Genomic DNA, 115,343 nt, shown 5'->3' on the forward strand with positions numbered 1-115,343 from the left:
ACGTCATCCACGTCGCCGCGCCGATCTCGAAACTCGGCCATGCGGCGCTCATCGCAGGCGACGAACTGCACGTGCCGACCGTCGCCATCTATCAGACCGACGTGGCGCAGTACGCGCGTCGGTTCGCGCGCGAGGCGGTGACCGGCGAGAAAGGCGTGGACGGCACGGCACCGTCCGCAGTCGAGCGTTCCGCAGCCGACCGTTCCGCATCGAAGAAGGACGCCGACAGCGCCTGGCCCCGGCATACGAAATGGCTCCGGCGCATCGGCAAGGCGGCCGGGGAACAGGCGGAACGCATCGTGGCGGAACGCATGGCCCGCATGCACAATCTCGCCACCATGACGCTCGCCCCCACCGAGGATGCGCGCGACCGGCTCGAATCGTTCGGCGTGGACCCCGACCTCATCCGGCTGTGGGGCCGCGGCGTGGACACCACGCTGTTCTCCCCCACGCGCGCCGACGACCCGCAGGCCCGCGCATGGCATCGGGAATGGAGCGACGACGGGCGGCTGCCGGTCGTCGGGTACGTGGGCCGGCTCGCCCCGGAGAAGCAGGTGGAACGCCTCGTCGCGCTTGATGGGCTGCGCATGCGGCTGGTCGTGGTGGGCGGCGGCGTGAGCGCACGGGAGCTGCGCAGACGTCTGCCGCACGCGGTGTTCACCGGCATGCTGCACGGACGCGACCTCGCCGACGCCTACGCGGCGCTGGACGTGTTCGTGCACACCGGTGCGGAGGAGACGTTCGGCCAGACCATCCAGGAGGCGATGGCGAGCGGGCTGCCCGTGGTGGCGCCGGCGAGCGGCGGCCCGCTCGACCTGGTGGACGAGGGCAGGACCGGACTGCTGTTCGACCCGCACGACGAGGACGACGCCGACCTGCACGACCGCGTGGGCAGGCTCATCGACGACGACGCGCTGCGGCACGGCATGGGGGCCGCCGGACTGGAAGCCGTCCAAGGGCGCACCTGGCCGGCGATGGTCGACCGGCTCATCGACTACTATCATCTCGCCATGGAGCTGCGCATGGCGCAGGACGGATGACCGCGTTCCGCGGGGTTGGGAGGCCGATATGACCGGTCGGATCAGTGCATGCCGCTTCGGTGTGGTCATGCTGCGCATATTCTGGTGGACGACGCTGGTGTTGGGGCTGGCGTTGGCGGTCACGTTGGCGACGATGCTGACGGTTTCATGGCCGGTGCCGTGGGGCGACGGCTGGCCCGCGTGGACGATCGCGCTGGTGCTGGTGTTCCTGGTCGAATCGGTGGTGTTCTGGACCGGCATCATCACCGTGTATCTCACGTCGGTGCAGTTGGGATTGAAGATCCGCGTGATCGGCGTCCTGTGCGGCTGGATTCCGATCGCGAACCTGGTGGCGCTGCATCTCATCATCCGCACCGTGGCGGAGGAGGTGCGATTCGAATCGGCGAAGGAGCGTCTGGACCGTTCGCGTGCGGCGGCACGCGTGTGCGCGACTCGTTATCCGGTGCTGCTCGTGCACGGCGTCTTCTTCCGCGACACGAAGGCGCTCAACTATTGGGGCCGCGTGCCGGCGGAGCTGGAGCGCAACGGCGCGACCATCTATTACGGCGAACACCAGTCGGCCGCATCCGTCGCGGACAGCGCGCAGGAGCTGACCGCGCGCATCCGCGGCATCGTCGAGGCGACCGGCTGCGGGAAGGTGAACGTCATCGCCCATTCGAAGGGCGGACTGGACATGCGCTATGCGATCGCCCGCTGCGGTGCGGGACGTTGGGTGGCGTCGCTGACGACCATCAACACGCCGCATCGCGGCTGCGGGTTCGCCGACTATCTGCTGACGAAGATCCCGGCAGGAGTGCAGCGGCGTGTGGCGTCCGCCTACAATGCGGCCGCCTCGCATCTGGGCGACAAGCAGCCCGATTTCATGGCCGCCGTGCATGACCTCACGCAATCCGGGTGCGCCCGGCTCAACGGGGAGATCGGCGACGGCGCGCTGCTGGCGCAGGGTGCGGCCGCGGCCGCCCGGCCCACGTTCCCCGGAACGCCGGCGGGCACGCCGACGTGGCCGGCACCCGGCACGGCCGTCCCTCAGGTCGTCCCGACGGCGGTCACGCCGGTCACACCGTCGTCCTCCATGACCGTCGGTTCCGCCGCGTCGCACGACGACCCGTTCGCCGGCATCGTCTGCCGTAGCGTCGGTTCGAAGCTGGCGCACGCCACGACCGGCAAGTTCCCGTTGAACTTCACGTATCCGTTGGTGAAATGGTTCGACGGCCCGAACGACGGTCTGGTGTCGTTGCCGTCGTTCCCGTGGGGCGAGAGCTTCACTTGGCTGGAGCCGAACGGCGTGCGCGGCATCTCGCACGCGGACATGATCGACCTGAACCGCGAGAACATCCCCGGATTCGACGTGCGCGAGTTCTACGTGCAGCTGGTGGCGGATCTGAAGCGTCGCGGGCTGTAGGGACCGCGGGGTGCGTCGCCGTTCTCGGGACCGCCCCTTGTCGTCCGTCCGGTCCATCCGGGTTTCCTTGCGCTGGGAACATCTCAGCGCAACAATTCCCGGCAGTCGACCGGAATCCCCGGGATTCCTTCACTCAATCAGTCTCAGCACAAGAAAACCCGGCGCCATCCCCAGGCCTCCGGGAATCATTGCACTGAGCACCCTTCAGCACAAGAAAACCCGGGTTCTCGGCACAGGCAGAACGAACCTCGGTCTATGAACGACGCCGGAACGCAAAAGGCCACCGCTACTGCGGTGGCCTTGACGGGTGGGCGATGTAGGAATCGAACCTACGACCCCTTCGGTGTGAACGAAGTGCGCTAGCCGCTGCGCCAATCGCCCGTGCATATTGAATTGTCAGGTCGAAAAACAAAACCGGCAGTCACCTGCCGGCCGCTATTCGAGTGGGCGATACAAGATTCGAACTTGTGACCCCTTCCGTGTCAGGGAAGTGCGCTAGCCACTGCGCCAACCGCCCGGTTGTCGTCAGCCGGCGAACCGGCTTTCAGAGAGCGGACAACGGGACTCGAACCCGCGGTCTCAACCTTGGCAAGGTTGCGCTTTACCAACTAAGCTATGTCCGCAGTGCTTCGTGCGAAGCAACAGGTGGAAAAGATACGCGGTTTTCGTCGACCATGCAAATCGCGGCGCGTCGTCGGCGTGTCGCACACGACGAAACGCAACGGCGCGACGGCTTCCGTCGCGTTATACCGCCATGTCACACGATTACAATGGGGCTGGTTGAAGCCTTGCACGACGGGGAGGTGACGATGGCCAACGTATTCGATTATGTGAAGCGCGAGACGCGGCAGCTCACCGACCCCGACGCGCCGTTCAACGAGGTGGATGCGCTCGTGTTCGCCTCCCTCGCCTACGAGGACGTGGCGCGCATCTCCCCCACGCTGTCGCTGGCGGACGACAAGGCCGTCTCGTTCGCCGCCCGTCTGCGTGCGTTCCGTCCGCGCCATCCATGGATGTGGGTCAAGGGCCTGGTCGACGAGCCGTTCCCCTCGATGACGCTCGTGGAGGCGAACGACGCGCTGCACCGCGGCGACGACGTCGCGCGCGAACCGTCGGCCGACGACGCACAGGAACCGGAATCGGCCGGCACGGACCGACGGGCCGACGGCGCGGCGACGCACGACGTGGAAATGGTCGGACTCGCCGACCCCGAGGAGACGCACGCGTTCTTCCGTGCCGTGGCCGAATCGCCGCGCTTCGCCGCCACACGGCTGGGCGCAGTGGTGGAACATGTGAACCCGGGCGAACAGACGCAGTTCGCCGCCATGACGTTCCGACTGCCGGACGGCCGCGGCTGGAACGGACGGCCGCTCGCATCGCGCGCAACCAGAACGCAGGACGGGGAGCCGCGACACGGATGGCCGCATCGGAACGTGGACCCGACGCGCGGCGGCACACTGGTCATCGCGTTCCGCGGCACCGACGACTCGCTCATCGGCTGGAAGGAGGACTTCAACATGTCCTTCCAGTACCCGGTGCCGGCGCAACGCGCGGCAAGCGCATACCTGGACATGGTGGCGCGCCTGTGGAAGGGCGACATCGTGCTGACCGGGCACTCGAAGGGCGGCAATCTGGCGGTGTACGCGGCGATGAACGCCGACGAGGAGGTGCGGCGCCGCATCCGACACGTGTATTCGCTGGACGGCCCGGGATTCCCACCGAACGTGGTGACGTCGCGCCAGTATCTCGCGACGCAGCCGATGGTGACGAAAATCGTGCCGAGTTCGTCGATCGTGGGGCAGATCTTCGAGACGCCGGAGCCATGCCGCGTGGTGGCGTCCGATTCGGACGGCATCATGCAGCATTTCACGTTCTCATGGCAGGTGGAGGGCGACCATTTCGTGGCCGAACCGGATCTGGCCTCAAGCTCCCAGCTGTTCAACGAGTCGTTGAACGCGTGGATGCGCGATCTGACGGTGGAGCAGCGTGAGCGTGCGGTGGACGCGTTGTTCGCGGTGCTGCATGCGAACGGCGCGACGACGTTCTCCGAGGTGATCGCAGGCTTCCCCGGATCGATTCCGGCGATGGTCGCCTCGATGTTCGGCCTGTCCGCGCAGGACCGCCGTCATCTGCTCGAGGCGACGGCCATTCTGGTCAAGGCCGCGATGGCCCGCGGACCCCGCGGACCCCGTAGCGGCCGATAATCGCGGCAATTGGGGCACCGGCGCGGCAAACGGCCGCTGACACGGTGCTGGCGGCCGAAAATCGCGGCGACACGGACGCTGGCGCGACAAACGGACACTGATGGAGGCCCAGAGGCCGATAGCCGCGGAAGCCAAGGTCCCAACGCGAACATCGGCCCCTGACGAGGTGCCGGCGGCCGATAGCCGCGGAAGCCACCCGCTTGGCGCGAATTCCGGACGCTGGCGAACGTCTCCTTATTGGTTATACTGTCTAGACAAGCTGTCTAGACCGACGCCATGAACGATGATCACAAGGAGGAGCCATGCCACGCCCACGCAGGGATTCGACCATCCCACCCGCCAAGGAGCGCATGGAGAGCGCGTTCTGGAAACTGCTCGGGGAACGCGAATACCGGCACATCACGGTCACCGACATCGTCCGCGACGCCCAGGTGAATCGCAATTCGTTCTACTACCACTTCTCCGGGCTGCCGGAACTCGCCGACGCCGCCATCCTCACCGAAGTGCGCTCGTCACCGCTCGTCCAGGACGTGCCGGACCCGGATGCCGATCCGCAGCTGCAATGGCGCAAACGCATCACCCATTTCATGAACTCGCCGCGCGAACGGGAACGCCTCGACCGACTGGCGCTGCTCGCCGGCCCGCACAGCTCCCCCGAGCTCATCGAGTCGCTGCGTGATTTCGTGCGCATGTCGCTCATGCAGATGCTGGAGCTGACTGCCGACGATCTCGATCTCAAGACCGACCTGACCATCGACTTCTCCGTGGGCGGGCTGCTCGCCATCCTGCGCCGCTGGCCCGAACTGCGTCAGAGCGTCTCCATGGACGACCTGCTTAACGAGGACATCGCCGTGCTCGCCATGGGCATGTACATGTCCATGTCCAAGGAGAACATGCTCGCCTACTGGAACCGCATCTTCAACAAGTAGTAGGACGCGACGCGGGCCCAATCCCGGGCTCCTACGTCCGTTCCTACAGAATCGGACGCGACGCGGCCGATTCCCCGGGCGAAACGTCCGTTCCTTCGGAATCGGACGCATGGGCCACCCGACCGGCGCCGGCGCTGTGCGGTTTCTCACAGGGATGAATCGCGCCCGGGTGATGGCGTTTCCCGCACGGGCGCGGAATGATGGAAGCTATGACGAACGACGATTCCACACGGCAGCTCTTCGACATCGCGGACATCCCCACCGTCGCCCCCATGGCCTGCGGCGCCTCGCACACCGCGCACCACGCACGGCTCCGGAGCGACGACGCGAAAGCCGGCGCCACCACCGCGGACGCGGCGGCGGCCGCGCCCACGCAGCGCACGGAGCCCCCGCGCACACGCACCGAACACGACTGCATCGGCGAGATGGAGGTGCCGGCGGACGTGTATTGGGGCATCCACACGCAGCGCGCCATCGGCAACTTCCCGGTCTCCGGCATCACCGATTCACAGCATCCGGAACTCATCCGCGCCTACGCGACGGTCAAGCGGGCGTGTGCATCCGCGAACGAGGAGCTGGGGCTCATCGACCCGGACAAGGCGCGGTTCATCCGCGAGGCGTGCGTGGAAATCGAAGGCGGCAAGCTCGCCGACCAGTTCCCGGTGGACGTGATGCAGGGCGGCGCCGGCACCTCGTCGAACATGAACATGAACGAGGTGATCGCGAACCGCGCGCTCGAGCTCGCCGGGCATGAACGCGGCGACTACGCGTACATCCACCCGAACGACGACGTCAACGAATCGCAGTCCACGAACGACACGTATCCGGCCGCCTGCAAGCTGGCGCTCATCGACGCGCTGCACCCGTTGAGCGAATCCACGAAGGCGTTGGCGCAGGCGTTCCACGATCTGGCCGACAAGCACATCAACGACGTGACGATCGGCCGCACGCAGCTGCAGGACGCCGTGCCGATGACGTTCGGCCAGGAGTTCCACGCATTCGCCACGCTGCTCAAATCCGATCTGGCCGCCTTCGAACGGCTCGTGCCGCAGCTCGCCCAGCTCAACCTCGGCGCCACCGCCATCGGCACCGGTATCTGCGCCGACCTCCGGTTCCGCAAGGCGGCGACCGCGCATCTGGCGCGCATCACCGGCCTGCCGATTACGGCGGCGCCCGATCCGGTGGCGGCGATGACCGACATGGGCGCGTACGTCTCGACCTCCGCGGCGCTGAAGAACCTCGCCGTGCATTTGAAGAAGGCGGCCGACGACCTGCGTCTGCTCAACTCCGGCCCGCGATGCGGCTTTAACGACCTCGACGTGCCGGCCCGTCAGGCCGGGTCGAGCATCATGCCCGCGAAGGTGAACCCGGTGATCCCGGAATGCGTGAACCAATGCTGCTTCATGGTGTTCGGCATGGACGTGACCGTGAACTGGGCGGTGGCGGAAGGCCAGCTGCAGCTCAACGCGTTCGACCCGGTGATGGTGCACGAGCTGCTCACCGGCATGGCGCTGCTCACCAACGCGATGGACGCGTTCCGCACGAACTGCGTGGAGGGCATCGTGGTGCACACCGAGGTGGGACGCGCGCACGCCGAATCGACGCCGTCGATCTCGGCCGCGCTCAACCACTACATCGGCTACGAGCAGGGTTCGGCGATCGCCGCGGAGGCGGTGCGCTCCGGGCGCACGGTGCGCGAGGTGGCCGGCGAGATGACCGACCTGCCGGCGGACCAGCTGGACGAGATCCTCGACCCGGCGAAGCTGGCGCGCGGCTTGGGCCAGACCTGCCGCGAGCACATGGTGTGAGGTGTGAGCACACGGGTGCGCACAACGCCGCCCCGTCTTCCGGCCGGAGCCGTCCCCGCGGCGAAGCCGGCCCCGACCGGAAGACCTTCACCGCTTCTTCTCCGGAGATTTCCGGTAGATATGTACCGGACGCCCAGCCGCACGGTTATCGTGGACCGTATGAACGATTTCCAGACGACGATGCTTGACTGGCTCCGGGCGAACAGCGGCAAACTGATTCTGCTGATCATCGTGTTCGCCGCCGCGTGGGCGGCGGACCGCATCCTGCGGCGCGTGGTGCGCAAGGTCCTCGACAATTCACAGATTCCCAGCGCCTCAATCTTCGTGAACCTCATGCGCGTGGTGGTGTGGTGCGCGGCCGCCACGGTGGTGCTGCAACCGGTGTTCGGCATCAACCCCACCACGCTGGTCACCGCCCTCGGCATCGGCGGCGTCGCCCTGTCGCTGGGCCTGAAGGACACGATCGCGAACGTAATCGGCGGGTTCGGGCTCATGCTCGGCAGGGTCATCCAGCCCGGCGACCTGGTGTCCATCCAGGGCGTCACCGGCACAGTGGTGGACATCACGTGGCGGCATTCAATGATCGAGACCCGTGGCGGCGACCGCATGGTCATCCCGAATTCGATCCTCAACACGGCCTCGCTCACCCGACTCACGCCGGTGAACGAGAGCATCGCCACGGTGCCGTTCACGGTGAAGGGCAGCTGCGACCCGGACGAGGTGAGCCGGGACATGATCCGGCGTGTCGAAGAGGGTGCCGCGGACGTGATGCGCCCGGAGAACCCGCCGCTGGTGAAGTTCACCGGATTCTCGCCGTACGGCGAGGAGGGGCAGATCCTGGTGTTCGTGCGGGACGGCATCCTGCTGTCCACCGCGCAGGACAAGGCGGCGCGGGCCATCGCCACCGCCGATTATCTCGTCAAGGACGGCGGCGCCTCGGAGTGAGCCGTCCGGCCCGTATCGGCTTATACGGCGAGAACCATTCAATCGGCATCGGCCGATACGACGCGGTCCGGGCGACGTCGTCCGGACCGGAAGCCGTCAGCCGAAGGTCAGGATGCCCATCTGCCACAGGCCGAGCACGATGGTGAGCACCGTGTAGACGATCATCGCCGGGTTGAGGAAGGCGATTCGTACGCCTTGCCAGCCCGGCAGCCGTTCCGGCGGATCATAGAATTCGATGGCGCGCCAGTTGCGCGCAAGCAGCACGACACCGCCCACGGCCACGGCCATCAGCACGAAGCTATACAGGAGAACACCGATTATGCCCGGATTGGCCTGCGCCGCCGCCATCATCTCCTGTTCGGTCATCGTCCCCTCGGCGATCCGGGACGTCTGATCCCCGGCCAGGGACATCACCAGCGGCGCCACCAGAGCGCCGTTCGCGTTGAGGATCATGTGCATGGCCACCGAATACCGCAGCCGGCCGGTGCGCATGTACACGTACCCGAACACCAGTCCTATGCCGAACGCATAGAAGAACTGGAACAGGTTCATGTGGAACAGTGCGAACGCGAACGCGGACAATGCGATGGACGTGCGCTCACCGTATCGCCGCGTGCGGTCGATGAGCTGCCTGCGGAACATCCATTCCTCGAAGAACGGCGCGATGAGCACCATGAACAGGGCGTTCACCCAGATGTCGCCGTTGGCGATGAGGTCGTTGATCCGGTTGGTGGCGGTGCCGCCGGAGATGATCTTCGACAATCCGCTGCCGATGAGATTGCCCGCCATCATGATGGGGAAGCAGACAGCGAGCATGGTGAGGAAGCGTCGCACGTCCAACGGGAACTGTCTGACCTTGAGGACGGGCACGCGCGCGAACACCAGCATGGACAACGGCATGGCCACACAGTAGAGCGGCACGCCGGAGACCGCCAACGTCACCCAGACGGGCGCCCCATTAGGGAAATACGGGTCCAGCAGGCCGCCGATCACCATGCCGAGCCCCACCCATACCGCGATGACCACGCACAGACCCACGCCGATGAGCACGAACCGGCGGTGCGCCTCGAAGAGCGAGGCACCGCCGGCGCGTCCGTCGCTTCCGCCGCCGGGATGACCGGGACGGCCGGGTTGCGGTCCCTGCGGCGGCTCCGGGGGTTGCCCCATCAGCCACAGTCCCGAATCGGATTGGTAGGTCTGCTCCTCCGGCACGTCGAACCGCGGCGGCATCCGTCCGGGGTCCTGCGGCCGCCCCGTCTCCGGCTGCGGCGACTGCGGTCCTTCCGACTGCGGAGCCCCCGATTGCGGCTCATCCTGCGATTGCGGCCTGTCCTGCGGCCCCCATGGCTGCGGCGTCTGTCCACTCATGACACCCAGCTTACGGCATGCCGGCGGGCGGCCCGGCCGTCGGAAAGCAGGACCGTCGCAGCCTGCCCATCACGGCGGAACCGGCGAGACGACAAAGCCGTCGGACCGGAGCATGACCATCACTCTGATCCGACGGCAAGCCTGTCGGTTCCGGAAAACGAACCGACCGCACAATCGGCCGACGAACGACGGCCGGGGAACCGGCCGAAGCCGAAGGCCGCGCCTTCAGCAGGCGAGCGCGGCGACGGCGCGAGGCGTGACGACCACCTCGTCACCGGGGGCGAGCCCTTCGGGCAGCTCGTTGGCGGGCAGCTGCACGGTGACCTTGAGGCGTTCGCCCTTGTTCCAATGCACGAACTCGTCGCTGGAGACCACGCAGTCCACGCGGGCCACGGCGCCAAGGAAGTGGATGACCTCCACGCGGGCGCGCTCACCGGTCGCAGGCGCGCCGGCGGCACCGGCAGCGCCGGCACCGTCCACGCGCGCCAGCGCGATGTTCTCCGGGCGCACGAGCACCGCCACCGGATCACCCTTCTTGGAGCCGGGCAGCAGCGGCACGCGCTGGCCGAACACCACGGCCTCCTCGCCGTCGGAGACGCCGGGAAGACGGTTGGTGAGACCGATGAACGTGGCCACGTATTCGGTGGCGGGACGACGGTAGAGGTCCTGCGGGGCGGCGATCTGCTCGATGCGCCCGTGGTTCATGACGCCGACGCGGTCGGCCACGGCGAGCGCCTCCTCCTGGTCGTGGGTGACGAACACGGTGGTGGTGCCGGTGTTGAGCTGGATGCGGCGGATCTCATCGCGCAGCTGCACGCGGACCTTCGCGTCGAGCGCGGACAGCGGCTCGTCGAGGAGCAGCACGCGCGGCTTGATGGCGAGGGCGCGGGCGAGGGCGACGCGCTGCTGCTGGCCGCCGGACATCTGCTGCGTGTACTTGCCGGCCTGGTCCTTGAGGCCGACGAGTTCGAGCTGCTCCATGGCGATGCGGCGGCGTTCCGCCCTGCCGACGCCGCGTACTTCGAGTCCGAATTCGACGTTCTCGACGGCGGTCATGTGCGGGAACAGCGAGTAGGCCTGGAACACCATGGCCATGTCGCGCTTGTTGACGGGCACGCCGGTGACGTCCTGTCCGCCGACGAGGATGCGGCCGCCCTGGATGTCCTCGAGTCCTGCGAGGGAGCGCAGCGCGGTGGATTTGCCGCAGCCGGAGCCGCCGAGGAGCACGACCATCTCGCCGGGCTTGATGTCGAGGTTGAAGTCGTCGAGCGCACGCTTGGTGGCGCCCGGGTAGATCTTGACGACGTCCTGCATCTGGATGCCGCCTCCACGCGTGGTGGAGTCCTTGAGCAGGGCCTTGGCGGCCGCGGTCACATCGTGGCCGTGGACGCCGTCGAGCGTGGCGTTCGGGTCGTTCTTGAACGCGTCCTCGTCGGTCTTCGGGGCCGTCACATTGTGTTCTGCAAGAGACATGGTGGTTTACTTGCCTTCCTTGGATTTGGCAACGCGCTCGGAGATGAGGTCGAGCGCGACCAGCAGCACCACGCCGAACAGCAGCGCGAGCAGCGACATGGCGGTGGAGATCTGGGAGTTGGACTGGCCGAGCTGGTAGAGCGCGACCTGCAGGTTCATGCGGCCGAGCAGCGAGGCCACGGTGTATTCGCCGAGCACGACGGCGATGGAGATGAAGCTGGCGGACAGGATGGACTGCCACAGGTTCGGGATGATGACGCGGAAGAACACCTTGGGCCAGGACGCGCCGAGCGAGCGCGACGCCTCGACCAGCGTCTTCACGTCGATGGAGTTGAGGCCGACGGCGATGGCGCGGAACGCGAACGGCATGACGAGCACGACGTACGCGAAGCACAGCCAGATCGGGTTGGTGTTGAGCAGCGAGGAGCTGAGCCAGCGGTAGATCGGACCGAGGCCGACGACCAGCACGATGGCGGGGATGGTGAGCGGCAGGGTGGCCACCCATTCGATGGCGCGTTCCAGCGCCTTGGAGCGGATGTGCACGATCACCATGGTCGGGACCATGAGCAGCAGCATGAGCACGACGGTCACCGCGCACAGGGCGAGCGAGGCGCCGAGCCCCTGCCACAGCACGGTGAGGTCCGCGCCGAGCGACTCGCCGTTGCCGGTGAAGATCGCGACCCACGGGGCCAGCGACCAGCGCCCGGACAGCGGGTGGCGGAGCGTGAAGACGAGCATGGAGATGAGCGGCACGAACAGGAACGCCAGCGTGACGAACAGGATGACGAACTTGATGACGCTCTGCCGGCGCACGCGCGCGGCGCGCAGCTGCGGCGGACGCTCCCCTGTCGGCTCAAGCGTTTCGGTTGATTTCACGGCTTCGTTCACTGCCAACGTCCGGCCCTCTTTTCCACGGCATGGCTCAACAGCATGACGATCGCCACGACGACGATCATCGCGAACGCCAGCACCTGGGCGAAGCCCTGCTGGTTGGGGTCCATCTCGTTGCGCATGGCGCCCTGGATCATCAGCGGCACGAGGATGGAACGCTGGGAGAACAGGGCGGCGGCGGTCGCGTACGCGGAGAACGCGGAGGCGAACAGCAGCAGGAACGCGGAGATGAAGCGGGGCGCGAGGATCGGCAGGGCCACGCGCGTCCAGTATTGGACGGTGTTGCCGCCGAGCGACTCGCACGCCTCACGCCACTGCGGGCGGATCGAATCGACCGCGGGCAGGAAGATGATGATCATCAGCGGGATCTGGAAGTAGCAGTAGACGGTCACGAGGCCCGGCATGGAGCTCAGCCAGTTCGGGTTGACGGTGAGGCCCGTCATCGTCTTGATGAGCATGGTGCCGATGCCGTTGATGCCGATGGTCGCGATGAACGCGAACGCGAGCATGACGCCGCCGAACTGCGCGAGCACGGACGAGATCGCGGAGATCATGCGTCGCAGCAGGCCGTTCGGCTTGGCGCCGATGACGAGCGCGTAGGAGGCGAGGCCGCCCACGACGGCGCCGATGACGGACGACGCGACGGACACGACGATCGACGTGACGAACGCCGCGATGGTGTTCGGTTCGGTCAGTTTGCTGAAGTTGGCGAGGGTGAAGCCGCCGTCACGCGTCTGGAACGCGCCGATGACGACGATGATGGTGGGGGCGAGCAGGAAGCACGCCGTGTAGGCGAAGAACGGGAGCGTCACCATGAAGGTGCCGAGCTCCTTGCGGTGCTTCGCCAACGTGGAGGAGGTAGCCGACGGGCCCGCCGGCCTGGTGGCGGCGGACCCGTGCTGTGCGATTGCTGCGGTCATGGCTTGTGATGCCTTGATTGCGGATGCGCTGGACGCTGACCGTCAGTTGCCGATGGTCTGGTCCCAGTTGTTCTGGAGCCATTCGGTGATGCGGTTGGCGTCGTCGTTGCTGTAGCTGACCGGCTTGCCTTCGATGGTGACGGCGTCCTTGAGGGTCGTCTGGTCGACGGTGCCGTCCTGCTTCATGGAGTCGAGGAGGACCGGGTTGGCGCCGCCCTTGAACCACAGGTTCTGGGCTTCGGCGGTGTACAGGTACTCCTCCCACAGGCGGGCGGCGGCCGGGTGCGGCGCGTCCACGTTGATGGCCTGGTTGTAGTAGCTGACGACCTGGGCCTTCGGGAAGGTCTTGTACTCCCAGTTGACGCCCTTGCTCTTCAGCTCCTTCTTGTAGGAGGCCTGGTTGTAGGTCCAGTCCATGACGACGCCGGTCTGGCCGGAGTCGATGGTGCCGTTGGTCACGTCGACGGTGGTGAGGTTGCCGGCGTCCTTGAGCTTCTTGAAGAAGTCGAGGCCGGGCTGGAGGTTCTTGGTGTCGCCGCCGGCCAGCTGGTTGACCATCAGGTAGCCGTTGAAGGCGGCGCCGGCCTCGGCGGGCTTGCCGTTGAGGGCGACGGTGCCGGCGAACTTCGGGTCGAGCAGGTCGTTGAGGCTCTTGATCTCGCCGTACTTGTCCTTGTTCCAGCCGATGGACATGATGCCGGTGTAGTCGGCGTAGTAGGCGCCGTTGGCGTCCTTGTTCTCATCCGGGATCTTGTCCCAGGCCTGCACCTTGTAGGGGGCAAAGGCGCTGGTGGAGGTGGCGGCGATGGACTGGCCGACGTCGAACACGTCCGGGGCGGCGTCGGTGCCCTTGTTGGTCTTGGCGGCGTCGAGCTCCTCCTTGGAGGAGGCGTTCGGGTTGAGCTCGGTGATCTTGATCTTCGGGTACTTCTTCTTGAAGGTGGAGATGACCTCGCCGTAGTTGGACCAGTCGTGCGGCAGGGCGATGACGTTGAGCGCGCCCTCCTTCTCGGCGGCCTTGACGAGGTCGTCCATGGTGCCGAAGTCGGCGAGCGACGTGGCCTTGGCGGACTTCTGGTCGACGGTGACGGCCTTGCCGGTGGAGGCGTTGCCGCCATCGGAGGAGGCGTTGCTCGAACCGCAGGCGGCCATCGAGAACGCGAGCACGCCGGCGATGGCGCCGGCGGCGAACTTACGCAGGTTCTTCATTGGGTTTCCTCTTTACTCAACTGTCCTCTAGGGAGTCGGGGCATGTCATCGCGCTGCATTCACGCGGCCCGTAATTCCAAATCAGAACGCTACGGCCGTTATCCGTCGCGACATCGACGTCCCGGTGAACTCCGTGCGACGTTGCGCGAAGCATTGATGAATTCGGGGAAACTATAGATGAATTGCGACGTGGACTGGAATATGGGCTGCGACGTCTACGTCGTTTTCACCGCCTTGCGACGACGACGGACGACGTGGCCGTGTGGGGAGGCACCGATACGACGAGGGGACGGTTCCATTCGTCGGACCGCCGCATCGCACGCCGAAAACGCCGTCGGCCCTCCCGCCCGCGACATACGGACGGAAGGGCCGACGGCCCGCGCACGACGTGCGCGGGAGACGACGTACGCAAGACGCGGAACGACTAGCGCAGCACCCCTTCGATGAGACGCGTGATGAGCTCGGTGTAGCTCACGCCGGTGGCGTCCCACGCCTTGGGGTACATGGAGATCGGCGTGAAGCCGGGCATCGTGTTGATCTCGTTGACCATGACGGTGCCGTCGGGCTGGACGAACGTGTCCACGCGGCTCAGGCCGGCGCCGTCCACCGCGGTGAACGCGCGGCGCGCCACGTCGCGCACGTCCTCGAGCACGCTGACGGGCAGGTTGGCCGGCACCTCCACATGGCTGGCGGAGGCGTCCATGTACTTGGAGTCGAAGTCGTAGAACTGGTCGTCGTCGTTGTGGTCGAGCACGATCTCGCCGGGCCAGCTGGCCTCCGGCTCCTCGCCGGGACGCGCGGCGAGCACGGCGCATTCGATCTCGCGCCCGTCGATGCCCTGTTCGATGAGCACTTTCCAATCGTGCCTGCCGGCCTCCACGATGGCCTTGCCGAGCACTTCAGCCTGCTCCTCGCGGGTGGAGGCCTCCTCCACCTTGGTCACGCCGAAGCTGGAGCCGGCGCGGGAGGGCTTGACGAACAGCGGGTAGGCGAGCCCGGCCTGCTCGACCTGGGCGAGCGCCTCCTCGGGGCGCACGGTGCGCGCGTCGACGGTCACGCCGGGCGCGGTGGGGATGCCGGCGGCGTTGAGCACGACCTTCGTGTAGTGCTTGTCCATGCAGGCGGCGGAGGCGAAGACGCCGCAACCCACGTACGGCACGTTCATCATCTCGAGCAGGCCCTGCACGGTGCCGTCCTCGCCGTACGGGCCGTGGAGTACGGGGAACACGGCGTCGACGTGGCCGAACGGCTCGAGCGTGCCGTCGGCGTTGCGGGCGAAGAAGCCGTCCTGGCCTTCCGCCACGTCGAGGACCACGTCGCGCGACGTCGCGGTCCGTTCGACGACGGGCAGCGTGCCGCCGTCAAGGTTCCAGCCGCGCGGGTCCTCGCCGTCGACGATCCACTTGCCGTCCTTGGTGATGCCAACCGGAATCGCCTCGAACCGGTCGGTGTCGAGCGCGCCGAGCACGCCGGCCGTCGAGATGCAGGAGATCGAATGTTCGTCGGCGCGACCGCCATACAGCACCACGATGCGCTTCTTGGCCATGTTCCTACTTGTTCCTTTCGTCGCCGGCATGGTCCGTGGACCGTGCCGGCCGGCCGGTTGCTCCCCGTCCGTTGTCCGTTGTATCCGTTTGTCCGTCGTCGATTATGGTCCGCGGGAGGACGTCGGTCCACCGCGCGGGGGTTATCTCCACAGTTCTCCCCGCCTCCCCACGGCCGGAGGCATTGCGTACGGCCGGCGGCGTAGGGGTGACGGGGAGTGCGGGAGGGTCTACTCGGCGGTGATCTCGCGGCCGAAGAGCTGGGCGAGCATGTCGGCGCAGGAGATGCCCTCGTCGAGCACGCGGCTCATCGCGTAGGCGAGCGGCGTGGGCACGCCGAGCTCCTTGCCGAGCGCGACGACGGCGCCGGTGGTGGGCACGCCTTCGGCGACGCCGTTGCTCACCTTCGTGGCCTCCTCCTTGCTCAGGCCCTTGCCGAGGTTCGCGCCGAACGTGTAGTTGCGGCTCAGCGGGGATCCGCAGGTGGCGATGAGGTCGCCGACGCCGGCGAGTCCGGCGAAGGTCTTCGGGTCGGCGCCGGCCGCCTGGCCGAGCGCGGTGAGTTCGGCCAGTCCACGCGTCTCGATCATGGCGGCGGTGTTCTCGCCGTAGCCGGCGCCGCGGGCCATGCCCACGGCGAGCGCGACGACGTTCTTGAGCGAGCCGCACATCTCGAGGCCGATGACGTCGGTGGTGACGAACGGCTTGAAATAATCGGTGGTGCAGGCCTCGGCGACCTTGGTCGCGTTGTCGAGGTCCGCGCAGCCGACGACGGTGGCGGAGGGCTGGCGCAGCGCGATCTCCTTGGAGAGGTTCGGGCCGGAGATGGCGGCGAAGCGCTCGGCGGGCAGGTCGAGGGCCTCGCGCACGACCTCGTCCATACGCTTGTTGGTGTTGCGTTCGATGCCCTTCATGAGGCTCACGACGATGGCGTTCTCCGGGATGAGGCCCTTGAACTCCGCGAGGGCGACGCGCGCGAACTGCGCGGCGATGGCGACGACGACGATTTCGGCGTCCTTGACGGCCTCGGCGCGGTCGCCGGTGGCGGTCATGTTGTCCGGCAGGTGTTCGATGAACGGCAGACGCACGTGGTTGCGGTGGTTGTCGCGGATGCCTTCGACGATCTCCGGTTCGATGGCCCACATCGTCACGTCGTTGCCGGCGTCGGCCAGCACCTGGCCGAAGGAGGTACCCCATGCGCCCGCGCCGAGTACCGTGATTTTCCTACCCATGATTTATGCCTCCGTTTCGCATGAGGTACTGCTGTGTCTGTTGCTTCGTCTATTGCTTCGCGACTGTTGCCATGCTACTCGCCGCTCACGCCGATTCGATCGACCTGCGGCTCATGGTGCGGTAGTCCCAGTAGCCTTCCTTGGGGAATTCCTCGCCACGAATCTCCTCGAGGAGCTCGTTGAGTCGGATGAACATGCGCCATTTGAGGGTCTCGACGGCGTCCGCCGGCGGCTCGTCGCCCCAGGAGTCCATGTCCTCGAGCAAATCCGAGTAGTCGAGCTGATGGTCGTAGCACATGACGACGTTCTTCCGCGGCCACGGCCACCAATGGTTGATGGACGCGGCGCCCCAGGTGGCGGCGCAGAACAGCGGCACCTGGCGTCCGAGCCTCCGGGAGGCCTCGAGCGCGATGTAGGCGGCGCCCTCCTTGATGCTCATCACCCATTTCTTCGGGTCGCGGGTCACGGTGCCTTCGGGCCAGACGGTGAGCGGCCGGCCGGAGGTGAGGATGTCGATGGACGTCTCCTCGATCTGCTTGGCCTTGCCGGAGTGGCGTTGGACCGGCTGCATGCCGACGATCTGGAACCATTTGCCGATGATGGGCCATTTCGCCATCTCGGCCTTGGCCATGTAGCGCGGTCGGCGTCCCATGTGGAACAGGCTGGCCATCGGCACGAACACGTCGAACATGGTCACGTGGCTGGCGGCGGTGATGAACGGGCCGGTTTCGGGGATGTTGTCGAGCCCCCAGGCGCGGGTGTGGCAGCTCGCGTTGAACACGACGTCGACGCCCTTGAGGAGGCGCTTCGTACCCTTGGGGTTCTGCGCATTGATCTCCGGGATGTTGGCCTTGCGGTTGGGGCCGGTCGGGAAGTCGCGCATCGGGTCGACGAGATGGTGCTTCTTCGCGAGTTCGGCGACGCGCGCGTCGCTCAGGGGTTCGACCGCGGAGCGCGGCGACGGTTTTCCTTTGGATGCCATGGGCCTTATTGTACGTTCGCCCCCTACCGCGGTTCGCCACTATACATACCGACCGACGGTATGTATAATCAGGGGCAGTGCAATCGGGACATCCACGCGAAAGGAGACCTCCATGGCACGCAACGCGCATCCCGAAGTGACGGAACGGCGCATCCTCGAAGCGGCGCGCGACCTGTTCCTGGAGAAGGGATACGAGAAGACCACGATCCAGGACATCATCGACCGTCTCGGCAATCTCTCCAAAGGCGCGATCTACCACCATTTCAAGTCGAAACAGGAGATCCTCGACCGGCTCACCGATCTGGACTGGAAGGACAGCCGGGATGCCGGGGCCGTGATCATGGCGCGCGGCGACCTCAACGGATTGGAGAAGCTGCGCACGCTGTTCAGGACCGCCATGTCCAACGACGCGCACAACCAGCTCAACCGGATGTCGATCCCGTCCCTCGACGATCCGAATACCCTGACCTCCAATCTGAGATTCTGGTCCGAGGAACTGCCCAAATACTGGCTGCCGTTCCTTGAGGAAGGCGCACGGGATGGCTCCATCCCGACCGCATATCCGCACGAAGCGGCGGAACTGCTCTCGCTGCTGACGAACTATTGGCTGCTCCCCCACTTCCATCCCGCCACCCGTCCGGAGCTGCGCCATCGCATCGAATGCCTTGCCACGATGCTCGAGGCGATCGGCGTGCCCGTCCTCGACACGGAGCTCATCGGGCTCATGACCGATTTCTATATGGCCTATGGCGACACGGACTACGGCGACACGGATGCCACGGGCGCCCCGAGCGACGCGAACACGAACGCCGTCCGGGAATCCTTGCGCTGAGACACCGCCAGCGCAACAAAACCCGGAAACACCACACCAACCCCGGGAATCCTTGCACTGAGACACCCTCAGCACAACAAAACCCGGAAACCAGCCCAATCAACCCGAACGATACGAACACCACCCGGGAATCCTCGCGCTGAGAGATTCCCAGCGCAACAAATCCCGGAAACACCACACCAACCCCGGGAATCCTTGCACTGAGACACCCCAGCACAACAAAACCCGGAACCGCCAACCGCCAAGGAACCACCATGGCCACACCAGCCACATCAACCACACCACCAACCACAACACCGCAGCGCTCCCCGCTCATCTCCCGCGACTTCATTCTGTTGGTCGCCGGCCAGGGCATCTCCCTGTTCGGCAACCTGATGCTGCGTTTCGCGATGTCGATGTGGGTGCTCGACGAGACCGGCTCGGCCACCGTCTTCGCCTCAATCCTCGCGGTCTCGATCGTTCCGACGATCATCCTCTCCCCGTTCGGCGGCGTTCTCGCCGACCGCGTGAACCGCCGCACCATCATGGTCGCCCTCGACGCGGTCTCCGGCGTGCTGGTGCTCGCAAGCGCGATCCTCTTCGCCGCAATCGGTTTCAATATGGTCGCCATCGCCGCGATGCAGGTGGCCCTCGCCGTGCTCGGCGCGTTCGAGACGCCGACGGTGCAGGCGGCGCTCCCCCAGATGTTCCGCGCGCACGGCCAGGCGGTGATGCGCCAGGCGATGGCCGTCGTCAACCAGGTGCAGCAGCTCGGCTCCCTGCTGCCGAGCTTTCTCGGCGGCGTGCTGTACGCGATGGTCGGCATCCGTCCGATGATGGCGATCACCGTCGTGAGCTTCGCCGCGGCCGCCGTGTTGGAGTGCTTCATCCGTCTCGGCGCGCCGGACCGCGGCGACGAGGAGGCGCTGCCCTCCCCCGTCGAGGACCTCATGGCCGGGTTGCGGTTCCTCACGCACGATCGCCCGAACGTGTTCCGCCTCGCTCTGTTCGCGGCCGGACTGAACTTCATCGTCATCGGCTATTCGGCGGTGGGATTCCCCTACACGATCCGCACGGTGCTCGGATTCGACTCGACCGTGTACGGCGTGGCCGACGGCCTGGTCGGCATGGCCGGGGTGGCGGGCGCGTTCATCGTCGGCCTGTTCGCCTCGAGGCTCTCGATGCGGCACATGCCGACCGCGCTGCTCGCGTTCGCGCTGACGCTGGTCCCGCAGGGCATCGTGTTCCTGCTGCCTGTGGGCGCATGGACGAAGCTCGTCACGCTCATCGGATTCACCTGCCTGATGATGGTCTCGAGCTGCTTCACCAACCTCATCGCCGTCCCGGCGATCCAACTGAGCACGCCGGAGGCGATGACCGGCAAGGTCATGGCGATGTTCGGCGCGCTGTGCATGTGCGCGCAGCCGCTCGGCCAGATGGCGTACGGCTGGGCCTACGACCGCCTCCCGGTCGCCGCGGTCGGCATCGTCAGCGCCGCCGCGATCGGCCTGTTCGCCGTCATGATGACTCCCCTCGCCAAGCGCTTCGAGGCATAGCGGAACGGCTCCCCGCGTGCGCGGGGAGCCGTCATATGAATCGCGTGCGGATCAGCTGATAATCAGGCGGTCAGCCGACCAGTCAATCAGCCGATCAGTCGATGTCGGCGCCGAGCTGGTGCAGCTTGCCGCGGAAGTCGGCGTAGCCGCGGTCGATGAGCGAGATGCCCTGCACGTTGGACGGGCCCTTGGCCGCAAGCGCCGCGATGAGGTGCGAGAAGCCGCCGCGCAGGTCCGGCACGTCGATGTCGCGTCCGGTGAGCGGGGTGGGTCCGAAGATGACGGCGGAGTGCTTGTAGTTGCGCTGCTGGAAGCGGCATGGCAGGGAACCGAGGCATTCGCGGTACAGCTGGATGGTGGCGCCCATCTGCACGAGCGGCTTGGTGAAGCCGAAGCGGTTCTCGTACACGGTCTCGTGCACGATCGACAGGCCGTTGGCCTGCGTGAGGGCCACGACGAGCGGCTGCTGCCAGTCGGTCATGAAGCCGGGGTGGACGTCGGTCTCGATGGCGACCGGGTGCAGGTCGCCGCCCGGGTGCCAGAAGCGGATGCCCTTGTCGGTGACGTCGAATTCGCCGCCGACCTTGCGGAACACGTTGAGGAAGGTCATCATCTCCGGCTGCGTGGCGCCCTTGACGAAGATGTCGCCGTGCGTGGCGAGCGCCGCGGACGCCCAGGAGGCGGCCTCGATGCGGTCGGTCAGCGAGGTGTGCGTGTAGCCCTTGAGCTCCTTGACGCCTTCGATGCGGAACGTGCGGTCCACGTCCACGGAGATGATCGCGCCCATCTTCTGCAGGACGGCGACGAGGTCCATGATCTCCGGTTCGATAGCGGCGCCGGACAGTTCGGTCTTGCCTTCGGCGAGGACGGCGGCGAGCAGCGTCTGTTCGGTGGCGCCGACGGACGGGTACGGCAGGTGGATCTTCGCGCCCTTGAGTCCGTTCGGCGCGGTGATGTGGATGCCGTCCTTGTGTTCCTTGTCGACGTTGGCGCCGAGCTTGCGCAGGGTCTCCAGGTGGAAGTCGATGGGTCGGCCGCCGATGTTGCATCCGCCGAGCGCCGGGATGAACGCCTCGCCGAGACGGTGCACGAGCGGTCCGGAGAACAGGATCGGGATGCGGGAGGAGCCGGAGAGGGTGTCCACGTCGGCCACGTCAGCCAGCTGCACGTGGGTGGCGTCGATGGTGACGACGCCCTTGTCGCCGTCCACGTCGACGTCCACGCCGTGCAGGCGCAGCAGGTCGGAGACCACGTGCACGTCACGGATCTCGGGGACGTTCTTCAGGACCGACTTGCCCGGTGCGAGCAGCGCGGCGACCATGGCCTTGCTCACGAAGTTCTTCGCGCCACGCACCTTGATCGTGCCGTTGAGGGGCTTGCCACCCTCGACGTGCAGCACATCGTTCTCGATTTCTCCCACGACTACCTCTTTCGGTTCTCTTGCCTGCCCCGCCGGCTGCGGCGGACCTCGAAACACTATATGACAGTGTGCCATACGGCATGTGCGAACCCGGTGAAAACCACGGGTTGCGGCCCGCAGCGTAATCGTCCCGGACCACCCGGCCCCACCCCGGCCGTCGTCCTGTTCCACCGCCCGACCTTGGCGTCTGTGACCCACGTCACACTTGTGCGGCCCTGCCGCGCGCCCGTGCGCCCGGGTCCGTTCCACTTTGCTATCGTGAGGAGGCAGAGGTGAACGCTCACAGGAGGCAAACGGAGACTCCGCAACGGGAGCGTCGCCCGGACAACAACGCAAAGGAGCATTATCCATGACCACCGTCGCCATCGTCGGATGCACGCACGCCGGCACGTTCGCCGCCACGTCGATCCTCGCCGAGCATCCCGATTGGACCGTCCATGTCTTCGAACGCAACGGCACGCTGTCGTTCCTGTCCTGCGGCATCGCGCTGTGGGTGGGCGACCACGTGTCCGACCCGAAGAAGATGTTCTACTCCTCCCCCGAATCGCTCGCCCAGGCGGGCGCGACCATGCACATGCGCACCGACGTCACGTCCATCGACGTCGAAGGCCACACCCTCACCTACCGTCCGGTCGACGCGGCCGAAGACGCCCCGGCCGAGACGCTCGCGTTCGACAAGCTGGTCGTCACCACCGGCTCGCGCCCGGTCGTCCCTCCGATTCCGGGCATCGACAGCAAACACGTGCTGCTGTGCAAGAACTGGGACCACGCCATCGCCATCAAGGAGAAGGCGAAGGAGGCGAAGTCCGCGGTGGTGATCGGCTCGGGCTACATCGGCGCCGAGATCGCCGAGCAGTTCAGCCTCAAGGGCGTGCAGACCACGCTGGTCGACGGCCTCGACCGACCGCTCGCGAACAACTTCGACAAGCGGATCACCGACCAGGTGGCCGAAGCGTTCGAAAGCCACGGCGTCACGCTCGCGTTGGGCCAGAAGGTCACCGCCTTCCGCGACAACGACGACGACACCGTCACCGTCGTCACCGAAAAGGGCGAGTACACGGCCGAGATGGCGATTCTCGCGGTCGGCTTCCTGCCGAACACGGACCTCGTCAAGGGGCAGGTGGACATGCTGCCGAACGGCGCGATCGTCGTCGACGACTACATGCGCGCCTCCGCGCCGGACGTGTACGCGTGCGGCGATTCGGCGACCGTCTTCTACAACCCGACCGGCCAGCACGACTACATCCCGCTGGCCACGAACGCCGTGCGCCAGGGTCTTTTGGTCGGCCGCAACATCGAGAAGCCGACCGTCAAGTACCTGGGCACGCAGGCGACGAGCGCCGTGCAGCTGTACGACCTGTCGCTCGCCGCGTCGGGACTGACGCAGGCGGGCGCCGAACGCCGCGGCCTGACCGTGCATGAGACGGAGCTGACCGAGGACTACCGCCCGGACTTCATGCTCACCACCACGCCGGTCACGTCGATTCTCACGTGGGACCCGGAGACCCGCAAGGTCAAGGGCGGCCAGTTCTGCTCGAAGGCGGACATCTCCGGCGCCGCGAACGTCGTCTCGATGGCGATCCAGGCCGGGTTCACCATCGACGAGCTCGCGAACGTCGACTTCCTGTTCCAGCCGAACTTCGACAAGCCCGTCTACTACGTGGGCGCCGTCGCGATGAAGGCCGCCGCCGAAGCCTGACGGCCGCGACGCCGGCCTGACCTCAGGCGGCCTTGATCTCGCGGGCGAGGTTCGCGTTCCACATCGCGCCGGTGGCGGACATCACACTGTCCGCGCCGGCGCTCCTGTACGCCCGATAATCGGCCGGCGTCACCACGCCGCCCACGCCGTTGATGGCGAAGTCGAGGCCGAGCCGCTCGCGCAGCGCGGCGAGACGGCGGACCATGTCGAGGCCGGCGCCGCGGATCGCGTGGCCGCACACGCCGGACCGGCCGCGCCCCTTGCCCGGGAGCGCCTGATTGCCGTGCGCGTCCACAAGACGCGCGGAAATGGTGTTGATGGTGCTGAAGCCCTGCACGGTGCCGCGTTCCACGGTGGAGCGGACCATGAGCTCGAGCGCCGCGTCGTCGGGGATGTAGGCGAGCTTGACCATGAGTGGGGTGTCGCCGATCTCGTCCTTCACCGCCTCGGCGATGCGGCCGACGAGCTGCGGGTTGTGGCACAGCAGCACGTTGTGGCCCTCGTTCGGGCAGCTCGTGTTCATCACCATGAGCTTCGCGCCGGTCTCCTTGACGAGCCGCGCGGTGGTGGCGTGGTCGGCGATGTACTCCTCCTCGGTCATGCCGTCCACGCGCGAACCCTGGAAGCCAGGGACGAGCACCTGGCCGGGACCGGCCGCCTCGATGGCGCGGAACATGTCCGGCTGCCACACGTCCGGATCCTGCGAGGGCACGCCGAAGCTGTTGGAGATGGAGATGGGCGCCTCGTAGTTCGTGTCGGCGAGCACGCCTTCGTCGAGCTCGTCGCTGCCGGGCGTGAGGGAGCCGTCCGCGGACTTCGGGTGCACGGCGAGCACGTTCGGGAACGGGTTGCAGCCCCATGCGCGCGAGCGCACGGTCTTGTAGGTCGCAAGGTCGAAGCCCATGCGGAACGCGGCCGTGGTGTAGCGGCTGTTGAGCAGCGGGCCGGCGGGGATGCCGAACGCGAGGTTCACCGGCACACCGAGGAACGCATCGGCGGGGGCGGCGGAACCGTCAGCCGCGGCGAAATCGGCCGCAGTCGATGCGCCGGCCGCGGCGGAATCGGACGTAGACGCGCCGGCCGTATCCGCCGATTCGCCGCGCAGCGCCTCGCCGAACAGGCCGAACGGCCCCTCCTCATAGTTCTCCTCGTACGTGCGGTTGACGTCGTAGAACGGCTGGAACTGCTGGGTCATCGTGCTCTCCTTCTCGGCAGGTTCTCGGCAAGGCATTCCCGGCCGCGCGCCGGTTGGGACAAAAGGCCGGCATGGCATGGGAATCGGGGACCCTTCCAGCATAAACCGCACGCCCGCATGACCCGCGGCCCGCGTCGAGCCGCACCGAGCCGCGCACGACGGCCCGCACGCCAGCCCGCGTCGAGCCGCACACCGACCGCACGACCGCACCCGCGCACGCAACCCGCCGACCGCACCGAGCCGCGCACGCAACGCACAACCGCTACGACATCATGGCGGTGACGAACGAGTACACGGCCTGGACGCCGTTGAACAGCGCGAAGCCGATGAGCGTCCACGAGGCCCATCCGGCGAACGCGCCCGGCACGCGGTTGGCGCGCGCGTAGGCGCCGATCCGCTTGCGGTTGAGGACGAGCACGACGATGGAGACGACGATGCCGAACAGCATCGTGCCGATGGCGTAGATGGTGTAGCCGGTGTCGTCCAGATAGGTGGAGGCGAGCGTGTCCATCACTCCGGCGAGGATCGCGTTGTTGAAGAAGTGCAATGCAATGGACCACACCAGCGAATATTCCATCGCGAGATAGCCCAGCAGCAGTCCGGAGAACGCGGCGAACACGCCTTGCACGATGTCGCCGTGGAAGAAGCCGAACATGACGGCCGAGGTGATGATGGCGAAGTTCTTGCCGAGCGGCTTCAACGATTTGAGCAGCACGCCGCGGAAGATCATCTCCTCGCAGATGGGGGCGAGCAGGCACACGTACAGCCACATGCTCACGGTGGTCATGGATTCGTCGATGCTGTCCGAGGTGGGCGAGGCGAGGTCGGCGCCGAGCAGGGAGAACGCGAGCTGGATGAGCGTGATGACGCCTTGGACGCCCATGGCGAGGCCCATGAACGCGAACGCGGTGGGCACGGTCATGCGCCGTCCGCTGCCGTACTGGCTCATACGGCCCTTCTGGTCGGGTTCGCCGTAGGTGTCGAGGTGGGGGCCGCCGAGCCAGTATTCGCGGGTGAAGATGTCACGGTGGCGCACGATGAGCAGGAATCCGACGGCCGTCAAGAGGGAGGCGATGCTGAAGACGCCGTTCCAGCGCGAGAATTCGGCGTCGCTCATGTCCTTGCCGGCGTACAGGACGGTCATGACGACGATCTCGGAGATGAGGGCGCCCGCGTACATCATGCCTTCGTAGGCGAAGGTGACGCCCATGGCGCGGTTGACCACGGCCCTGCGCCATTTGTTGAGCATCCTGCGCGGGTCGATGGGCATGGCGAACGCCGGCGCCGGGCGCGCGTACGCGGTCTGCGGGTATGCGACCTGCGGATACTGCGTCTGCGGGTATGTTGGTTGCGGATACGGCATCTGTGCGTACGCTGGTTGCGGATACGCGGCCTGTTGGTATGTCGCCTGCGGATACGTCGGGTGCGCGTACGCGCCTTGCTGGTACTGCGTCGCAGCGCCCTGTTGCGGGTATTGCGCCGCGGCCGTCTGCGGGTACTGCGACTGCGGGTACTGCGGCGCTGCGGTCTGCGGATACGCGCCTTGCGGGTATGGCGACGCCGCGGCCTGCTGCGGGTGGGCCGCCGGCTGCGGATACGCGCTTTGCTGCGGATAGGCGGCCGATTGCTGCGGGAACGCCGCGACCTGCGGATATGGTTCCGCTGGAGGTTGGATGGACGGCTGCACGCCGTAGCCGTAGGGTTCCGCCGCATGCGGAGCCGCCGCCTGAGGGTAGGCGGCCGACGGCACGTAGACGCCGCCCGGCTGCCCGTACGGTTCCGGCTGTGGGATCGTGGCGCCTTGCGGCTGCATCGGCGCCTGTTGCGGGTATGCACCCGTCTGCGGATGCGATTGCGGGTAGGCCTGCGGATATTGCGGGACCGCCTGTTGCGGATATCCGGCCGACGGCGCGTATCCGCCCGTCTGCTGCGGATAGGCCTGGGGATACGCCGGTTCCTGCGGGTCCACCGGCTGTTGCGTCGTCACCGGCCGCTGCGCCATCGGCTGCATCGCCGGCGGCATCGCCGGCTGTGGTTGCGTGTATTGGCCGGGATTGCCCTGCGGCTGCGGTTCGTTCGTCGTCATGGCTCCAGCCTACGCGCGTTTCTGCATGTCGTCTGGATGTTCCCGGATTGTTGCGCCAACGTTCATGAACGACGAACGGTCCGCCCGCAACCCCGAATGGGGATGCGGACGGACCGTTCATGTCATGCCGTGGTCCCGGCCGAAGGCGTCACGCCGTACGGCCGGGACGGTGTCGTCACTGCTCCTTGCGCTGCTTGACGACGATGAGCACGATGACCGCGATCACGATGAGCACGACGGCCACCGCGATGATGATGGCCACGTTGGAGCCGGTCTTGGACAGCTGCTGCTTGCCCGTGTCGGTCTTGTCGCTCTGTCCCGGCTGCGGCACGAGGGTGCCGTTGTCGGAGACGGTCACGTTGGCGGTGAGCTCGTAGTCGGTGCCGGCGATGGTGGCGACGCCCTTGACCTGGAAGCTGCCGGCCTTCGCGTACGCGGAGGCGGGAATCTCGTTCCAGGTGGCGGGTTCGCTGGTCACGGTGCCGTCGGACCACACGACCTTGACGGTCGTGGGCAGCTGCGGCGCCTTGCCCTTGCTCGTGGTGACGTCGACGATCTGCTCGACGCTCTTCACGGTGGCCTCGGTGACGGTCACGTGCGCGGTGACGGTGTAGACGTTGTCTGCCACGGTGGCGGTGCCGGTCACGTCGAACGTGCCGGCCTTGGCCAGCTGTTCGGTGGTGATGGTACTCCACGTGATGTCGGCGTCGGTGACGTCGTGGTTGCTCCACGTGACCTTGAGGGTCTTGGGCAGGCCGGGTTGCACGCCCACCTTGGTGGACACCTCGACATCCTTCGTGTCGACGGAGCTGACGGTGGCGGCCTTCACCACGACGGTGACGCTCACCGGCAGCTTGCTGGTCTTGGTGACGCCGTTGACGGTGTACGTGCCGCCCGTGCGGTCGTTCCACTTGTCCTTGCCGAAGGCGTCCCAGGTGATGTCCTCTTCGGTGTCCTTGCCGTTGTCGCTCCAGGAGACGGAGGCGGTCTTCGGGAAGGCGGGTTCCGTGCCGGAGTCGACGGTGATGGTCTTGTCGCCCTTCACCGCGGCGGACGTGGCCTTGGCGCTGCGGATGGTGACCTTGACGCTCACGCCCTTGTCGTAGCCCTTGATCTCGCCCTTGACGGTGACGGTCTTGTCCTTGCCGGAGCGGTTGGAGAAGTCCACACCGTCGGTCTTCCACGTCACGGCGACCTGGCTGTCGTTGCCGTTGGAAAGCTTGGCGGTCAAGGTGGCCGGCAGGTTCGGCGTCTGGCCGGCGTCGACGGTCTTGTCCTCTGGCGCGGTGACGGATTCGATGGTCGCGGCGGTGACGGTGATCTTCACGGTCACCGTCTTATCCGGGTGTCCCTTGATCTCACCGTTCACCGTGACGGTATCGCCGGCCTTGTCGAACAGGTCCTTGAAGTTCTCCGGCTCGTTCCAAACGATGTCCTCGCTGGTGGTCTGGCCGTTGCTCCACGTGACGTTCGTCTTCGCGGGCAGCGTGGGCGGGACGCCTTCCGTGGTGGAGAAGTCGCCCGGGTTCTCGACGGATTCGATGGTGGCGGCGTTGACGTGCACGGTGAACGTCACGTCCTCGTCCCAGCCGTCGACGCGTCCGGTGGCGTCCACGGTGTGCGCGGTGTGCGGCTTGTTCCAGCCTTCCGGCAGGGTGAGGGCGATGTTGTCACGCGTTTCGGTGATGCCGTCGTTCCATGTGACGATGGCCTTGCCGGTCACAGTGGGCGTCGGGTCGCCGTCCTTCACCGGGTCGACGGTGATGGTGTCCCAGGTGGCGGTGACACCGGTGATGACGCGGGCCTTCACGGTGACCTTGACGGTCACGGTGAGCTGGTTGCCGTCCTTGTCGAGGAGCGGGTCGCCGGTGGCGCGCGCGTTCACGGTGGTGTCGAGCACGGTGCCGGTCACGTCGAACGTGCCTTCGTTCGCGTACTTGGAGGCGTCGATGGTGCCCCAGTCCACGGTGTTGGTGGTGGTGGAGCCGTCGGTGTACTTGACCTTGGCGTTGATGTCGTCCAGCTTCGGCGCGGTGCCGGCGGTGGTCTCGACGGCGTCCTTGGTGGCGGTGGCGCTGTCCGCGGCCGGGGCGGTCACGGTGATGGGCAGCGTCACCGTGGTGGTCTTGTCTTCGGACGTCACGGTACCAGTGGCCTCGAAGTTGCCGATTGTCGCGTAGTCCTTGGCATCGATGGCCTTCCAACCAACGGTGCCGTCGGTCGTGTCTCTGTTGGACCACGTGACCTTGGCGGTCTTCGGCAGCTTGGAGGTCGGGTCAAGGCCTGCCGGCGTGCTCAGTGTGGCCGGGTCGACGGTTGCGCCGGTGATGGTCGCCTCGTTGACGATGACCTTCAGTGTCACGGTGTCGTCATAGCCGGTCACCTTGCCGGTGAGCGTGATCTCGCCGCCCTTGCGGTTGTTCCAGATGTCCTTGGAGACTTCCGGCGTCCACGTCACGGCCACGTCCTTGGTCGTGTTGTTGTCAAACGTGGCCTTCACGGTCGTCTTCTGAATCTGCGGGTTCGGATCGGTACCGGATTCCACGGTGATGTCAGCCGGGTTGGTAACGCTGGCAATCTTCGCGTCAACGACAGTAATCTTCAGTGTGACGGTCTTGCCAGCGACGGTGCCGGTGAACGTCTGATCGCCAATGGCATCGAACGTGGCATCGGCCGGGTTCTTGCCGGCATCCCACGTAATCGTCTCGTCGGATTCATCGCCGTTGGACCACGTCACATGGGCGGCCGTCGGCAGTCTCGTCGGCTTCGTGCCCTTGGTCACCGTGATGTCGGCAAGTGGGTTCACGGTCGTGACGGTTGCGGCCTCGACGGTCACATGCGCGGTGACGGTGGCCTTGGTGCCGGCGATGGCGCCGGTCAGGTCGTAGGTGCCGCCGTTGCGGTCCTTGTACTGGTCGCTGGTGGTCCAGGTGATGTCGGGTTCGGTCTCGTCGCCGTTGGACCAGACGATCTTGCCCTTGGTGGGCAGCTGCTTCGCCGGATCCGTACCGGACGGGGTGGTGACGTTCAGCAAGGTGGTGCCGTCGGCAAGCGTGGCGCTGGTGACGGTGGCCTCGGCCACGTTCAGCGTGAGCGTGACGTCCTGCTTCCAGCCGTCGACCTTGCCCTTGATGGTCACCTGATGGGCCGTGCGGGGCTGGTTCCAATCATCCGGAACGGCATTCCACGTGACCGGGACCTGCGCGGTGGACTTGTCGTCGTACGTGGCGGTCACCGTAGTCGGCAGGTTGTCCGGCTTCTCGGTGCCGGAAAGCACATCCAGCGTGGCGCCCGAAACGCCGGTGATGGTCTTCGTGGCCGCGTTCGCCATGGCGACGTAGGCGCTAAAGCTCTTCGCATAGGAATCTATGTCCTCGACGTATCCGCTGAAGCCCCAAGAGGATGCCACATATTCCTGCACTACGGTCTTGTTGCCGTAGGAATTATATGGAGCCGGAGATGTCGAATTGACGCCCAATCCGGTGATGTCGTACTCGAGATACGACATCGGACTGCTTCCGTAAGAATATTTGTTGGTCAGAGTGATGTAGTGTCCAGTCGCCTTGCCCTGTTCACCGCTCCAAACCGGGTTCTTGTCGTAATTGGTCTTCTCTTCATACCACATTTGCGCTGCGGCGGAAAAGCCCTTGGTAAACAATGCCGTCGGCCACGCAGCGTTCTCCGCCTCGCTGAATCGGTAGCTGCTGTGATAGTTCTGCCCATTGTTTCCGGCGTGATCAAGCTTTGTCGCAGAGAAGTTCGCGTTCGCCTGCCCGACAGCCATGAACGTGTCCGACACCTTATACGGCGTCAACGTCTTGTTGGCATCATCGCAGACACGCCCCTTGCCTGCGGCAAGATCCGTACGGCAAGGCTCATCCTTCAACGTCAGACGATACGCGTTGATGCTCTTAATCTGGTCAAGCGCATTCTGCATGTTGTCAAGGGTCGTGGCATCGCCCTTGGCACCAATGTTCTTGGTGGTCGGCAGCGCTGAATTCTTCAGAATGTTCGCCGCATCGGCTGCCGTCGCCTTCTCAGTGGCATCCGTCGCGTGCTCCGACTTCCAGATGAAGTAACCGTAGGACGACAGTTTCTCCGTCTTCGACAGGCTGGACCATGTGTCGGCCGCCTGCGCGGGGAGGGCGCTGAACAGCATGGCGGCGCTGGCGAGCGCGGCCACGATCCCTCCTCCGATGCGCTGTGCGAGTGTTCTCGACATCCTTCTTCTCCCTACTGTGGGCTGTCGCGCGGACGTCCCGTGTTCGGGCATGGCTCCGCGCGTCCTTCCTATACAAGGTCATCAGTATAGGAGCCGCCCCCGAACTACGCCCCCGAACGGCGCACCCCCGAACGGCGCGGTTCCGCTGTTTCCATCACATCATCCGCACATCGGCCGCACTGCAACCGCACATTCCCGGACGCGACCGCACATCATCGCCATACGGACGGCGGTCCGGCATCCGGCCGCCCGCAGCCATCCCGTACGATGGAACCAATCGCACACGAAGGGAACCTCGATGACGAACGCATCGCACACCACAGGGGACACGCCGGAACCACCCGCACCCGCCGCTTCCATCGCGTCCTCGCCTTCCACGACATCGTTGACGTCAACCACCGCACCCGACACGGCGACAGCCGGCGGCACCGACGCAATCGCCGACGCACCCACCGCCGCCGACCCTTGCGCATGGCGGCCGCTGCCGGCGCGCATCCGCACCGTATGGCTCGTGAACGAAGCCATCATCTGCACCGTCTGGCTGGCCGTCGTCGCCGCGTTCACCACTATCTGCATGGCGAACCACTGGTGGGGCTTCTGGACGCAGCTCACGGCCGGGCTCGCCACGGCCTACGCGGTGCTCGACCTCGTCACGCAGCCGTTGCAGTCGAAATACCTGTACGCGTTCACCCGGTTCCGTCTCGGCGAGCACGATCTCGCCACACGCAAAGGCTGGCTGTTCCGCCGCTCCACCACCACGCCGTACAACCGCGTGCAGCATGTGGACACCCGGCAGAACCCGGTGCAGCGCCGGTTCGGCCTGACCACGGTGGTGGTGTACACCGCCGCCGACGAACATGAGATCGCCGCGCTCGACACGGCCGAGGCGGAGCGCATGGTCGCGCTGATCGCCGCCCGCGTGGCCTCGGCGAAGGAGGACCTGTGATGGCGACGCCGCCCTACGACGCCCCCGCCGCCGATCCTTCCATCCCGGCATGGCGTCGCCTGCATCCGGCGGCGTTGATCGTGGGATTGGCCAAGTCGGTGCGCGGCACGGTCGGCTGGTTCGTCGCACTGCTGTTCCTGATGCGCCGGCACCTGTCCGCGCCGGTCATCGCACTGCTGTTCGTCGCGGCGATCGCGATATCGCTCGCCCTGCCGCTGGTCGACTGGCTCACCACACGCTACCGGTTGGAGGCGGACCGACTGTCGTTCCGGTCGGGACTGCTGTTCCGCAAGCAACGCACCATCGCCTACGGGGCGATCCACGCAATCAACAGCGTCAGCCCGTTCTATCTGCGCCCGTTCCACGTCATCAGCCTGAGCGTCTCGCCGGTCGGCGCCGACGCGGACATCAGGCTGCCGGCCGTGTCCGCGACGTTGCAGGACGAACTGGAGCGGCTGCGGGCGCAAGCGCACGACCGCACGGACGCGGCCGCCGCGTCGTCGTCCATCCCCGAGACGACACGGACCGAGACGACGGCCGCGGAAGCGAGCGCAACCGGAACCTTGTCGGCGCAGGCGAAACCGTCGTCGGAGACGGCACCTTCCGCCGACGCCTTCCCCACCGCATCCGTCATCGACTCCCCCACCGCACCCGCATGCGCCGCACCCGCGACCCGCGTCTTCCGCGCATCCACGGCGGACATCCTGCTGTTCGCCGTCACGGACATCGGATTCCTGGCGGCCGCGCTCGTCGTATACGGCTTCGTGCAGCAAGTGCAGGACCTCCTGCCGGACGGCATGGTCGACGCCGCCGAACATGCGATCGGCGACGCCGTCATGCGGGGCGTGGCGTCCGGCGCGGTCGCGATCGCGCTGATGGTCCTGACGTGCGTGCTGGCGCTGACGGCCGTGAGCATCGCCACGTCGCTGCTGCGGTTCCACGGGTTCGAAGTGTGGCGGCGCGGCGACGACCTGATGGTGGTGCGCGGCCTGTTCACCCGCCGCACCACCACGATCCCCGTCGGCCGCATCCAGACGATCGTCGTCCGACGGTCGGCCCTGCGCCGGCCGTTGCGCCTCTGCTCCGTGCAGCTCGGGCTCAACGCCGCGTCCAACGACGGCGACGTCTCGTTCTCCGCCAACGTGCTGCCGGTCATCGGTCTACGACGCGTCGCGCCGACGCTGCGCGCGATGCTGCCGGAATGGGATTGGCCGTCCGACGTCGCCATGCGACGTACCGGCCGCGGCCTTGTCCGCTATTACGTGACGGTTCCGGCCGTCGCGACCCTCGCGGCGACGGCCGTCGTCGGCGTCGGCGCGACGGCCACGCACGCATGGCCGTGGTGGGCGGCCGTCATCCCGCTGGCCGCCGGACTGTGGTGGACGTCCTGCCGATGGCTGAAGGCGCGTACGGAAGGCTACGCGATCCTGCCGGACGCATCGGCCGCGGACGGACGCGTCGGAAACCGACATGTCATGCCGCATCGCATCATGACGTCCGGCGCGCGCGGCTGGGGGCTGTTCACCCTGCTCACACGACGCGCACGCGTGCAGTCGGTGACGCGGTCGACCACGTTGTGGCGCGAACCGCGCGGCGTCGAAAGCCTGCGGATGTCGCTGTTCGTGATGCACGGCATCGACGAACTGCGACTGCGGTTCCTACGACGCAACGACGCGGACACGCTGGAACGCTGGTTCGAGGGCCGAAACGACGAAACGCTCCCCCTCCGTACGGAAGGGGAGCGTCCACACGCGGCTCGACGCGTCAGATGATGCCGCGATCGGCGCGGGCCCTGCCGGAAGCCCACCGGGCTTCCGCCGGCCGAACGCGTCAGATGATGCCGCGATCGGCCAACGGGCCCGCCCAATCATCCTCGGGCTCACGGGCGGAGGCGACTGGCTCCTCCGGCAGGTGCTTCGCAGGCAGCGTCTTCGGCTTGAACGGGAACTTCTCGGCGCGCATCTTCTCGTACGCGGCGATGTCGTCCTCATGCTGGAGCGTCAGGTCGATGTCGTCATAGCCGTTCATCAGACGCCAACGGGTGTAGTCGTTCACCTCGAACGGCAGGGTCACGTCGCCGCAGGTGACCGTACGGTCCTCAAGGGAGACGGTCATCGGACGGCCCGGCTCCTCCTCCAGCAGCTTCCACAGCAGCTCGACGCTCTCCTGCGGCATGATCGCCGCAAGCACGCCGTTCTTCGCGGTGTTGCCATAGAAGATGTCGGCGAAGCTCGGCGCGATGACCACACGGAAACCGTAATCGTGCAGCGCCCACACGGCGTGCTCGCGGGAGGAACCGATGCCGAACTCGGGGCCGGCCACGAGAATCTGGCCCTTCGCGTACTCCGGCTTGTTGAGCACGAAGTCGGGATCGCGGCGCCACGCGTAGAACAAGGCGTCGTCGAAACCCGTCTTGGTGACGCGCTTGAGGAACACTGCCGGGATGATCTGGTCGGTATCGACGTTGGAACGGCGCAGCGGCACGCCCACGCCGGTCAAAGTGGTGAGTTTTTCCATGATGTTGAAATCCTTTGCGTCCTAACAGGTCCCGGTCACAGGTCGGCGGGGCTGGAGATCGTGCCGCGGATGGCGGTGGCGGCGGCCACGGCCGGCGACGCCAGATGCGTGCGAGAACCCTTGCCCTGACGGCCCTCGAAGTTGCGGTTCGACGTCGAGATCGAACGCTCGTTCGGCACGAGCTTGTCCGGGTTCATGCCCAGGCACATCGAGCAGCCGGCGTTGCGCCATTCGGCGCCGAAGTCCTCGAACACCTTGTCGAGGCCCTCGCGCTCCGCCTCGAGGCGCACACGCGAGGAGGCGGGCACGACGAGCACGCGGTGGATGTTCTTCGCCTTGTGATGGCCCTTCATGATCGCGGCGGCCTGACGCAGGTCGTCGATGCGGCCGTTCGTGCAGGAGCCGATGAACACGGTGTCCACGGCGATGTCCTTGATGGGCATGCCGGGCTTCAGACCCATGTAGTTGATGGCGCGTTCCGCGGCGGCGCGCTTGGTGGCGTCGGCGATCTCCTCCGGCACCGGCACGTTCGCGGTGATCGGCAGGCCCTGGCCGGGGTTGGTGCCCCACGTGACGTACGGTCCGAGCTTGGTCGCGTCGATGTCCACCACCTTGTCGAACACGGCGTCGTCGTCGGTCTTCAGAGTCTTCCAGTATTCGACGGCCTTGTCCCACATCTCGCCCTCCGGCGCGTGCGGACGGCCCTTGAGGTATTCGAACGTGGTCTCGTCCGGGGCGATCATGCCGGCACGGGCGCCCGCCTCGATGGACATGTTGCACACGGTCATGCGCTCGTCCATCGTGAGGTTGCGGATCGCCTCGCCACGGTATTCGATGACATGCCCCTGGCCGCCGCCGGTGCCGATCTTCGCGATGATCGCGAGGATGATGTCCTTCGCGGTGGCGTCCTCCGGCAGCTTGCCGTTGACGTTGATGGCCATCGTCTTGAACGGCTTGAGGCTCAGCGTCTGCGTGGCCATCACATGCTCGACCTCGCTGGTGCCGATGCCGAACGCCAGCGCGCCGAACGCGCCGTGCGTGGACGTGTGCGAGTCGCCGCACACGATGGTCATGCCCGGCTGGGTGAGGCCCAGGATCGGGGCGAACGCGTGGACGATGCCCTGGTCGGCGTCGCCGAGCGGGTGCAGGCGCACGCCGAACTCCTTGCAGTTCTTCTCCAGCGTGCTCAGCTGCAGGGCGCTCGTCTTGTCCGGATTCGGACGGTCGATGTCCACCGTGGGCGTGTTGTGGTCCTCGGTGGCGATGAGCTGATCGACATGGCGCGGCTTGCGGCCGGCCAGACGCAGCCCCTCGAACGCCTGCGGGCTGGTGACCTCATGCATGAGCATCAGGTCGATGTACAGCAGGTCGGGCGCCCCATCGCTGCCCTTCCGTACCAGATGATCGGCCCAGACCTTCTCGGCCAGTGTCGTTCCCATGGGAAATTCCTCCTGTTTTCTTGGCGCCAGGTATTGTGTTTGCGCCTTGTTCGTGGTATTAGCGTAGAGGCTCGGGTTGGGGGCGAGCATGCCCCGGCCGGATTATGAGATGTGGACGGGCGGCGCTTGGATTCGCTTGGAATCACGCCGAAACCGGCCGCGGCGGCACCCATGGCGGCGCCGTGACAGCGCGTGGTTCGGACGGGCTTCGAAGGAGGATTCCGGGCCAGACAACGATGGGAACGCGCACATGTTCCACGAATCGGTCATCGTCCGGCGCACGGCGTTCGCCTCGTGGTAAACTGCCTTGATTTGCCATTTCACTATGTGAGATGGTATAAACGGGAATCATGACTTCAATGCACTCAGACACCGCTGTGGCCGAAGAGCCGTCAGCCACGCAGGAAGCGACCGACGACCAGACCACCGCTACGCCCGATCAGAACGACGGCGAAGTGCATTCCGGCGTCGGCGTGCTTGACAAGACCGTGAAGATTCTCGATGCGCTCGAGACCGGTCCCTCCACCCTCGGCCAGCTCGTGGCCGCCACCGGACTGGCCCGACCCACCGCGCACCGTCTCGCCATCGCGTTGGAACGCCACCGTTTCGTGCTGCGCGACCAGCACGGCCGTTTCGTGCTCGGCTCCCGCTTCGCCGAACTGGCCGCGGCCGCCGGCGAGGATCGCCTGCTCACCGCCGCCGGCCCGATCCTGCAGACCCTGCTCGACCGTACCGGCGAATCCGCGCAGATCTACCGCCGTCAGGGCGACCAGCGCGTGTGCATCGCCGCCGTGGAGCGCGCCTCCGGCCTGCGCGATTCCATCCCCGTGGGCGCCATGCTGTCCATGGAGGCCGGATCCGCCGCGCAGATCCTGCTCGCCTGGGAGGATTCCGACCGCATGCATCAGGGCCTGCGCCACGCCAAGTTCAACGCGACCAAGCTGGCCGCCGTGCGCAAGCGCGGCTGGTCCGAATCGGTCAACGAGCGCGAGGAGGGCGTGTGCTCGATCTCCGCACCGATCCGCAACGCGTCCGGCCAGGTCATCGCCGCCATCTCCATCTCCGGCCCGTCCGGCCGCATGGGCAATGCGCCCGGCCGCCGCTACGCGCCGTTGGTCATGGCCGCCGGCAAGTACCTCACCGAGGCGCTCATCAAGGCCTCGTCCGGCCGCTGACCATTCTCGTCAGGTCGGCTTGCAACGTTGGCCGTTGCCGTCATTACGATGATTACGACCAACGCCACGGACATAATCACGTTACGAGGGGTGTCTTCCGTGCTTGGAAGACACCTTTCTTCGTTATCAGGGGTGTCTCTCCGCCCCATCCCGGGGTATCATGCCCTATTCCGTCTTGATATTCCGCCATTCCCAACATGGTGATACTTCGAGGTCTACCCCTCGTAACGCGGTTGGATGTCCGGAAAGGCCTCAATGTACCCCACGTAACGCAGTCAGCGCCCCGACCGGTTCCGCGCGCACCGCAGCACACCCAGCATTCCTCGCCCAGTTCAGCTGAACAGCCCCTTGAGCTGGCTCCACAGGCTGGGCTTGCGCAGCAGGTCGTCGCCCTCCCCCTCCTGGGGAGGCTGGGCGTTGAGCGCGTACGTGTACGCCTTCTTCGAACTGGGCTTGCCGACCAGTTCGCCGAACTCCAGCAGCTGCGTACGCGGGCGGTACGGATGCCGGATGTCGAATTCGATGAGGCGGGCCGCACGCTTGGCCGGTGCCGGACCATACGAGCCGAACCCGCACGTGGGCGCGGCGGCCATGAGCACGCCGCCCAGTTCGCCGACGAAACCGTTGCGATGGTCGTGTCCGGTGGCCACTCCTATATATATGTGCGCATCCGTCTCATGCGCGTGTGCGGCCGACGATGCCGACGCCGAAGCGTCCGGCGCATCCGGCATGCCCGACGCCACCGGCGCGTCATCGGTCGTACGGCCATCATCGGCGGCGCGCCCCGAGCCGTCCCCGCGCAGGATTGCGAACTCCTCCGAAGCGTCCGGGCAACTGATGCCTTCGCCCAGATAGCCGCCCGGCTGCACCTTGCTCTCGTCCAAGACGTAGTAGTGGGCCGCATGCGCGCGATACCCCTGCATGGCGTAGGGCGTGGTGGACGAGACCGGCTTGAGCAGGTCGTAGTATTCCGGCAGCGGCATGTGCTGGAACACCGCGGACCGGGCGCCGATGAGGTCCGGCACCGCGCGTAGGAACTCCAATGCCCCGCTGTCCGGCCCGGAGAAGCCGCCGCCGTGCGCGTAGTCGCCCGAATCGAGAACGACGAGCCCCAGCACCGTGCGCTTGTTCTCCTGATCAGACACGGGCAGGGCGAACGTGCCGGCCGCGTGCGGGTAGACCACCTGGTCATGCAGGAGCGCATCCGCGGGCAGCACGTGGGCTTCGGCACCGGGCTCGGGGTTCACGCATCCGGGGAACGACCGGTAGATGGCGTCGAGCTCCGCGTTATCCAATCCGCATTGGAAGTCGTGGTTGCCGTAGGTGACGGCGAACGGCACGCGGCGGGAGGTCAGCGGTTCGAGGAACCGGGCGATGGCGCCGCGGACGAGCTCACGGGTCTTCCCGAGCGCCGCTTCGGCGTCGTCCGGATCGTCGTATTCGCGCGGTGCGCTCCACCGGCGTTTGCGGAACGTCTCGGCGAAAGCGGGATCGTAGCCGGCGATCTGATTGCCGGTGAACACCACCAGGTCCGGACGGACGGCGTCGAGGCTGGCTTCGATGAGTCGGATGGTGTCCTTGGCGACGTTCGGTCCGTCCTGGATGTCGGCGAGCTGAAGCACACGGAATTTGCCGGAGTGATGGAATTGCAGACGACCCAATCTGGCGGACACGGACAGGGGACGGGTGTCTCCCGCCTCCGCCGGCCTGATCCTCGGCTTTGAAGACATGCCCTCGGGCGCGCGTTGTGTTTCCGTCATAGCTCCTACTGTAATGCGACAGCCCCCGGGAATCCTCGCACTGAGGCAGTGTCAGCACAACAAATCCCGGACAACCCCGGGATTGCTTGCACCGAGACAATCTCGGCACAACAAATCCCGGATATTCCGACCCATCTCCGGGAATCCTTGCACTGAAACACCGTCAGCACAACAAATCCCGGAGACCGACCAAGACCGACCACATCTCCCGGGAAACCTTGCGCTGAGACGATCCCAGCGCAACAAATCCCGGAAACCGACCAAGACCGACCACATCTCCCGGGAAACCTTGCGCTGAGAACTCACCAGCACAACAAATCCCGGAGGTCATGGGCCTGAGAACAAGAAAACCCTCGCTTTCGCGAGGGTTTTCATTGGCTGGGGTGCCTGGACTCGAACCAAGAATGGCTGAACCAGAATCAGCTGTGTTGCCAATTACACCACACCCCAATTTGGCTGGCGTAACAACTCCAAGGAGTTGTCCGTCGTACCCCCAACCGGATTTGAACCGGTGTTGGCGCCGTGAGAGGGCGTAGTCCTAGACCGCTAGACGATGGGGGCTTATTCACTTTTCAGTGGCTGCTCGGCGAACCGCGCAACGAGTGATTAATATACGCGGGTACCCGCAGGTACGCAAATCACGGCGTGTCGCCAGTATTTCCAACGGTTTCAGGCCCCATGAACCATTGGCCCCACACCGGTTCCCACGAAATTCCACCACCAAGAGCCCGTCCGACGCATAGTTATCGTCATTATCCCGAGCGCAAGCATGACACGCTCCACCATCAGCGTCACATCCTCGCCAACCTTGGCATGGAAACGCCGCTCGACACCCACCAGCGTCACATCCCAGCCAAGCCCGGCACGAAAACGACGCCCACACCCATGCCAGCGTCGCATCTTTGCCAAGTCTGGCACGGAACAACCGCCAAACGCCCCCGCAGCGTCAGATCCCCGCCAACCATGGAACGGAAACGACGCCCGACACACATCGGCGTCGCATCCCCGCCAACCATGGAACGGAAACGACGCCCATCCCGGCCTGACGGCCCGCCCGCCGCTCGACCCCCTCCATCCGGACACGGCGACAACGCGAAGAACCCCGGCTCGATGAGCCGGGGTTCTTCCTGTCCGTACCCCCAACCGGATTTGAACCGGTGTTGGCGCCGTGAGAGGGCGTAGTCCTAGACCGCTAGACGATGGGGGCTTGAGTTATCCGCTGCGGCGTGAACCGCAACGAGTGGTTAATATACGGGAACATTCCACCGGCGTCAACCACGGCGTGTCACATCGTGATTCCTTGATTGACAGCACCTCGCCACCGTGGCAGAAACCAGCGCCGCAATCCCACCTGCGCTCATACCGCGGCACCGACGCGCGAAGCCCATCACCCCGAACGACAGGAGGGCACCCGCCCAACGGCGGATGCCCTCCTGATGCACACGTAGCCGACGCACACGTGGCGATCACTCCGCGGCAGACCGCGGCCGATCACCACATCACAGGTGCTCGCGCAGCCCCTTGAGACGAGCGAGCGTCAGATCGCGGCCGACGATCTCCATGCTCTCGAACAGCGGCGGGGAGACACGGCGGCCGGACATGGCGACGCGCACCGGGCCGAAGGCGAGGCGCGGCTTGTAGCCGCCGTCCTCCACGAGCGCCTTGTTGAGCGTCTCATGCAGGGTGTCGGTCTTCCAATCGGCCTCGGAGACGCCTTCCAAAGCGGCGATCGCAAGGTCGAGCACGGCCGGGGCGGAATCCTTGAGCTGCTTCTTCGCGCCGTCGTCCGGCTCGATGTATTCGGCGGTGGACAGCAGGGAGCCGACCATGCCGGCGACCTCGCCGAGCAGACGCACGCGGGTCTGGACGAGCGGGGCGGCGGCGGTCAGGATCTCCTGCTCGCGCGCGGTCAGCGCATCCCACGAATCGGCGGAGACGACGCCGTCGCGGTGCAGGTACGGCACGGAACGGTTGAGGAAGTCCTGCGGTTCGAGCATGCGCACGTGCTCGGCATTGATGGAGATGGCCTTGTCGAGGTCGAAGCGGGCCGGGTTGGCCTTGACGTCGCGCACGTCGAACTTGGCGATCATCTCGTCCATCGAGAACACGTCGCGGTCCGGGGCGATGGACCAGCCGAGCAGCGCCAGGTAGTTGAGCAGGCCTTCGCGGATGAAGCCGGCGTCGCGGTGGTTGAACAGGTTGGACTCCGGGTCGCGCTTGGAGAGCTTCTTGTTGCCCTGGCCCATCACGTACGGCATGTGGCCGAACAGCGGCATCTGCTTGGCGATGCCCAGTTCCATGAGGTAGCGGTAGAGCACGATCTGGCGCGGAGTGGAGCTCAGCAGGTCCTCGCCGCGCAGCACCACGTTGATGTCCATCATGGCGTCGTCCACCGGGTTGGTGAGCGTGTACAGCGGGTCGCCGTTCGGGCGGACGATGACGTAGTCCGGCACGGAACCGGCCTTGAATTCGATGGTGCCGCGGATGAGGTCGTCGAAGGCGATGTCCTCGTCGGGCATGCGGATGCGCAGCGCGGGCTTGCGGCCTTCAGCGCGGAAGGCGGCCTTCTGCTCTTCGGTGAGGTCGCGGTCGTAGCCGTCGTAGCCGAATTCGGCCGGACGGCCGGCGGCGAGGTTGCGTTCCTTGATCTCCTCCGGCGTGGAGAAGGATTCGTAGGCGTAGCCGGCTTCGAGCAGCTTGGCGGCGACGTCCTTGTAGATGGCGGTGCGCTCAGACTGGCGGTACGGGCCGTGGGGGCCGCCCACTTCGATGCCTTCGTCCCAGTCGATGCCCAGCCAGCGCAGGGATTCGAGGATCTGGTTGTAGCTTTCCTCGCTGTCGCGCTGGGCGTCGGTGTCTTCGATGCGGAAGACGAGCGTGCCGCCGGTGGCGCGCGCCTCGGCCCAGTTGAACAGGGCGGTGCGGATCATGCCGACGTGCGGCGTGCCGGTCGGGGACGGGCAGAAGCGGACACGAACGTCCTTCGGCAGTTCAGGCTTGTGGTTTTTTGCGTTTTCGGTTGCGTTTGCAGCTTCGGTCATGGTTCCCTATTGTGCCGCGCAAGGGCGACGGCCCGCGCCGTGTCGACTTCCGTCGCCACGATCCGTCCGCGTCGATGGACACCGATGGCCGACGACGGGCGACGACGCCGTTCCAGCGCCGCGCCGACGCCGCTCCGGCGGGTGATATGTTCCGTTCCGCGGGAATGTGTTGGATAATGGCCATGTATCCGCGTCTTCGAAAGGGGAAGATCGTCATGAGCACACCGAGCAACGTGCCGCTGCCGCCGAATCCGGGGTATGGCGCAGACGGACAACAGCCCGAGCAGTACGCGCAGGGGAACCAGCCCACGCAATCACCTCAGTACGGGCAGGCACCCGCAACACCCGAATACGGTGCGTCGCAGCCCTATGGCGCAACACCGCAGTACGGCCAGTACGGGGAGCCGCAGCAGACCCCGCAGTACGGCCAGGACGCGCCGGCGGCACCGGAATACGGTCAGGCGGCGCCGGCCTACGAGCAGCCGGGGCAGGTCTCCTACGATCAGGCCGCGCCCGCGCCGGAATACGGCCAGGCCTCCGCCCCCGCATACGGCGCGGTCCCGCAGCCGCCGCAGCCCGAGCAGCCCGGCGTCTGGCAGGCGGCTCCCTCCGCCGGCTACGATGCGTACGCCGCGCAGCAGCCCGGCGCCGCCGCGGCCTATGCGGGCAACGGCGAACCGACGCTGGACCAGCCGTACTACGGCTGCTCGCTGCCGGAGGCGTTCCTGCGCTTCTGGAAGAAGTACGCCACGTTCTCCGGCCGCGCCTCCCGCTCCGAGTTCTGGTGGTGGGAACTGATCGCGTCACTGGCCACCTTGCTGTTCTTCCTGCTGGACTTCGTCACGCGCGACAACGCCGCCAACGGCTTCGTCTCCTTCCTGCAGATGGCGTGGAGTCTCGCCATCCTCGTGCCGTCCCTGGCGCTCGCCGTGCGTCGTCTGCACGACACCAACCGTGCCGGTTGGTGGCTCGCCATCTTCTACGGCGTGATGTTCGTCGGCTACATCGTCCTCATCGTCGGTGCCGGCGTGGCCATCTTCAGTGGTCTGGGCTACGGTCTGGGCGCCGGCGACGGTTACGGCGCGGCGGCGGCCGGCGGCGTCGTGGCCATCGTCATCGGAGGATTGCTCGTGCTGGTGCCGAGCATCGTGTGGCTGGTGTTCATGGTGGGCGGCCCCAAGCCGGAAGGCGCCCGATTCGACAAGCCTTCGCAGCGGTACGGCACCCCGGTCAACGCGTACAACCAGCCGTACGGCGCGCCCGCGGCTCCGGCTCCCGGCGCACCGTACGGCGCTCCGGAGGCGCATGGCGCCTACGGCAACCCGTATGAGGCCGCCCCCGCCCCGTACGCCGATCCGAACGCCGCGGGATACGGCGCGGCCCAGCCGGCTGCCCCGGCAGGCGCCGCCTACGGCGAACAGCCGACAACGCCCGCATACGGCGAGCAGGCCCCGGCCTATGGCGCCCCGACGACGCCGGAATACGGCGCTCCCGCCGCATCGGGCGTCCCCGCCTACGGTGAGCAGCCGGCGACGTCGGCGTACGGCGCCGCGCCCGTCCCCACCTACGGCGAACAGCCGTCGGCCGTTCCGTCCGTGCCGCTGCCGACGACGCCCGCCGCCGCCTCCGAACCGGCCGCCACACAGGAGCCGGCCCAGACGCCGTACGGACAGGACAACCCGTACCAGAACGGCGCCAACGCCTGACCGATACGAACGCAGTGAACGACGAGGCCCGTCCCGCTGGAACAGAGCGGGACGGGCCTCGTCGTCGACGTGTCCGGCCGGAGTCGGACGATCAGACCCTGCCGACCACGCCGAGCGCGTCGAGCGCAAACCCGGCGGGACCAACGGAGGCCGTACGGAAGACCACCGTGTGACGGCCGTACTCCAGACCATCCAGACGGAACTCGCAGCGCAGCGAACCGTTCGTCGCGTGCACGGGCGCGGCGGACCGGACCTGCTTTCCGTCGACGAACACGTCGAGACGCGCGGAGCCGTCGGACGGCCCGAACAGGTCGACGCCGGTGCCGTCGAACGTCAGCGCGACCGACGCGCCGGCCGAAGCGGCGCGGGAGATCGTACGCAGGTACGTGAACATGCCCTGGCCGTTGTCGTGCGTCCACGGACCGGCATACCGCAGCACCTCGGAGCCGTCGTCCCACGAACGCATGTGCATGTCGTCGATGAGCTGGTCGTAGTAGGGCGCGCGGCCTTCGACGCGCTCCACCTTGAGGTTGGAGAAGCGCACGTGGTCGAAGCTCGTGCCGAGGTTCACGCGGCCGGCGGACTGCAACGCGTCGTCGGACCAGGTGGCGACCTGCGCGCCGTTGACGAACACGGTAGCGGTGGTGCCGGCCACACGCAGCGTGATGGTGTTCCACGCATCCGCACCCGGCGTGAACGGCGTCGTGCCGGCTTCGGTGGCACGCTTGCGCAGGTCCTCGAGATGACCGCGACGCACCTCGTTGCCGAAGTTGCGCAGCAGCCAGATGCCGTCGGCGCGGATCTTGAGGTCGACGCCGCAGATGTCGGTGGTGAACTTGTTCCCGCCCATCTCGCGGGCGCCGACGACCACGTAGGGCGCACGTCCCGGATACTCCTCGAACTTGACGTCGACGGAGACCTGGTAGTCGGTCCAGCGCATGTCGCCGATCGCGGTGCGCGGCTCGCCCTCGATCCACGCGCTGCCGGCGTGGTTCCAGTCGATCTGCTGGCGCAGCACGTGGCCGCGTTCGGGGTCGGGCACGATCTCGAACGCGCCGTTCGTGTCCGTGGTGTAGCGGGCGGTCGCGCCGGACGCGCCGCCGCGGGACTCCAGATAGTCCTCGTCGGCCAGCGCGTCATGCTTGAAGACCTGGACCGGCTTCTCGTCCTCGTAGCGGAAGTCGTCGGCGTACAGGACACCGCCCTCGGGGTCGACGTCGAGCACCGGGCGGGCGTTCTCGGCGGTGCGCGGCAGATCGTATTCGTAGCCGGGCTTGGGCGTGTAGCGGCCCTCGCAGGTGTCTCCGGAACGGTCGGCATCGTCGTCGGCGGCCGGGCCGAACGTGTCGAGCGTGGTGGCGGTGACGATGCTCCACGGTTCGACGGTGAGCGTGTACGTCACGACGGCGTCGTTCTCGCGCGTCTCGGCACGGCCGTCCGTTTCGGCCGGATACGCGGGCGGCACGATGGTGAGCGGACGACGGTAGTTCGCGTCGTACGGCTCGCCGGCGGACGCGTCGGCGGCCTTGGTGACCCACACCTGCAGGGGCTTGCCGAACGCCTTCAACGCATGCCCGGTGGTGATGACGTACGTCTTCGGACGGGCGGAATCGTTGACGATGACGGTGCTGAAGTCCTCGCCGGTCGGATCGGCGAGGGTCAGGTAGGAGGGTTCGCCGTGACGGGCCCCGTTGACGGGGTTGTTGCCGCCGACCTCACTGCCGGACGCGGACGGGATGGCGCGCCAGATGCCGTCGACCTCGGTGCCGTCGTTGAGCCGCGGGAAACCGAGCTTCGCGAACTTGGTGAAATGCTCGAGCACGGCGCAGCCGGCGTCGTAGTAGATCCATCCGCTCCACGGGTCGCGGGCGGAGATGAGCTCCTTGGACGCGTACTCCATGTTCTCGTAGCAGGAGCCGATGGCCGGCTGGTAGATGGCGTGCGTGCGGCGGGATTCGACGAAGCCCTTGATAAGGGTGTTCGCCATCTCGAGGGCGCTGCCTGAACCGCCGATGCCGGTGCCGGTGCGTTCGCCGAGGCCATCGTCCATCGTGTTGTTCGGACGGTCGGCGGAGTTGGAGAACGTGGCCTGCGCCTCGGAGTTCCAGATCTCCTGGTCGAATTCGCCGGCGAGACGCTTGAAACTGTCGTCCGGATCGTCCTCGACGGAGTAGTGGTAGGAGGCCACGTCCATGGCCTCGAGGTACTTCGGATTGGCGATGATGTCACCGCCGAACGTGCCGGTGACCTCCTCGTCGGAGGTGATGACCTTGATGGCGTGGAACATGTCGCGTTCCTCATCGCTTGCGAAGCCGGCGTTCGGGTCGTCGGGGCCGTTGCCGATGAAGCCCTCCGTGTCGGTGTGGACGCGGTGCGCGAAGTCCGCCACCCAGTCGAGGTCGGCGGTGCGCTCGTTGACGTCGGGGTTGACCGAATCGACCATGAAGCCGTATTCGCGGTAGGCGGCGAGGATGGTGTTCTTGTACCACTTGTAGACGTCGTCGTTGGAGTGGACCCAGGTGGGGGCCATCCAGCGCAGGATGCTCACATGCACGGACGGCTGGTAGCGGCGTGCGTCGGCGGCGAGCTGGAAGCCGGGTTCGCGGCGGACCTGCGGGTATTCGTCGCGTTCGCGCATGGTGGCGACGTTCGGGCCGGTGGAGTTGTTGCGATCGTTGCCCATCTCCACCTTGACGGTGTTCATGAGCGGACGGTCGCCGGCGAACAGGGTCTCGACGAGCTTCCAGTAGGCTTCGGGGCTTTCGGCCTTGTAGTCCATGAGGAGGCTGGAGGTGGCGTTGCCGCTCAACAGGCCGAAGCCCTTGTAGGTGAGTCCGTTGCGGTTGGTCGCCGCGGCGGCGACGTCGGCCGCGTCGATGGCGATACGGACGACGTCCGGCCATGCCTCGCCTCCGATGGTGGGTGCAGGCATGGGTTCGGGGGTCGAATCAGCCATGATTGGTTCTCTTTTCTGATTGATTAGTACAGTTTTGCTCAGAAACAATCATAAATGATGATGAGTGGTCACGCGGCCGAATCACCCAAGAAACTCCGCCGCGTCCGTTTCTATAGAATCGGGCGCAAACCAGGCCCTCGAGCACCACGAATCCGTTCCTATAGAAACGGGCGTGACAGCGCCTCCCAAGCCTCTCTAAACATCCGTTTCTATAGAATCGAGCGCAAAGCGGGCGCCCAGGCACCGCGAAACGCCACATCCTACAGAATCGGACGCAACAGCGCCTCCCAAACCTCTCCGAACGCTCGATTCTATAGAATCGGACGCAAAGCGGGCGCCCAGGCACCACGAAACGCCACATCCTACAGAATCGGACGCAACAGCGCCTCCCAAACCTCTCCGAACGCTCGATTCTATAGAATCGGACGCAAAGCGGGCGCCCAGGCACCGCGAAACGCCACATCCTACAGAATCGGACGCAAAGCGGACCCACACCCACCCGAAAACGTCCGTTTCTATAGAAACGGGCGCGACAGCGAATCAGTCGTACAAGGCGACGAGATGCCGATCGTGCGCCTCACGGGCCATCGCCAAGGCGAGCGCACGGAACTGCCACCGCACACCGGCCCACAGCACGAACGCGACCACCCCCGTGGCGAGCACGGCCACCAGAATCGGACTGCGCATGGCACCCCACGCATACACGGCGAGCACGCACGCGTTGATGACGAGCATGACGAACCGGCGCACGCCGCACAGGTAGCCGTTGCGCAACAGGGAACGCCACTTCGCCTTCGGAAACTCCACGACGAGACCCAACGCCACCAACGCCGCCTCGACGGAGATGACGGCCACCACGAACAGCAGCGGCACGAACAGTTGTCCCCACGCCACCTGCATGAGCAGCTGCGCGTCATACAACGCGAGGAACTCGGCCACACCGAACGTCACGCCGACCGCGAGCGCACGAAGGCCGACACGACGGTACGCGGCGAAATACGGCCGGAACACGGCGACGGAGACGTCGGAGGGAACGTAGGGCGCGGCGATCCAGTCGGGAAGGTCGCCGCCGGATTCCGCGAGCGCGTTCAGCGCATCGCGTCGCGAGGCGGTGAGGAACACCGGATGATCCCGGAACATCGCGAAGGAAGCGGCCACGCCCGGCGCGGACAGAGCCGCGGCGGCCAGAACCAGCGGATAGAACCGCAGCCCGGGCGCGAAGACGAACGCGAGCACGAGCGGCAGACACCCGATGAGCGTCAGCACGGACATGGCGAGCAGCAGATAGACCACGTTCGCCACGGTGAGGAACGCGTTCGCGGAAAAGCGAGGACGGGACCTTCGCGCCTCCATGATGACTCCTTTCGCATTGGACGCGGCACGCCCGCGCAGAGACGCACTTCAGCGGCACCGACCGGAGCGGCGCCACGGACGATCAGCGTCCGCCGGACCGTCCGCGCAACTCGTCAGCCCTTCATGCCCGAGGTCGCGATGCCTTCGATGAACTGCTTCTGCCCGATGAGGAAGACCACGAGGATCGGCAGCACGGAGAGCACGGATCCGGTCATGATCATCGAGTAGTCGGCATCGTACTGGGAGATGAAGGTCTTGAGACCCAGCTGGATGGTGTACAGGTCGGGCGAGCGCAGGTAGAGCAGCGGGCCCATGTAGTCGTTCCACGTGTTCGTGAACGTGATGATCGCGAGCGCGGCGATCGACGAGCCGGACAACGGCAGGATGATGCGACGGTAGATGCCGAATTCGCTCAGGCCGTCGAGGCGCGCGGCCTCGGAGAGCGAATCGGGGATCGTGTCGTAGAACTGCTTCATCATGAACACGCCGAACGCGCCGAACGCCTGCAGCAGGATGATGGACCAGCGGGTGTCGTTGAGCCCCACGATCGAAAGCATCTTGAACTGCGGGATCATGTACGCCTGCCACGGCACGGCCATCGTGGCCACGTAGACGAGGAACAGGGTGTTGCGGCCGGGGAAATTGATCTTCGAGAAGCCGTACGCGGCGAACGAGCCGGTGAACACCTGCAGGAACGTCACCACCACGGCGAAGAACACGGTGTTGCCGAGCCAGCCGAGCATGTCGGCGCGCTGCCAGATCTGCGCGTAGTGCTCGAAATGCCAGGTGTCCGGCAGCCATTTGACCGGGACCATGTAGATCTCGTTGTTGTTCTTCAGCGAGGCGAGCACCATCCACACGAACGGCAGCACCACGAACACGCTGATGACGATCATCACCGCGTAGCCGAGAATCATGGCTGCAATGCGTCCGGCGGAGGGCCGGTTGGTGTTGAAGGGGATGTCCGCGGAACCCGAGACGGAACCGGAGGAAGTCGGAACAGCGCTCATCTCACTTCTCCTTCGCGTTGTTGTACCAGAACTGCACGAGCGTGACGGCCAGGCAGATGAAGAACAGGGCCAGGGACACGGTGGACGCGTAGCCGAAGTCGGCGCGTTCGAACGCCACGCGGTACACGTACTGCGCGAGCACGAGCGTGGAGGTGCCGGGGCCGCCGTTGGTCATGACGAGGGTCAGGTCGAGGATCTTCAGGGAGGTGATGGTCAGGGTCACGGTGACGAAGAACAGGGTGGGGCGCATGCAGGGCACGGTGACGTGCCAGAAGCGCTGCCAGGCGTTCGCGCCGTCCATCTTCGCGGCCTCGTACAGTTCGGCGGGGATGGTCTGGAGTCCGGCGAGCAGCAGGATCATGAAGTATCCGACCTCGCGCCAGGTGCCGACGATGATGACGGCGGGCATGGCCCACGTGGTGCTGGACAGCCATCCGGGCACGTTGTCGGCGCCCATGAAGAGCGCGAGGAACTGGTTGATGAGGCCGGCCTTCGGGTCGAACATCATGCTCCACACCTGCGCCACGGCGACGATCGCGGTGATGTACGGGAAGAACGCGACGGTGCGGAAGAACGCGCGGCCTTTGATCTTCGAGTTGAGCAGCACGGCGAGTCCGAACGCCAGCGCGAGGGTGAGCGGGATGTGCACCACCGCGTAGTAGAGCGTGTTGACGAGCGCGTCGAGGAAGTTCTCGTCGGTGAAGAGTCGGCGCCAGTTCCAGATGCCGTTGAATTGGGGTGTTCCCAGCGCGCTCCATTTGGTGAATGACGTGTAGAACAGGGTCACCACGGGGATGAGGATCAGCAGGAAGAAGCCGATGAAGTTCGGCGCGATGAAGATGAGTCCGTTGCGGATGTTGCGGTTGCGCAGTTTGTTGACGTGGCGCGAGTTGTCGCGTGCCGCGTCGGCCGCGCGCGCGACGTCGTCGACGGTGCGCTCCACGGTGCGCTCGACGGTGCACTCGACGGTGCGCTCGGTTTCGGAGATGCGATGCTCACTCATGATGCTTCCTCACTTCCCCTGGTTCCCTTGGCTCTGGCTCTGGCTCTGGCCCGCGCCGCTGTCGCGCGGCAGCAGGCCGGTGTTGGCGACGGCGTTCTCGGCTTTGGCGAGCGCGTCGTCAACGGTCTTCGTTTCGGACAGGATGGACGATTGCGCCATGTTGAGTTCGTCCTGGATGACCTGCGTGGCTTCGCCCACCGGGTTCTCCTGTTTGATGACGGACTTGCGGATCACGTCGCACGACTGCTTGTCGCGCGGCAGGCCCTTCTTGGCGAAGAACGCGTCGAGCGCCTTGTCGGAGGTGTAGGCGGGTACGGAGCCGGTCTTGGCGGTGACTTCGGCGCCTTGTTCGCCGGCGGCCCATGCGACGAAGTCCTTGGCGGCCTTCTGCTTCGCGGATGGCGAGTTGGCGGAGACGGCGAAGCCGGTAGGGTCGCCGTAGGTGACCGGGTGCTTGACCGTCTTGGAGGTGAGCTGCGGCAGGGCGGCGACGCCCCAGTCGAACTTGTTCGCCTCGCCGCTCTTCTGCTGGTCGGCGAGCGGCCCCATGAACCAGGTGCCCATGGGCAGCAGCGCGGCCTTTTCGGTGCCGAACTGGGATTGGTACGTGGTCTTCGAGGCGGAGACGGTGTTGTAGGAGAGGGTGAGGTCCTCGTGCTGCATCTTCAGGAACAGCTTGTACATGGGCTTCAGGTACGAGTAGTCGCCGGAGAAGAACAGCGCGTTCTGTCCCGCGACGCCGCTGCCTTTGGACTGTTGCGCGAGCGCGATGGCCTGCGGGATCGCCTGGAACGACGTGTGGTGGTAGGTCGGGTACGCGTCCTTGTAGCCGGCCGCGGGCAGTTTCTTCTTGAGTTCGCGGCAGACGGCGAGGTAGTCGTCCCACGTCCAGGTGCCGTCCGGCGCGTCGACGCCGGCCTTCTTCAGCATCGTCTTGTTGTAGTAGAGGACGGTGGCGTCGACGCGGTACGGCAGCGCGTAGGTCTTGCCTCCGATGACGTAGTCCTTGGCGACGGCGAGGTTGTCGTCGTTCTTGTAGCGCTCGGCGACGTCCGTGAGGTCAGCCAAGGCTCCCGGCGAGGCGTACGTGTAGTACATCTTGAGGTTCTTCATCGGGAAGACGTCCGGCGCCTTGCCGGCGGACAGGTCGGCGATGAGCTGCTTGTCGTAGTCGTCGGCGCTGTATTCCTTGACGTCGATGTGGACCTTCGGATGTGTCTTCTCGTATGCGCTGGCCAACGCCTGGAATTCCGGCCTGGTGGACAGGGTCCAGCCGGCCATGCTGATGGTGACGCTCCCGTCGGGATTACGCCCATCGGCATCGGTCGTGCCGGACCCGCATGCGGCGAGCGACAGTCCCGCCGCGCACGCGGCCGTCACCGCGATGAGGCGTCGCAGCAGCGGCATTCCCTTCCTCGGCATGACGTGTGTGCTCCTTCCGGCGGTATGGCCGCCTTCCGGCAGCGTCGCCGCGCTTTTGTTTCGTTGTTGACTGCGATGTCGGGAATGGAACCGCTCTCCCCGATTCCATTATGCACCGCATGCCGGCGGCCGGGCGATGTCGCCCGGCCGCCGTGCCCCGGTTCCGACCGACGCATTCGGTCACTGGTTGCGACCGTCGGTTGCGTTCGTCGTCGCGCGGTCCGTGCGGACCGCGCCTTGTGACGGATCAGAACAGGGTCTCGTCGTGGTCGTCGGCGGGGTGGGGCGTGTAGGTGATCTTGAATTCGTCGTCGGCCGGCGCGTCGGTCGTGTTGAACGTGGCGGCGTTGGACTTGTGGAAGCTCACGGTGCCGTAGGCGGGAACGGTGACCTTCTGCCAGCGGGCGCCTTCGCCGTTGATTTCGACGGCGGCTTCGACGTCCTTGTCGGTGGGGTTGTAGAGGATGCCGGCGAGGTCGCCGTTGTCGGCGACGAAGGCGACGGAGCCGAGGCCGCCGTGGCGGCCGTCGCGCGTGTAGTTGGAGGAGGCGACGCGGTGGGAGCCGACCTTCACGTCCTGGCCGAAGTTGCGCAGCATGAAGTATTCGAGGTTGCGCTTGACCTTGCCGGTGGAGGAGTCGATGGTGATGACGCCGCGGCGGCCGGAGGTACCGGCGTAGCTCGGGAAGCCCTGCTCGTCGAGCGCCATGTTCCACAGGTTGATGAGGCCCATGCCGTTGCGCACGAGCCAGGTGCCGATCTCGCCGAACATCACGTGGCTGGCCTCGTCGACGGTGTCGTCGAGCATGCAGCGGCGTTCGGTCATCGCGACCTTCCAGTTCGGGAACTGGCGGGCGCCGTTGTGGACCCATTCGGGCAGGCCGGAGTAGGTGTGGAAGGCGACGCCGGCGAAGGCGTTGGCCTGGGCGGGGGTCATGTATTCGCTGACCGGACGCTGGTAGAAGCGCAGGGAGTCGTCGCCGAAGTAGATCTCGACGTCCGGGAAGGTGCGGTCGAGGGCGGGGCGCAGGTATTCGGAGCCCCACTTGGCGAGCTCCTCCGGGGTCCACACGGTGATGGGCCACGGGCAGCCGTTGCTCGGCTCGTTCTGCATGGTCACGGAGGTGATGTGGATGCCGTACTTGGCGTAGGCGGCGATGAACTTGACGAAGTACTGCGCGTACACGTAGTCGATGGTGTCCTGGTAGCGGTAGCCGTTGCCGACGTACTCGCCGAGGCGCAGACGGCCGGCGCCGGACAGGACGCCGGAGGTCTTCATCCATGCCGGGGCGGACCACGGGGAGGCCATGATCTTGACGGCCGGGTTGATCTTGACGATTTCCTGGAGGACGGGGATCACGTTCTTGAGGTCGCGGGTGGCGTCTGGGGCGCCGGGCTCGCCCTCGCCGATGGAGAAGTACTGCAGGGAGGCGTCGGCCGCGACGCCTTCGGGCAGGTCGTCGTAGGAGTAGTACTTCTGGCTGGAGAAGTCGCAGGAGCCGATGGAGATGCGCACGGAGGAGAAGCCGCCCTGCTCGGGGCTGAACATCTCCTCGAGGATGGCGTGGCGCTGCTCGGGGCTCATCGAGTTCATGAACAGGGAGGCGGAGGAGTCGGTGATGGCGGCGCCGACGCCCTCCCACATCTGATAGCGACGGGTCGGGTCGATGATCACCGGAACAGCCTCGCCGTGATCACTTTCGATCACCGGGGTGTCGATTTCGGCGCGACGGTCGGACAGATCGCCGGTCGTGCGCGTCCAGCGCTCATGCGCGAACGGATTGAGAAAATCGGTCATGTCAACCACTCCTTTGTACTTACTGCCGCAAGCGTTTTCCCGAACCGGAAACCGTTTTCTTCAACGGCCATGCACATTGTTCGTACGTGTTCAGTATACACACGACACGCCGCATCGCGCTTTTTCAATCCTTTTTTATCAGTTTTAATCATTCACTGATTATTTGTGATATATTGATGTCGTCACTTGGCGGACCAAGGAAGTTCGATCACGCACCGAAGCCGCCAGGCATCATCGCATCGCCCACGCGAATACTGCGAGAACAGAGAAACAAGAAAGGAACATCATGTCGGCTGCAACCGCTGATGCCACGACCGCGAAGATCGTGGAAAATCCGCCGTTCAAGAAGACCGAGCCTATGGCCTACGCCATGGGCGACATCGGCAACGGCTTCTACTTCCAGTTGGTCACCAACTACGCGATGATCTACATGACCGACGCCCTGGGCATCAGCCCCGCCATCGCCGGCATCATCATCTTCATCGGCAAGCTCATCTCCGCCTTCACCGATTTCGGCACCGGCGTGTGGGCCGACAACGCCCCGCTGCGCAAGGACGGCCGCTACCACTGGTTCGTGCGCACCCTGCGCTACCCGCTGATGGCCGTCATCGTGCTGACGTTCCTCCCGTTCGTCTCCAGCTGGTCCCTGGGCCTGCGCATCACGTACATCACCGTGATCTACATCCTCGGCGTGGCCTGCTACTCCGCCACCTCCGCCCCGTACGGCTCCTTCGCCTCCGTCTCCACCCCGGTCGTCAAGCACCGTGACGAGATGGCCGCGGGCCGTGGCTTCGGTTCGACCGCCGGCGGCATCATCGTGACCTTCATCCTGCCGCTCGTCATGTACACCACCGTCAAGGACTCCACCGGCGCCGACAAGAAGGTCCTCAACGGACCGGTCCTGATCTGGGTCGCCATCGTCTTCGCCATCCTGCTGTGGATCTGCTACGAGATCACCCTGCGCGGCACCGTCGAGCGCATCCGCGTCGAGAAGGGCGCCAAGGAGCACGTCCCGCTGTGGAAGTCCATCGCCTACATGTTCTCCAACCGCGCGATGGTCGCCCTGATGCTCGCCGCCCTGCTGCTCATCTTCGCCCAGATGTTCGCCGGCGCCGTGAACGCCTACCTGTACAAGGACTACTTCGAGAACACCGCCGCTCTGGCCATCCTGGCCGTCCAGAACGTGCCGGTCCTCATCGTGGCCCCGTTCGTCCCGGCCATCTGCGACAAGTTCGGCAAGAAGCTCGTCTGCGGCGTGCTGCTGGTCTTCACCACCGTGGTCTACGTCGTGATGTTCTTCCTGCACATCACCAACCCGTACGTGTTCGTGGTCTTCTCCATCGTCGCCATCTTCGGCAACGGCGTGTTCGGCCTGATGGTCTGGTCCTTCATCACCGACATCATCGATGACATCCAGGTCAAGACCCACACCCGTGAGGATGGCACCGTGTACACCGGCTACATGTTCGCCCGCAAGATCGGCCAGGCCCTCTCCGGCCTGCTCCCGGGCATCGTGCTCGCCGCCACCGGCTACGTGACCGCCGACGCCGGCGAGGCCGTGCGCCAGTCCACCGAAACCCTGAACAACATCTACGGCGTCGCCACGCTGGCCCCGGCCATCGGCAACGGCCTGATCGCCCTCATCCTGCTGTTCTTCTACCCGCTGTCCGGCGAGATTTCCAAGAAGAACGCCGCGATCCTCGACGAGCGCCGCGCCAAGGGTGAGATGTGATGTTCACCGCGTTCGCCACTGATCCGCAACATCTGATCACCATCATCGTCGTGGCGGTCGTGGCGACCGTCGCCAGCTACGCGGTGAATTACTTCGCCAAGCGTCGCTGACCATCCCCGAGGGGCATGGGCCGTACGGTCCATGCCCCTCGGCATATATACACGAAGCCCCTTTCCGCGGTGCATCGCGGAAAGGGGCTTCGTCGTCCCGTCGTCCCGTCGTCCGGTCACGTCGGAACGTCGGCTCCGGTCGTCAGCGCAGGGCGCGTCCGGCGCACCAGACGTGTTCGACGGACCAGTCGGCGGCGTCGAGCAGGTTGAGGTCGGCGGCGTATCCGGGGGCGATGAGGCCGATCGGCGCGCCGGTCACCGTGTTGGGCCTGTCGAATCCGAAGGCGCGTGCCGGGGTGAGCGTTGCGGCCTCGACGGCGGCGACCGGACTGAAGCCGAGTTCGTTGACCGCGCGCTGCACCGCGACCTCCAACGTCAACGTGGAGCCGGCGATGGCGCCGTTGGACACGAGACGCGCGTGGCCGTCGATGACGTTCACGTCGAGTTCGCCGAGCTTGTACGCGCCGTCGGGGCAGTCGGTGGCGGCCATCGCGTCGGTGACGAACGCGATGCGGTGGGGTGCGAGACCGAAGCCGAGCTTGACCATCGGGTTCTGCACGTGGAAGCCGTCGTTGATGAGTTCGATGGTGACGCGCGGGTCCTCGACGGCGGCCGGGATGGGGCCGGGTTCGCGGTGGTGCAGTCCGTTCATCGCGTTGAACATGTGGGTCATGATGCCCGCGCCCGCGTTGAAGCCGGCCTGGGCGGTCTCATAGTCGGCGTCGCAGTGGCCGACCGCGGGCACCACGCCGGCGGCCGCGAACTGCTTGATGGCGCCGATGCCGTGCTCGAGTTCGGGGGCGATGGTGATCTGGCGGATGCAGCCGATCTTGCCGGCGGCGGGGTCGGCGCCCGAGGCGTCGAGCATCTCGTCCACGAGTTCGGGCACCGGGTCCTTGAGGCAGTTCGGGTCGTGCGCGCCCTTGCGTTTCAGGGCGAGGAACGGGCCTTCGAGGTGGCAGCCGAGGATGTCCGGGCGGGTGGCCATCTTCTCGCGCACGGTGCGGATGTTGCGGCAGATCACGTCCATCGGGTTGGTGATGAGCGAGAGCACCTGCCGGGTGGTGCCGTGGACCGCATGGCCGGCCCGGGCCACGTCGATGCCGTCGGGACCGTCGTCGAAGCTCTTCTCCCAGGCGCCGTGCGAGTGGATGTCCACGTAGCCGGGGACGAGGATGCGGCCGGCCGCGTCGATGACCGCGCCGTCCGAGCCGGCTGGAGCGGCCGGATCGATGCCGACCGTGCGGCAGGCGTGCTCGAACGCCTCCTCGCCGGTGCCGTCCGCGGCTGCCGCGCCCGTGGCCACGATCACGCCGCGCGCGTCCGAGACCACCCAGTAGCCCGATTGTTCGCCGCGGGCGTCCACCTTGCGCGCCCCACGGATCGCGACCGGCTTGGCCTCGCCTTCCAACGCCGCGGTCACGTGCGCGACGATCTCACTTCTGTCCGTCATGGTTCCTCATGCTCCTTTGCCTGAACACCGGTGCGACCGGCGTGGATCCTTCGATGTGCACAACCAGTATTGCCCCGGTGGGCGGTTCCTCCGGGAACCGCCCACCGGGGCAACCGGCCATGCATGGGTTTTTCGTATCAGATGCCCTGCCAAGCCGGCTTGTGGGCGTAGGCATAGCGGTAGTAGTCCTTGTGACGCAGGCGGCTCGCGGCCTCCTCGTCGATGATGATCGTGGCGTGCGGGTGCAGCTGCAGCGCGGAGGCCGGGCAGAACGCGGACACGCCGCCCTCGACGGTCTCCTCGATGGCCTCGGCCTTGCCCGAGCCGAACGCGAGCAGCACGAGATGGCGGGCCTTCAGGACCGTGCCGATGCCCTGCGTGATGCAGTGGGTCGGCACCTGGTTGATGTCGTCGTCGAAGAAGCGCGCGTTGTCGATGCGGGTCTGCTCGGCCAGGGTCTTCACGCGAGTGCCGGAGGCGAGCGAGGAGCCGGGCTCGTTGAAGCCGATGTGGCCGTCGGTGCCGATGCCGAGGATCTGCACGTCGATGCCGCCCGCGGCCTCGATCGCCGCGTCATACGCGGGACCGGCGGCAGCGATCTTGTCGCCGTCCTCAAGAGGCGCGCCGTTCAGCACGTCGCCAGGCACGTGGACCTTCTCGGGGTCGAGGCCGAGCGGTTCGACCACGGTGCGGTGGATGGTGGAATGGTAGGACTCCGGGTGGGTCAGCGGCAGGCCCAGGTACTCGTCCAATGCGAAGCCGCGCACCTGGGAGACGTCGATGTGCTCCTCGTGCACAATCTTGGCGAGCGCCTGGTAGGCGGCCAGCGGGCTCGAGCCGGTGGCCAGGCCCAGCACCGCATCCGGCTTGGCCTTGATGAGATCCGCCACGCAGCGGCCGTAGATCTCGCCGGCCTCCGCTTCGTTCTTGACGATGATCACTTCTGCCATGGATGTCCTTCCTTCGTCATTGAAATCGGCGTTCCGCGGACGGACATCGTCGCCCGGCCGCAACCGCATACTGCTTCCCCACTATGGTAAGCCAGCGCCGTCTTTTATGCAAACAGTCTTTACATTAAAGAACGCTTCGTCGCGAAGGATTGAGACACCCCGACGGACCCGACACCCCTCCGTCGTCGTCCTCCCGTCGTCCTCTCATCGTCCTCGCGTATTCTTCGCGTATTCCTCCTGTAGTCCTCCCGTCGTCCTCTCATCGCCCCACTTCGCCCAGCGGCCGAAAATCGCGACGACACGCCGCACAGCGCGACTATCGGCCGCTGAGCACTCACTGGAGGCCGATTGCCGCGTTAGCGCATCCCCTACCGCGGCAATCGGCCGCTGGGAATCCGTCAACGGCCGATAGTCGCGGTGACGCGTTTCCCGGCGCGACTATCGGCCTCCCGGAACGACCCGCGGTGGCCCCAACCCTTCCCGAGCCGCGGCACTACAGCAGCATGTTGGCCACGGTCATGGCCCCTACGCCGGCGAATCCCATCACGGTCAGGCAGAAACCGGACAGGCGGGCGTTGCCGAGGACCTTGTCGGTGAAGATGGCGGAGAAGATGCCGGCCGGGGCGAAGCAGATGAAGACGACGGCCTTGCGGGTCATGTCGTCGAACGGCAGCAGATGCCATGCAGCGAACGCGAACAGCAGGCCGAAGCCGAACCGGCAGGCCACGATCATCAGCGCGTCGGCCACATCGCGGCGGGAGCCGGGCATATCCATCATCATGCCGATCATCAGCATCGAGACCACGGTGTTGCCGCCGGAGATCGGCGCGAGGAAATCGGCTACGGACATCGGCGGCTTGACGCCCGCGATCATGAGGACGGTCATGACCATGTAGACGTCGAACGGCACGGAGGTCACGAAGTTGCGCACGATGGTGCGCAGGAAGGCGCGGCGGGCGAGCCGGCGCGCGTCGCGGTCGGTGGGCGGCGCCTCGTGCGGCACGACCGTGGCGTTCGGATCGGAGCCGACCTGCCCGGCGAGCGGGCGCGACGAATCGATGTGGAGCAGCGCGGCGGTGGTCACATAGTTGCCGGCGGACATCATGATGGAGTTGCCGACGTCGAACATGATGGCCGGCAGGGCCGCGGCGGGGCCGATGAACGTGGTGAGGATCGGCAGCGTGAAGTTGCCGACGTTGAATCCGGCTCCGTTGAGCATGAGGAACGCGCGGCGGGCCACTGGCATGCGCCTGGAGACGACGAACATCGTGACGAGCGGGATCGTGGCGCATACAAGCCCGAACACGGAGATCCACAGGAGGCCCAGATCATGGTGCCCGGTGGCGAACGAGGAGACGATGGCGGCGGGCAGGGTGATGTCGAGCACCACCTTCTGCAGCACGCGGTACTCCCCCGCGCCGAACAGGCCGATGCGCTTGAGCGCGTATCCGATGAGGATGATGGTCAGTATCTTCGCGACGGCCAGCACGGGTCCTCCTTGCGAACGGGAACTTGCGAACGGAAATGAGCGAACGGAACCGGAATATGGCGAAACACGTTGGGGGCGGCCCGAAACGGAACCGCCCCCAACGTGACATAACCAAAGGAGTACAGGGAACAAAGAGACGCGAGGGATTCAGGCGGACAGGCCGGCGAAGAGGGCCGACCAGTCCTGGGACTCGTCGTCACGCTCGAGTTGTTCGGCGTTCATCGGCACCTCCTTCGCCATCCTGCATGGGCCTTCCCCCGGTAATTCCGGCCGGCGGGAACCGGCCGGAAGGGCATCACTCGTCGACGCCCCAGACGCGGACCTTGCCCGGAGCCACATCGCCGAGCAGGTGGGTCGGCGCCGGGTTGAGGTCGAACTTGCCGTCCTCCGGAACGGTGGACTCGTTGAGCGGGCCGTTGCCCTTGTGGACGGTCACGGTGCCCCAGGCCGGGACGGTGACCTTCTGCCAGCGGTTGCCCTCGCCGTTGATGGTGAAGGCGGCCTCGAGCGGCTTGCCGGTCGGGTTGTAGATGTGGGCGGCCACGTCGCCGTTCGGGGCGAGGAAGGCCACGGAGCCCAGACCGCCGGACCAGCCGTCGGGGGTGTAGTTGGAGGAGCGGACCACCACGGAGCCGGGCTCGACGTCCTGGCCGAAGGCGCGGAGCATGAAGTATTCGAGGTTGCGGATGACCTCGCCGGTCTCGTGCTGGATGGTCACGACGCCGCGGCGGCCGGTGGCGCCGACCTGGTTCGGCAGGCCGCGCTCGTCGAGGGCGAGGTTCCACAGAGCGATGAAGGATTCGCCGGTGCGGACCAGCCAGTTGCCGATGATGCCGGACATGATGTGGGCGGCGTCCTCCGGGGTCTCCTCGATCATGCAGCGGCGCTCGGTCATGCCGAACAGCCAGTGGCTGTAGGAGCGGTTGGCGTTGAAGACGTTGGTGTACGGGCCTTCGTAGGTGTGGAAGGTCAGGCCATCGACGGCGGCGGCCTCGTCCGGGGTGACGATGTCGCGGACCTTCCACTGCAGGTTGTGCATGGAGTCGTCGTTGATGAAGATGCGCATCTCAGGGTAGGTGTCGTTGAACGCCGGACGCAGGAAGTTGGCGGCGAACTCGGCCTGCTGCTTGAGGGTCCACATCATGGCCGGCCACTTCGGGGCGTTGGACGGCTCGTTCTGGACGGTGACGCCCCAGATCGGGATGCCGATCTTCTCCATTTCCTGGACGTACTTGACGAAGTAGCGGGCGTAGGTGCCTTCGAAGGAGTCGTGCATCGGGTCGAAGCCGTTGCCGGTCCACTCGTTGAAGCGCAGGTGACCGCCCTGGCACAGGTGGCCGGTGTTCTTCATCCACGCCGGGGCGGACCACGGGGAGGCGATGATCTTGATGGCCGGGTTGATCTTCAGGATCTCGAGCAGCACCGGGATGATGTGCTTGAAGTCCTTGGTGGCGTCCGGGGCGCCGGGCTCGCCGGTGCCGAGGGAGAACTTGGTGAGCAGGTTGTCATGCTCGCCGAAGGGCAGGTCGTCATAGGTGTAGTACGGCTGTGCGGCCGGCTCGCAGGAGCCGAGCGGGATGCGGATGACGGAGAAGCCGCCCTTGTCCGGGTTGAAGCAGTCGTCGAGGAACTCGTGGCGCTGCTTGGCGTCCATGGAGTTCCAGATCAGGGAGGCGGCCGCATCGGTGATGGCGGCGCCGGCGCCGAGCCACGGCTGCTTGCGGTCGGCCAGGTCGACGACGATCTTGGCGGCGTCGCCCGGGTCGTTGACGACCTCGGGGGCGGGCAGGGTCTCGCGGCGCTGGGAGAGGTCGCCGGAGGTGACGGTCCAGAATTCGTTGCTGTACTTGCTCATTTCGGTCCTTAGGTGTGGTGCCTATACATCCTTCCGGTCCCGGCACGTCTCCGTACCGTTCCCGTGAACGATTCACACTATAGCACTTTCAATCAGTTTTAATCAAGTCCAATCACGCTTGTTCAGCGTGTCGCCCAGCAAACCCACCACGCCACACCCCCTTACGTCGTTTTCGAGCCCACCACCTACCATTAGTGTCACTAATGATCATGAATGCGCACAGCATCGCATCAACCGGTCATCAGCAGGACAATGCAGTAGTAAGCGACAGAGCAGTACCATGGCAGACACCGCATCGAACACCAACGAAACCAGCACGACCAACGCGACGAACATGACGGACGCGACCGGAACGACGACCGGAACGACGGCCGCCCCGGCGGCCACGGCCCAACCCGCCGGCAAGCGCGACCTCCTCCCCGCGGAACGGCAGGACGCCATCCTGAGTCTGCTCACCCGCCAAAGCGTGGCCACCGTGCCCGAACTCGCCACGATGCTCAACACCACCGAGATCACCATCCGACGCGACCTCACCGTGCTCAGCAAGGCCGGGCTGCTCAAACGCGTGCGCGGCGGCGCCATGTCCATCGGCAGCTCCGAGGAGCATGCCGCGCCCGCGGCCAACCCCATCCTCTCCGGTGCGCTGACCGAACGCACCCTCACGGGAGGCGTCGCCGTCAAACCCGTCCTCCACTCCCCCGAACTCGGCGGCGACCAGCCGGCCATCGGCGTGATGCTGCCCGAGCCCAGCTTCTTCTGGCCCGGCGTCATCGACAACATGCGCACCATCGCCTCCCGGATGGGCCTGCGCATCATCACCCGCGAAAGCACCTACGACACCGACGTGCGCGAGGACGACATCCTCACCGACCTCACCCAGGACCCCACGGTCTGCGGGCTCATCGTCGCCCCCAACTCGCATCCCGAGACCGGCAGACGCACCTGGGACTGGATCGCGCACGCCGATATCCCCACCGTCGTCATCGAACGCGACCTGCCGCTGCTCACCGCCGACTACGTGGACACCGTGCGCACCAACCACCCCTACGGCGTGCGCAAGGCCGCCACGCACTTCATCCGCCATGGGCACCGGTTCGTCGGCGCCGCATTCACCGACACCCCCACCTCCGACATGATCCAGGAAGGCTGGCGCGACGTGGTGGAGGAGACCGACCTCATCCAATGCCCGTTCATCTTCGACGGCATCCAGCCGTACGACACCAAGGGCGTCAACGGCATCGTCGACAAGATCCTGCTCTCCGGCGTCACCGGCATGCTCGTCCACTCCGACTATCTGGCCATCGCCATCGCACAGACGCTCGAACGCCGCGGACGTCACGTGCCCGAGGACGTGTCACTGATCTCCGTGGACGGCTTCGCCACGCCGAGCTCACGCCCGCTCACCGTGCTGCGCTCCTCGGACAAGGACCTCGCCGAGGCGGCCATCAGCACGCTGATCCACCGCATCCAGAACCCGGACTCCGCCACCAGGCACACGCTCGTCGACCCGAACCTCATCGACCGCGGCTCCGTGGTGGATGTGCCGGCGCAGCAGGCGTGACGCCCTACAGCTCCACGGTCTCCTTGTTCGGATCGTCCTTGACGTGCGCGAACTTGGCGGCAAGCGCCTCCTTGTTGCGCTTCTCGTCCTCCTCCTTGGCCTTCTTCTTGGCCAGGGCGGGGTCCCACAGCACGTCCTCGCGGTGCTTCGCCCATTCGGCGGCCGCGAGCGGCGCGATGTAGGCGGCGACGGCGTCGACGGTCGTCCCCTCGGATACGCCGGCGGGGTCGGCGGCCTTGGCGCGCACGTCGAGCAGTCCGCGGATCTGATCGTCGCCCAGGAAGATGCGCGGCACGGCGATTTGTTCGCGCAGCTCGTTGACGACGAGCAGCAGCGGCAGCGCGGCGCGCACGGCGTCGTCGGAGGACGGCGCATCTCCGTCCGCCACCGCGTCGAGCAGCGCGTCGCACACGATGAGCGCGACGGCGAACCGGTGGGCCAGCGCCTCCGCCAGCGCGTCGGACGGCCGGAACGCGTCATCGGCAGGGGCGGAACCGTCGGCGGACAACCCTTCGCCGGACGGCACGGCGTACGCGCCTTCGTCGAACGCGCCGTCGTTCACGGCGGCCTCGACGGATTCCAGCACCTCATGCACGCGCACGGACGCGGCGTCGTTCCACGCGACGCCAAGCGACTCGGCAGCCTCGTCGACGAGCGTCGCGTCGCCGGACTCGGAGAATCCCGACATCGCGTCGTACGCGTCGTTGGCGGCGAGCAGCGCGTCGACGATCCGCTGCGGACGGCCGGGAATCGAGTCCGCGCCCTCGTACACGTATTCGGCGTCCGGCACGGTCACGTCCTCGCCGGTGACGATGCGCGCGAACGCGCGCGTGACGCGCACCTGCAGGTTCTCGGCGTATTTCGCGTCGTTGTCCATGTGCATGGCTTCGGTCAGCGGCCACAGCGCGACGAGCCGCGCGCCCGCGACGGCGGCCTCGCGTACGGACGGCAGCGCGGCCACGCGCGCCACGAGGTCATCGTTCAGTTCGAAGGTCATTCCCCAAGCTCCTTTGCGTCGGCTTTCGACACCTGATTCTAGTGTGCGCTCACTCGACGTCGGCGGCGGGGTCGACATACGTGATGGACATCACACGGCCGGTGTCGCTGTCGAACGTGATCGACGTGATGGAGGCGAGCGCCGTCTTGCGCAGGAACATCCAGTGTTCGGCGTGTCCGGTCTCGAGCAGATGGCGGAACGACCAGATCGGCGATTCGTGGCTCACCACGATGATCTGTTCGCCGGCGTGCTCCCTGACCTTCTCGCGCGCGAAGTCGCCCACGCGCGCGGCGATGTGCGCGTACGACTCGCCCCAGCTGGGACGCCACAGGTTGCGTACCAGCCTCCAGTTGCCGTTGCGCCACAACGCGCCTTCGCCGTGTCCGATGCGTTTGCCGCGGAACTCGTTGCCCGCTTCGATGACGCGTTCGTCCGTGACGAGTTCCAGCGGCTTCTCGCCTCGCGCCTCGCGCACCGGGTTCAGCGCGTCGAGGATGGCGCCGGCGGTTTCGCGCGTGCGGTCGAGCGGCGACGAGTAGACGGCCGACACGGTGTTCATCTGGGGGCTGTCCGCGATGTACCGTCCGGTCGCCTCGGCCATGCGGCGGCCCCTGTCCGACAGATGGAAGTCGGGAAGACGTTCGTAGAGCAGGTGGTCCGGGTTGTAGACCTTGCCGTGACGGACGAAATGGATGGTGGTGGCGGTCATCGCCTGCCTCCTTCTGCGGGGACTGTCTGAGGTTCGCGGCCGTCGCGCCGGAGGGTGCGCGACGATTGCCGTGAACGGAACGCATATGCACTCCAATCTACCGCGTGTCGGCGGACACTCTCACGTAGAGTGGCCGCGACGCAAAAACGCGGGACGCACCGAACCGTCATCGAGGCCGGTGGCGTGCCGCGCGACCTTTGCGCGACCAACAGGACAGCACATCCGTATCGATGAGGGCTCCGCCGGCAACGCCACGCCTGCGGGGGACATCCAATCGGGAGCGGAAAGGAGCAGATGCCGTCATGTCCGAACGCAACACCATCAACGACACGAACACGACCACGGAGGAGATCCGCGGCACACGGACCGAACCGGGCGAACGGACCGGGCGAACCGGACAGGCCGGAAGCGCGCCGCGCGCCGGCATCGCCGCCGCCCTCGGGGACATCGGACGCAAGGTGTTCGGCGGCTACGCCGAACTGCTGCGCATGCCGCACACCGCACGCTACTCGATAGGCGGGGTCATCGCCTGCATGCCGTTCCCCATGGTCGGCATGACCATCACCATCTCCGTGCAGCACTATTACGGCAACTATTCGCTCGCCGGCATGCTCACCGCCATCCAGGCCATCGCGCTGGCCGTGTCCACGCCGCTGCTCGGCAAGCTCACCGACAAGTTCGGCCAACGTCAGGTCTCAATCCCCACGATCATCGTCTGGATCGTCTCGGCGGTGGCGCTCACCACGGCCATCACGAACCGTGCGCCGGAATGGGTGCTGTACGCGCTGACGCCGCTGCTCGCCGCCATCCCGCCGTGGGGCGCGATGAGCCGCGCCCGTTGGACGCGCCTGCTCAAGGGCGACCGCGAGGCCACGAACCGCGCGCTGAGCTTGTGCGGCGTGCTCGACGAATGCATGTGGGTGGTGGGCAACCCGCTCGCCTCCACGCTCGCCGTGATCTCCGGCCTGCTGGCGTTCTCGTTCACCGGCGTATGCGTGGTGGTCGGCGCGCTCATGTTCTTGACGGAGCTCACGACCGAACCGCCCTCGCAGACCGACCTGGCGCGTGCCGAAGGCATCAGCCGCAAGGAGTACCGCGCCCGCGAGGCCGCCAAGGCCGAGGCGCTGCAGGCGGAGACCACCGCCGAGGAGACGCGGCGCCGCCTCACCGAACAGGGCGTGACCGACGAGACCGTGATCACGCGCGCAATCGAACGCGCGGTGGCCGATGCCCGCACCGGCAAGGGCAAGGCCTCCATCTGGGGTCCGGGCCTCATCGCCGTGTGCGTCACCTGGTTCGGCCTGGGCGCGTTCCAATCCGCCGCCGGCATCTCGATCATCGCGTTCGCGACCGAGGCGAACATGAAGCAATACACCGGTTTCGTGTTCGCGTGCTTCTCGTTCAGCTCGCTGTGCGGCGCGCTCGTGTACGGCGCGAAGAACTGGACGATTCCCCTGTGGAAGCGGTTCTACTTCTGCCTCGCGGTGGTGAACATCGGCATCGGTTCGTTCATGTTCGCGAAGCACCTGTGGGTCATCATGATCATCTATCTGGTGATCGGCGTATGCCAGGCGCCCACGTGGATCAACGGCAACCAGCTGATGCTGCACCTGGTGCCGCCTTCGCGACTCACCGAAGGCATGGCGTGGATGGGCGCGATGAACTCGATCGGCTCCTCCGCCGGCTCGGCGATCGCCGGACAGTTCATCGACCGCATGGGCTCGCACGGCGGATTCATGGTCGTGACCGCGTTGGCGATCGGATCGCTCGCGATCGCGCTCGTGGGTCTGAAGCAGATCAAGACCTCCACCGAACAGCCGACGCTGACCGAGGTCGCCGTGTGACGGCAGGACGGCCACGGACCGTCTTTTCGAAATGTGAAACCCCACCCGGCGTACCGTGGTGGGGTTTCGTGACTCCGGCTGGAGCTGAGCCTACTTCGGCCAGCCCTTGGGGGTGTGCTCGATGGACCAGACGCCCAGCTTGTGCGAGAAGCTGTTCTGCCACTTCTCCTCGAGCTGCTCGGGGGTAAGGCGGTTCTCCGCGGACTTGAGACGGTTCATCGCGTTCGTATGGGTGTCGTCGAGCAGCCACTTGCGGATGAGGAAGTTCCACACCATCACCACGGCGGTGGCGACGAGCTTGCCGACGTTCGTGCGCAGCAGGTACTCCGTGTGCTGCGTAACGTAGGCGTCATGGTTCATGCCGTAGGTGGAGATCCAGATGATCGCGTCGTTCATGAACAGGCCGATCACCGCGCCCACGACGAAGATGACAATCTCCATCCAGCGGGCCATGTCGTCACGATGCTTGAACACGAACTTCATGCTCGCCAGATAGTTGAAGATCAGCGAGATGATGAACGAGATGGTGGCGGCGATCACGTTGTGCATGTGGAACACGCCGACCAGGATGTTGAGGATGCCCCAGTCGATGATGAAGGCGATCACGCCGACGATGCCGAATTTCATAAGCTGTGCGATCAGTTTTCTCACAAAGGGCCATTCAACACCATCCATCTGACCGGTGCATCCGTTCCCCACCGGTCAGCCAACAATCTCCCCATTCGGGAACCGCCCGCCAACGCGCCTATCATGGCTATGACACCGGCTATGACGCATGGGGTGTCATGCGAAAGCGAACAGCGAAAGGCGGAGGACGGCATGGACCACATCAGAATGTATATCGATGGACAGTGGACCGATTCCCCGTCCGGAAAGACGGCGCAGATCATCAACCCCGCCGACGGCCGCCCGGCGGCGACGATGACGCTCGGCACCGCCGAGGATGCGGACAGGGCCGTCGCCGCCGCCGAACGGGCGTTCAGGCCCGGCTCGTCATGGCGGGAACTCGCCACGGACGAACGCGCGGAACTGATGCTCAAGGCCGCCGACCTGATCGAGGAGCGTGCGGACGAACTGGCCACGGCCGAGACCAACAGCGTGGGACGCGTATACCGGGAGACCAGATACGACGACGTGTATGCGGCCAGCGGCGCGTTCCGCTATTACGCCGGACTCGTCCACGAACTGCAGGGCAGGTCCTCCACCGCGAACGGCGACATGATGACCGTGACCGTCCGCGAGCCGCTGGGCGTGTGCGCAGTGCTGGCGCCATGGAACTATTCGATGGGCACCACGGCCGCCGGGATGGCCCCCGCGCTGGCGGCCGGCAATACGGTGGTGGTCAAACCATCGTCGCTCTCCCCCGTCGCCACGGCGATGATGGTCCAGGCCATGGCCGATGCCGGATTCCCCGCAGGCAGCGTCAACCTGGTGCTCGGCTCCGGCTCCGAGGTCGGCACCGCCATCGCCCGTAACGAGCACGTGGCCAAGATCACCTTCACCGGCGGCACCGAGACCGGCAGGGACATCATCGCGAAGTCCGCGACCAGCGTCAAACGCTATGCGATGGAGCTGGGAGGCAAATCGCCGTTCATCATCTTCGACGACGCGGATCTGGACGTCGCCGTCGACCGGCTCATGTTCGGCGTCTTCCTCAGCCAGGGGCAGGTGTGCGTCGCGGGTTCGAGACTGCTGGTCCAGGACACCGCCTACCGACGGGTGATGGACCTGCTTGAGGAACGCGTTCCCGCGATCCGCATCGGCATGCCGATGGATCCGGACACCGAGTTCGGTCCGATGGTCTCCAAGCGGCACATGGAACGGGTGCTGGACTACATCCGCATCGGCCGGGAGGAAGGCGCCAAGGTACTCATCGGCGGCCACCGGATCACCGAGGGCGAGTTCGAGCAGGGATATTTCGTCGAACCGACCGTGTTCGTGGACTGCACTCCGGACATGCGCATCGTGCAGGAGGAGATCTTCGGCCCGGTGCTCACCGTGCAGACCTTCACGGATGAGGCCGAAGCCATCCGACTCGCCAACAACACCCGCTACGGTCTCGCCGGCGGCGTGTTCACCTCGGACATGGGCCGGGCGCTGCGCGTGTGCACCGGCGTGGACACGGGCATCATGTGGGTCAACACGTATATGGACGACACCCAAGGCATGTCGGTCAGCCCCCACGGGCAGAGCGGCACGACCGTGGACGGCGGTCTCGACGGGTTGAAGGAGTACACCGTGCTCAAGCAGATCAATCTGAAGTTCACCCCGTCCAAGGCGGGCTGGTTCGGCGGCGTATCCGGGAACTAGACTGGGGCCGTACATCGTACCATATTCCGTCAAGGAGGAATCATGCCCGTCATCCACACCCATGTCTCCGTCAAGACCACCAAGGAGCAGCGCGAGGCCCTGAAGACCGCGTACGGCAAGGCGATCGCCGCCGTGCCCGGCAAGTCCGAAGGCTGGCTCATGTGCCCGTTCGAGGACGACATGCCGATCTACTTCGGCGGCTCCGACGACCAGCCGGCCGCCTACGTGGAGGTCAACGTGTTCGGCCGCGGCGCCATCCCCGGCTCCGCGTGGGAGAAGCTCACCAAGAGCATCATGGCCGCGCTGAACGGCGAACTCGGCATCCCCGAGGACCGCACGTACATCCGCTACACCGCCACCTCCGACTGGGGATGGAACGGCGGCAACTTCTGAGTTGCCACCGTTCCTTCGCCGGGATTGCACCGAGCCCGGCACAAGGATTCCCGGAAGAAAACCCATCGTCCGGGAATCCTCGCACTGACGACATCCCAGCACAAGAAAACCCGGACGCAGGCCACATCATCCGGGTTTTCTTGCACTGACGACATCTCAGCACAAGAAAACCCGGAAACTCCACCTCACCTCCGGGAATCCTCGCACTGACGACATCCCAGCACAAGAAAACCCGGACGCAGGCCACATCATCCGGAAATCCTCGCACTACACGGAAGGGCCTGTCTCCGTGAACCACAGTTCACGGAGACAGGCCCTTCCGCTATCTCGATCCAGCCGAAACCGAACCTGAATCAGACGATCTTCGGCATCGGGGTGGTGAGCGACGTGGTGAGGTTCACGTGGACCAGACCGGCACCGGCGTGCACTTCGACCTTCTTCAGGGTGACGGTGCGCTCGTCCTCCGGGGCGCGGTCGTTGTCGGTCATCGTCGCCGGGGACTTGACGGCGACCAGCGCGAGGTCGGCGAGGGAGAAGCCGGCGGACTCGCACAGCTTCACGGCCTCGTCGCGGGAGGCGAGGAAGCCGTCCTTGAACTTGACGCGGTCGGCCGGAACGCCGTACGCATGCTCGGCGACCCACTTCACGTTCTCGATGACGGACATGCCCTTGTGGCTGTGCGGGCGGGCCGGCATCGAACCGTTGGTGAGCACGTCGACGAACGCGTCGAGCTGCGGGGCGAGCGCCTCGCCGCCGTCGCGGTACAGGTTGCCGATGATCGGGTCGCGGAACTCGAGCTTGGCGGCGGTCTCCTTGAGGGACGGAATCTGGTCGTCCTCGCCGTCCCACAGGTTGACGAGCGGGAACGTCGGGATGTCGAGGCCTTCGAGACGGTTCACGTGGAACGGGTAGCGCCACGCGAGGTCCGGATCGTCACGCCAGGTGGACGCACGGGTCACAACGATCGCGGCGGACGGCCACTGGGCGTCGAACTCGCGGCAGGCGATGTCGAGCCACTTCTGCGCGCCGGCGTCGGTGCCGTAGCCGGCTTCGACGATGACGACGTCGTGCAGCGCGCACGCCATCTCGACGGAGACGAGCGTCGGGATGCCGATGGACACGTTGGCGAACGGGCCGCCATGCACGTAGACCGGGGAGCCGTTGACGGTCTCCGTCTTCGCGGGCTTGACCGCGTCGGCGAGGATGCCGGTGATGCGCCACAGGTCGACGAACTCGCCGAAGGTGACGGCCTTGCCGTCCTTCGTGCCGGCAATCATCTTCGCGACGCGCTGGCCGATCTCGTCCATCGAACGGGACAGCACGACGATCTGCATGAGCTCGCAGGTCGGGGTGAGCACGACCTTCTCCTTGACGTCGCCCTTGCCGTAGTCGACGGCGATGGAACGCAGGGAGCGGGACGGCACTTCGGAGACGCGCGGCACGAGGATGTCGTCGAGCTTGCCCTCGTCGACGGCCTTCTCGGCGAAGGAGACGAGCAGGTTCTGGGCCGCCTCGATGGCGCCCATCTCACCGCACAGACCCCAGTCGATGAGCTCCGGGTGGGTCAGGGAGGCCTTGCCGCCGCCGGACGCGCCGCCCTTGGAACCGGCGGCGGTGATGCCCATGCTCGGCTGGCGCAGCACGGCGGCCGCGTCGATGCCGCGCTTGTTGAGCGCGTCGATGAGGGCGATGGTGGTGGTGGTCTTGCCTTCGCCGCGCGAGGCCTTGAGCGGGGTGTCCGCGGTGACGAGCACGACCTTGCCGTGCTTGCGCGGGGCGTCCGGGTTCTTCTTCAGGTAGTCGAGGTAGCCGAACGCGTCGATCTTCTGGACCAGGCCGTACTGGCTGGTGAAGTCTTCGATGGTGGTCATGGGTTGAGCGCCTTTCCTTTCCAGCGTTCCGACGGTCCGCCCGCGGCATGATGGCCGCGGGAAGACCGCCGATTCCTTCACAGATGTATATCCGACGCACGTAAACGCGATGCTACGCGTGGGATGCGCCGGCGGGACCGATCCGGCGGGACCGATCAGAAGTCGGACATGTGGAAGCCGTTCTTCATGGCCATGCTGCGGGTGAACAGCACGGAGTCGAGCAGCTTGTCCGTTTCGACGCGCAGCTGGTCGGCCATGGTCTGGTTGGCGGCGGCCAGGATGCCGCGCACCTCGTCGTTGCGCACGGCTTCGATGATCTCGTCGGGCTCGAGCGGCTGCACGTCGCCGTCCACGTTGTCCGCCTCGAATTCGGCTTCGGCGGCGGACTCGGCCTCCTCCTCGGCGTCGGTCAGTCCGAGCCGCGCGACCTGTTCGTCGGTGGCGGCGACGAGACGGTGGCCCAGCGCGCCGGTCTTCTGCTGGTAGCGTTCGACGGCGTTCGCGGTATCGGCGAACGCACCGTCGCACAGGGCGGCGATCACGCGGTTCGCCCAGTAGAAGTTCTCGGTGGTGACGCGCGTGGTGGTGTCGGCGAGGTAGTCGGGCGTGGAGTCCACGTTCGGATAGAACGGGACGAGCGTGTTGAACGGGTTGGAGCCGTAGGCCATCCACTGGATGGCGCGGTTGGCCTGCGGACGGTACGGGCGGATCTGCATGACGGCGAGCTGGCTCTGGCGGTTGATGCCGATCGGACGGTACATGTGGCGCGTGTGCTCGTCACCGCGCTTGCCGTACGGATCGTACGGGGTGCCCTGGTAGTGGCCGGAGAGCACGTATTTGATGTCCTCGATGGTCACCTTGCGTTCGGGCTGGCGGGCCCACGGGATGTCGTTGTTCTCCGGGCCGTGGTCAGCGTCGGGGCTGTCCCACACCTCGTCGTACGGGTTGAGGAAGCGCTGCATCCACCAGGCGCGCGGCGTGTTGTACACGTGGTCGGAGTCGGAGTGGGAGCCGAACGCGTCGCGCGGGTTGAACGGCGTGGTGCTTTCGACGGCGAGGTCGAGGTGGTTCTCCTCGATGAACTCGGCGAGGTCCTCGGAACACATGTGGTCCTCCTGCTCGCCGAGCGCGTCCTCGAGGTCGAACTCGTCGATGCCGAGCTGATTCGGCATGGTCACGTACGCCTCGTCCGGCACGCGCTTGGCGATCCAGTGGTGGCCGCCGACGGTCTCGAGCCACCAGATCTCGTCGGCGTCGGAGAAGGCGACGCCGTTCATCTCGTACGTGCCGTACTCCTCGAGGAGCGCGCCGAGACGTGCGACGCCTTCGCGCGCGGTCTTCACGTACGGCAGGACGATGGTGAGGAAGTCCTCCTCGCCGATGCCGCCGGCCACTTCCGGCTCGTAGCCGTCCTCGCCTTCACGGCCTTTGGCGGGGACGAGTTCGACGAACGGGTCGGCACCGAGCACGCGTTCGTTGGTGGTGAGGGTTTCGGTGGCGCTCATCGCGACGTTCGCCTCGTTGACGCCCGCCTCGCCCCAGATGCCTTCCTTGCGGTCCGCGTTCGGCACGGACGTGTACTGCAGCGGATTGTCCGGCAGGTCGATTTCGACGTGGGAGAGGACGGAGCGGTAGTGTCGCGGCTGGTCTTCGGGTTTGATGACGAGGAACTGCTTCGGGTTGAACTCGCCGTTGGCGGAGTCCTCGTTGCGGGCGATGATGGTGGAGCCGTCGTAGCTCGCGTCCTTGCCGACCAGAATGGTGGTGCAGGCCATGGTTGTCTGGTTGTCCTTTCGTTGGTGGTGTCGTTGACGGTTATGCGGTTGGCACGGTCACGCCTTGCCGGTGAGGAAGATGCCGGCCTGGTCCGGCGTCTCGCCGCATTCGCGCAGCTTGTGGAGCAGCTCGTTCATCCAGAAGCCCTGGTTGAGTCCGGGCAGCGGCTCCTTGGTGGCGTAGACGTGCAGGTAGTAGTCGTGGTCCTTGTCCGGCGGCTGCGGACCGTTGTACCGCATGGTGACGGCCGGGTCGTTCTCGCGGCCCACGAACTTGGAGGCGCTGGAGTTGCGGCCCTGCACGGCCTCGGGGATCATCGAGGCCATCTGGCGGGAGAAGTCCGGCGGAATCTGCAGGGCGTGGGAATCGTTGAAGTCGAACATCAGCGCATCGATGGGCAGGTTCGCAACGGTCCAGTGGATCCATTCAAATCCGCAGACGGGGATGGAGTCCGGGTCGGTGAACGTCCAGTGCAGGTAGCGGGCGTCCGGGGAGACCTCGTCGATGTAGAAGGGGAAGGAGATGACGGGCACGCCGCCCGTGCGGTATTCGGGCGCCGCAGCCTTGGCGAAATCGTCCGGAACCACGGTGAAATCAGCTGAGATCTTCATATCCCCCAGTGTATCGCGCGGAGATGCGACGGAGGATGCACACGGACGACGGGATGGCGGAACGACGACGAGTCCGTCCGCCCGCGAACGTGCGGACGGACGGACAAGGAAACGCCGGAAGCGATGGGGAGGACCGCCATCGGACGGTCCTCCCCATCGTGACGCGCCGTGACTCGTCGTCACGCACGCCGCCGCGTGACGTCACACGTGACGTCACGCGTGACGGCGACGGCTCGGCTCATCGCCTGTCACGCCTCGCCTTCAACGTGACGGCGGCGATGACCACGCACAGCAGCATGACCACGGCGGGGACGGCGAGCGCCGCTCCGGTGTTCGCCATCGTCCTGACGGGCTTCACTGCGCCGTCGGCCTTGGCCGCCGGCTTCTTCTCGGCGTCGTCGGACGGCTTCTCCGACGGTCCCGTCGGTTGGTTCGGTCCCGCCGGCTGGTTCGGTTCGGACGGGTTGCCCGGTTCGGACGGTTCCGTCGTCACCTTCTCCAGCGTGCCGGAAAGCGCCTTGATGGCCTTCTCGACGGCCTTGGCGTCGGAGGACTTGGCGTCGTACTTGAGGTAGTCGGTGTCGGTGAGGTTCCCGTAGACCGTGTTCGCTTCGGCAAGGGCCTGTTCGAACGCCTTGCGGCTGGCTTCGGTGTAGGTCATCGCGTAGCCGTCGGCCTTGGTCTTCGCCTCGGCGGCGTCGATCGCGGTCTTCAGGTCGCCCAACTTGGACAGGTCGACCTCCTCGCCCAGCTGGCGGACGGTCTCGGACGTGTCGGCGCCGATGAACTTGCCGAAGTTGGACTTGTTGTCCTTGCCGCTGTCGTCGGTGTCGGTCAATCCAGGGTTCTTGCCGTACACGGCGGTGCCGAGGGTGGCATCGCCGGACTTGCCGTCGACGGTCCTGCCGGCGGAATCCGCGGTGCCGTTGCCCTGGTAGCGCAGGAGGAATTTGCGCGACCAGCTCGTGATGTTCGGGCCGCTGCCCACCGGCGCGCCCACGCCATTGATGATGGTGTTGAACGTGCGGACGGCCTTGGCGTTGTCATCCTTGTTCTTCAGATCGGCGAACGACTGGGTGGTGACGTTCTCGATGATCACGCCCTTGGCGTTCGGCACTTCGACGGCGTTGTCCATCTCCATGGCCGTGGTGCCGGCGCCGGTGTGCTGGTCGGGATCGGTGGGATCGCCGCCGTCCTGGTTGCCGTTCGCCGTCTCGGGACCGGTGTAGATGAACACGTTGTAGATGCCGAGACCCACGGCGTAGTGTTTCTTCACACCGTTGGCGACCTTGTAGGCGGCGTAGCCCTTCACGGTGCCGTTGTGGCTCATCCACTGGTCCTGGGAGACCGGGTCGTAGCACTTCTCGTTCTGGTAGAAGAACGTCTTGCCGTTCTCGCCGTTCCAAAGCGTGTCGTACTCCTCGTGGTGCTCGTTGAACAGGGCGTACGCGGTCACGTCGTCGCCGTTCACGATGAGGCCGTTTCTGGAGTAGTTCCACTGCTTGCCCCAGCCGACGCCGGCACCGTGGTCGGCGCGCCAGATCCAGAAGTGGTCGGCGATTGTGTTGCCGGTGTTGATCTCGATGCCGGTGTCGGCCGAGGTGGTCTCGTCGGTGGTGCCGCCGATGCGGAAGAAGATGTCCTGCAGCTCGATCGGATCCGAAGCGTCGCCGGCGGTCTTCGTGGTGCCCACCTGCAGCAGGTACTTGGAGTGCTTGCCGGCGTCGAGGATGAGCCCGGCGAGGCGGATGCCCTTCTGGGCCTTGTCGGAGATACGGATGGCCGTATCCTCGTTGTCCGGGATGATGGTCGCCATGCCGGTGCCGAGGACGACGACGCCGCTGCGGTCGATGTCGATCGGGGTCTCGGCATGGTAGATGCCGGGCGTGAGGTAGATGTTCCTGCCGGCGGCGATCTGCTTGTTGATCTCGGCGGCGGTGTCGGTCGGCTTGGCGATGTAGAACTCGGAGAGCGGGATGCTCGTGCCCTTGCCCATGCCGTCGTTCGCCTTGCCCTTGCCCCAGCTGACGCCCTTGGCGTTCTCACGGTAGCCGGGCACGAACACCTGGTATTCGCCGTTGTCGTCAAGGTAGAGGAACGGCTTCTCGGCGATCTTCTCGGTGGAGTCGATGGCGGTCGTGACCTGCTGGTTGTTCCCGTCGCCGGCGACGCCCCAGTTGCTGGTGCCCTTGGTGCCGACGAGTTCGGTGCCGGTCTTGCCGTCGGAGCCGGGCACGTTGCTCGCGGTCACGCCCTGCAGGAAGTTGTTGAGCGTGGTGCCGTACGCCGCGCCCTTGAGCTCGGAGTTGCGGGTGTAGAACTGCTGGCCGGATGCGGTGCCGGCGGTGTTGCCGCCGTCATCGCCCTCGAGCTTGGAGTCGGCGGTGTAGCCGCCGGACGCCCAGCCGTAGTTCCAGTCGTAGGCGACGGTGCGGTCGGTCCACACGCGGCGCATCGGCGCGGCCTGGGCGACGCCCCAGTTCATGTAGTCGGGGCGCCAGGACTGGTTCAGCTCGGCGGGACGCGAATCGCCCGGCGCGAACGTGGCGTTGCCGGACTTGCCGTTCTCGGTGCCGGTGTTCTTCACGCCGAGGTTCTCGATGGAGCGCCAGAAGTTGCAGGTGGCGTTGCCCTGCTGGGCGGAGGCACCAGCGTTCGCGGCGAGGTAGGAGGATGTGGAGACGTTGTTGAGCATCGTGTCGGTCGGGACCTTGCCCAAGCCGTTCAACGAGGTGTAGAAGCCCACGTTGATGTTGGAAATCACGTTGCCGTCCTGCACATAGCTGCCGGGCTTGAAGTAGACCTGCCAGTGCTCGCTCCTGAACTGGGCGTTCGCGGCGATGTCGTTCTGCTTGGTGAACAGGTCGGCGAGGACCTTGTCGACCTTGCCCATGTCGTCGGTGGGGGCGAACACGAGCGTGTGGTCGCCGAAGAGCTCACGGTCGAGGGAGGCGGTGGTCTCGGGCAGGTCGGAGACGTCGCCGTCCTCGTTCACGGTGACGACCTTGTAGTAGTTGGCGTACTTACCACCCTCGTCGAGTTTTCCGTCGGTGTAGGTGGTGCCGGTCACGGGCTTGTCGCCGGTGACGCTCACGAAGTCCTTGTCCGCGGCGTAGGCGGACTTGGCGCGCAGCACCTTGTAGCCTTTGGCGCCGTCGACCTTGTCCCAGGTGAGGGTGATGGCCTTGCCGCCGTCGGCCTCGGCGGCCTTCACGTTCGTCGGCGCGGCCAGGCGCACGCCCTTGGCGGTCGTCAGCGCGACGGCGTCGGTCGCGGAGGAGGCCGCGTCCGCGCCGTTGAGGCTCCTGACGGTGATGTTGTATGAGGTTCCGGCGGCGAGGTTCCGGAGCGTCGCCTGGGTGGCGGTCGTCTTGAGCGTGACGGTCGCCTTGCCCGCGTCGGTCGGCGTGGCGTCGATCTCATAGTCCGTGACGAAGGAGTCCCTGGCGGCGGTGAAGCTCACGTCGGCGGTGGCGTTGGTGACGTTGGATACGGTCACGCCGGTCGGCGCGGCGGGCGTCGCGCTCGTGTGGACGATGAAGTGCCCGGCGGCGGCGTCCACGGCGTCGGTGGAGTCGGTCACAACCAGGTTCGTGCCGTCGGACTTGAGGAGTTCGTTGGTGTCGGTGTCCCGGAAGGCGACGGTGCCGTCGCCGGCGGGCACGAGTTTGATGGACTCCCAGCCGCCGTAGCCGCCGCCGTCCTTCACGCAGACCTTGCCGTTGTTCTCCGCGGCGATGCTGGTCCAATCGGTGTTGTTACGGACGTGGCCGCCCTTGAGTCGGGCGTTGCTCTTCCTGCCTTTGACCGTGACCGTGCGGGCGCCGTTCTGGTCGCCCCAGCCGACGATGCTCCACAGCGTGGAGTCGTCGGACGCGTCGGTGAACGTGACGGGCGTGTTCGCCGTTCCGGGATCGGTGACGTATTCGCCGGAACCGACGTAGGCGTCTCCGTCCTTTTTAGCGAGTTCGATTCTGATGTCGTTGCCGAGACCGGTGTCGACGGCCGTCACGGCTTTCGCGCCCGTCTCCGCCGCCTGGGCCGTGTCGACGGCCGTCAGGCCGCACAGCAGCGTGGCGCATGCGACGAGCGCGCCGGCCGCGGCGCGCCATCGGGCCGGAGCCCCTCCCCCGTTGGTGGTTCTCATGGTATTCCTTTCTTCCTTCCTCACCCGTCCTCCTTGGCCGGGTGCATGAACACACAAGTGCATCGATGCATGGGTGCATAAGCATATGAATGAGATCGCGGACGATATGCTCGGCCTCTGGGGCCTTTGACGTCCGCTTCCGTATGCGTAACGCAACGCATACGGCGAAAAAAGAAGGCCCGCCGCATGACTCGACGGGCCTTCGAGAGCCGTCCCGCGGAAAAGGGATTGAAACCGCGGGGGGGAGCTACAGCTTCTCGCCGTTGCTGGCGATCACGTCACGATACCAGTAGAACGACTTCTTGCGCGTCCGCCGGTACGAGCCGTTGCCCTCGTCGTCGGCGTCGACGTAGATCATGCCGTAGCGTTTCTTCATCTCGCCGGTACCGAACGAAATCACATCGATGCAGCCCCAGACGGTGTAGCCGATGACCGGCACGCCATCCAGGTCGATCGCCTTACCGACCTGTTCGATGTGCGACTTCAGGTACGCGATGCGCGCGTCGTCGGCCACGTAGCCGTCGGCGTCGGGCGTCTCGTACATGCCGATGCCGTTCTCGACGACGAAGATCGGCTTGCCGTAGCGCTCGTACAGCGAGCACAGCACGTAGCGCAGGCCGACCGGATCGATCTGCCAGCCCCAGTCGGTGGCCTTGATGTACGGGTTGCGCACCTGGCCCGGCAGGCCGTGTCCGTCGAACTCGTCCACCTTCTCCGCGGAGACGGCGGCGCTCATGTAGTAGCTGATCGAGATGAAGTCGACCGTGCCCGCCTGGATGATGTCGGTGTCGCCCGGCTCCATCTTGATGTCGAAGCCTTCGCGGTCCCAACAGTTCAGCAGGTACTCGGGGTACGTGCCGTGCACGTACACGTCGCCGAAGAGGTAACGGTCGCGCATCAGGATCTCGGCGTGCATCACGTCGTTCGGGTTGCAGGTGGCCGGGTAGATCGGCACCATCGCGAGCATGCAGCCGATCCGGAACGCCGGGTTGATCTGATGGCCGCGCTGCACGACGAGCGCCGAGGCAACGAACTCGTTGTGGATGGCCTGCCAGATCCTCTGCTCGACGGTGTGCTTGTCGGCATGAGGGTCGGGGATGATGCCGGAATCCGTGTACGGGAAGATCTCGGTATGCATCTCCATCTGGTTGTTGATCTCGTTGAAGGTCAGCCAGTAGGTCACCAGGTCCTTGTAGCGCTCCATGACGGTCGAGGCGAACCGGAAGAAGTAGTCGATGACCTTGCGGTTCGAGAAACCGCCCATCTTCGCCAGGTGCAGCGGCATCTCGAAGTGCGAGAGCGTGACGACCGGTTCCATGCCCTTGGCACGGTAGTCCTTGAACAGCTCCTCGTAGAACTTCAGTCCTTCCTCGTTGGGCTGCTCCTCATCGCCGTTGGGGAAGATGCGCGACCAGGAGATCGAGGTGCGGAAGCACTTGAAGCCCATCTCCTGGAACAGCGCGTCGTCCTCACGGAACGTGTGGTAGTAGTCGATGCCGCGGTGGTTCGGGTAGTTGAGGCCCGGCACCACGCCGTCGGCGGTGATTTCACGCTTGACGCCGTGGGCCCCGCCGGTCAGGACGTCGCAGATGCTGGGGCCACGACCATCCTCGTTCCATGCGCCTTCGAGCTGGTGCGCGGCGACCGCCCCGCCCCAGAGAAAGTCGTCGGGGAATCTCATCGTCATCCCCCGGTCTATTCGGCCTTGGCGCCGGATTCGTTGGCGTCGAGACGCTTGTACAGGTCGATCATCTCGACGACCATTGCACGGAACACTTCGGCCGCCATCATCTGGTCTTCGACGTGGGTGAGCAGCAGTCCCATCTTCACCGGGTTGCCGGCCGCCTCACGCTGCACGAGGCCGGAGTGCACGGCGTGGCCTTCGCGGTAGCTCTTGTCGCCTTCCTCGATGGAGGCATTCGCCCCCTCGAAGTCCCCTTCCTTGGCCTTGCCGAGCGCCTCCATGTAATCGGACTTGGCGGTGCCCGCCGCGGTGATCAGCTGGAAGCAGGTGGTTTCCAGATCGAATTCTTCGTCTGCCATTTCGTTACGCTTTCCTGTCTGTCGTTGGTTGCTTCGCTTGTCCCGTCGGCGCGATCACTTGCCGGCGAGCTTGAAGGCGAAGTCGAGGACCTTGTCGCCGCGGGCCATGCCGTAGTCCTGGGGCGCGATGACCTCGACCGGCTTGGTCGGGAATTCCTTCTTGACGTCCTTGAGCATGTAGCGGACCTGCGGGCCGAGCAGGATCACGTCGGCGTCCTGCGCGTTGGCTTCGAGGGTGGAGACCGGCATGGCGGAGATGTCGTTCTCGAGGCCCCGCTTGGAGGAGGCGTCCTGCATCTTCCTGACGAGGATGCTGGTGGACATGCCGTCGCTGCAGCACAATACGATCTTCATGATGTTCTCCTTTGAATATTGGTGATTCGGGATGATGACGTTGATGTTGTTGTTGATGTGAAGAGGAGGGGGCCGGTCGCCCGTCATATGCGGTTCTCGCGGACCGGCCGGTATCGGGGATCCCCGATGTTCGTGCGGATGCCGGCCGTGGATCGTCCGGCCGGGGAGACCGGCCGGACGATCCACGGTCCGCCGGTCACTCGGCGGACTCGGCCTCGGCTTCCTGCTCGAGGTAGATCTTGTCCTGCATCTTGACGAACGGGTAGTAGATGGCCACGGCCATCGCGGCGATGATGACCTGCAGCAGCGCGCACTTCCAGCCGCCGAGGATGAAGCCGGAGATGATCGGCGGGGTGGTCCACGGCACCTGGACGGCGCCGAAGGGCTGGATGAAGCCGATGGACAGGCATCCGTACATGATGATCATCGCGCAGAGCGGGGTGAGCACGAACGGGATCAGCATGATCGGGTTGAACACGATCGGCAGGCCGAAGATGACAGGCTCGTTGATGCCGAAGATGCCCGGCACGATGGAGAGCTTGGAGACCTCACGCAGCTGCTTCGACTTGGCGAAGAGCAGTGCGGCGACGAGCAGGCCGACGGTCAGGCCGACGCCGGAGAACTTGACGAAGCAGTCGATGACCTGCGGGGTCAGGTAGTGGCCGCCGTTCGCCTTGCTCGGGTAGATGCCCTTGTCGAGGAGGCTCTGGTTGACGAGCGTGTTGGCGGTGAGCAGAGGGGTGACGACGCCGGAGACCACGTTGGCGCCGTGGATGCCGCACCAGAACAGCAGGGAGATCAAGATGGCGATGATGATCGCGCCGGCCCAGGTGTCGGTGAGGGACTGCAGCGGAATCTGGAGCACCTTGAAGATGAGCTCAGTGAGGGAGACGCCGCCGAAGACCTTGCACAGGTGGTACAGGATGGAGGAGCCGGTGATGACGATGAGGCCCGGGATGAGGGCGGAGAAGGCGTTGGTCACGCCCTGCGGGACGGACTCGGGCATCTTGATCTTCACGTCGTGCTTGATGCAGGCGGTGTAGACCCAGCCGACGATGAGGCCCATGATGATGGCGGAGATGATGCCGTTGGAACCGGTCCAGTTCTGGACGAACACGCCGGAGACGGCAACGTCCTTGGCGTTCTTGGTGGCGTCGGTGGCGATGTCGATGGTCTTCGGGTCGATGGAGATGTTCATCGACGACGGAGAGACGATGAAGAACGCGACCAGGGAGAGCAGGCCGGCGGAGATGCCGTCGCACTTCTCGTTGCGGGCGTACGCGTAGCCGATGCCGACCGCCACGATGATGGCGAGGATGTTGAAGGTTGCGGTGCTGACCTGGTTGAGCGCGATGTTCCACTGGTCACCGAACGTCTTCGCCATGAAGTCGGCGTAGCCGCTGAACGGCAGGTTCGCGATCAGAAGGAACAGCGAACCAATCAGCGTGGCCGGCATCGTGAGGATGAAGCCGTCCTTCAGCGCCACCAGCGCCTTGAGACTGGCGAATTTCATGAAGCCATTCAGCATCGCGTCGCCGATGTCCTTCATTTTCTCCTTCATTGGATGTCCTTTCTTCCGGGCGGACTACCACATCCGCCCATTCCCGTTGGCGTCATTCAAAGACCATCAAGATGACACAACCATCCGTGTTGTCTACATCTTTAGTAGTTATTTAAACAACGATGATTTAAGTATATATCTTCTTGATATCTTGTCAACTCGGAAACGGCGACGCCGGGAAACGCCACGCAAACCGCGGGCCGCCAACGAAAACGGCGGTCCCGGAACACACCGGAACCGCCGTTCGACACCCAGGGCAGGCCGTCAGCGCATCGAGGCCATCGCATAGAACTTCGCGTTCTTGTAGTGATAGAGGTTCTTCGAGGCGTTGAACAGCTTGCCGTTCGTCAGGAACGCGTCGTCCTCGATACAGATGGCGGGATCGCCCTCGTTCAGTTCGAGCAGGCGGGCGGCGTCGGCGCCCAGCCAATCCATATGGATCACCTTGTCCACGAAGCCGAAGTTCAGTCCGAGATCGTCGTGCACGTAGGAGTACAACGACCCCTTCGCGATGTCCTCGTTGAGGAACGGCACGTATTCCTTGAGATACCAAGCGGTCTCATAGCACAGCGGCTCGCCCTCCACACGGCGCAGACGCACCACGCGCCACACCGGCGAGCCCACCGCGCAGCGCATGCGCTTCGACAGCGCCTCGTCGGTCCTGTCCAACGCCACCTCGCACACCACCGACGTGACGTTGTCCTTGCCGAAATCGGCCGAAATGCCGTACGAGGTGCCGATCGGCATATAGCCGCTGTCACGGCCCTCGCGCACGAACACGCCGTTGCCGCGCACGGGGAAGACCTCCCCCGCCTCAGCGAGCACCGCGATGGCGCCGCGCACGAAGTATCTGGACAGCCCATACTCCTCCATGAGCTGGTCCTCGGTGGGCAGTTTGCCCGTCTCGGAGAATTCCCCGTTGGCGATGCGCTTCTGGAGCTTCAATGCAAGGTCACGCTGCTTGGAAGCCATGACACCCCTCCTGTCCAACACACACGGCGGACCGGGCGGCATTCGGGCGCGACGAATGCACCACAGGTCGACATGCGACATCAATCGTCGATATTGCATATCATCGACTTATTCACATAACCTGGCCACTATATCACGCCGCACGCCGCCGCAATGGAAAAAGCCCGGCCCCGCGGCGGCGGGGAGTGCTCGTCCCGCCGCCCGGGGCCGGGCGGAGAAGGTGGCCCGGCGAAGGGGGTTCCGGGCCACTGGGGTGATGACGCGGCGTCACCCGGAGAAGGGAAAGCCGGGGATTCGTCGCCGCGCCAAGTCTTGTGTCACACGTGCGGTCGGGCCGTGGAACGGCCGCGAACCGCGGGAATCGGATGCCTGCCGGTCGGGGAAGCGAGCGCCCAACCGGCAGGATGGGAATCAGTCGCCCCAGGCCGGCTTGTAGAAGTCGCCGTTGAGGGCGGCCTCGGCCTTGGCCTTGGCCTCCTCGAAGGTGACCTCGGCCAGCGCGGCGCGCACGTCGTCCAGAGCCACCGGGGTCATGGACAGGGAGTTCACGCCAATGCCGGTGAGCACGACGGCCAGATCCGGATCGGCCGCGGCCTCGCCGCACACGCCGACCGGCATGCCGTGGGCGTTGCCCGCGTCCGCGATGAGCTTGATGGCGCGCAGCACCGCCGGGTGCCATGCGGTCTGGTAATTGGACACGGAGCCGAGGATGCGGTCCGCGGCCATCGTGTACTGGGTGAGGTCGTTGGTGCCGATGGAGACGAAGTCCGCCACCTCGGCGACCTTGTCGGCCATGAGGGCGATGGACGGGACTTCGGCCATGACGCCGACCTTCTTCAGGCCGAAGCTCTTGCCGAGCTTGACGAAGTAGGCGGCCTCGTGTTCGTCGGCGACCATCGGGGCCATGACCCACAGGTCGGCGTCGGTCTGGGCGTCGGCGGCGGCGAGGGCCTTGAGCTGGCCTTCGAGGACCTCCTTGTGGACGCGCAGGGTGCGCAGGCCGCGCAGACCGAGGGCCGGGTTCGGCTCGTCCTCAGGGGTGAGGAACGGCAGCGGCTTGTCGGCGCCGGCGTCAAGCATGCGGATGACGACCTTCTTGCCCGGGAACTGGGCGAGCAGCTCGGTGTACGCCTTGGTCTGCTCCTCGACGCTCGGCGGCTCGGCGTTGCCGATGAACAGGAACTCGGAACGGAACAGGCCCACGCCCTCCGCGCCGTATTCGATGGCGGTCTTGCCGTCGGCCGGCTTGCCCAGATTGGCGAGCAGCGGCACGTGGTGGCCGTCCTTGGTGCCGCCGGCCTGACCGCGCAGCTCCTTGGCGCGGGCGGCCTTGGCCTTGGCGTGCTCGGCCTCCTCGACCTGCGCGTCGGTCGGGTCGACGACGACCTCGCCCTTGGCGGCGTTGACAATCACGGTGTCGCCGGTCTTGAGGTCCTCGGCGCCGGCGGCGGACACGACGGCCACGATGCCGCGGGCACGCGCCAGGATGGCGGTGTGGGAGGTCGGGCCACCCTGCGAAGTGACGATGGCGAGGGTCTTCTCGAGATCCAGGCCGGAGGTGTCCGCGGGGGACAGATCCTCGGCCACGAGCACGAACGGCTCGTCGGAGTCCGGCACGCCCGGGGCGGGCACGCCGCGCAGCTCGGCGATGACGCGCTGGCCCACATCGTGCAGGTCCGCGGCGCGCTCGGCCTGGTAGCCGCCGATCATCTTGAACATCTCCTCGACCTGGGCGAAGCCCTCGAGCACGGCGCGTTCGCCGGTCTTGCCGCCGTTGACGAGGTTCTGGATGGAGGTCGCCAGGGACGGGTCGGAGGCGAACATGGCGATGGCCTCGAGGATCGGGGCGGCCTGCTTGGCGCCCTCGTCGCCGTTCTTGGCCTCTTCGGCGCGGCGGTTCAGCTCGGCGTTGACGGTGGCCAGGGCCTTGGAGACGCGCTCGTTCTCCACGACGGCGCTGATGGATGCGTCACGACGGACGTCCGCGGGTTCCTCCAGCGGCGGAGCCATGCGGATGACCTTGCCGACCGCGACTCCACGTCCGATTCCGCTTCCGGTGATAACCATGTTGAGCACTCCTTTATGTCTTGACTTCGTTGCCGGCTTCCCGCGGTCCATCCCGCGGCGGTCACCCTCGCGCACCACGCGTCCTTGACGCCTCGGTAACGCATGCAGGTAATCCATTTACCGACAGTGACAGTATACACAGAAAGACCCGCCGCACAACGCCGGTAATCGATTTCCGCGTGTCGTGTTTTCCTGTGCTATAGTACCTATCAGCACAGGTCAGTGACTGACGTGCGCCCCAACAATTGCTATCGACAAAGGAGTGCTCCTATGGCAACCGCAACCCGTTCCACCGTGATCAACGATCCCGTCGGCATCCACGCCCGTCCGGCCGCGGAGTTCGCCCAGGCCGTCACCGCCTCCGGCTGCACCGTGACCATCGCCAAGGAAGGCGGCTCCCCCGTCCCGGCCGGCTCCATCCTGTCCATCATGGGCCTGGGCATCAAGCAGGGCGACACCGTGAACCTGACCGTCGACGGCGACAACGCCGAGACCGTGGCCGACTCCCTGGTCGAGACCCTCACCAAGGCCGAGTGACCCACCGGGGCGCATACCGCCCCGCACCTACAGACTTCGATGCGCGCGAAAGCGCAATCGCGACGCACCGAACCCCCCTATTCCTAACGGTTTCGCCGCCCTGCACTACCATGTTGTGCCGGGCGGCGAAATTGTTTTCGCACCTCGTATGCCGCATGACACCACCGCATATGAACCCACGCACATACGCATAAAGGACTTGAACGCACATGGCCAGCCGGGCGTCGAAATCCCCCAGTTCCATCCTCGAGGTCGCCAATCGGGCGCAGGTCTCGACGGCCACGGTCTCGCGCGTGCTCTCCGGACGACGCACCAAGGACGACGAGATCGCGCAACGCGTACGCAAGGCCGCCGCGGACCTCGACTACTCGGTGAACTACGCGGCCAGCGCCCTCCGATCCGACGTGACGAACACCATCGGTCTGGTCATCCCCAGCGCATCGGACAACTTCTGCGCCGGGCTCCTCGACGCGCTGGAACCCGTCGTCGACAGGGACAGCCGCCAGCTTCTCCTCGGCATCGCCGCCGACGAGGCCGCCCAGGTCGACCGCATCGAATCGTTGTGCTCGCGCAAGGTGGACGGCCTCATCACCGTCACCTCGGCCGGTGCCGACCTGTCCGAGACGTTCGACAAGTACGCCGACTCCATCCCCATCGTGCAGGTGGGCGGACGCCAGCGTTCCTTCCGCACCAACATGGTGTCCATCGACGAGAACACGGCCATGGAGGCCATCATCCGGCATCTGGCCGAACAGGGCGTCGAATCGGTGGCGTATCTGGCCGGCAAGGAGGTCTCGTTCGAATCGGCCGAGCTGTTCGCCATGTTCCACACGCAGGTGCGCGCCGCCGGTCTCACCACGCAGAGCGAGTGGAATCGGTTCGGCGACCGCACGGTGACGCGCGGTTTCGACTGCACCATCCGCCTGTTCGGCGAGCGCGGCCATCCGGACGCGATCGTCTGCGCGGACGACACCATCGCGTTCGGCGTGATGATGGCCCTCCACGCGCTCGGCATGAACGTGCCGGAGGACATCAAGGTGGTGGGCTACAACGACTCCCCCATCGCCTCCGCCTCGCTGCCCACCATGACCTCGGTGCGTCCGCCGTACGCGCGCATCGTGTCCGAGGCGCTACGCCTCATCGAGGCGGGACCCGGACATCCGAGCCACGTCTCCCTGCCGCCGCAGCTCATCGTGCGCGTCTCCAGCACGAAGCGCTGACCGGCCGAGGCCGACCGACCAGCGTAGGACGGACGCGGACAATCGCAGCGGGTCAGCGTCGCGCCGGCGGCACGGACGTCGGATAGGCAGCCGGCGCCGCGGACGGATACGCGGACGACGCCCCGACGAACGGCCCCGCGGGAACGCCGGACGGCACAGACGGCACAGACGCACCCCGCGACGCCTTGGATACGCCGACCAGCATGACGATGACGACGACGAGGACGACGAGGAAGAACGTCACCCCCAGCCAAGCGCCGACGCCGCTGAACGGCAACACCTGCCTGGAGTACTCATCGGTGGTGATTCGCCCCTGCCGCAGGCGATACAACAGCTGTTGGCCCGCGATGGCCGTCCAGACGCTCGCCACCTGCAGCACGGCTCCGATCACCAACCCCGCCAGCGGGGCGATATGCCAGCCCGTGCCGGTGGCACGGCGGAGCCTGCCGCCCAGCACCATCATCGGCAGGAACACGCCGATCAGCAGCATCAGCGCGTTCAGCGCGGAGTACAGATTCGAGCCCACCAGCCACGCCTCCGACTCCAGACCGTGCGCCACGCCGTCGAACACATCCGCGAGCAGGGTCACGATGGAGACCACGAAGACGATGAGCACCCCGGCACGCGTGTCGTCGCGTCCGCCGATCCCCGCGCCGGCACGGTCGGCCTTCGCACGGGAGGACGCGACGAGCAGCAGGACCGTCATGACGCACAGTCCCACGCCGAGCAGGATGGTCGCCGCCACATACGTCGGATCGGGCATCGCCGACCTGAGCGCCACGCACACCATATACAGCACCGTGACCACGAACGCCGGCACCAGACCGTTGCCGCGCACACGCCGGCCATCGGCCGTCAGCGACAGCAGCAGCGCCAACGCCATGTACAACGTCAGCCCGGCACCTAGGCCGTTGACGACCGAGGAGAACACCATGCCGCCCACGCTCGGCGAGCCGGGGAACAGCGCGAAACCAAGAAGCGTCAACGGCGTGTACAGCATGCCGAACACCGCGCCCACCAGCATCAGCACCAGCGGCACGCGCGCGGCGCGCAGAGCGGAGACGTCCGGCACCACAACAGCGGCACCGACACCCGCCCCGCCGGCCTGCGTCCCACCGGACGGACGCGATTGCGGCGGCTGCGGCATCGTCGCGCCATACCCGGCCGCAGGGGTCTGCGGAACCGTCGGAGCCTGCTGCGGAACCGGCGGAACCATCGGAACCTGAGCCGCCTGCGGAACCTGAGCCGCACCCCAGATCGGCACCTGCGGCGCCTGAGCCGGCGACGTTCCCCGCACGGGCGTCGGAGCGCCCGGCACACCCATCATCCCCGGCGCACCCGGAACGCCCGGCACACCCGGTGCCGCCTGCGGCAACGGGCTCCCGCATGAACCACAGAACAGCACGTCATCGGCGCATTGCGCACCGCATCGCGTACAGACCTTCATATCCACCCCTTCCACTGGTGAATGCCGGTACCGTCCGCATGGCCGTCACCCCAACACTGCGCCGACCAACCACTACGGCGGGAGACGGCGGACCCCACGGACCTTCCGCCTCCATGCTACGCCGCCCGCGTCACCGCCCGCGGCATCCGCACCATCCGCGTCACCGTTTGCGTCACCGCCCGCGCCCGCCTCACGGAATCAGCGCACAGAACAGCGCCTCGAACACGAGCGTGGGGTTGCCGTTGCCCATGAGGCGTCTGCGGGCGCGCGCCACCTCGTCGAGCCGCGCGAGCGCGCCTTCGCGGGAGAGCCGAGCCGCGAGCTCGGTGATGGCCGCCCGGTTCTCCAGGTTGATGAGGCCCACCGCGTCCTCCGCACCGTTCTGCAGGACGGTCACGTCCCGGTAGACGGAGGCGATGGAGTTGAGCGCGCGGTCGAGCACGTCGCGGCTGCGTCGGGTGGAGCGGCGTTTGAGCTCGTCCTTCTTGCCGATGGCGTTGTAGGCGCCGCGCAGTTTCGGCGGGATGCGGTCGTCGGGGCCGAGCCCGTTGATGCGGCGGAAGTCGGCTTCGGCGCGCGCGGCCTGCCCGGCGACGTCCACTTCGGCCTGCGCCTTGGCGTTGCCGATGAGTCTGCCGGCGAGAATCACCGCGTCGGAGGCCTTGGCGAGTTCGAGCACGCCCACCACGAGTTCGTCGCGGTCGGTCATGACGCGTTCGTCGGTGGCGTACAGTTTGGCGATGCCGATGTGTCCTTCGGCGAGCCGCGCCGCCCGTTTCGCGATCTTCGGCTCGGCGCCCACGCCCGTCTCCAGGTACCGGGCCACGGCGTCGGCGCCGGGCACGGCGAGGTTGACGATGCGCGTGCGCGAGCGGATGGTGGGCAGCACGTCCTGCGCGCTGGGGGCGCACAGCAGCCAGATGCAGTGTTCGGCCGGCTCCTCGATCTCCTTGAGCAGCACGTTGGTGGTGCGTTCGAGCATGCGGTCGACGTCCTCGATGATGATGATCCGCCATGGCGCGGTGCTGGGCATCTGTTCGGAGACGCCGATGAGCTCGCGCACCTCGTCGATGCCGATGGTCACCTTGTCCGTGGCGAGGATGCTCACGTCCGGATGCGTGCCGGCGAGCACCTGCCGCGTGACCTTGGTGGGTTCGTCGCCCATGCCGTGGTCCGGGCTCTCGAGCGCGGCGGCGAACGCCTTGGCCAGGTTGGAGCGGCCCGATCCGGGAGGGCCGCAGATGAGCCATGACTGCGCGATCTGCTTCGGGTCGCCCAAAGTGATGGTCTTGAGTTGTTCCACGACCGGCTGCTGGCCGATGATGCCGTCCCATACGCTCATGCGGTCGCCTCGTTTCCGTCGTGGGTTCCGTCATGGGTTCCGTCGGACGCGGCGCCCGACGCGTCCGCACCGTCGCCACCATCATCGCAGTCATCGTCGCCGTGCAGCAGCGCGTCGACGTCCCTGCGGATGGCGGCCCACACGTCGTCGATGGTGCGGCCGGCGTCGATGACGCGGAAGCGTTCCGGTTCGGCCGCGGCGAGCGTGAGGAACGCCTCGCGCGTGCGGCGTTGGAAGTCGTCGCCGGCCGATTCCATGCGGTCCTCATCGTGGGTGAGCCGCGTGTGCGACTGCGTCGGGTCCATGTCGAGCAGGTAGGTGCGGTCCGGCAGCAGGCCGTTCGTACCCCACATGCTTAAGGAACGGATCTCGTCCGCCGTGAGTTCGCGGCCGCCCGCCTGATAGGCGAGGGAGGAGTCGAGATAGCGGTCGGTGATGACCGCTTCGCCGCGGTCCAATGCCGGCCGGATGATTTCGGCGACGTGCTGGGCGCGGTCGGCGGCGAACAGGAGCGCTTCGGCGCGCGGCGCGATGTCGGCGCCCTGCGCGGCGTCCCCCGTTCCGTCACCGCCGTCCGTCGCCGTCTCTCCGTCCGCCACGCCGACGCCGTGCAGCAGCAGACGGCGGATGGCCCGGCCGAGCGCGGTGCCGCCGGGTTCGCGGGTGGTGACGACGGTGCGCCCCTGCGATTCGAGGTAGGCGCGCAGCCGTTCGACCTGCGTGGTCTTGCCCACGCCGTCGACGCCTTCGAAGGAGATGAACAGTCCGGTCATGTGCCCCACTGTATCCGCTGCCGGCGATGGGACCGCACGATGGACCCGCGTGACCGGCCCGCATACGGCGATGGCCGTGGCGTCAGGCGATGCATCGCTCCGACGCCACGGCCATCATGCCGGTTCCGTCGTGCCGTCAGCGGCGCACGCGCGTCGCCGCGAGCGCGGCGCCGGCGAGCAGCAGGCCAAGGGCCGCCGCCGCGACGATGGCCACGGCCGAGCCGGTCTTGGAGAGCTGCTTCGGCTGGTTCGGCTTGCCGTTGCCGCCCGTTTCGCCGGGCTTGTTCGGCTCGGAGGACTTCACGTAGGTGTTGGTCAGCGTGAAGGTGAAGTCGCCGTCGACGTTGGTGGATTGGCTCACCGAGGCGGTGTAGTCCTTGACCGTGCCGACCTCCTTGACCTCGTACTTGGCGAGCGCCTTGCCGTCCGCCTGGACGGGGTCGTCGCCGGCGATCTTCTGCAGGTCGGTCCAGGTGACGGTCCAGTCGTTGTCGGCGTTGAGGGTGGCCTCGTCGATCTGTTCGCCGTCCTCGTAGAGGGCGACCTTGACCGACTGCGGGCGTGCGCCGGCCTTGTCGCCGTCGTCCTTCCACACCTTGGTGGCGGTGACGTCGATCTTCGGGAATTCCACCGGGTATTCGCCGAAGATGACGGCGCCGTTGGCGCCGATGCCGCCGCCGCGTTCGGCCGTATTGTCGGAGATGACGAGCTTGGCCTTGGATTGGGCCACCTGCTTGCCGGTGTCCGTGGTGACGGCCTGGAGGGCCAGGTCGTCCTTGGACTGCACAATGCCGCCGCGCTTGGCCTTGGCCTGTTCGGCCGGGGTCATGGCGTCGTAGCGCTTGGTGGAGGCGTCGGGTTCGCCCAGCCAGTAGGCGGAGTCCTTATGCTGCTTGATGGCGCCGTCCTGGTACCAGCCGATGAGCCAGTTGCCGAGCAGACGGTTGCTCAGGTACACGCCTTCGTTGAAGGTTTTGGAGACGGAGGCGACGTCGGCGCCGGCGGCGGTGTCGTAGCCGGTGGAGCCGTCCGTGGCGGCGGTGTTGTCGAACACGGCGCCGCCGTTGCGCACGGCGCTCTTGAGGTCGCCGGTGGGGCACAGCCAGATGCCGCCGCCGAGCACGGTGGCGGTGTTCTTGGTGACGAGTGCGTCCGTGAGGGTGAGCACGTACGGTTCGGTGCTCACGTACACGCCGCCGCCCTGTTCGGCGAAGTTGCCGGAGATGGTGCCGCCGGTCAGCGTGACCGTGTCGGTGGCGATGTACACGCCGCCGCCGGTGCCGCTCGCCCATCCCTTGACGCTGACGGCCTTGTTGCCAGCGATGACACCGCCCTTCATGGTGAAGCCCTCACCTTCGAAGCCTTTCTGGTATTCGGGGTAGCCCTTAAGCCACTGGTCGTAGGCGGCCGGGTCCTTGTCCCTGTTGGGTCGACGGTCATTGGCGGCGTAGTCGTCGCTGGTGGCGATGCCGCCGCCCATCGGGCCGATGTTGCCGGTGATCTTCGCCTCGCCGCTCATGTCGAGCTTGACGGGCGCGGAGCCGCGGCTGAACAGGGAGATGCCGCCGGAGTATGCGGCGCCCTTGTTGTCCGCGATGGAACCGCCGGTGAAGGTCATCGTGACGGTGGATTTCGCGCTGTTGCTCAGCGGATAGCCCACGAGCACGGCGCCGGCGAGGGAGCCGGTGTTGCCGGTGATGGCGCCGCCGGTCATGGTGAACGTGGAGGCGCCGTCCGGATAGATCCACACCGGGGCGTGGAATCCGGCGTTGTTCGGGTCCTTCCAGGTGTCGCCCGTCAGCGAGCCTTCGCCGCTGGTGAGGTCGTTCCTGGAGATCTCGCCGCCGGAGAGGTCGAACTTGGCGCCGCCGGAGACGAACACGGTGGCGCTGCCGAGGGACATGCCCTCCTTGTTGCCGGTGATGGCGCCGCCGGTCATGGTGAAGGAGGCGTCCGCGCCTTGGGCGAGGACCACGCCGCCGGCGTTCGCGACGCCCTGCATGTACGCGGTGCCCATGGTGTCGGCGCCGGTGATCGTGCCCTGCTTGAGGGTGAAGGCGCCGTTGGTGCGGATGATGCGGTACTGCGGCTGCGCGCCGGTGCCGTCGAGGGTGAGGTGCGCGCCGTCGAAGGTCAGGGACGCGCCCTGTTCGACGGTGATGACGCCGCTGCCGTATGCGGGCAGGTCCTTGTAGGTGATGGCGCGCGCGGTGCCGTCGTCGGTGAACGTGATCCGCTTGCCGGCGGGGATGGCGAGCGGCTGGTCGAGCGCCACGTCGGCGGTGAGCGTGAGCGTGGCGGGCGTGCCGTCCTTGACGGCGGCGATCTCCGCGGCCAGGTCGGCGGCGGACGTCACTTTGCCGTCCACCGGCTCGTCCGCCGCGGCGGCCGGGGCGTCGGCCTCATCGGACTGCGCCTGGGGTGCCGCCTGGGCGCGCGGCGTGGCGGCGGCCTGCGGGCCGTTCGCGCCGTATTCCGCCGTGAACCGGCTGACGAGCCGTTGCGCGTCGATGACGGATATCGCGGTATCGGAACCGGCCGCGGTATTGTCCGCGGCGCTGGCGCCGGCGGTCAAAGGCGCCAGCATGGCCACCGCGGAGACGAATCCCACGCAGGCGGCGGCCAGACGCCTGCGGAACATCGTTTCGGACATTGAAAATCTTCCTCCCGTCCGCGATGTGCGCGCGACCCGCATTCGGGTACACTTCAGGCATCATCGCGTCTAGGAGGAGACGCTATCTATCCGTGCATGGTTGAGCATGACCCCTACCCCGAACCCTGCCATCGGGGGCGTGTTCCACGAGGAACGAGGGGCCGGCCGCTACTTCCTCTTCGGCTTGGCGGGGACCACGGCGGGCCGGACGAAGCCTTCGTTCGCGGTGAGCCAGTCGACGTCCGCCTTCACGGTGGAGGCGGTGGAGCCGATCTTCTCCGCGATGCGCGTGTTGGCCCAGCCCTGTTCGGCGAGCTTCCTGACTTCGGCGCGGCGTTCGGCGCGCTTCGCCTCGACGGGGTTCGTCTTCGCCGTGGCCTTGGCGCCGCCCTTGCCCTTCGCCGCCGAACCCTTGGCTCCCGAACGCCCGCCGCGGCCACGCTTCGTGGCCGGGCCCATCGCCCGCTTCTCGGCGAGGATGCGGAACGCGTCAGCCGGTTCGATGGTGGCCGGATCGTATTGACGCGGCAGGGTGCGGTTGGTCTCGCCGTCGGTCAGGTACATGCCGAAGCGGCCTTCCTTGATGACGACGGGCTTGCCGGATTCCGGATCGTTGCCCAGCGTGCGGATCGGCGGCTTGGCGGCGCCGCGGCCACGGCCGCGGAACTTCGGCTGCGCGAACAGGTCCTTCGCTTGGTCGATGGTGACGGTGAAGATCTCGTCCTCGGAGCCCAGCGACCGGGTCTCGGTGGAGCCGTCCGCCTTCGTCTTGGTGAGGTACGGGCCGTAGCGGCCGTTGTTCGCGGCCACGTGGGAGACGGAGATCTCGCCGGTCTCGGCGTTCGTCTCCTCGTAGGAGCCGACTTCGCGCGGCAGGCTCAGCAGTCTGAGCGCGTCCTCGAGGGTGAGCGACTCCGGCTTCATCGTCTTGAACAGGCTCGCCATCTTGGGGCGCGGTCCGTCCGCCTTCTTCGAGCCGCGCTTCGTGGTCTTCGCGGGTTTGGTCTCGGCCTTCGCCGCGTCCGCGGCGGCGTCCGCCGGCGGGACGAGCGCCACGTAGGGGCCGAACCGTCCGTTGCGCACTTCGACGGTGCCGCCGGTGACGGGGTCCTTGCCGAGTTCGCGCGGGCCGCCGGAATGGTTCTCGATGAGGTCGCGGGCCACGGCCACGGTGAGTTCGTCGGGGGCGATGGTGTCCGGCAGGGAGGCGCGCTTCGGGTTGCCTTCCGCGTCCGTGTGCGCCATGTCCTCGAGGTAGGGGCCGTAGCGGCCGACGCGCACGTGCAGGCCGTCGCCGATGTCGATGGTGTTGATGGCGCGCGCGTCGATCTCGCCGAGCTGCGCGACCTGCTGCTGCAGGCCCTCGTGCGCCTCGTCGGCGTTGTGCGCGGCGTCCGCGCCGGAACCGAAGTAGAAGCGGGTGAGCCAGTCGCGGCCGGTCTCGCGGCCGTGGGCGATCTGGTCGAGGCCGTTCTCCATGTCCGCAGTGAACTGGTAGTCGACGAGTTTGGGGAACTTGGTCTCCAGCAGCTTGGTCACGGCGAACGCCAGCCAGGAGGGGATGAGTGCGCGGCCGCGTTCGTACACGTAGCCGCGGTCAATGATCGTGGAGATGATCGAGGCGTACGTGGACGGACGTCCGATCTCCTTCGCCTCCAGGGTCTTGACGAGCGAGGCCTCGGTGTATCGGGCCGGCGGCTGCGTCTCATGGCCGTCCGCATGCACGTCGGTGGCGTCGAGCCGCTGGCCGGTGGCCATCGGCGGCAGGGACGCGTTGTCGTCGCCCTTGGCCGCATCGCCCTTCGCACCGTCCTTCGGCGACGCCGTGCGATGGCCTTCACCGGTGGCCTTCATGAAGCCGGGGAATTCGATGACGGTGCCGGACGCCTGGAAGATGGCCTCGCCGGACGCGCCGGTCGGCGCGGACAGCTTCACCGTGGCGGTGGAGCCGGTGGCGTCGGCCATCTGGGAGGCGAGGGTGCGCTGCCAGATGAGCGTGTACAGCTTCAGCTGGTCGCCCGGCACCTTGGCGGCAAGCTCGTCCGGATCGCGGAAGCGTGCGCCGGCCGGGCGGATGCATTCGTGCGCCTCCTGCGCGCCGGCGGTCTTCGTGGCGTACTGCTTGGGGGCGTCGGAAAGGAACGCCTTGCCGAAATGGTATTCGACGGACTGGCGCGCGGCCGCGATGGCCTCCTGGGAGAGCGTGACCGAATCGGTACGCATGTACGTGATGTAGCCGTTCTCGTACAGGCCCTGCGCGGCGCGCATCGTGGCGCGCGAGCTCATGCCGAGACGGTTGCCGGCGGTCTGCTGCAGCGTGGACGTGGTGAACGGCGGCAGCGGGCGGCGGCGGTACGGCTTCGACTCCATCGAGACCACGGTGAACGCGGCCGTGCGCAGCGCCGCGGCGATGGCCGTGGCGTTCGCCTCGTCCAGACGGCACACGTTGCCGGTGAATCCGTCGGGCGTGAGCCTGCCGTCGGAACCGAAATCCTTGGAGCCGGCGAGACGCCTACCGGCGAGCGACGTCATGCGCGCGTCGAAGGCGACGGACGCGCCTTCCGCGCCGGGTGCCTCGAGCGTGGCGGTCACATCCCAGTAGGGGGCGCGCACGAACGCCATGCGCTCGCGTTCGCGTTCGACGATGAGGCGCGTGGCGACCGACTGCACACGTCCCGCGGACAGGCCCGGCCCGACCTTGCGCCACAGCACCGGCGACAGCTCGTAGCCGTAGAGACGGTCGAGGATGCGGCGGGTCTCCTGCGCGTCGACCATGTCGGCGTCGACGTCGCGCGTCTGCATGAGGGACTGCTGGATGGCGTTCTTGGTGATCTCGTGGAACACCATGCGCTTGACCGGCACCTTGGGCTTGAGGGTCTCGACGAGATGCCATGCGATGGCCTCGCCCTCGCGATCCTCATCGGTGGCGAGGTAGAGCTCGCTGGCGTTCTTCAACGCGGATTTGAGCTCGGAGACGGTTTTCCGCTTGTCGCCATCGACGATGTAGTAGGGCTTGAACCCGTTGTCCACGTCCACGCCGAACTTGCCGTACCGGGCCTTGTCCGCCGCGGGCACCTGACTGGGTTGGGCGAGATCGCGGATGTGACCCACCGATGCCATCACGGTGTAGCCGTCCCCCAGGTATCCGCCGATCTTGCGGGCCTTGGTGGGAGACTCCACGATCACGAGCTTGGTGCCGTTTGCCATGACCTCTCCTTACCTGCTCCTTTATACGTGCTGTATCTTACTCACGACTGTCGGCCGGCGGCGCGGCGGGCTCCCCTCGCCGGCGGCGCGGGCGGCGCGCCCACGAGCCCCAGACGGGTGAGCGGCGCGGCGGTCAGCTGGCGCAGCGCGGCGACCAATCCCACGGTGAGAAGCGTCACACCGGTCAGCAGGATCACGCTCCCCCACACGGCGCCGGCCTTCGCCCATTGCGCGCCCATCGTCAGGCCGGGCGTGACCTGCCAGATCACGTACGAGGCGTACAGGCACGCCATGACGCCGGCGGTGACGGTCACGGAGGACAGCACCTGCACGCCGGCGGAGGAACGGCGCTGCCCGGGCCGGTCCATGCCGGACGTACGCGTGAACGCGAGCGCGAGCATCGCGACGCCGCCGATCAGCAGCACCGCCATCGCGGCGTCGGACGGACGATGCCACTGCCCGTACACGACGGACAGGGCCGCGAACCAGGTCCACGCCATCGCCAGCAGGGACGCAGCCCAACGCCATCCGCGCGAGACCGCGCACACCAGGGCGAGCGCGGCGGCCACCGCCAGCACCACGTGGCCGGACGGCGCGGACGAACCGTCGGTGATGTCCGTATGGATGATGAACGGGCGGGGCAGCACATGCTTCAACTCGGCGAGCCCCGCGCACAGCACGCCAAACACGGCCAGCTGGCCGAGCAGCCACCACCGGCGGCGCACGCCCGCCACCACGGCCGCGGCCACCGCCAACACGGCGGAACCGGCGGCCACCACCGCATGCGTGCCCGCGGCGAGCCAGCCGAAACCGGAGGAGGCGACGGCGCGGAAGGACGTCTCGGCCATGTCGTCGAGCGACTGGCCGGTCTCCGTGTACACCGCGAACCACCACACGCCGAACGCGGCCGCCACGAACAGCAGGCCGAACACCACGCAGAGTACACGGCTCGAGATGCGGGGGCGGACGGCCAGCAGGGCATCCTCGTCGGCGCGCGCGGCACGGCGGGAACGGGGGCCGGCCGCGGAACCATCCCCGTCGTCGGGGAACAGGGCGGACGGCCCGGACGACTCGGAACCGGCGTCAAACGTCGGACGGACGCCCAACGCGGCGGCCATGTCGCCGGCGTTGTCATAGTCGGCCACGTCCTCCAACGAGGACGGCGCGGAGCCGACGGCCGGAACGGCGCCGGGACGCGGCGCCGGAGGAACCGGAGGAACCGGTGCCGGGACGCCGGGCGCGGACGGCGCCACGGGAGGCAACGGCTCGAAATCATCGACCAGATTCGCGGGGGCGTGAGGGTCGCGGATCCTGGGTGCGGAAGGCTGCTGTTCGTCGCTCATGCACCCCAGAGTAGCCCACACGCATCGACCGGACGCCCACGCGGGGACCGACGCCGTCATCGGAGAGGAAGAATAAGAAAACCTCCACACACCCGCAAGAGGCCGCTTACCCTTGCTGCATTCCTGCCCTGGGGGGATTGGGCGACGTAGCGCCGCGTGGAGGCTCAGACCACTATACACCATGCTTCGACCGCCGGGTGTCGGACGGGCGGGCAAGGCCGGCGGAACGCACCGCGGGTTTGTGAGGATTCCACGCAAAAAGCGCACGCGTTCACGTTCACACGGCCGAAAACAGGCCCCTTGTTCAGGGCATGTGGTTACGGTGGAGGGCATGGTTTCACATTCTCGTCGCGCACGAAGGAACGCCAAGGGAACGGCGGAGCGCAAGCCGGCGGCCCGGCACTACCGCGGAGGCAACCACCGCGTCAAGGGCGGCCGCGGACCGAAAATGAAGGGACGCAGCAGGCATCTCGTCCTCAAATGGGTGCTCGGCATCCTCGCCGCGCTGCTCGCCTGCGGCGTCGGCGCATTCGCATACCTGTACATCACCACCGAGGTCCCCTCCCCCGAGAAGATCGCGCTCGCGGAGAACACCACCGTCTACTTCTCCGACGGCACCACGCAGATGGGCACGTTCTCCGAACAGAACAGGGACATCATCAGCTGCTCGGCGCTGCCGGACTACGTGGGCAACGCCATCGTCGCCTCCGAGAACCGCACGTTCTACACGGACCGCGGCATCGACCTGCGCGGCATCGGACGCGCCCTGCTCAACAACGTCACCAAAGGCACGCGTCAAGGCGGCTCCACCATCACCCAGCAGTATGCGGAACGCTACTATCTGGGCGAAACCACCTCATACCTGGGCAAGCTGCACGAGGCCATCCTCGCGTTGAAGATCGCGCAGTCGCAGGACAAGAGCCAAGTGCTGTGCAACTACATGAACACCATCTACCTGGGCCGCGGCGCGTACGGCATCCAGGCCGCCGCCAAGGCGTACTTCGGCAAGGACGCGAAGGACCTCACGCTCGACGAGGCGGCCACGCTCGCCGGCATCATCCCCTCCCCCTCCTCCTGGGATCCGGCGCAGAACAAGTCCATGGCGCAGGAACGCTTCGCCCGCGTCATCAAGATCATGCGCGAGGACGGCTACATCACCGCCAAGCAGGCCTCCGAGGCCGCCATGCCGGACACCGTGGAATACAGCCAGCAGGACATCTACAAGGGCACCAACGGCTACCTGCTCACCATGGTGCGCAACGAACTGGTGAACCGCAAGGCGTTCACCAAGGATGAGCTCGACACGGGCGGCTACAAAATCGTCACCACCATCGACAAAAGCAAGCAGGACCTCATGCAGCAGGTGGTGAGCCCCGCCTCCAACGGCATGCAGGGCACGGTGCCCGACGGCATGCAGTTCGGCGCGATGAGCGCCAACCCCAAGGACGGCTCGATCATCGCCCTGTACGCGGGCGACGACTTCCTCACCAAGCAGCTCAACAACGCCACGCAGGCCCAGTACGAGGTCGGCTCCACCATGAAGGCGTTCGCGCTCCTCGCCACCGTGCAGGACGGCGTGAGCCTCGACACCGTGTTCAACGGCAACTCGCACCGCACGTTCCCCGGCATCAGCGGCACCGTGAACAACGTGGACGGCGAGAACCTCGGCTACATCAACCTGTACCGGGCCACCGCCATGTCGTCCAACACCGTGTTCATGGACCTGCAGACCAAGCTCGGCACCAAGAAGATCGCCCAGACCGCGCGCACCGCGGGCGTGCAGAGCACCGCATTGGACGGCTCCGAACCGTACACGGTGCTCGGCAACAACGCGCTCACCGTGGAGGACATGACGTGGGCGTACGCCACGCTCGCCAACCAAGGCAACAAGCCCACGCTGCACATCGTGGCCAGCGTCAAGGACGGCAAGGGCGAGGAGCTGTACAAGGCGCCCACCGGCACAGAACGCGTGTTCGAGGCAAACGACGTGAACCTCGTGACGAAGGCGCTCACCGGCGTGGTGCAGTCCGGCACCGCCACCGAGGCGCGCGCCATCAAGCACAACGTGGCCGGCAAGTCCGGCACGTCGAACAACGGGTATGCGGCGAGCTTCGTCGGCTACACGCCGTCCGTGGTCTCCGCGTTCGCCATGTGGTATCCGGACGCGAACGGCAACCCGCAGGAGATCCCGGCGTTCGGCCGGTGGACCGGCCGCTCCGACTACCCGATCCACCTGTTCACCGAATACATGAAGCAGGCGTTGAACGGCACCACGAACGAAACGTTCCCCACCGCGAAGGACGACGGCAAGGTGGGCGGCTCCGACGGCACGTGGGGGCTCGGCTACGGTTCGAAGAGCGGTTCCGGCTCCTCGTCCGGCAGGACGAACGAAGGCGATTCGTCGTCCGAAGCCGGCTCCGGTTCGGGCAGCGGTTCCGGGTCCGGGTCCGGCGCGTCCGGTTCCGGCGGTTCGGGCTCCGGTTCGGGCAGCGGTTCCGGCACGGGCACGGGCGGATCCGGCAATGGCTCCGGTTCGGGTTCCGGCAGCGGTTCCGGCTCCGGCACGTCCGGTTCGGGCGAGAGCGGCGGCTCCGATTCCGGTTCCGGCGAGAACGGCGGTTCCGGCTCGAACGGTTCGGAGGGTTCCGGCTCCGGGACGGGCAACGGCACCTCCACCGAGAGCGAATCCAAGTGAAGTCCAAGTGATCTGAATGCGGGTCGGCGCCCGCGGCGCGACGGCCTTCCGGCCGTTCGTTCCGCGGGCGTCGTCGTATGTGATCACGTGTCTTCGTATGTCCTGCGTATGTCCGGATACGCAAGCATACGGTCGATGGCGTTGGGTGGGCCGGCGCACGCCGGCCCACCCAATACGCGAGATACGCGAAAGGCCTGCCGTCGCCTCCCGAATCGCATCGGGAGGTGACGGCAGGCCTTCGTCGTGTTTTGGCCGACGGCTCAGCGACGGCTCAGCGACGGCCGGCGTTGGAACGGTTGATGGCGGAGATGATCGCCTTCAGGGCGCTCGTGGTGATGGAGGAGTCGATGCCGACGCCCCAGATGATCTGGGATTCGGCGTCCTCGCCCACCTGGCATTCCACGTAGGAGGCGGCCATCGCGTCCGTGCCGACGGACATGGTGTGCTCCACGTAGTCCATGACGGACGCCTCGATGCCGAGGTTCGCGATCGCGTTGAGGAACGCGGCGATCGGGCCGTTGCCCACGCCGGAGACCTCGCGGATGTGTTCCTCGTCCTTGCCGACGTTCACGCCGCGGTCGAGCACGCGCGCCTTGAGCACGGTGTCGGAGCCGTCCTCGCCGGAGGAGACCGCCACCTTGAGCAGCTTGAGGCGGCCCCACGGGGCGAGCGTCTCGTCATGCGTGTCGCCGACGATCACGCCGGCGGCGGTCATGCCGGACTGCTCGACCGGCAGGTACTCGTCCTTGAAGAGGCGCCAGATGTCCTCGTCCTTGACTTCCTTCTTCGTGTCGTCCGCGTACTTCTGGACGATCTTGTCGAACTCCACCTGCAGGCGCTTCGGCAGGTCGAGGTTGTGGTTCGTCTTGAGCAGGTAGGCCATGCCGCCCTTGCCGGACTGGGAGTTGACGCGGATGATCGCCTCGTACGTGCGGCCGATGTCCTTCGGGTCGATCGGCAGGTAGGGCACGAGCCAGACGAAGTCGTCGAGGTTCGCGCCGGCGCGGTCGGCGGCCACCTGACGGGCCTCGAGGCCCTTCTTGATGGCGTCCTGGTGCGAGCCGGAGAACGCGGTGAACACGAAGTTGCCCGCGTACGGGTGACGCTCGGAGATCTTGATCTGGTTGCAGTATTCGACGGTCTTGCGGATCTCCGGCACGTTGGACAGGTCGAGCTGCGGGTCCACGCCCTGCGTGAGCAGGTTGAGGCCCAGCGTGACGAGGTCCACGTTGCCGGTGCGCTCGCCGTTGCCCAGCAGACAGCCTTCGACGCGGTCGGCGCCGGCCAGCACGGCCAGCTCGGTGGCGGCCACGCCCATACCCTCGTCGTTGTGCGGGTGCAGGGAGAGCACCACGGCGTCACGGTCGTCGAGGTTGTTGGAGACGTACTCCACCTCGTCGGCGAACACGTTCGGCGTGGTCATCTCCACCGTGGCCGGCAGGTTGATGATCATCGGATGCTCGGGCGTCGGCTTGATGACGCCGATCACCGCGTTGCACACCTCCACCGCGTACTCCGGCTCGGTGCCGGTGAACGATTCGGGGCTGTACTCGTAGTACAGGTCGATGCCCTTGGCCTCGCCCTCGAGATGCTTGCACAGTTCGGCCGCGTCCGTGGCGAGCTTCTTGATCTCCTCCTTGTTCTTGCGGAACACGACCTCGCGCTGCAGCACGGAGACGGAGTTGTAGAAGTGCACGATGGCGCGCTTGGCGCCCTTGAGCGCCTCGTAGGTGCGGCGGATGAGATGCTCGCGGCACTGGGTGAGCACCACGATGGTCACGTCGTCCGGGATGAGCTCACGTTCGATGAGCATGCGAATGAAGTCGAAATCGGTCTCCGAAGCGGACGGGAAGCCCACCTCGATCTCCTTGAAGCCCATAGAGACGAGCAGATTCCAGAAGCGCAGCTTGCGCTCGGAGTCCATCGGGTTGACGAGCGCCTGGTTGCCGTCACGCAGATCCACGGAGCACCAGCGCGGCGCGCGCTGCAGCTTCTTGCCCGGCCACGTGCGCTGCGGGTAGTCGAACGGCACCTGCTTGTCGTACGCCACGTACTTGTTGTACGGCATCGAGCTCGGCTTCTGCGGCTCGCCGATGAAGCGCGCGGGAGGCAGCAGCGGGTCGTTGTTCCCTCCGTTGGACGCAGCGGCCACAGCCGCGAGATCGAATACCGATGATTGATCCTGACCCATCGTTCCTCCTTTGCTTGGCATCTGGCCGCTCCCACGGCCACCGATTCATGGCGCGCGCCCCTCCCCAGGCCGGACGGCCGCGGGCGACTGCGCGTTTACGCGCATGTAACATGCGCAACTTCCCATCCTACCTACGTCGCATCCCAACGCCTCGCCGGTCTCACTATCCATCGCACGACACCATCGGCGGGGAACGGACAGGCCGGACGCGACGCACGGCATCGGCCGATATCGCACGGCATCGAACGTCGCCGGACGTCATCGGGCGGGACCGGAGGCATCGTCCCACGCGCCCGGCCGAAGGACCTCACGCACGGCTACCATGGAAGCCATGACGCTGCGTTTCCGTGACGACGGCACGTTCCGCGTGCTGCAGATGGCCGACATCCAGGACAAACCCGAAGTCGACCGGGACACCATCCGCCTCATCCGAGAGGCCATCAGGGCCGCAAAACCCGACCTGGTCGTGCTCACCGGCGACCAGATCCGAGGCTACGACCCCGCCTACATCGACACGTTCCTACGCCGCCGCGGCGAACAGCCGGGCGCGCGCGTGCGCCTCGTCACCGAAATCGAGGCGAAGCTGCAGGGCGTGAGGCGACGCATCGCCGAACGCCACAACCTCCACGTGCCGCCCACCGCGGACATCGTCACCATCGACGACCTCATGGACGAGACGCGCGCCAAAGTGCGCCGCACGTTCGCCGAATTCCTCGGACCCGTCGTCGAAGCGGGCGTGCCGTTCGCCGCCACCTACGGCAACCACGACTTCCAATGCGGCATCCTCGCCGACGAACAGGACGACATCTACCGCGAATTCCCCGGATGCCTCAACCCGGCCGGCGCCGACGGCGACGGCGACGGGACCACGGACGCCACCGGACGCGGAGGCGGCACCCCGCTCGCACTCGAACCGGGCACGTTCGCACTGCCCGTCGAAGCCTCGGACGGTTCGGGACGCATCGCCATGAGCGTGATGATGGTCAACTCCGGCGACTACGCCGACAAGGACACACCCGCCGAACGCGACGCGCAATACCCGCTGTACGCGACGAACCCGCGTCGGCTCGACCTGGCCGATTCCGACGGCTACGGCACGCCCTCCCCCGAGGCGATCGCATGGCTGGGCGACGTGCAGCGCGCACTCGGCGAGCGCAACGGCGACGGCAGGCCCGTGCCGGCCATCGCGTTCCAGCACATCCCGCCGCAGGAGTTCTACGACGTGCTCAGGGAAGTACCCGCATGGACACCGAACGCCGTCGAAGGATCACGCACGTTCGCCGGACGCTGCTACGTGCTGGACGAAACGAAATGCCGACCGGGCTCACGCTTGGGAGAGGCGATCGGCTGCGCCGACGAGAACGTGGGCGAAGTGGATGCGATGCGTGAAGCCGGCGGCTATTTCGCGCTGTTCTGCGGACACGACCACAAGAACGCGTTCGTCGGGCATGAGGACGGCATCGACCTGGGCTACGCGCCCACCTGCGGATTCGAATGCTACGGGCCGAAATCACGGCTGCGCGGCATTCGCCTGTTCGAATTCCACGAGGATGCGCCGGCCGCATACGAGACGCGCATGCTCACCTGGGGCGAGCTCGTGGGCCGATACTCCGGCAACGAGCTGCGCGTCTGGTTCGAGGACCATTGCGTGACCGGCGCGGTGAGCCTGCGCGACCAGCTGCGCCGGCCCGCGACCTTCGCCACCGTCGTGGCGCTCGCCGGAGCCTTGGGGTATGCGCTCAGCGCGCCCGTGCGGCGGGTATTGCGGCGCCCGCGGCGGCGTTGATTGTGCTGTGGATGGCGCGCTGACGGCGTTGTGTAGGTCCCGGAACGACAGAAAACCCACTCTCAGTGCTCCGGGCCACACTTGGGCGTGCCGGAGTGCCCCCGGAGCGCTGGGGACTCCTGTTTTGACGTTCCGGACCAACAGGCCCTGGGCCGGAACGTACGGATAGCCCCATCCTGCGTTCCGGTGCCGCAAATACTGGACCCGGAACGCGGAATCAGGCCACATCACACGTTCCGGACCAAAGGTCCCTGGGCCGGAACGCCCAGGACCTCCATCTTCCCGCTCCGGGGCCACACCACAGCGCGCTGCAGCACACCACAGCGGCCCCGGAGCGCTGGGGACTCCTGTTTTGACGTTCCGGACCAACAGGCCCTGGGCCGGAACGTACAGACAGCTCCATCCTGCGTTCCGGTGCCGCAAATACTGGACCCGGAACGCGGAATCAGGCCACATCACACGTTCCGGACCAACAGCCCGTGGGCCGGAACACACCACAGACCCGGAATCACACTCCGGGGCCACGGACGAGCAGCATGGAGCGGGCGCACTGTGCCCCCCCCCCCGCTCGCATTTCGAGGAGACTATTCCCGAAGGTAGTAGACCGAATCGGCCCGTCTCAGCCCGACCGTTCACTGATCCTTAGAAAACACGCCGTATTCGTAGCCGTCATTGACCAACAATGCCGACTGCCATGAGTCGGAGGTCACGCGACCGTTGGCAATCGCCAGCGATTCCGTGACCGATGCCTTCGTGTTCATGGATGAGAATGGCGTCCCGGCCGGATACCAATGCCACGTACCGCAGGGGCTCGGACCGCTGTCCCATTGGTTCTCATCGGGTTTGTCGAAACCGAATGCCTTGACATCACAGGGCATGTCGTATCCGCCGGCGTCGTTTTTCGTGATTGAGGAGAATCGTCCGTGGAACGGATAGCTGATACGGGGAGCCGTCGCAACAGGAAGGTCGGAGTTCCCGTCGATCACCCTATCCTCGCCCGTGAAGGTGCCGTCCTTGTTCACCGTCATGAAGGTGATGCTTGATCCGTCTCCTGAACTGTAGAACGTATATGAGCCGGCGATGTTCTTGAACAGCGTCGCGTCGGTCTTTGTTCCGGACGATTCGCCGGATTTGTCGCTTGCGCCGGTCGATGTTCTGCCGGTCGTACCGTTCACATCCGCATCAGGCAGTGACGGCCAATCGTAGTCGCCCTCCGATTCCACGAGATAGTACGCGTCCGCGTCGCTCGGCGCCGGCTTGAACTTGACCATATCGTTCTTTGTATACGACCACACGTTGAACGGCACGAACGGATTCGGCGCTTCGACATCGGAACGCGTCGCCGTGGTGTTGTCGTACAGTTTCGGATTGCGATACAGCAGGAACGGACGATCCGTGTCCACCTTCTTTTTCTGCTTGGCGGTCTTCAACGCACCTGCATCGAAATATCCGTTGCTTTCCAGCTCGTCCAGTTTCGAACCCACCGGTACGACGAGGAAGAAGTCCTGCATCCGGTATTCGGCTTTGCCAGAGCAAGGAGATTCGTCATAGCCTTCCTGCCTGACTCCATTACACCAATAATTGGTCAAACTCTCAAAAGGCATCTCTTCAAAGGCCCCGACATCTTGCTTCAGAAGGAACGCGTCGTCCTCGCAATAGGGGTCGCCCATATTAGTACATGCGGTCAGAGAGCCATATTCACCATAATCCACGCCGTCACGCCCTTGTTGATAAAGCACGTCCCCCGGCCCCAACTCGGCTTCTCTCCCATCCAGCGTGATGCAATCGCCATCATTCCTGCACCACGTTCCCGCGACGACCGCCGACGATCCGGTCATCTCATAGCCGCCGGTTTCCGGCGAATCATAGGAGAACACCTCATGCACCTGATCCGCGCCGACGCCTTCATACAGGACGACTCTGCCGCCCTTGCTGACGGCCGAGCCGGGCGTCGGGCTGGTTCCTGCGACCTTGCCGATGTACCGCTTGGAGGAGAACCGCTGTTTGATGGTCACGTCGAAGCCCTGCGCCCGCAGGGTGGAACGCGCCGTGTCCACGTCCTCGCCGATGATGTCGGCGCCGACGCCAGTGCCTTCGGTCGCGACGCCGATGTAGATGTCGCGCGACCCCGTCGTCCCGTCGCCGTCCGATGTGTCTCCCGACGTCTTGTCCGACTCGCCGTCCGTGTTCACTTCGTCCACGCCGTGTCCGGGTTCGGGCCATGTGGCGACGACGGTTCCCGCCGGCGTCTTGTCCGTGTCCGTGACGATGACCTGCTTGTAGTGGACGGGCACGCCCATGCCGTTGAACGTCTTGACGACCTTCGACGCCTTTTTGCCGACCGTATCCTTCGGCACGCCCGGTCCGGCCGACTCGCGTACCGTCACCGTGCTGCCCGCCTTGATGCGTTGTCCTTCCTTCAGCCCTTGGTAACCGAGGAACGCGCCCCGCGGTTCACCCGTGAACTCCTGCACGGTCTTCGACTTCAGTCCCTTGTCCTTCAGCGCCTCCGTCACGGCCTTCGCCGTGACCGCGGACTTCTTCGACTGCTTCGCGCCGTCCGTTCCGGCGGCGAGGCTTGCGACATCCGGCAGGCTCCTGCCGCCCCACAGTTCCGCCCGATACGTCAGGAACGCCGCCACGACGCCCGCAACCAACGCCAGCAGCACCGCAATCGCAATGATCCACGGCAGCCGCCTCCGCCGCACGGCAACGCCCCGATCATCGCCGCCATCGCCACGACGGCCGCCATCGCCCATCCCATCCGCGGCACCGCCACCGGGCACGGGAGGCATCGGCACCGGCGGCGCACCTGACGGAAGAACCGGCGCGGCATCGGCGACGGTCGCATCATACTGCAATGCCGGCGCCGCGGGCATCGGCACCGCAGACGCCGCCGGCGGCAACGGCACCGAACCAGGCAACGGCACGGCCGGGCGACCCGCCGCGCCGATGCCCCCACCGGGCAACGGCACGCCCGCACCCGGCACGCCCGGACCAACACCCGGACCGGCGGCCGGCGTCCCCGCATCTCCCGCAGGGCTCAGCGCACCCCCGCACCTCTCGCAATACCTGGCGCCATCCGTATTGTCCGCACCGCAGTTGCCGCAATGCATATCGAGCCTTCTCTCCCTACTTCTTCCGTTCCCAATCTTCCACATCGGCGTGCATGACGGTTCACGTCGGTCGTCTATCGCCGGTGACTCTGGAATGTGGCCTCATCACGACATGCGCAGGAACAACGCGCCGGATCCGTGGTCGCTGGCGAGCGCCACGTCCTTGCGGTCCGTGCTGAACCCGCCGACGCCCCACGCGCCAGTCTCGTCTCGTATCTCACCGAATGTGGTGCCACCGGAATACCAACGCCATGTGCCACATGGGGCCATGCCGCTGCCCTTCAACGCCAACGAGTCACCGCCGCCTTCGACCTTGAGGGATTTCGCGTCGCATTGGAGCGTGTACCCGGTGTCGGTTTCCTTGATGGAGGAGAACCGTCCGGTGACGTTCACCGTGGTGGAGGGCGTGTCGTAATTGAGATGTGCGACGTTCTCGTCGTTCGCCACGGTGTAGGCCGCGTTGAACGTGCCGTCCGGGCGCAACGTCAGATCGGTACGGGAGATGGCTGCGCTGGGCCATGAATACTCGCCCGCCACTTGCGTGAACATGGCCTTCGAGTCCACCGAACCGGCCGAGCTTCCCGAATCGCCCGAATCGGAACCACTCGAATCGGACGAACCGGACGAATCCTTCACGCCCGAAACCTTCGCATCAGGCAGCGAATCCCAATCCAAGTCCCCGTTCTGCTCCACCAGGTAGTACACCGTGGCGTCGCTCGGCGCAGGCTTCATCTTGACCAGATGATTCACGCCGTTGTCGTCCCCGGGCACGAACGGATTCGCCGAGGGGTCCACATTGTCGTCCGCGGACACCGACGTCTCCTCATACTGGCTTGGGTCGCGCATCACGATGAACGGGCGACTCGTGTCCACGGCCTTCTGCTTGTTCGCGGCGGCGAGCGCCGACTTGTCGAAGTAGCCGGAGTCCTCCAACGCCTTCAGGTCGGAACCGACCGGCACGTACACCAGGAAGTCCTCCATCCTGAACGTGGCTCCGGAATCGTGCACCGGTGACGTCATGTCCGAGAAATCCGGGACGCGGACCGTGCCGGCATCGCAATACATACCGGGACCGGGGTCAAGCACCTCATCGCCGCAATAGGCCATGCCCACGCCCGCATATAGTTCGAACATGCCCCAATCCTTGGTGAACAGATGGTTCTTCATCGGCGATTCTCCGTCGACGAGGCCTTCGCCTGACAGCGGTATCACATTCTGCGTGTAGCTGCCGATCGTCAGCTCGCTGTCCTGCGCCCCTGTCGTTCCGCCGTTGAGTTGGGGCAGACCGAGATCGTCCTCGCCCAACGTCAGGCAATCCTTGGACGTGTCCCGCACCGTGCTCCGGCAATATGTGCCCACCATCGGAGAGGGGTTCTCCTTGAGGATCGTGACGTCCGAGAGCCGCTCGCTGAACAGGTCCATGTTGCTCGACTTATCCACGCCGTAATACAGCGTGACGGATTGACCGGATTCCAGCGGGCTGCCCGGCGCCGGATCGCTTCCGCTGATCTTGCCAACATACTGCTTCGATGAGTAATGCGGTTCAAGATCCACCTTGTGTCCTTGCGATTGCAATCGCTTGGCCGTCGTATCCTTGTCGGTGCCGAGGATGTCGAATCCAAGGCCGTCGCCTTCGGTCGCGACGCCGATGATGATGCCTGACTCCGCATCATCCTTCGATACCGGTTGTCCCGGCGACGGGGACGTCTCCACCACCGACCCGTTCGGATATTGCTTCGTATCGTTGATGATGACTTGCTTGTAGTGGACGGGCACACCCATGCCGTTGAACGTCTTGACGACCTTCGACGCCTTTTTGCCGACCGTGCCTTTCGGCACGCCCGGTCCGGCCGACTCACGCACCGTGACGGTGCTGCCCGCCTTGATGCGTTGTCCTTCCTTCAGCCCTTGGTAACCGAGGAACGTGCCCCGCGGCTCACCCGTGAACTCCTGCACGGTCTTCGACTTCAGGCCCTTGTCCTTCAATGCCTCCGTCACGGCCTTCGCCGTGACGGCCGATTTCTTCGACTGCTTCTCGCCGGCCGTTCCGTTCGTTCCGGCGGCGAGTCTTGCGACATCCGGCAGGCTCCTGCCGCCCCACAGTTCCGCCCGATACGTCAGGAACGCCGCCACACCGCCTGCGACGGCGAGGACCAGCAACGCGATGACGACGATGAGGAGCGTCTTCCTCCCACGACCGCGTTTGGCCGGTCCGCCATCGGCGGCCGATGCGGCCGGACCATTCGGGCCCTGCGAAGGGCCAGGTACGGGTGGCATCCCCGGAGGCACGACGGGCGCACCCGCTTCGACGACGGTCGCATCACCCCGCGGAACCGGCGGAACCGGCCTCGACGTATGCGCACTCGCAGGCGTCGAAGCCGCCGCAGGCACAGGCGCGCCACCCGACGCGCCGGGCGGCAACGGCACCGGCGGCACCGCACCGGACGAAACCGGCATAGCCGCACCGCACTCCGTGCAGAACCGCACGCCATCATCGTTCACGGCGCCACATCGCCCGCACGTCGTCATCGTATCGTCCTTTCACTCACTGCTTTCACTCACTTCAACGCCGCAACCGCCGCGGCCGGATGACACCGTCACCCGGCCGCGAACCGACCGCATCATGTTCAACCGGACAACCGCCGCAAAGCCGCCGCTACTTCCCGAACACGCCGCTGTAGAACGTGTACTCCATGTCCGAATCGGACTCATCGTTGGTCAGGGCTGGCCCGGGCAGCGTGGAGTGGCTGGACGCGACGTCACCGCCGCCGGCCCACATCCGCTGCTGGTCGCCGAGCTTCGACGTGTCGTAGCCCTTGGGATACAGCGTGAGCTTGCCGCACGGGTCCATGCCCACCGGCTTGGTGACGGTCACCTTCATGCCGTCCTTGATGCTGGACGAGCCGACGGTGCCGTCGATCTTCAGCGCGCTCGCATCGCATTGCAGCGTGTACGTGCCGTCGGCGTTCTTCACGGCCGACTTGAAGCGTCCGGTATAGGTCGACTCCGCCATCGAACCCTTCGGATAGCCGTCACCGGTCACGCCGGCGTCGATGTCCTGATAGGAGCCCTTGAACGTGCCATCGGCGCCGATCTCGAGGCTCGCGCCCCACGCGCCCGCGCCGGAGGCCAGCGCGTAGTCGTCGGCCGCGGCGGCCTTCATCGCCTCGGCGAGGACCTTGTCCATCTTGCCGCTGCCGGACTTGCCCTCAGACGAACCGGACGAATCCTTCACGCCCGCGACCTTCGCATCAGGCAGCGAATCCCAATCCAAGTCCCCGTTCTGCTCCACCAGGTAGTACACCGTGGCGTCGCTCGGCGCGGGCTTGACGGGTTCGAGCGGGTTCTTGCCGTTGACGTTGCCGGGCACGAACGGATCGATCCACGCGCTGTCCGCCTTGATGCCCACCTCGGTCTCGTCGTACAGCGAGGAGTCGCGCATCACGATGAACGGGCGACTCGTGTCCACGGCCTTCTGCTTGTTCGCGGCGGCGAGCGCGGACTTGTCGAAGTAGCCGGAGTCCTCGATGCTCTTGAGGTCGGTGCCGACGGGCACGTAGACGAGGAAGTCCTTCATGCGGAAGGTCAGACCGGTGTTGCCTTGCGGAGACGCGCCGCTGCTGAGGTCGTACGTGCGGTAGGTGCCGTTGTCGCAGTAGGAGCCGAAGTCGAACTGGGAGACGGTGCTCCCGCAATTGGGCAGGCCCATGCCGGCGTACAGTTCGAACGCGCCGGTCTTGCCCATGAGCAGGTGGTTGGCCATGGGCAGGTCGCTGTCCTTCGCGCCCGGATAGCCCTGGTTGGAGAGCATGACGCCGCCGACGTCCTGCGACCAGTTGTTGAGGCCGAGGGTGTCGTAGTCGTTGTCCGCGGGGCGTTCCTTGATCTGCATGAATCCGCCGCCCACGCTGTCGGCGCCGTAGGGGCCGTCGGCTTCCTCAAGGGTGATGCAGTCCTTGGAGGCATCGGTCACGGTGGCCTTGCAGTACATGCCGATCATAGGCGTGGCGTCGTTGTTGACGACCTTCATGGCGTAGTCGCCGCTGCCGGTGGTCTTGCTGAGCAGGTCCTTGGTGCTGGACGCGTCGACGCCGTAGTAGAGGGTGACGCTGTCGCCCTTCTCGAGCGTGGATCCGGGGGCCGGGTAGCTGCCGGAGATCTTGCCCACGTACTGTTTGGAGGAGAAGTGGGGTTCGAGGTCCACGTCGTAGCCTTGGGCCTGCAGCGCGTTGAGCGCGGTGTTCTTGTCCTGTCCGAGGATGTCGACGGGGATGCCGTCGCCTTTGTGGGTGACGCCGATGTAGATGCCGTCGTCCTTGTCGTCGTCCGAGAGCCCGGTGCCGGGCGTGGGCCAGGTGACGCCGACCTGTCCTTCGGGGGTCTTGCTGTCCTGCGAGATGACGACCTGCTTGTAGTGGACGGGCACGCCCATGCCGTTGAACGTCTTGACGACGTCCGTGGCTTTCTTGCCGACCGTGCCTTTCGGCACGCCCGGTCCGGCCGACTCGCGCACCGTGACGGTGCTGCCCGCCTTGACGCGCTGCCCTTCCTTCAGCCCTTGGTAACCGAGGAACGTGCCGGACTGTTCGCCGGAGAACTCGGTCACCGTCTTCGTCTTCAGACCCTTGTCCTTCAGCGCCTCGGTCACGGCCTTCGCCGTGACGGCCGACTTCTTCGACTGTTTCGCGCTGGTTTTGCCGCCGGCCTTGCCACCGTCCGTTCCATCGGTTCCGTTCGTTCCGGCGGCGAGGCTCGCGACGTCCGGCAGGCTCTTGCCGCCCCACAATTCCGCCCGATACGTCAGGAACGCCGCTACACCGCCTGCGACGGCGAGGACCAGCAGCGTGACGATGACGACGATGAGAAGCGTCTTCTTGTTGCGGCCGCCCTTCGCCGGTTCGCCGGCGGTGCCCGATGCGGCCGGACCGGGCATGGGGACGGCCTGCGGCGGCATGGGTACGGGACCGGGCATCGGCACCGGCGGCATGCCGGGCGTCGGGGGTGCTCCGGCCGCCGCATCAGGGGCGCCGGATAGTGGCGCGCCGCATTCCACACAGAATCGGGCGCCGTCGTCATTGGGGGTGCCACACCTCTCGCAGTTCATCCTGGCCTTCTCTCTCCAAGCGTGATGACTACGGTCCAGTCTACCGGCTGCGGGTGTATGGCGGGCGAATCACGGCGGACTGTGAGGCGCGGTGGACGGGACGGATCCCAAGTGGGCGGGACGGGCTGAGGCGGACAGATGGGAGAGGACGGGCAGGAGAGGACGCTACCGGAAGAGGCTCACTCCCCTGCGCGCGGTGCAGTAGGCGTTGCCGAGCCAGGTGTGACGCGAATTGGGCCATACCGCACCCAATCGCGGCGCATTCTGGCTCATCCAGATGCTCGGCACGCGACCGTCGGCGGAACGGGAGCCGAGCAGGTTGAACCCGTTCTTCTCCAACAGCCATTCCGGATGCTGCGTGGCGATGGCGAGCCCCTCCTCCAAGGTGAGCGGCATGCGCTCGTCGGAGTCGATGAGCTTGCGCGCCACATCCGGTTCACGGTTGATGTAGCAGGTGCCGGTGTGCGGGTTCACCACCAGATAGAACGGGCCTTCAGGCGGCTCGAACCCATCTTGGGGCAGGAAACTCGCGATGTCGCGCGGAGGCATGGTGGTGAACCCGGCCATGCGGTTGATGGAGGTACGCGCGATGAGCGACTCGGGCGACACCAGCTCCCTGGTGGGCACCAGCAGGATGTTCGCACCGAGGTCGCTGTGCTCGAGCGCATCGATGAGCGGGTTGGCGAGCGCGCGGAACGCGGCGGCGCTCATGTCCGCCACGTCCGGGTATCCCAATGCCACGATCCGATCGAGCTGCCTGCGGGCTTCCTGTGATGCTGTCGACATGCCTACCAGCCTACCGCGCCGACCCGTCCGCACAGCGCACCCCGGAAGCCTCTCTCAGCGAAACAAGTCGGAACAGTCCAACCAAATCACGTCGCCAACACTCCTCTCCGCGAAACAAGTCGGACACGATCCGACGAACCACATCGCAAACACCCCGCAACCACCCCGCCAACACCCCGCAGCACCGGCCATCATATGGGCACCGGCACGCCGCGGCCCCCACGGTTCCGTAGGATTGGACATCACGTGTGTAATCCGCCCAACCGTCTCATCCAAGGGGTTTGCAATGTCCGAAAAACTGAAGGTCGGCGTGCTCGGCGCCACCGGCATGGTCGGCCAGCGTTTCATCACGCTGCTGGAGAACCACCCGTGGTTCGAGGTGACCACCGTCGCCGCGTCCGCGCACAGCGCCGGCAAGACGTACGAGGAGGCCGTCGGCGACCGTTGGAAGATGGAAGCGCCGATGCCGGAATACGTGAAGCACATGACGGTGGTCGACGGCGATGACGCCGAGAAGGTCGCCGCGGGCGTCGACTTCATGTTCTCCGCGGTGAACATGCCGAAGGACCAGATCCGCGCCATCGAGGAGCGCTACGCGAAGACCGAGACCCCGGTGGTCTCCAACAACAGCGCGCACCGCTGGACCCCGGACGTGCCGATGGTCGTGCCGGAGATCAACCCGGAGCACTTCGCGGTCATCGAGCATCAGCGCAGGAGGCTCGGCACCACGCGCGGCTTCATCGCCGTCAAGCCGAACTGCTCGATCCAGGCGTACACGCCGGCGTTGGCCGCATGGAAGGAGTTCGAGCCGCGTGAGGTGGTCGTGAGCACGTATCAGGCGATCTCCGGCGCGGGCAAGACGTTCAAGGACTGGCCCGAGATGGTGGGCAACATCATCCCGTTCATCTCCGGCGAGGAGGCGAAGAGCGAGAAGGAACCGCTCAAGGTGTTCGGCCATGTGGACGCCGAAAAGGGCGAGATCGTGCCGTTCGACGGCCCGCTCAAAATCACCTCGCAGTGCATCCGCGTGCCCGTGCTCGACGGCCACACCGCCACCGTGTTCATCAACTTCGGGAAGAAGGCCACGAAGGAGGAGCTCGTCGACCGTCTGGTCAACTACACCTCCGAGGCCGCGAAGCTGGGTCTGCCGCACGCGCCGAAGCACTTCATCCAGTACCTCACCGAGGACGACCGTCCGCAGGTGAAGCTGGACGTCGACTACGAGGGCGGCATGGGCGTCTCGATCGGCCGTCTGCGTGAGGATTCGATCTTCGATTGGAAGTTCGTGGGACTCGCGCACAACACGCTGCGCGGCGCCGCCGGCGGCGCGCTCGAGTGCGCCGAGATGCTCAAGGCGCTCGGCTACATCACGAAGAAGTAAGCCGGCGCGGTCGGATGCCGACCCGACCGACGATTCACCAGGCCCGTACACCAGGCCCATACATCAGGCCCGTGCCGCCGGATACGTCCGCGGCACGGGCCTTTTGCGTCGGCCGGCATGATCTTCGCACCGCCGCGACCTCACGTGGCGCATTCGCCCCACCTCCCCGGCCGACATCGTTCTTCTGCACAAGAAATCATCTCTGATTTCCAGATTTTTTCTTCTACGGAAGAAAAAATTCTGAAACAGTCATATACTTTCTTTCATGAAAGAAAGCAGACCTCTGATTGACCGTCCACGGTATCTTGACCGCATCATGCCGTTTGTAGGTACCGGCGACGTCATCAAGGTGCTGGTCGGGCTACGGCGCAGCGGCAAATCGGATATGCTGCGACTTATCCAACGCCGGCTCGTGGCCGAGGGCAACAACCCGAGTCAGTTCATCTCGATGAACTTCGAGGATTACGCCCTCTCCAAATACCATGATCCCGACGTGCTGTACCCGTATCTCATAGAGCGCCTCGACGCCGTCGAAGGCACCCCATACATCTTCCTCGACGAAGTGCAGGAGGTGCGTGGGTTCGAGAAAATCGTCAACTCCCTTCGCTCGGCGACAAGGGCCGATGTGATCATCACCGGGTCGAACTCCACGCTGCTGTCCGGCGAGCTCGCCACCTATCTGGGCGGACGCTACGTGCAGTTCGAAGTGTTCCCGTTCGGCTACTCCGAATTCGCCGACGCGCGGCGTCAAATCCATGGGGATGACTCCTTCGACGCGTTCCTCCGTGAGGGCGGCATGCCGTTCGTCGCCACTGGCGACTGGGATGAGGAAAGCCGACGCACTTATCTGACGGACATCTATCGTTCCGTGGTGCTGCGCGACGTGGTTCGCCGCCACAGGATCCGTGATGTGGCGCTATTGGAGCGTATCGTCATGTTCGCGATGCAGAACACGGGCAACATGCTGTCCTCCAGCGCCATCGCCGCATATCTCAAAGCGGAACGCATCGACGTGAGCCCGCAGACGGTCATCAACTATCTCGAATACTGCCGCGAGGCGTTCCTGTTGGAGCGTATGAACCGCACCGATTTGGTCGGCAAGCAGGTGCTGAAGACCTTGCAGAAATACTATGTGGCCGACCACGGGCTGCGTGGCGCGATCGTCGGCGACGGCACCGCACAGATCCAGGGCGTGCTGGAGAACATGGTCGCCATGGAGGGACTGCGCCGCGGGTATACGGTCTCGGTGGGCGCCGTCAATGGCAAGGAGGTCGACTTTGTCTTCGACAAAGGTTCGCAACGACGATACGTGCAGGTGACGTATCTTATCGACAGCGACAAGACCGCGGAACGGGAGTTCGGCGTATTCCGTGACGTTCCGGATAACTATCCGAAGACCGTGGTGTCGATGGACCCGATCCTGCGTCCCCGCGACGGCATCGAACACCGCCGCGTCGACGAATTCCTCCTCGCCGAGGACTGGTAACGGCAGGCCGCACGCCACCGCGACCGTGAGATTCGGAGACCACTCGATCGCCGATATCCAACATCAGGAATCGAAAACGCCCTCCCGCGTAAAGCACACGGGAGGGCGTTCGACCGGCCCCCTCGGGGAAACGGCCGACTGCGGGGAGTTCATCCACCGCCGGCTCGATTACCGGATAATCAGCGGCCGGTGCCTCCGTAGACGACGGCCTCCACCTTGTCGGCGTCGAGGCCGTAGGCGGTGTGCAGGGCCTTGACGGCCTCGTTGAGCTGGTCGAGCGGCACGAGCGCGGCGATGCGGATCTCGGAGGTGGAGATCATGAGCACGTTGATGCCGTGTTCGCTGAGCGCGGTGAAGAACTTGGCGGCGAGGCCGGAGTGGGTCTTCATGCCGACGCCCACCACGGCCA

General features: G+C 66.1%; 75 protein-coding genes, 6 tRNA genes, 1 other RNA gene and 1 pseudogene (2 of these 83 cut by a window edge). 24 read left to right on the top strand and 59 right to left on the bottom strand.

Annotated elements, in window-relative coordinates; translation table 11 throughout:
• Positions 1 to 1,040, top strand: partial view of a glycosyltransferase family 4 protein gene (locus KIH78_RS02350; RefSeq protein ID WP_219131067.1) — the 3' portion only. It extends 358 nt beyond the left edge of the window; 1,040 of the gene's 1,398 nt are visible here — the last part of the coding sequence; its start codon lies off the left edge, out of view; its stop codon occupies positions 1,038 to 1,040.
• 28 nt (positions 1,041 to 1,068) lie between these two features.
• Positions 1,069 to 2,442 carry an esterase/lipase family protein gene (locus KIH78_RS02355; RefSeq protein WP_219131068.1) on the top strand — a complete coding sequence of 458 codons (1,374 nt, stop codon included), beginning with the start codon at positions 1,069 to 1,071 and terminating at the stop codon, positions 2,440 to 2,442.
• 308 nt (positions 2,443 to 2,750) lie between these two features.
• Here the strand turns inward: KIH78_RS02355 and KIH78_RS02360 are convergent.
• From KIH78_RS02360 to KIH78_RS02370, 3 genes are all read right to left on the bottom strand, one after another.
• A tRNA-Val gene (locus tag KIH78_RS02360) sits at positions 2,751 to 2,823 on the bottom strand.
• A 63-nt stretch (positions 2,824 to 2,886) separates the two neighbouring features.
• Positions 2,887 to 2,959: transfer RNA gene (locus KIH78_RS02365), tRNA-Val, on the bottom strand.
• 33 nt (positions 2,960 to 2,992) lie between these two features.
• Positions 2,993 to 3,065: transfer RNA gene (locus KIH78_RS02370), tRNA-Gly, on the bottom strand.
• 186 nt (positions 3,066 to 3,251) lie between these two features.
• On the opposite strand from KIH78_RS02370, the gene KIH78_RS02375 reads away from it, so the two are divergent.
• The 4 genes from KIH78_RS02375 (at position 3,252) to KIH78_RS02390 (ending at position 8,328) form a co-directional block, all read left to right on the top strand.
• Complete coding sequence (locus KIH78_RS02375) at positions 3,252 to 4,646, top strand: DUF2974 domain-containing protein (RefSeq protein ID WP_219131069.1); 1,395 nt, start codon at positions 3,252 to 3,254, stop codon at positions 4,644 to 4,646.
• Between the two features lie 302 nt (positions 4,647 to 4,948).
• On the top strand, positions 4,949 to 5,575 hold the full coding sequence (locus tag KIH78_RS02380) for a TetR/AcrR family transcriptional regulator (RefSeq protein ID WP_219131070.1): 627 nt from the start codon (positions 4,949 to 4,951) through the stop codon (positions 5,573 to 5,575).
• 209 nt (positions 5,576 to 5,784) lie between these two features.
• The gene (locus KIH78_RS02385) at positions 5,785 to 7,383 is read left to right on the top strand and encodes an aspartate ammonia-lyase (RefSeq protein ID WP_274608259.1); all 1,599 of its coding nucleotides are present in this window, start codon (positions 5,785 to 5,787) and stop codon (positions 7,381 to 7,383) included.
• 159 nt (positions 7,384 to 7,542) lie between these two features.
• On the top strand, positions 7,543 to 8,328 hold the full coding sequence (locus tag KIH78_RS02390; RefSeq protein ID WP_219131071.1) for a mechanosensitive ion channel family protein: 786 nt from the start codon (positions 7,543 to 7,545) through the stop codon (positions 8,326 to 8,328).
• A 96-nt stretch (positions 8,329 to 8,424) separates the two neighbouring features.
• Here the strand turns inward: KIH78_RS02390 and KIH78_RS02395 are convergent, their stop codons facing one another.
• The 8 genes from KIH78_RS02395 to KIH78_RS02430 all read right to left on the bottom strand — a co-directional run bounded on the left by KIH78_RS02395 (position 8,425) and on the right by KIH78_RS02430 (position 17,947).
• On the bottom strand, positions 8,425 to 9,696 hold the full coding sequence (locus KIH78_RS02395) for a CPBP family intramembrane glutamic endopeptidase (protein ID WP_219131072.1): 1,272 nt from the start codon (positions 9,694 to 9,696) through the stop codon (positions 8,425 to 8,427).
• 225 nt (positions 9,697 to 9,921) lie between these two features.
• The gene (locus KIH78_RS02400; RefSeq protein ID WP_219131073.1) at positions 9,922 to 11,169 is read right to left on the bottom strand and encodes an ABC transporter ATP-binding protein; all 1,248 of its coding nucleotides are present in this window, start codon (positions 11,167 to 11,169) and stop codon (positions 9,922 to 9,924) included.
• Between the two features lie 6 nt (positions 11,170 to 11,175).
• Positions 11,176 to 12,063 carry an ABC transporter permease gene (locus KIH78_RS02405; RefSeq protein WP_219131074.1) on the bottom strand — a complete coding sequence of 296 codons (888 nt, stop codon included), beginning with the start codon at positions 12,061 to 12,063 and terminating at the stop codon, positions 11,176 to 11,178.
• Positions 12,054 to 12,980 (bottom strand): ABC transporter permease, encoded by a 927-nt coding sequence (locus tag KIH78_RS02410; protein ID WP_219131075.1) that lies wholly within the window; start codon positions 12,978 to 12,980, stop codon positions 12,054 to 12,056. Before KIH78_RS02410 ends, KIH78_RS02405 begins: the two co-directional genes overlap by 10 nt.
• 42 nt (positions 12,981 to 13,022) lie before the next feature.
• The gene (locus KIH78_RS02415; protein ID WP_219131076.1) at positions 13,023 to 14,189 is read right to left on the bottom strand and encodes an ABC transporter substrate-binding protein; all 1,167 of its coding nucleotides are present in this window, start codon (positions 14,187 to 14,189) and stop codon (positions 13,023 to 13,025) included.
• A gap of 424 nt (positions 14,190 to 14,613) precedes the next feature.
• Positions 14,614 to 15,735 carry a D-alanine--D-alanine ligase family protein gene (locus KIH78_RS02420; RefSeq protein WP_219131077.1) on the bottom strand — a complete coding sequence of 374 codons (1,122 nt, stop codon included), beginning with the start codon at positions 15,733 to 15,735 and terminating at the stop codon, positions 14,614 to 14,616.
• 228 nt (positions 15,736 to 15,963) lie between these two features.
• A complete protein-coding gene (locus tag KIH78_RS02425; RefSeq protein ID WP_214311826.1) occupies positions 15,964 to 16,965 on the bottom strand; it encodes an NAD(P)H-dependent glycerol-3-phosphate dehydrogenase in 1,002 nt (333 codons plus the stop codon).
• Between the two features lie 85 nt (positions 16,966 to 17,050).
• Entirely contained in the window at positions 17,051 to 17,947 is an 897-nt protein-coding gene (locus KIH78_RS02430; RefSeq protein WP_219131078.1) for a lysophospholipid acyltransferase family protein, read from the bottom strand.
• 112 nt (positions 17,948 to 18,059) lie between these two features.
• Between KIH78_RS02430 and KIH78_RS02435 the strand changes: the two genes are divergently transcribed.
• Together KIH78_RS02435 and KIH78_RS02440 are read left to right on the top strand one after the other, a co-directional pair.
• Complete coding sequence (locus KIH78_RS02435) at positions 18,060 to 18,779, top strand: TetR/AcrR family transcriptional regulator (protein WP_219131079.1); 720 nt, start codon at positions 18,060 to 18,062, stop codon at positions 18,777 to 18,779.
• Between the two features lie 254 nt (positions 18,780 to 19,033).
• Positions 19,034 to 20,314, top strand: a complete 1,281-nt coding sequence (locus tag KIH78_RS02440) for an MFS transporter (RefSeq protein WP_219131080.1) — start codon at positions 19,034 to 19,036, stop codon at positions 20,312 to 20,314.
• A 94-nt stretch (positions 20,315 to 20,408) separates the two neighbouring features.
• Here the strand turns inward: KIH78_RS02440 and murA are convergent, their stop codons facing one another.
• On the bottom strand, positions 20,409 to 21,734 hold the full coding sequence (murA, locus tag KIH78_RS02445; RefSeq protein ID WP_214311818.1) for a UDP-N-acetylglucosamine 1-carboxyvinyltransferase: 1,326 nt from the start codon (positions 21,732 to 21,734) through the stop codon (positions 20,409 to 20,411).
• 349 nt (positions 21,735 to 22,083) lie between these two features.
• On the opposite strand from murA, the gene KIH78_RS02450 reads away from it, so the two are divergent.
• A complete protein-coding gene (locus tag KIH78_RS02450; RefSeq protein WP_219131081.1) occupies positions 22,084 to 23,433 on the top strand; it encodes an NAD(P)/FAD-dependent oxidoreductase in 1,350 nt (449 codons plus the stop codon).
• 22 nt (positions 23,434 to 23,455) lie between these two features.
• Here KIH78_RS02450 and KIH78_RS02455 read toward each other — a convergent pair whose 3' ends face one another.
• The 3 genes from KIH78_RS02455 to KIH78_RS02465 form a co-directional block, all read right to left on the bottom strand.
• Positions 23,456 to 24,628, bottom strand: coding sequence for a beta/alpha barrel domain-containing protein (locus KIH78_RS02455; protein ID WP_219131082.1), 1,173 nt, complete (start codon positions 24,626 to 24,628; stop codon positions 23,456 to 23,458).
• A 262-nt stretch (positions 24,629 to 24,890) separates the two neighbouring features.
• Positions 24,891 to 26,714 carry a CPBP family intramembrane glutamic endopeptidase gene (locus KIH78_RS10550; RefSeq protein WP_236034363.1) on the bottom strand — a complete coding sequence of 608 codons (1,824 nt, stop codon included), beginning with the start codon at positions 26,712 to 26,714 and terminating at the stop codon, positions 24,891 to 24,893.
• 175 nt (positions 26,715 to 26,889) lie between these two features.
• Positions 26,890 to 30,936: an Ig-like domain-containing protein gene (locus KIH78_RS02465; protein ID WP_219131083.1), complete on the bottom strand. Its 4,047-nt coding sequence runs from the start codon at positions 30,934 to 30,936 to the stop codon at positions 26,890 to 26,892.
• A 298-nt stretch (positions 30,937 to 31,234) separates the two neighbouring features.
• Here KIH78_RS02465 and KIH78_RS02470 point away from each other — a divergent pair, with 298 nt between their 5' ends.
• Positions 31,235 to 31,882 carry a PH domain-containing protein gene (locus tag KIH78_RS02470; protein ID WP_219131084.1) on the top strand — a complete coding sequence of 216 codons (648 nt, stop codon included), beginning with the start codon at positions 31,235 to 31,237 and terminating at the stop codon, positions 31,880 to 31,882.
• Positions 31,882 to 33,654, top strand: coding sequence for a PH domain-containing protein (locus tag KIH78_RS02475; RefSeq protein WP_219131085.1), 1,773 nt, complete (start codon positions 31,882 to 31,884; stop codon positions 33,652 to 33,654). Before KIH78_RS02470 ends, KIH78_RS02475 begins: the two co-directional genes overlap by 1 nt.
• A gap of 58 nt (positions 33,655 to 33,712) precedes the next feature.
• Here KIH78_RS02475 and leuD read toward each other — a convergent pair whose 3' ends face one another.
• Both leuD and leuC read right to left on the bottom strand, forming a co-directional pair.
• Positions 33,713 to 34,399: a 3-isopropylmalate dehydratase small subunit gene (gene leuD, locus KIH78_RS02480; protein ID WP_219131086.1), complete on the bottom strand. Its 687-nt coding sequence runs from the start codon at positions 34,397 to 34,399 to the stop codon at positions 33,713 to 33,715.
• A gap of 35 nt (positions 34,400 to 34,434) precedes the next feature.
• Positions 34,435 to 35,838: a 3-isopropylmalate dehydratase large subunit gene (leuC, locus tag KIH78_RS02485; RefSeq protein WP_214311799.1), complete on the bottom strand. Its 1,404-nt coding sequence runs from the start codon at positions 35,836 to 35,838 to the stop codon at positions 34,435 to 34,437.
• A 350-nt stretch (positions 35,839 to 36,188) separates the two neighbouring features.
• Between leuC and KIH78_RS02490 the strand changes: the two genes are divergently transcribed.
• On the top strand, positions 36,189 to 37,013 hold the full coding sequence (locus KIH78_RS02490; protein ID WP_236034364.1) for an IclR family transcriptional regulator: 825 nt from the start codon (positions 36,189 to 36,191) through the stop codon (positions 37,011 to 37,013).
• 332 nt (positions 37,014 to 37,345) lie between these two features.
• Here KIH78_RS02490 and KIH78_RS02495 read toward each other — a convergent pair whose 3' ends face one another.
• The 5 genes from KIH78_RS02495 to gltX form a co-directional block, all read right to left on the bottom strand.
• A complete protein-coding gene (locus tag KIH78_RS02495) occupies positions 37,346 to 38,773 on the bottom strand; it encodes a metallophosphoesterase (RefSeq protein WP_219131087.1) in 1,428 nt (475 codons plus the stop codon).
• A 375-nt stretch (positions 38,774 to 39,148) separates the two neighbouring features.
• Positions 39,149 to 39,223 (bottom strand) — tRNA-Gln (locus KIH78_RS02500).
• 38 nt (positions 39,224 to 39,261) lie between these two features.
• Positions 39,262 to 39,334, bottom strand: a tRNA-Glu gene (locus tag KIH78_RS02505).
• Between the two features lie 573 nt (positions 39,335 to 39,907).
• Positions 39,908 to 39,980, bottom strand: a tRNA-Glu gene (locus KIH78_RS02510).
• 292 nt (positions 39,981 to 40,272) lie between these two features.
• Positions 40,273 to 41,814, bottom strand: coding sequence for a glutamate--tRNA ligase (gltX, locus tag KIH78_RS02515; RefSeq protein ID WP_219131088.1), 1,542 nt, complete (start codon positions 41,812 to 41,814; stop codon positions 40,273 to 40,275).
• Positions 41,815 to 42,029: 215 nt separating this feature from the next.
• Between gltX and KIH78_RS10735 the strand changes: the two genes are divergently transcribed.
• Entirely contained in the window at positions 42,030 to 43,520 is a 1,491-nt protein-coding gene (locus tag KIH78_RS10735; RefSeq protein ID WP_219131089.1) for a DUF805 domain-containing protein, read from the top strand.
• A gap of 91 nt (positions 43,521 to 43,611) precedes the next feature.
• Here KIH78_RS10735 and KIH78_RS02525 read toward each other — a convergent pair whose 3' ends face one another.
• The 6 genes from KIH78_RS02525 to KIH78_RS02550 form a co-directional block, all read right to left on the bottom strand.
• Positions 43,612 to 46,476, bottom strand: a complete 2,865-nt coding sequence (locus KIH78_RS02525; RefSeq protein ID WP_219131090.1) for a hypothetical protein — start codon at positions 46,474 to 46,476, stop codon at positions 43,612 to 43,614.
• Positions 46,477 to 47,016: 540 nt separating this feature from the next.
• Positions 47,017 to 47,829, bottom strand: coding sequence for a hypothetical protein (locus KIH78_RS02530; protein WP_219131091.1), 813 nt, complete (start codon positions 47,827 to 47,829; stop codon positions 47,017 to 47,019).
• A gap of 113 nt (positions 47,830 to 47,942) precedes the next feature.
• Entirely contained in the window at positions 47,943 to 48,839 is an 897-nt protein-coding gene (locus tag KIH78_RS02535; RefSeq protein ID WP_219131092.1) for a carbohydrate ABC transporter permease, read from the bottom strand.
• A 1-nt stretch (position 48,840) separates the two neighbouring features.
• The gene (locus KIH78_RS02540) at positions 48,841 to 49,842 is read right to left on the bottom strand and encodes a carbohydrate ABC transporter permease (protein ID WP_219131093.1); all 1,002 of its coding nucleotides are present in this window, start codon (positions 49,840 to 49,842) and stop codon (positions 48,841 to 48,843) included.
• Between the two features lie 9 nt (positions 49,843 to 49,851).
• Positions 49,852 to 51,264, bottom strand: coding sequence for an ABC transporter substrate-binding protein (locus KIH78_RS02545; RefSeq protein ID WP_219131094.1), 1,413 nt, complete (start codon positions 51,262 to 51,264; stop codon positions 49,852 to 49,854).
• A gap of 247 nt (positions 51,265 to 51,511) precedes the next feature.
• The gene (locus KIH78_RS02550) at positions 51,512 to 53,062 is read right to left on the bottom strand and encodes a glycoside hydrolase family 30 protein (RefSeq protein WP_219131095.1); all 1,551 of its coding nucleotides are present in this window, start codon (positions 53,060 to 53,062) and stop codon (positions 51,512 to 51,514) included.
• A 286-nt stretch (positions 53,063 to 53,348) separates the two neighbouring features.
• Here KIH78_RS02550 and KIH78_RS02555 point away from each other — a divergent pair, with 286 nt between their 5' ends.
• Positions 53,349 to 54,794, top strand: coding sequence for an MFS transporter (locus KIH78_RS02555; protein WP_214311773.1), 1,446 nt, complete (start codon positions 53,349 to 53,351; stop codon positions 54,792 to 54,794).
• Between the two features lie 252 nt (positions 54,795 to 55,046).
• On the opposite strand, the gene nagA is transcribed toward KIH78_RS02555, so the two are convergent.
• From nagA to KIH78_RS02575, 4 genes are all read right to left on the bottom strand, one after another.
• Complete coding sequence (gene nagA / locus KIH78_RS02560) at positions 55,047 to 56,357, bottom strand: N-acetylglucosamine-6-phosphate deacetylase (protein WP_219131096.1); 1,311 nt, start codon at positions 56,355 to 56,357, stop codon at positions 55,047 to 55,049.
• A gap of 137 nt (positions 56,358 to 56,494) precedes the next feature.
• Complete coding sequence (gene nagB / locus KIH78_RS02565) at positions 56,495 to 57,307, bottom strand: glucosamine-6-phosphate deaminase (RefSeq protein WP_214311762.1); 813 nt, start codon at positions 57,305 to 57,307, stop codon at positions 56,495 to 56,497.
• Positions 57,308 to 57,800: 493 nt separating this feature from the next.
• Positions 57,801 to 58,796 (bottom strand): AEC family transporter, encoded by a 996-nt coding sequence (locus tag KIH78_RS02570; protein ID WP_219131097.1) that lies wholly within the window; start codon positions 58,794 to 58,796, stop codon positions 57,801 to 57,803.
• Between the two features lie 295 nt (positions 58,797 to 59,091).
• Positions 59,092 to 60,651, bottom strand: a complete 1,560-nt coding sequence (locus KIH78_RS02575; protein WP_214311753.1) for a glycoside hydrolase family 30 protein — start codon at positions 60,649 to 60,651, stop codon at positions 59,092 to 59,094.
• A gap of 280 nt (positions 60,652 to 60,931) precedes the next feature.
• Between KIH78_RS02575 and KIH78_RS02580 the strand changes: the two genes are divergently transcribed.
• Positions 60,932 to 62,212: a substrate-binding domain-containing protein gene (locus tag KIH78_RS02580; protein ID WP_219131098.1), complete on the top strand. Its 1,281-nt coding sequence runs from the start codon at positions 60,932 to 60,934 to the stop codon at positions 62,210 to 62,212.
• Positions 62,213 to 62,216: 4 nt separating this feature from the next.
• Here the strand turns inward: KIH78_RS02580 and KIH78_RS02585 are convergent, their stop codons facing one another.
• Together KIH78_RS02585 and KIH78_RS02590 are read right to left on the bottom strand one after the other, a co-directional pair.
• Positions 62,217 to 63,209 (bottom strand): hypothetical protein, encoded by a 993-nt coding sequence (locus tag KIH78_RS02585; RefSeq protein WP_219131099.1) that lies wholly within the window; start codon positions 63,207 to 63,209, stop codon positions 62,217 to 62,219.
• Positions 63,210 to 63,258: 49 nt separating this feature from the next.
• Complete coding sequence (locus KIH78_RS02590; RefSeq protein WP_214311740.1) at positions 63,259 to 63,918, bottom strand: histidine phosphatase family protein; 660 nt, start codon at positions 63,916 to 63,918, stop codon at positions 63,259 to 63,261.
• A 488-nt stretch (positions 63,919 to 64,406) separates the two neighbouring features.
• Here KIH78_RS02590 and KIH78_RS02595 point away from each other — a divergent pair, with 488 nt between their 5' ends.
• Positions 64,407 to 65,762: an MFS transporter gene (locus KIH78_RS02595; protein WP_236034371.1), complete on the top strand. Its 1,356-nt coding sequence runs from the start codon at positions 64,407 to 64,409 to the stop codon at positions 65,760 to 65,762.
• Positions 65,763 to 65,852: 90 nt separating this feature from the next.
• Here the strand turns inward: KIH78_RS02595 and KIH78_RS02600 are convergent, their stop codons facing one another.
• Positions 65,853 to 66,389, bottom strand: coding sequence for a GtrA family protein (locus KIH78_RS02600; protein ID WP_219131100.1), 537 nt, complete (start codon positions 66,387 to 66,389; stop codon positions 65,853 to 65,855).
• A gap of 192 nt (positions 66,390 to 66,581) precedes the next feature.
• Here KIH78_RS02600 and KIH78_RS02605 point away from each other — a divergent pair, with 192 nt between their 5' ends.
• Entirely contained in the window at positions 66,582 to 68,072 is a 1,491-nt protein-coding gene (locus KIH78_RS02605) for an aldehyde dehydrogenase family protein (RefSeq protein ID WP_219131101.1), read from the top strand.
• Between the two features lie 42 nt (positions 68,073 to 68,114).
• On the top strand, positions 68,115 to 68,465 hold the full coding sequence (locus tag KIH78_RS02610; RefSeq protein ID WP_214311728.1) for a phenylpyruvate tautomerase MIF-related protein: 351 nt from the start codon (positions 68,115 to 68,117) through the stop codon (positions 68,463 to 68,465).
• Between the two features lie 353 nt (positions 68,466 to 68,818).
• Here KIH78_RS02610 and KIH78_RS02615 read toward each other — a convergent pair whose 3' ends face one another.
• From KIH78_RS02615 to ptsP, 10 genes are all read right to left on the bottom strand, one after another.
• Positions 68,819 to 70,336 (bottom strand): formate--tetrahydrofolate ligase, encoded by a 1,518-nt coding sequence (locus KIH78_RS02615; RefSeq protein ID WP_214311726.1) that lies wholly within the window; start codon positions 70,334 to 70,336, stop codon positions 68,819 to 68,821.
• Between the two features lie 155 nt (positions 70,337 to 70,491).
• Positions 70,492 to 72,111 (bottom strand): C69 family dipeptidase, encoded by a 1,620-nt coding sequence (locus tag KIH78_RS02620; protein ID WP_219131102.1) that lies wholly within the window; start codon positions 72,109 to 72,111, stop codon positions 70,492 to 70,494.
• A gap of 57 nt (positions 72,112 to 72,168) precedes the next feature.
• Complete coding sequence (locus KIH78_RS02625) at positions 72,169 to 72,723, bottom strand: YbhB/YbcL family Raf kinase inhibitor-like protein (protein ID WP_214311711.1); 555 nt, start codon at positions 72,721 to 72,723, stop codon at positions 72,169 to 72,171.
• Positions 72,724 to 72,961: 238 nt separating this feature from the next.
• Positions 72,962 to 76,870, bottom strand: a complete 3,909-nt coding sequence (locus tag KIH78_RS02630; RefSeq protein ID WP_219131103.1) for a fibronectin type III domain-containing protein — start codon at positions 76,868 to 76,870, stop codon at positions 72,962 to 72,964.
• 247 nt (positions 76,871 to 77,117) lie between these two features.
• Positions 77,118 to 78,557: a 6-phospho-beta-glucosidase gene (locus tag KIH78_RS02635; RefSeq protein WP_219131104.1), complete on the bottom strand. Its 1,440-nt coding sequence runs from the start codon at positions 78,555 to 78,557 to the stop codon at positions 77,118 to 77,120.
• Between the two features lie 8 nt (positions 78,558 to 78,565).
• Positions 78,566 to 78,913, bottom strand: coding sequence for a PTS sugar transporter subunit IIA (locus KIH78_RS02640; RefSeq protein WP_214311707.1), 348 nt, complete (start codon positions 78,911 to 78,913; stop codon positions 78,566 to 78,568).
• A gap of 54 nt (positions 78,914 to 78,967) precedes the next feature.
• Positions 78,968 to 79,267: a PTS sugar transporter subunit IIB gene (locus KIH78_RS02645; protein ID WP_214311705.1), complete on the bottom strand. Its 300-nt coding sequence runs from the start codon at positions 79,265 to 79,267 to the stop codon at positions 78,968 to 78,970.
• A gap of 196 nt (positions 79,268 to 79,463) precedes the next feature.
• Positions 79,464 to 80,828, bottom strand: coding sequence for a PTS sugar transporter subunit IIC (locus KIH78_RS02650; protein ID WP_219131105.1), 1,365 nt, complete (start codon positions 80,826 to 80,828; stop codon positions 79,464 to 79,466).
• 264 nt (positions 80,829 to 81,092) lie between these two features.
• Positions 81,093 to 81,800: a GntR family transcriptional regulator gene (locus KIH78_RS02655; RefSeq protein ID WP_214311702.1), complete on the bottom strand. Its 708-nt coding sequence runs from the start codon at positions 81,798 to 81,800 to the stop codon at positions 81,093 to 81,095.
• 411 nt (positions 81,801 to 82,211) lie between these two features.
• Positions 82,212 to 83,867 carry a phosphoenolpyruvate--protein phosphotransferase gene (ptsP, locus tag KIH78_RS02660; RefSeq protein WP_214311700.1) on the bottom strand — a complete coding sequence of 552 codons (1,656 nt, stop codon included), beginning with the start codon at positions 83,865 to 83,867 and terminating at the stop codon, positions 82,212 to 82,214.
• A 270-nt stretch (positions 83,868 to 84,137) separates the two neighbouring features.
• On the opposite strand from ptsP, the gene KIH78_RS02665 reads away from it, so the two are divergent.
• Positions 84,138 to 84,404 (top strand): HPr family phosphocarrier protein, encoded by a 267-nt coding sequence (locus tag KIH78_RS02665; protein WP_214311698.1) that lies wholly within the window; start codon positions 84,138 to 84,140, stop codon positions 84,402 to 84,404.
• A gap of 209 nt (positions 84,405 to 84,613) precedes the next feature.
• Positions 84,614 to 85,624, top strand: coding sequence for a LacI family DNA-binding transcriptional regulator (locus KIH78_RS02670; RefSeq protein WP_219131106.1), 1,011 nt, complete (start codon positions 84,614 to 84,616; stop codon positions 85,622 to 85,624).
• A gap of 52 nt (positions 85,625 to 85,676) precedes the next feature.
• Here the strand turns inward: KIH78_RS02670 and KIH78_RS02675 are convergent, their stop codons facing one another.
• The 7 genes from KIH78_RS02675 to ffs all read right to left on the bottom strand — a co-directional run bounded on the left by KIH78_RS02675 (position 85,677) and on the right by ffs (position 96,558).
• Entirely contained in the window at positions 85,677 to 87,071 is a 1,395-nt protein-coding gene (locus KIH78_RS02675) for a zinc ribbon domain-containing protein (protein WP_219131107.1), read from the bottom strand.
• A gap of 190 nt (positions 87,072 to 87,261) precedes the next feature.
• The gene (locus KIH78_RS02680; RefSeq protein WP_219131108.1) at positions 87,262 to 88,413 is read right to left on the bottom strand and encodes a DNA polymerase III subunit delta'; all 1,152 of its coding nucleotides are present in this window, start codon (positions 88,411 to 88,413) and stop codon (positions 87,262 to 87,264) included.
• A complete protein-coding gene (gene tmk / locus KIH78_RS02685; protein WP_219131109.1) occupies positions 88,410 to 89,186 on the bottom strand; it encodes a dTMP kinase in 777 nt (258 codons plus the stop codon). The genes KIH78_RS02680 and tmk overlap by 4 nt, the downstream gene beginning before the upstream one ends.
• A gap of 136 nt (positions 89,187 to 89,322) precedes the next feature.
• Complete coding sequence (locus tag KIH78_RS02690) at positions 89,323 to 91,839, bottom strand: Cna B-type domain-containing protein (RefSeq protein ID WP_219131110.1); 2,517 nt, start codon at positions 91,837 to 91,839, stop codon at positions 89,323 to 89,325.
• A gap of 168 nt (positions 91,840 to 92,007) precedes the next feature.
• Positions 92,008 to 95,046: a type I DNA topoisomerase gene (gene topA / locus KIH78_RS02695; RefSeq protein WP_219131111.1), complete on the bottom strand. Its 3,039-nt coding sequence runs from the start codon at positions 95,044 to 95,046 to the stop codon at positions 92,008 to 92,010.
• A 41-nt stretch (positions 95,047 to 95,087) separates the two neighbouring features.
• A complete protein-coding gene (locus tag KIH78_RS02700) occupies positions 95,088 to 96,389 on the bottom strand; it encodes a phosphatase PAP2 family protein (RefSeq protein ID WP_219131112.1) in 1,302 nt (433 codons plus the stop codon).
• Between the two features lie 72 nt (positions 96,390 to 96,461).
• Positions 96,462 to 96,558: signal recognition particle sRNA small type (gene ffs / locus KIH78_RS02705), an RNA gene on the bottom strand.
• A gap of 162 nt (positions 96,559 to 96,720) precedes the next feature.
• Between ffs and KIH78_RS02710 the strand changes: the two genes are divergently transcribed.
• Positions 96,721 to 99,084 (top strand): transglycosylase domain-containing protein, encoded by a 2,364-nt coding sequence (locus KIH78_RS02710; RefSeq protein WP_219131113.1) that lies wholly within the window; start codon positions 96,721 to 96,723, stop codon positions 99,082 to 99,084.
• A gap of 271 nt (positions 99,085 to 99,355) precedes the next feature.
• Here KIH78_RS02710 and leuA read toward each other — a convergent pair whose 3' ends face one another.
• Positions 99,356 to 101,275, bottom strand: coding sequence for a 2-isopropylmalate synthase (gene leuA / locus KIH78_RS02715; protein WP_214311675.1), 1,920 nt, complete (start codon positions 101,273 to 101,275; stop codon positions 99,356 to 99,358).
• 331 nt (positions 101,276 to 101,606) lie between these two features.
• Between leuA and KIH78_RS02720 the strand changes: the two genes are divergently transcribed.
• Positions 101,607 to 103,061, top strand: a complete 1,455-nt coding sequence (locus KIH78_RS02720) for a metallophosphoesterase family protein (RefSeq protein WP_219131114.1) — start codon at positions 101,607 to 101,609, stop codon at positions 103,059 to 103,061.
• A 632-nt stretch (positions 103,062 to 103,693) separates the two neighbouring features.
• Here the strand turns inward: KIH78_RS02720 and KIH78_RS02725 are convergent.
• From KIH78_RS02725 to KIH78_RS02740, 5 genes and pseudogenes are all read right to left on the bottom strand, one after another.
• Complete coding sequence (locus tag KIH78_RS02725) at positions 103,694 to 105,262, bottom strand: PASTA domain-containing protein (RefSeq protein ID WP_219131115.1); 1,569 nt, start codon at positions 105,260 to 105,262, stop codon at positions 103,694 to 103,696.
• A 1,020-nt stretch (positions 105,263 to 106,282) separates the two neighbouring features.
• The gene (locus KIH78_RS02730) at positions 106,283 to 108,454 is read right to left on the bottom strand and encodes a PASTA domain-containing protein (RefSeq protein ID WP_219131116.1); all 2,172 of its coding nucleotides are present in this window, start codon (positions 108,452 to 108,454) and stop codon (positions 106,283 to 106,285) included.
• A 183-nt stretch (positions 108,455 to 108,637) separates the two neighbouring features.
• A pseudogene (locus KIH78_RS10860) lies at positions 108,638 to 108,706 on the bottom strand (zinc-ribbon domain-containing protein); the annotation flags it as partial.
• A 127-nt stretch (positions 108,707 to 108,833) separates the two neighbouring features.
• Entirely contained in the window at positions 108,834 to 111,281 is a 2,448-nt protein-coding gene (locus KIH78_RS02735; RefSeq protein WP_219131117.1) for a PASTA domain-containing protein, read from the bottom strand.
• A gap of 165 nt (positions 111,282 to 111,446) precedes the next feature.
• On the bottom strand, positions 111,447 to 112,067 hold the full coding sequence (locus tag KIH78_RS02740) for a DUF5701 family protein (RefSeq protein WP_214315779.1): 621 nt from the start codon (positions 112,065 to 112,067) through the stop codon (positions 111,447 to 111,449).
• Between the two features lie 286 nt (positions 112,068 to 112,353).
• Here KIH78_RS02740 and asd point away from each other — a divergent pair, with 286 nt between their 5' ends.
• Both asd and KIH78_RS02750 read left to right on the top strand, forming a co-directional pair.
• The gene (gene asd / locus KIH78_RS02745) at positions 112,354 to 113,448 is read left to right on the top strand and encodes an aspartate-semialdehyde dehydrogenase (protein ID WP_219131118.1); all 1,095 of its coding nucleotides are present in this window, start codon (positions 112,354 to 112,356) and stop codon (positions 113,446 to 113,448) included.
• A 316-nt stretch (positions 113,449 to 113,764) separates the two neighbouring features.
• Positions 113,765 to 114,934 (top strand): ATP-binding protein, encoded by a 1,170-nt coding sequence (locus KIH78_RS02750; RefSeq protein WP_219131119.1) that lies wholly within the window; start codon positions 113,765 to 113,767, stop codon positions 114,932 to 114,934.
• A gap of 179 nt (positions 114,935 to 115,113) precedes the next feature.
• Here the strand turns inward: KIH78_RS02750 and KIH78_RS02755 are convergent, their stop codons facing one another.
• Positions 115,114 to 115,343, bottom strand: the end of a protein-coding gene (locus KIH78_RS02755) for an ACT domain-containing protein (protein WP_219131120.1). It continues 334 nt past the right edge of the window; 230 of the gene's 564 nt are visible here — the last part of the coding sequence; its start codon lies beyond the right edge, outside the window; the stop codon is at positions 115,114 to 115,116.

It is taken from the genome of Bifidobacterium saguinibicoloris (assembly GCF_019331725.1).
Classification (GTDB): domain Bacteria; phylum Actinomycetota; class Actinomycetes; order Actinomycetales; family Bifidobacteriaceae; genus Bifidobacterium; species Bifidobacterium saguinibicoloris.

What these genes read in the sequence shown, in the direction of transcription:
- KIH78_RS02355 (WP_219131068.1), top strand. Translation starts at nt 1,069, where the DNA reads ATGACCGGTCGGATCAGTGCATGCCGCTTCGGTGTGGTCATGCTGCGC.
- KIH78_RS02375 (WP_219131069.1), top strand. Translation starts at nt 3,252, where the DNA reads ATGGCCAACGTATTCGATTATGTGAAGCGCGAGACGCGGCAGCTCACC.
- KIH78_RS02380 (WP_219131070.1), top strand. Translation starts at nt 4,949, where the DNA reads ATGCCACGCCCACGCAGGGATTCGACCATCCCACCCGCCAAGGAGCGC.
- KIH78_RS02385 (WP_274608259.1), top strand. Translation starts at nt 5,785, where the DNA reads ATGACGAACGACGATTCCACACGGCAGCTCTTCGACATCGCGGACATC.
- KIH78_RS02390 (WP_219131071.1), top strand. Translation starts at nt 7,543, where the DNA reads ATGAACGATTTCCAGACGACGATGCTTGACTGGCTCCGGGCGAACAGC.
- KIH78_RS02395 (WP_219131072.1), bottom strand. Translation starts at nt 9,696, where the DNA reads ATGAGTGGACAGACGCCGCAGCCATGGGGGCCGCAGGACAGGCCGCAA.
- KIH78_RS02400 (WP_219131073.1), bottom strand. Translation starts at nt 11,169, where the DNA reads ATGTCTCTTGCAGAACACAATGTGACGGCCCCGAAGACCGACGAGGAC.
- KIH78_RS02410 (WP_219131075.1), bottom strand. Translation starts at nt 12,980, where the DNA reads ATGACCGCAGCAATCGCACAGCACGGGTCCGCCGCCACCAGGCCGGCG.
- KIH78_RS02415 (WP_219131076.1), bottom strand. Translation starts at nt 14,189, where the DNA reads ATGAAGAACCTGCGTAAGTTCGCCGCCGGCGCCATCGCCGGCGTGCTC.
- KIH78_RS02420 (WP_219131077.1), bottom strand. Translation starts at nt 15,735, where the DNA reads ATGGCCAAGAAGCGCATCGTGGTGCTGTATGGCGGTCGCGCCGACGAA.
- KIH78_RS02425 (WP_214311826.1), bottom strand. Translation starts at nt 16,965, where the DNA reads ATGGGTAGGAAAATCACGGTACTCGGCGCGGGCGCATGGGGTACCTCC.
- KIH78_RS02430 (WP_219131078.1), bottom strand. Translation starts at nt 17,947, where the DNA reads ATGGCATCCAAAGGAAAACCGTCGCCGCGCTCCGCGGTCGAACCCCTG.
- KIH78_RS02435 (WP_219131079.1), top strand. Translation starts at nt 18,060, where the DNA reads ATGGCACGCAACGCGCATCCCGAAGTGACGGAACGGCGCATCCTCGAA.
- KIH78_RS02440 (WP_219131080.1), top strand. Translation starts at nt 19,034, where the DNA reads ATGGCCACACCAGCCACATCAACCACACCACCAACCACAACACCGCAG.
- KIH78_RS02450 (WP_219131081.1), top strand. Translation starts at nt 22,084, where the DNA reads ATGACCACCGTCGCCATCGTCGGATGCACGCACGCCGGCACGTTCGCC.
- KIH78_RS02455 (WP_219131082.1), bottom strand. Translation starts at nt 24,628, where the DNA reads ATGACCCAGCAGTTCCAGCCGTTCTACGACGTCAACCGCACGTACGAG.
- KIH78_RS10550 (WP_236034363.1), bottom strand. Translation starts at nt 26,714, where the DNA reads ATGACGACGAACGAACCGCAGCCGCAGGGCAATCCCGGCCAATACACG.
- KIH78_RS02465 (WP_219131083.1), bottom strand. Translation starts at nt 30,936, where the DNA reads ATGTCGAGAACACTCGCACAGCGCATCGGAGGAGGGATCGTGGCCGCG.
- KIH78_RS02470 (WP_219131084.1), top strand. Translation starts at nt 31,235, where the DNA reads ATGACGAACGCATCGCACACCACAGGGGACACGCCGGAACCACCCGCA.
- KIH78_RS02475 (WP_219131085.1), top strand. Translation starts at nt 31,882, where the DNA reads ATGGCGACGCCGCCCTACGACGCCCCCGCCGCCGATCCTTCCATCCCG.
- leuD (WP_219131086.1), bottom strand. Translation starts at nt 34,399, where the DNA reads ATGGAAAAACTCACCACTTTGACCGGCGTGGGCGTGCCGCTGCGCCGT.
- leuC (WP_214311799.1), bottom strand. Translation starts at nt 35,838, where the DNA reads ATGGGAACGACACTGGCCGAGAAGGTCTGGGCCGATCATCTGGTACGG.
- KIH78_RS02490 (WP_236034364.1), top strand. Translation starts at nt 36,189, where the DNA reads ATGACTTCAATGCACTCAGACACCGCTGTGGCCGAAGAGCCGTCAGCC.
- KIH78_RS02495 (WP_219131087.1), bottom strand. Translation starts at nt 38,773, where the DNA reads ATGACGGAAACACAACGCGCGCCCGAGGGCATGTCTTCAAAGCCGAGG.
- gltX (WP_219131088.1), bottom strand. Translation starts at nt 41,814, where the DNA reads ATGACCGAAGCTGCAAACGCAACCGAAAACGCAAAAAACCACAAGCCT.
- KIH78_RS10735 (WP_219131089.1), top strand. Translation starts at nt 42,030, where the DNA reads ATGAGCACACCGAGCAACGTGCCGCTGCCGCCGAATCCGGGGTATGGC.
- KIH78_RS02525 (WP_219131090.1), bottom strand. Translation starts at nt 46,476, where the DNA reads ATGGCTGATTCGACCCCCGAACCCATGCCTGCACCCACCATCGGAGGC.
- KIH78_RS02530 (WP_219131091.1), bottom strand. Translation starts at nt 47,829, where the DNA reads ATGGAGGCGCGAAGGTCCCGTCCTCGCTTTTCCGCGAACGCGTTCCTC.
- KIH78_RS02535 (WP_219131092.1), bottom strand. Translation starts at nt 48,839, where the DNA reads ATGAGCGCTGTTCCGACTTCCTCCGGTTCCGTCTCGGGTTCCGCGGAC.
- KIH78_RS02540 (WP_219131093.1), bottom strand. Translation starts at nt 49,842, where the DNA reads ATGAGTGAGCATCGCATCTCCGAAACCGAGCGCACCGTCGAGTGCACC.
- KIH78_RS02545 (WP_219131094.1), bottom strand. Translation starts at nt 51,264, where the DNA reads ATGCCGAGGAAGGGAATGCCGCTGCTGCGACGCCTCATCGCGGTGACG.
- KIH78_RS02550 (WP_219131095.1), bottom strand. Translation starts at nt 53,062, where the DNA reads ATGACCGATTTTCTCAATCCGTTCGCGCATGAGCGCTGGACGCGCACG.
- KIH78_RS02555 (WP_214311773.1), top strand. Translation starts at nt 53,349, where the DNA reads ATGTCGGCTGCAACCGCTGATGCCACGACCGCGAAGATCGTGGAAAAT.
- nagA (WP_219131096.1), bottom strand. Translation starts at nt 56,357, where the DNA reads ATGACGGACAGAAGTGAGATCGTCGCGCACGTGACCGCGGCGTTGGAA.
- nagB (WP_214311762.1), bottom strand. Translation starts at nt 57,307, where the DNA reads ATGGCAGAAGTGATCATCGTCAAGAACGAAGCGGAGGCCGGCGAGATC.
- KIH78_RS02575 (WP_214311753.1), bottom strand. Translation starts at nt 60,651, where the DNA reads ATGAGCAAGTACAGCAACGAATTCTGGACCGTCACCTCCGGCGACCTC.
- KIH78_RS02580 (WP_219131098.1), top strand. Translation starts at nt 60,932, where the DNA reads ATGGCAGACACCGCATCGAACACCAACGAAACCAGCACGACCAACGCG.
- KIH78_RS02585 (WP_219131099.1), bottom strand. Translation starts at nt 63,209, where the DNA reads ATGACCTTCGAACTGAACGATGACCTCGTGGCGCGCGTGGCCGCGCTG.
- KIH78_RS02590 (WP_214311740.1), bottom strand. Translation starts at nt 63,918, where the DNA reads ATGACCGCCACCACCATCCATTTCGTCCGTCACGGCAAGGTCTACAAC.
- KIH78_RS02595 (WP_236034371.1), top strand. Translation starts at nt 64,407, where the DNA reads ATGCCGCACACCGCACGCTACTCGATAGGCGGGGTCATCGCCTGCATG.
- KIH78_RS02600 (WP_219131100.1), bottom strand. Translation starts at nt 66,389, where the DNA reads ATGAAATTCGGCATCGTCGGCGTGATCGCCTTCATCATCGACTGGGGC.
- KIH78_RS02605 (WP_219131101.1), top strand. Translation starts at nt 66,582, where the DNA reads ATGGACCACATCAGAATGTATATCGATGGACAGTGGACCGATTCCCCG.
- KIH78_RS02610 (WP_214311728.1), top strand. Translation starts at nt 68,115, where the DNA reads ATGCCCGTCATCCACACCCATGTCTCCGTCAAGACCACCAAGGAGCAG.
- KIH78_RS02615 (WP_214311726.1), bottom strand. Translation starts at nt 70,336, where the DNA reads ATGACCACCATCGAAGACTTCACCAGCCAGTACGGCCTGGTCCAGAAG.
- KIH78_RS02620 (WP_219131102.1), bottom strand. Translation starts at nt 72,111, where the DNA reads ATGGCCTGCACCACCATTCTGGTCGGCAAGGACGCGAGCTACGACGGC.
- KIH78_RS02625 (WP_214311711.1), bottom strand. Translation starts at nt 72,723, where the DNA reads ATGAAGATCTCAGCTGATTTCACCGTGGTTCCGGACGATTTCGCCAAG.
- KIH78_RS02630 (WP_219131103.1), bottom strand. Translation starts at nt 76,870, where the DNA reads ATGAGAACCACCAACGGGGGAGGGGCTCCGGCCCGATGGCGCGCCGCG.
- KIH78_RS02635 (WP_219131104.1), bottom strand. Translation starts at nt 78,557, where the DNA reads ATGACGATGAGATTCCCCGACGACTTTCTCTGGGGCGGGGCGGTCGCC.
- KIH78_RS02640 (WP_214311707.1), bottom strand. Translation starts at nt 78,913, where the DNA reads ATGGCAGACGAAGAATTCGATCTGGAAACCACCTGCTTCCAGCTGATC.
- KIH78_RS02645 (WP_214311705.1), bottom strand. Translation starts at nt 79,267, where the DNA reads ATGAAGATCGTATTGTGCTGCAGCGACGGCATGTCCACCAGCATCCTC.
- KIH78_RS02650 (WP_219131105.1), bottom strand. Translation starts at nt 80,828, where the DNA reads ATGAAGGAGAAAATGAAGGACATCGGCGACGCGATGCTGAATGGCTTC.
- KIH78_RS02655 (WP_214311702.1), bottom strand. Translation starts at nt 81,800, where the DNA reads ATGGCTTCCAAGCAGCGTGACCTTGCATTGAAGCTCCAGAAGCGCATC.
- ptsP (WP_214311700.1), bottom strand. Translation starts at nt 83,867, where the DNA reads ATGGTTATCACCGGAAGCGGAATCGGACGTGGAGTCGCGGTCGGCAAG.
- KIH78_RS02665 (WP_214311698.1), top strand. Translation starts at nt 84,138, where the DNA reads ATGGCAACCGCAACCCGTTCCACCGTGATCAACGATCCCGTCGGCATC.
- KIH78_RS02670 (WP_219131106.1), top strand. Translation starts at nt 84,614, where the DNA reads ATGGCCAGCCGGGCGTCGAAATCCCCCAGTTCCATCCTCGAGGTCGCC.
- KIH78_RS02675 (WP_219131107.1), bottom strand. Translation starts at nt 87,071, where the DNA reads ATGAAGGTCTGTACGCGATGCGGTGCGCAATGCGCCGATGACGTGCTG.
- KIH78_RS02680 (WP_219131108.1), bottom strand. Translation starts at nt 88,413, where the DNA reads ATGAGCGTATGGGACGGCATCATCGGCCAGCAGCCGGTCGTGGAACAA.
- tmk (WP_219131109.1), bottom strand. Translation starts at nt 89,186, where the DNA reads ATGACCGGACTGTTCATCTCCTTCGAAGGCGTCGACGGCGTGGGCAAG.
- KIH78_RS02690 (WP_219131110.1), bottom strand. Translation starts at nt 91,839, where the DNA reads ATGTCCGAAACGATGTTCCGCAGGCGTCTGGCCGCCGCCTGCGTGGGA.
- topA (WP_219131111.1), bottom strand. Translation starts at nt 95,046, where the DNA reads ATGGCAAACGGCACCAAGCTCGTGATCGTGGAGTCTCCCACCAAGGCC.
- KIH78_RS02700 (WP_219131112.1), bottom strand. Translation starts at nt 96,389, where the DNA reads ATGAGCGACGAACAGCAGCCTTCCGCACCCAGGATCCGCGACCCTCAC.
- KIH78_RS02710 (WP_219131113.1), top strand. Translation starts at nt 96,721, where the DNA reads ATGGTTTCACATTCTCGTCGCGCACGAAGGAACGCCAAGGGAACGGCG.
- leuA (WP_214311675.1), bottom strand. Translation starts at nt 101,275, where the DNA reads ATGGGTCAGGATCAATCATCGGTATTCGATCTCGCGGCTGTGGCCGCT.
- KIH78_RS02720 (WP_219131114.1), top strand. Translation starts at nt 101,607, where the DNA reads ATGACGCTGCGTTTCCGTGACGACGGCACGTTCCGCGTGCTGCAGATG.
- KIH78_RS02730 (WP_219131116.1), bottom strand. Translation starts at nt 108,454, where the DNA reads ATGCCACCCGTACCTGGCCCTTCGCAGGGCCCGAATGGTCCGGCCGCA.
- KIH78_RS02735 (WP_219131117.1), bottom strand. Translation starts at nt 111,281, where the DNA reads ATGAACTGCGAGAGGTGTGGCACCCCCAATGACGACGGCGCCCGATTC.
- KIH78_RS02740 (WP_214315779.1), bottom strand. Translation starts at nt 112,067, where the DNA reads ATGTCGACAGCATCACAGGAAGCCCGCAGGCAGCTCGATCGGATCGTG.
- asd (WP_219131118.1), top strand. Translation starts at nt 112,354, where the DNA reads ATGTCCGAAAAACTGAAGGTCGGCGTGCTCGGCGCCACCGGCATGGTC.
- KIH78_RS02750 (WP_219131119.1), top strand. Translation starts at nt 113,765, where the DNA reads ATGCCGTTTGTAGGTACCGGCGACGTCATCAAGGTGCTGGTCGGGCTA.